The sequence below is a fragment of the Terrabacter sp. Ter38 genome (genome assembly GCF_024519435.1).
Taxonomy (GTDB): Bacteria; Actinomycetota; Actinomycetes; order Actinomycetales; family Dermatophilaceae; genus Terrabacter.
Genome location: NZ_JALJRZ010000014.1, coordinates 1 through 102,839, shown reverse-complemented (window position 1 = coordinate 102,839; position 102,839 = coordinate 1). Strand labels below are relative to the sequence as shown.

100 protein-coding genes, 5 tRNA genes and 2 pseudogenes are annotated in these 102,839 nt (G+C 69.4%); 44 read left to right on the top strand and 63 right to left on the bottom strand.

The window, feature by feature from the left end; genetic code table 11:
• Positions 1–320: 320 nt before the first annotated feature.
• Positions 321–638, bottom strand: a complete 318-nt coding sequence (locus tag NR112_RS21370; RefSeq protein ID WP_256796292.1) for a hypothetical protein — start codon at positions 636–638, stop codon at positions 321–323.
• A 129-nt stretch (positions 639–767) separates the two neighbouring features.
• On the bottom strand, positions 768–1,988 hold the full coding sequence (locus NR112_RS21365; RefSeq protein ID WP_256796291.1) for a LacI family DNA-binding transcriptional regulator: 1,221 nt from the start codon (positions 1,986–1,988) through the stop codon (positions 768–770).
• 373 nt (positions 1,989–2,361) lie between these two features.
• Here NR112_RS21365 and NR112_RS21360 point away from each other — a divergent pair, with 373 nt between their 5' ends.
• The 6 genes from NR112_RS21360 (at position 2,362) to NR112_RS21335 (ending at position 10,162) form a co-directional block, all read left to right on the top strand.
• Entirely contained in the window at positions 2,362–3,759 is a 1,398-nt protein-coding gene (locus NR112_RS21360; protein ID WP_256796290.1) for an ABC transporter substrate-binding protein, read from the top strand.
• Between the two features lie 25 nt (positions 3,760–3,784).
• Positions 3,785–4,723 (top strand): ABC transporter permease, encoded by a 939-nt coding sequence (locus tag NR112_RS21355; protein WP_256796289.1) that lies wholly within the window; start codon positions 3,785–3,787, stop codon positions 4,721–4,723.
• Positions 4,720–6,753: a dipeptide/oligopeptide/nickel ABC transporter permease/ATP-binding protein gene (locus NR112_RS21350; protein ID WP_256796288.1), complete on the top strand. Its 2,034-nt coding sequence runs from the start codon at positions 4,720–4,722 to the stop codon at positions 6,751–6,753. Before NR112_RS21355 ends, NR112_RS21350 begins: the two co-directional genes overlap by 4 nt.
• Positions 6,750–7,916 carry an ABC transporter ATP-binding protein gene (locus NR112_RS21345; RefSeq protein ID WP_256796287.1) on the top strand — a complete coding sequence of 389 codons (1,167 nt, stop codon included), beginning with the start codon at positions 6,750–6,752 and terminating at the stop codon, positions 7,914–7,916. The genes NR112_RS21350 and NR112_RS21345 overlap by 4 nt, the downstream gene beginning before the upstream one ends.
• Before the next feature lie 64 nt (positions 7,917–7,980).
• Entirely contained in the window at positions 7,981–9,135 is a 1,155-nt protein-coding gene (locus NR112_RS21340; protein ID WP_256796286.1) for a serine hydrolase, read from the top strand.
• Between the two features lie 73 nt (positions 9,136–9,208).
• Positions 9,209–10,162: an alpha/beta hydrolase gene (locus NR112_RS21335; RefSeq protein WP_256796285.1), complete on the top strand. Its 954-nt coding sequence runs from the start codon at positions 9,209–9,211 to the stop codon at positions 10,160–10,162.
• Positions 10,163–10,191: 29 nt separating this feature from the next.
• Here NR112_RS21335 and NR112_RS21330 read toward each other — a convergent pair whose 3' ends face one another.
• Entirely contained in the window at positions 10,192–10,509 is a 318-nt protein-coding gene (locus NR112_RS21330; RefSeq protein ID WP_256796284.1) for a hypothetical protein, read from the bottom strand.
• 140 nt (positions 10,510–10,649) lie between these two features.
• On the opposite strand from NR112_RS21330, the gene NR112_RS21325 reads away from it, so the two are divergent.
• The gene (locus NR112_RS21325) at positions 10,650–11,732 is read left to right on the top strand and encodes a FlgD immunoglobulin-like domain containing protein (RefSeq protein ID WP_256796283.1); all 1,083 of its coding nucleotides are present in this window, start codon (positions 10,650–10,652) and stop codon (positions 11,730–11,732) included.
• A gap of 95 nt (positions 11,733–11,827) precedes the next feature.
• Here NR112_RS21325 and NR112_RS21320 read toward each other — a convergent pair whose 3' ends face one another.
• Both NR112_RS21320 and NR112_RS21315 read right to left on the bottom strand, forming a co-directional pair.
• Positions 11,828–12,274 (bottom strand): hypothetical protein, encoded by a 447-nt coding sequence (locus NR112_RS21320; protein ID WP_256796282.1) that lies wholly within the window; start codon positions 12,272–12,274, stop codon positions 11,828–11,830.
• Positions 12,275–12,359: 85 nt separating this feature from the next.
• Positions 12,360–12,509 (bottom strand): PGPGW domain-containing protein, encoded by a 150-nt coding sequence (locus NR112_RS21315; RefSeq protein WP_256796281.1) that lies wholly within the window; start codon positions 12,507–12,509, stop codon positions 12,360–12,362.
• 129 nt (positions 12,510–12,638) lie between these two features.
• Between NR112_RS21315 and NR112_RS21310 the strand changes: the two genes are divergently transcribed.
• The gene (locus tag NR112_RS21310; RefSeq protein WP_256796280.1) at positions 12,639–13,133 is read left to right on the top strand and encodes a DUF6882 domain-containing protein; all 495 of its coding nucleotides are present in this window, start codon (positions 12,639–12,641) and stop codon (positions 13,131–13,133) included.
• 26 nt (positions 13,134–13,159) lie between these two features.
• Here the strand turns inward: NR112_RS21310 and NR112_RS21305 are convergent, their stop codons facing one another.
• A complete protein-coding gene (locus tag NR112_RS21305; RefSeq protein WP_256796279.1) occupies positions 13,160–13,405 on the bottom strand; it encodes a hypothetical protein in 246 nt (81 codons plus the stop codon).
• 10 nt (positions 13,406–13,415) lie between these two features.
• Positions 13,416–13,652 carry a hypothetical protein gene (locus NR112_RS21300; protein WP_256796278.1) on the bottom strand — a complete coding sequence of 79 codons (237 nt, stop codon included), beginning with the start codon at positions 13,650–13,652 and terminating at the stop codon, positions 13,416–13,418.
• Between the two features lie 119 nt (positions 13,653–13,771).
• Here NR112_RS21300 and NR112_RS21295 point away from each other — a divergent pair, with 119 nt between their 5' ends.
• The 3 genes from NR112_RS21295 (at position 13,772) to NR112_RS21285 (ending at position 15,488) form a co-directional block, all read left to right on the top strand.
• The gene (locus NR112_RS21295; protein ID WP_256796277.1) at positions 13,772–14,692 is read left to right on the top strand and encodes a tyrosine-type recombinase/integrase; all 921 of its coding nucleotides are present in this window, start codon (positions 13,772–13,774) and stop codon (positions 14,690–14,692) included.
• Positions 14,693–14,745: 53 nt separating this feature from the next.
• Positions 14,746–15,027 (top strand): hypothetical protein, encoded by a 282-nt coding sequence (locus NR112_RS21290; RefSeq protein ID WP_256796276.1) that lies wholly within the window; start codon positions 14,746–14,748, stop codon positions 15,025–15,027.
• 224 nt (positions 15,028–15,251) lie between these two features.
• Positions 15,252–15,488, top strand: coding sequence for a hypothetical protein (locus NR112_RS21285; RefSeq protein WP_256796275.1), 237 nt, complete (start codon positions 15,252–15,254; stop codon positions 15,486–15,488).
• 163 nt (positions 15,489–15,651) lie between these two features.
• On the opposite strand, the gene NR112_RS21280 is transcribed toward NR112_RS21285, so the two are convergent.
• Positions 15,652–16,233 (bottom strand): helix-turn-helix domain-containing protein, encoded by a 582-nt coding sequence (locus NR112_RS21280; RefSeq protein WP_256796274.1) that lies wholly within the window; start codon positions 16,231–16,233, stop codon positions 15,652–15,654.
• 390 nt (positions 16,234–16,623) lie between these two features.
• Between NR112_RS21280 and NR112_RS21275 the strand changes: the two genes are divergently transcribed.
• On the top strand, positions 16,624–17,331 hold the full coding sequence (locus tag NR112_RS21275) for a hypothetical protein (RefSeq protein ID WP_256796273.1): 708 nt from the start codon (positions 16,624–16,626) through the stop codon (positions 17,329–17,331).
• A 712-nt stretch (positions 17,332–18,043) separates the two neighbouring features.
• On the opposite strand, the gene NR112_RS21270 is transcribed toward NR112_RS21275, so the two are convergent.
• From NR112_RS21270 to NR112_RS21245, 6 genes are all read right to left on the bottom strand, one after another.
• On the bottom strand, positions 18,044–18,691 hold the full coding sequence (locus NR112_RS21270) for a DUF6226 family protein (RefSeq protein WP_256796272.1): 648 nt from the start codon (positions 18,689–18,691) through the stop codon (positions 18,044–18,046).
• 981 nt (positions 18,692–19,672) lie between these two features.
• A complete protein-coding gene (locus NR112_RS21265) occupies positions 19,673–20,047 on the bottom strand; it encodes a cyclophilin-like fold protein (RefSeq protein ID WP_256796271.1) in 375 nt (124 codons plus the stop codon).
• 324 nt (positions 20,048–20,371) lie between these two features.
• Entirely contained in the window at positions 20,372–21,901 is a 1,530-nt protein-coding gene (locus NR112_RS21260) for an MFS transporter (protein ID WP_256796270.1), read from the bottom strand.
• 208 nt (positions 21,902–22,109) lie between these two features.
• A complete protein-coding gene (locus NR112_RS21255; protein WP_256796269.1) occupies positions 22,110–24,869 on the bottom strand; it encodes a helix-turn-helix transcriptional regulator in 2,760 nt (919 codons plus the stop codon).
• Positions 24,870–25,044: 175 nt separating this feature from the next.
• Positions 25,045–25,911 (bottom strand): CPBP family intramembrane glutamic endopeptidase, encoded by an 867-nt coding sequence (locus NR112_RS21250; RefSeq protein ID WP_256796268.1) that lies wholly within the window; start codon positions 25,909–25,911, stop codon positions 25,045–25,047.
• Positions 25,912–26,030: 119 nt separating this feature from the next.
• Complete coding sequence (locus NR112_RS21245) at positions 26,031–26,795, bottom strand: HD domain-containing protein (protein ID WP_256796267.1); 765 nt, start codon at positions 26,793–26,795, stop codon at positions 26,031–26,033.
• Between the two features lie 310 nt (positions 26,796–27,105).
• Between NR112_RS21245 and NR112_RS21240 the strand changes: the two genes are divergently transcribed.
• The 9 genes and pseudogenes from NR112_RS21240 (at position 27,106) to NR112_RS21200 (ending at position 35,855) form a co-directional block, all read left to right on the top strand.
• On the top strand, positions 27,106–28,494 hold the full coding sequence (locus NR112_RS21240; protein ID WP_256796266.1) for an alpha/beta fold hydrolase: 1,389 nt from the start codon (positions 27,106–27,108) through the stop codon (positions 28,492–28,494).
• Between the two features lie 217 nt (positions 28,495–28,711).
• A complete protein-coding gene (locus NR112_RS21235) occupies positions 28,712–30,118 on the top strand; it encodes a DJ-1/PfpI family protein (RefSeq protein WP_256796265.1) in 1,407 nt (468 codons plus the stop codon).
• Between the two features lie 140 nt (positions 30,119–30,258).
• The gene (locus NR112_RS21230) at positions 30,259–31,671 is read left to right on the top strand and encodes an MFS transporter (protein WP_256796264.1); all 1,413 of its coding nucleotides are present in this window, start codon (positions 30,259–30,261) and stop codon (positions 31,669–31,671) included.
• A gap of 81 nt (positions 31,672–31,752) precedes the next feature.
• Positions 31,753–32,775: an NAD(P)-dependent alcohol dehydrogenase gene (locus tag NR112_RS21225; RefSeq protein WP_256796263.1), complete on the top strand. Its 1,023-nt coding sequence runs from the start codon at positions 31,753–31,755 to the stop codon at positions 32,773–32,775.
• Positions 32,772–33,707 (top strand): NAD(P)/FAD-dependent oxidoreductase, encoded by a 936-nt coding sequence (locus NR112_RS21220; protein ID WP_256796262.1) that lies wholly within the window; start codon positions 32,772–32,774, stop codon positions 33,705–33,707. The genes NR112_RS21225 and NR112_RS21220 overlap by 4 nt, the downstream gene beginning before the upstream one ends.
• A gap of 255 nt (positions 33,708–33,962) precedes the next feature.
• Positions 33,963–34,307: a hypothetical protein gene (locus NR112_RS21215; protein ID WP_256796261.1), complete on the top strand. Its 345-nt coding sequence runs from the start codon at positions 33,963–33,965 to the stop codon at positions 34,305–34,307.
• A 162-nt stretch (positions 34,308–34,469) separates the two neighbouring features.
• Positions 34,470–34,607: pseudogene (locus NR112_RS21210) on the top strand (AAA family ATPase); the annotation flags it as partial.
• A 130-nt stretch (positions 34,608–34,737) separates the two neighbouring features.
• Positions 34,738–35,334 (top strand): RNA polymerase sigma factor, encoded by a 597-nt coding sequence (locus NR112_RS21205; protein ID WP_256796260.1) that lies wholly within the window; start codon positions 34,738–34,740, stop codon positions 35,332–35,334.
• A complete protein-coding gene (locus NR112_RS21200; RefSeq protein ID WP_256796259.1) occupies positions 35,331–35,855 on the top strand; it encodes a hypothetical protein in 525 nt (174 codons plus the stop codon). The genes NR112_RS21205 and NR112_RS21200 overlap by 4 nt, the downstream gene beginning before the upstream one ends.
• Positions 35,856–35,917: 62 nt before the next feature.
• On the opposite strand, the gene NR112_RS21195 is transcribed toward NR112_RS21200, so the two are convergent.
• The 5 genes and pseudogenes from NR112_RS21195 to NR112_RS21175 all read right to left on the bottom strand — a co-directional run bounded on the left by NR112_RS21195 (position 35,918) and on the right by NR112_RS21175 (position 39,416).
• Entirely contained in the window at positions 35,918–36,448 is a 531-nt protein-coding gene (locus NR112_RS21195; protein WP_256796258.1) for a hypothetical protein, read from the bottom strand.
• Positions 36,449–37,001: 553 nt separating this feature from the next.
• Positions 37,002–37,151, bottom strand: a complete 150-nt coding sequence (locus NR112_RS21190; protein WP_256796257.1) for a hypothetical protein — start codon at positions 37,149–37,151, stop codon at positions 37,002–37,004.
• Positions 37,152–37,345: 194 nt separating this feature from the next.
• A pseudogene (locus NR112_RS21185) lies at positions 37,346–38,113 on the bottom strand (transposase); the annotation flags it as partial.
• 699 nt (positions 38,114–38,812) lie between these two features.
• Positions 38,813–38,902 (bottom strand) — tRNA-Ser (locus NR112_RS21180).
• A gap of 10 nt (positions 38,903–38,912) precedes the next feature.
• Positions 38,913–39,416 carry a nucleoside deaminase gene (locus NR112_RS21175; RefSeq protein WP_256796255.1) on the bottom strand — a complete coding sequence of 168 codons (504 nt, stop codon included), beginning with the start codon at positions 39,414–39,416 and terminating at the stop codon, positions 38,913–38,915.
• Between the two features lie 17 nt (positions 39,417–39,433).
• Here NR112_RS21175 and upp point away from each other — a divergent pair, with 17 nt between their 5' ends.
• Complete coding sequence (gene upp / locus NR112_RS21170; protein ID WP_256796254.1) at positions 39,434–40,072, top strand: uracil phosphoribosyltransferase; 639 nt, start codon at positions 39,434–39,436, stop codon at positions 40,070–40,072.
• Between the two features lie 34 nt (positions 40,073–40,106).
• Here the strand turns inward: upp and NR112_RS21165 are convergent, their stop codons facing one another.
• The 3 genes from NR112_RS21165 to NR112_RS21155 all read right to left on the bottom strand — a co-directional run bounded on the left by NR112_RS21165 (position 40,107) and on the right by NR112_RS21155 (position 44,933).
• A complete protein-coding gene (locus tag NR112_RS21165; protein WP_256796253.1) occupies positions 40,107–43,064 on the bottom strand; it encodes a BTAD domain-containing putative transcriptional regulator in 2,958 nt (985 codons plus the stop codon).
• A gap of 148 nt (positions 43,065–43,212) precedes the next feature.
• Positions 43,213–43,791 carry a hypothetical protein gene (locus NR112_RS21160; protein ID WP_256796252.1) on the bottom strand — a complete coding sequence of 193 codons (579 nt, stop codon included), beginning with the start codon at positions 43,789–43,791 and terminating at the stop codon, positions 43,213–43,215.
• Between the two features lie 152 nt (positions 43,792–43,943).
• Positions 43,944–44,933: a small ribosomal subunit Rsm22 family protein gene (locus NR112_RS21155; protein ID WP_256796251.1), complete on the bottom strand. Its 990-nt coding sequence runs from the start codon at positions 44,931–44,933 to the stop codon at positions 43,944–43,946.
• A gap of 150 nt (positions 44,934–45,083) precedes the next feature.
• On the opposite strand from NR112_RS21155, the gene NR112_RS21150 reads away from it, so the two are divergent.
• The 3 genes from NR112_RS21150 to NR112_RS21140 all read left to right on the top strand — a co-directional run bounded on the left by NR112_RS21150 (position 45,084) and on the right by NR112_RS21140 (position 47,745).
• Positions 45,084–45,254, top strand: coding sequence for a hypothetical protein (locus NR112_RS21150; protein ID WP_256796250.1), 171 nt, complete (start codon positions 45,084–45,086; stop codon positions 45,252–45,254).
• An 18-nt stretch (positions 45,255–45,272) separates the two neighbouring features.
• Positions 45,273–46,070: a PH domain-containing protein gene (locus tag NR112_RS21145; protein ID WP_256796249.1), complete on the top strand. Its 798-nt coding sequence runs from the start codon at positions 45,273–45,275 to the stop codon at positions 46,068–46,070.
• Positions 46,071–46,245: 175 nt separating this feature from the next.
• Positions 46,246–47,745 (top strand): APC family permease, encoded by a 1,500-nt coding sequence (locus tag NR112_RS21140; protein WP_256796248.1) that lies wholly within the window; start codon positions 46,246–46,248, stop codon positions 47,743–47,745.
• Positions 47,746–47,814: 69 nt separating this feature from the next.
• Here NR112_RS21140 and NR112_RS21135 read toward each other — a convergent pair whose 3' ends face one another.
• The 4 genes from NR112_RS21135 to NR112_RS21120 form a co-directional block, all read right to left on the bottom strand.
• Positions 47,815–48,483 carry a helix-turn-helix domain-containing protein gene (locus tag NR112_RS21135; RefSeq protein WP_256796247.1) on the bottom strand — a complete coding sequence of 223 codons (669 nt, stop codon included), beginning with the start codon at positions 48,481–48,483 and terminating at the stop codon, positions 47,815–47,817.
• A 196-nt stretch (positions 48,484–48,679) separates the two neighbouring features.
• Positions 48,680–50,068, bottom strand: coding sequence for a Re/Si-specific NAD(P)(+) transhydrogenase subunit beta (gene pntB, locus NR112_RS21130; RefSeq protein WP_256796246.1), 1,389 nt, complete (start codon positions 50,066–50,068; stop codon positions 48,680–48,682).
• Positions 50,069–50,074: 6 nt separating this feature from the next.
• On the bottom strand, positions 50,075–51,640 hold the full coding sequence (locus NR112_RS21125; protein ID WP_256796245.1) for a Re/Si-specific NAD(P)(+) transhydrogenase subunit alpha: 1,566 nt from the start codon (positions 51,638–51,640) through the stop codon (positions 50,075–50,077).
• 186 nt (positions 51,641–51,826) lie between these two features.
• Entirely contained in the window at positions 51,827–51,982 is a 156-nt protein-coding gene (locus NR112_RS21120; protein WP_256796244.1) for a helix-turn-helix domain-containing protein, read from the bottom strand.
• Between the two features lie 233 nt (positions 51,983–52,215).
• Here NR112_RS21120 and NR112_RS21115 point away from each other — a divergent pair, with 233 nt between their 5' ends.
• Both NR112_RS21115 and xylB read left to right on the top strand, forming a co-directional pair.
• Positions 52,216–52,431 (top strand): hypothetical protein, encoded by a 216-nt coding sequence (locus NR112_RS21115; protein ID WP_256796243.1) that lies wholly within the window; start codon positions 52,216–52,218, stop codon positions 52,429–52,431.
• Positions 52,432–52,469: 38 nt separating this feature from the next.
• Positions 52,470–53,915 carry a xylulokinase gene (gene xylB, locus NR112_RS21110; protein ID WP_256796242.1) on the top strand — a complete coding sequence of 482 codons (1,446 nt, stop codon included), beginning with the start codon at positions 52,470–52,472 and terminating at the stop codon, positions 53,913–53,915.
• 32 nt (positions 53,916–53,947) lie between these two features.
• Here the strand turns inward: xylB and NR112_RS21105 are convergent, their stop codons facing one another.
• From NR112_RS21105 to NR112_RS21070, 8 genes are all read right to left on the bottom strand, one after another.
• The gene (locus NR112_RS21105) at positions 53,948–54,331 is read right to left on the bottom strand and encodes an SHOCT domain-containing protein (RefSeq protein ID WP_256796241.1); all 384 of its coding nucleotides are present in this window, start codon (positions 54,329–54,331) and stop codon (positions 53,948–53,950) included.
• Between the two features lie 110 nt (positions 54,332–54,441).
• Positions 54,442–55,152, bottom strand: a complete 711-nt coding sequence (locus NR112_RS21100; protein WP_256796240.1) for a flavodoxin family protein — start codon at positions 55,150–55,152, stop codon at positions 54,442–54,444.
• Between the two features lie 111 nt (positions 55,153–55,263).
• Positions 55,264–55,437, bottom strand: a complete 174-nt coding sequence (locus NR112_RS21095; protein ID WP_256796239.1) for a hypothetical protein — start codon at positions 55,435–55,437, stop codon at positions 55,264–55,266.
• A gap of 126 nt (positions 55,438–55,563) precedes the next feature.
• A complete protein-coding gene (argS, locus tag NR112_RS21090; RefSeq protein ID WP_256796238.1) occupies positions 55,564–57,324 on the bottom strand; it encodes an arginine--tRNA ligase in 1,761 nt (586 codons plus the stop codon).
• A 189-nt stretch (positions 57,325–57,513) separates the two neighbouring features.
• Complete coding sequence (locus tag NR112_RS21085) at positions 57,514–59,379, bottom strand: hypothetical protein (protein WP_256796237.1); 1,866 nt, start codon at positions 59,377–59,379, stop codon at positions 57,514–57,516.
• 270 nt (positions 59,380–59,649) lie between these two features.
• A complete protein-coding gene (locus tag NR112_RS21080; protein ID WP_256796236.1) occupies positions 59,650–61,293 on the bottom strand; it encodes an AMP-binding protein in 1,644 nt (547 codons plus the stop codon).
• Between the two features lie 133 nt (positions 61,294–61,426).
• Positions 61,427–62,275 carry an alpha/beta fold hydrolase gene (locus tag NR112_RS21075; RefSeq protein WP_256796235.1) on the bottom strand — a complete coding sequence of 283 codons (849 nt, stop codon included), beginning with the start codon at positions 62,273–62,275 and terminating at the stop codon, positions 61,427–61,429.
• A 226-nt stretch (positions 62,276–62,501) separates the two neighbouring features.
• Positions 62,502–62,574: transfer RNA gene (locus NR112_RS21070), tRNA-Arg, on the bottom strand.
• Between the two features lie 442 nt (positions 62,575–63,016).
• Here NR112_RS21070 and NR112_RS21065 point away from each other — a divergent pair.
• Both NR112_RS21065 and NR112_RS21060 read left to right on the top strand, forming a co-directional pair.
• Positions 63,017–64,861 carry a phosphoenolpyruvate carboxykinase (GTP) gene (locus NR112_RS21065; protein ID WP_256796234.1) on the top strand — a complete coding sequence of 615 codons (1,845 nt, stop codon included), beginning with the start codon at positions 63,017–63,019 and terminating at the stop codon, positions 64,859–64,861.
• Positions 64,862–65,082: 221 nt separating this feature from the next.
• Positions 65,083–65,601, top strand: a complete 519-nt coding sequence (locus tag NR112_RS21060) for a DUF6328 family protein (protein WP_256796233.1) — start codon at positions 65,083–65,085, stop codon at positions 65,599–65,601.
• 178 nt (positions 65,602–65,779) lie between these two features.
• Here the strand turns inward: NR112_RS21060 and NR112_RS21055 are convergent.
• Positions 65,780–65,869 (bottom strand) — tRNA-Ser (locus NR112_RS21055).
• 190 nt (positions 65,870–66,059) lie between these two features.
• Between NR112_RS21055 and NR112_RS21050 the strand changes: the two genes are divergently transcribed.
• On the top strand, positions 66,060–67,577 hold the full coding sequence (locus tag NR112_RS21050; protein WP_256796232.1) for an LCP family protein: 1,518 nt from the start codon (positions 66,060–66,062) through the stop codon (positions 67,575–67,577).
• A gap of 115 nt (positions 67,578–67,692) precedes the next feature.
• On the opposite strand, the gene NR112_RS21045 is transcribed toward NR112_RS21050, so the two are convergent.
• The 5 genes from NR112_RS21045 to cysK form a co-directional block, all read right to left on the bottom strand.
• Positions 67,693–67,896: a cold-shock protein gene (locus tag NR112_RS21045; RefSeq protein WP_013491183.1), complete on the bottom strand. Its 204-nt coding sequence runs from the start codon at positions 67,894–67,896 to the stop codon at positions 67,693–67,695.
• Positions 67,897–68,124: 228 nt separating this feature from the next.
• Positions 68,125–69,060, bottom strand: a complete 936-nt coding sequence (gene folP / locus NR112_RS21040) for a dihydropteroate synthase (protein ID WP_256796295.1) — start codon at positions 69,058–69,060, stop codon at positions 68,125–68,127.
• A gap of 565 nt (positions 69,061–69,625) precedes the next feature.
• Positions 69,626–69,716, bottom strand: a tRNA-Ser gene (locus tag NR112_RS21035).
• A gap of 182 nt (positions 69,717–69,898) precedes the next feature.
• Complete coding sequence (gene cysE, locus NR112_RS21030; RefSeq protein WP_306217548.1) at positions 69,899–70,657, bottom strand: serine O-acetyltransferase; 759 nt, start codon at positions 70,655–70,657, stop codon at positions 69,899–69,901.
• Between the two features lie 47 nt (positions 70,658–70,704).
• On the bottom strand, positions 70,705–71,634 hold the full coding sequence (cysK, locus tag NR112_RS21025; protein WP_056774255.1) for a cysteine synthase A: 930 nt from the start codon (positions 71,632–71,634) through the stop codon (positions 70,705–70,707).
• 266 nt (positions 71,635–71,900) lie between these two features.
• Between cysK and NR112_RS21020 the strand changes: the two genes are divergently transcribed.
• The 3 genes from NR112_RS21020 to NR112_RS21010 all read left to right on the top strand — a co-directional run bounded on the left by NR112_RS21020 (position 71,901) and on the right by NR112_RS21010 (position 77,151).
• Positions 71,901–74,249, top strand: coding sequence for a (Fe-S)-binding protein (locus tag NR112_RS21020; protein ID WP_256796231.1), 2,349 nt, complete (start codon positions 71,901–71,903; stop codon positions 74,247–74,249).
• Positions 74,250–74,412: 163 nt separating this feature from the next.
• On the top strand, positions 74,413–76,350 hold the full coding sequence (locus tag NR112_RS21015) for a glycoside hydrolase family 55 protein (protein ID WP_256796230.1): 1,938 nt from the start codon (positions 74,413–74,415) through the stop codon (positions 76,348–76,350).
• A 78-nt stretch (positions 76,351–76,428) separates the two neighbouring features.
• Entirely contained in the window at positions 76,429–77,151 is a 723-nt protein-coding gene (locus NR112_RS21010) for a transporter substrate-binding domain-containing protein (RefSeq protein WP_256796229.1), read from the top strand.
• Between the two features lie 117 nt (positions 77,152–77,268).
• On the opposite strand, the gene NR112_RS21005 is transcribed toward NR112_RS21010, so the two are convergent.
• Positions 77,269–77,589 (bottom strand): hypothetical protein, encoded by a 321-nt coding sequence (locus NR112_RS21005; RefSeq protein ID WP_256796228.1) that lies wholly within the window; start codon positions 77,587–77,589, stop codon positions 77,269–77,271.
• Between the two features lie 165 nt (positions 77,590–77,754).
• Here NR112_RS21005 and NR112_RS21000 point away from each other — a divergent pair, with 165 nt between their 5' ends.
• Positions 77,755–78,480: a hypothetical protein gene (locus NR112_RS21000; RefSeq protein ID WP_256796227.1), complete on the top strand. Its 726-nt coding sequence runs from the start codon at positions 77,755–77,757 to the stop codon at positions 78,478–78,480.
• An 82-nt stretch (positions 78,481–78,562) separates the two neighbouring features.
• Here NR112_RS21000 and rpmG read toward each other — a convergent pair whose 3' ends face one another.
• From rpmG to dcd, 7 genes are all read right to left on the bottom strand, one after another.
• Complete coding sequence (rpmG, locus tag NR112_RS20995; protein WP_020143871.1) at positions 78,563–78,730, bottom strand: 50S ribosomal protein L33; 168 nt, start codon at positions 78,728–78,730, stop codon at positions 78,563–78,565.
• Positions 78,731–78,936: 206 nt separating this feature from the next.
• Positions 78,937–79,869, bottom strand: a complete 933-nt coding sequence (locus NR112_RS20990; protein WP_256796226.1) for an ABC transporter substrate-binding protein — start codon at positions 79,867–79,869, stop codon at positions 78,937–78,939.
• On the bottom strand, positions 79,866–80,723 hold the full coding sequence (locus NR112_RS20985) for an ABC transporter permease (RefSeq protein WP_256796225.1): 858 nt from the start codon (positions 80,721–80,723) through the stop codon (positions 79,866–79,868). The genes NR112_RS20990 and NR112_RS20985 overlap by 4 nt, the downstream gene beginning before the upstream one ends.
• Complete coding sequence (locus tag NR112_RS20980) at positions 80,720–81,361, bottom strand: ABC transporter permease subunit (RefSeq protein ID WP_256796224.1); 642 nt, start codon at positions 81,359–81,361, stop codon at positions 80,720–80,722. The genes NR112_RS20985 and NR112_RS20980 overlap by 4 nt, the downstream gene beginning before the upstream one ends.
• The gene (locus tag NR112_RS20975; protein ID WP_256796223.1) at positions 81,358–82,509 is read right to left on the bottom strand and encodes an ABC transporter ATP-binding protein; all 1,152 of its coding nucleotides are present in this window, start codon (positions 82,507–82,509) and stop codon (positions 81,358–81,360) included. The genes NR112_RS20980 and NR112_RS20975 overlap by 4 nt, the downstream gene beginning before the upstream one ends.
• Positions 82,510–82,560: 51 nt before the next feature.
• Positions 82,561–83,301, bottom strand: coding sequence for a serine aminopeptidase domain-containing protein (locus NR112_RS20970; RefSeq protein WP_256796222.1), 741 nt, complete (start codon positions 83,299–83,301; stop codon positions 82,561–82,563).
• A complete protein-coding gene (gene dcd, locus NR112_RS20965; protein WP_020143865.1) occupies positions 83,298–83,876 on the bottom strand; it encodes a dCTP deaminase in 579 nt (192 codons plus the stop codon). The genes NR112_RS20970 and dcd overlap by 4 nt, the downstream gene beginning before the upstream one ends.
• Before the next feature lie 170 nt (positions 83,877–84,046).
• On the opposite strand from dcd, the gene NR112_RS20960 reads away from it, so the two are divergent.
• The gene (locus NR112_RS20960; RefSeq protein WP_256796221.1) at positions 84,047–85,582 is read left to right on the top strand and encodes an ATP-binding protein; all 1,536 of its coding nucleotides are present in this window, start codon (positions 84,047–84,049) and stop codon (positions 85,580–85,582) included.
• A gap of 57 nt (positions 85,583–85,639) precedes the next feature.
• Here the strand turns inward: NR112_RS20960 and NR112_RS20955 are convergent, their stop codons facing one another.
• On the bottom strand, positions 85,640–86,509 hold the full coding sequence (locus NR112_RS20955; protein ID WP_256796220.1) for an SMP-30/gluconolactonase/LRE family protein: 870 nt from the start codon (positions 86,507–86,509) through the stop codon (positions 85,640–85,642).
• On the bottom strand, positions 86,509–86,940 hold the full coding sequence (locus NR112_RS20950; RefSeq protein ID WP_256796219.1) for a hypothetical protein: 432 nt from the start codon (positions 86,938–86,940) through the stop codon (positions 86,509–86,511). The genes NR112_RS20955 and NR112_RS20950 overlap by 1 nt, the downstream gene beginning before the upstream one ends.
• Before the next feature lie 109 nt (positions 86,941–87,049).
• Between NR112_RS20950 and NR112_RS20945 the strand changes: the two genes are divergently transcribed.
• Positions 87,050–87,123, top strand: a tRNA-Gly gene (locus NR112_RS20945).
• An 89-nt stretch (positions 87,124–87,212) separates the two neighbouring features.
• Here the strand turns inward: NR112_RS20945 and NR112_RS20940 are convergent.
• Genes NR112_RS20940 through NR112_RS20910 form a run of 7 tightly spaced genes read right to left on the bottom strand, consistent with a single transcriptional unit; the run spans position 87,213 to position 93,192 of the window.
• Complete coding sequence (locus NR112_RS20940; RefSeq protein ID WP_256796218.1) at positions 87,213–88,352, bottom strand: site-specific integrase; 1,140 nt, start codon at positions 88,350–88,352, stop codon at positions 87,213–87,215.
• A complete protein-coding gene (locus NR112_RS20935) occupies positions 88,352–88,552 on the bottom strand; it encodes an excisionase family DNA-binding protein (protein WP_256796217.1) in 201 nt (66 codons plus the stop codon). Before NR112_RS20935 ends, NR112_RS20940 begins: the two co-directional genes overlap by 1 nt.
• On the bottom strand, positions 88,527–90,275 hold the full coding sequence (locus NR112_RS20930; protein WP_256796216.1) for a replication initiator: 1,749 nt from the start codon (positions 90,273–90,275) through the stop codon (positions 88,527–88,529). Before NR112_RS20930 ends, NR112_RS20935 begins: the two co-directional genes overlap by 26 nt.
• Positions 90,272–90,664: a WhiB family transcriptional regulator gene (locus NR112_RS20925; RefSeq protein WP_256796215.1), complete on the bottom strand. Its 393-nt coding sequence runs from the start codon at positions 90,662–90,664 to the stop codon at positions 90,272–90,274. Before NR112_RS20925 ends, NR112_RS20930 begins: the two co-directional genes overlap by 4 nt.
• Entirely contained in the window at positions 90,661–91,050 is a 390-nt protein-coding gene (locus NR112_RS20920) for a WhiB family transcriptional regulator (RefSeq protein WP_256796214.1), read from the bottom strand. The genes NR112_RS20925 and NR112_RS20920 overlap by 4 nt, the downstream gene beginning before the upstream one ends.
• Before the next feature lie 2 nt (positions 91,051–91,052).
• On the bottom strand, positions 91,053–92,753 hold the full coding sequence (locus NR112_RS20915; protein ID WP_256796213.1) for an FtsK/SpoIIIE domain-containing protein: 1,701 nt from the start codon (positions 92,751–92,753) through the stop codon (positions 91,053–91,055).
• Position 92,754: 1 nt separating this feature from the next.
• Positions 92,755–93,192, bottom strand: coding sequence for a hypothetical protein (locus NR112_RS20910; RefSeq protein ID WP_256796212.1), 438 nt, complete (start codon positions 93,190–93,192; stop codon positions 92,755–92,757).
• A gap of 120 nt (positions 93,193–93,312) precedes the next feature.
• Between NR112_RS20910 and NR112_RS20905 the strand changes: the two genes are divergently transcribed.
• Positions 93,313–94,050 (top strand): XRE family transcriptional regulator, encoded by a 738-nt coding sequence (locus tag NR112_RS20905; RefSeq protein ID WP_256796211.1) that lies wholly within the window; start codon positions 93,313–93,315, stop codon positions 94,048–94,050.
• Positions 94,051–94,072: 22 nt separating this feature from the next.
• Positions 94,073–94,543 carry an NUDIX hydrolase gene (locus tag NR112_RS20900; protein WP_256796210.1) on the top strand — a complete coding sequence of 157 codons (471 nt, stop codon included), beginning with the start codon at positions 94,073–94,075 and terminating at the stop codon, positions 94,541–94,543.
• On the opposite strand, the gene NR112_RS20895 is transcribed toward NR112_RS20900, so the two are convergent.
• The 4 genes from NR112_RS20895 to NR112_RS20880 all read right to left on the bottom strand — a co-directional run bounded on the left by NR112_RS20895 (position 94,493) and on the right by NR112_RS20880 (position 96,829).
• Positions 94,493–95,074, bottom strand: a complete 582-nt coding sequence (locus tag NR112_RS20895) for a hypothetical protein (RefSeq protein WP_256796209.1) — start codon at positions 95,072–95,074, stop codon at positions 94,493–94,495. The genes NR112_RS20900 and NR112_RS20895 overlap by 51 nt on opposite strands.
• Positions 95,075–95,291: 217 nt before the next feature.
• Positions 95,292–95,579 (bottom strand): hypothetical protein, encoded by a 288-nt coding sequence (locus NR112_RS20890; RefSeq protein ID WP_256796208.1) that lies wholly within the window; start codon positions 95,577–95,579, stop codon positions 95,292–95,294.
• A 213-nt stretch (positions 95,580–95,792) separates the two neighbouring features.
• Complete coding sequence (locus tag NR112_RS20885) at positions 95,793–96,206, bottom strand: PPOX class F420-dependent oxidoreductase (RefSeq protein WP_256796207.1); 414 nt, start codon at positions 96,204–96,206, stop codon at positions 95,793–95,795.
• Complete coding sequence (locus NR112_RS20880; protein WP_256796206.1) at positions 96,203–96,829, bottom strand: maleylpyruvate isomerase family mycothiol-dependent enzyme; 627 nt, start codon at positions 96,827–96,829, stop codon at positions 96,203–96,205. The genes NR112_RS20885 and NR112_RS20880 overlap by 4 nt, the downstream gene beginning before the upstream one ends.
• A 72-nt stretch (positions 96,830–96,901) precedes the next feature.
• Here NR112_RS20880 and NR112_RS20875 point away from each other — a divergent pair, with 72 nt between their 5' ends.
• From NR112_RS20875 to NR112_RS20855, 5 genes are all read left to right on the top strand, one after another.
• Complete coding sequence (locus NR112_RS20875) at positions 96,902–97,393, top strand: MarR family transcriptional regulator (protein ID WP_256796205.1); 492 nt, start codon at positions 96,902–96,904, stop codon at positions 97,391–97,393.
• Positions 97,394–97,559: 166 nt separating this feature from the next.
• Positions 97,560–97,841, top strand: coding sequence for a hypothetical protein (locus tag NR112_RS20870; protein ID WP_256796204.1), 282 nt, complete (start codon positions 97,560–97,562; stop codon positions 97,839–97,841).
• A 100-nt stretch (positions 97,842–97,941) separates the two neighbouring features.
• Entirely contained in the window at positions 97,942–98,862 is a 921-nt protein-coding gene (locus NR112_RS20865; RefSeq protein WP_056825004.1) for a tyrosine-type recombinase/integrase, read from the top strand.
• Positions 98,863–98,952: 90 nt separating this feature from the next.
• Positions 98,953–99,198, top strand: a complete 246-nt coding sequence (locus NR112_RS20860) for a type II toxin-antitoxin system Phd/YefM family antitoxin (RefSeq protein WP_056779810.1) — start codon at positions 98,953–98,955, stop codon at positions 99,196–99,198.
• Complete coding sequence (locus NR112_RS20855) at positions 99,195–99,452, top strand: Txe/YoeB family addiction module toxin (protein ID WP_256796203.1); 258 nt, start codon at positions 99,195–99,197, stop codon at positions 99,450–99,452. The genes NR112_RS20860 and NR112_RS20855 overlap by 4 nt, the downstream gene beginning before the upstream one ends.
• Before the next feature lie 77 nt (positions 99,453–99,529).
• Here NR112_RS20855 and NR112_RS20850 read toward each other — a convergent pair whose 3' ends face one another.
• Both NR112_RS20850 and NR112_RS20845 read right to left on the bottom strand, forming a co-directional pair.
• Positions 99,530–100,078, bottom strand: coding sequence for a hypothetical protein (locus tag NR112_RS20850; protein WP_256796202.1), 549 nt, complete (start codon positions 100,076–100,078; stop codon positions 99,530–99,532).
• Between the two features lie 209 nt (positions 100,079–100,287).
• Entirely contained in the window at positions 100,288–101,448 is a 1,161-nt protein-coding gene (locus NR112_RS20845) for an IS30 family transposase (RefSeq protein ID WP_256796293.1), read from the bottom strand.
• Positions 101,449–102,228: 780 nt separating this feature from the next.
• Between NR112_RS20845 and NR112_RS20840 the strand changes: the two genes are divergently transcribed.
• Positions 102,229–102,750, top strand: coding sequence for a hypothetical protein (locus NR112_RS20840; RefSeq protein WP_256796201.1), 522 nt, complete (start codon positions 102,229–102,231; stop codon positions 102,748–102,750).
• Positions 102,751–102,839: the final 89 nt, after the last annotated feature.

The following is a 102,839-nucleotide window of genomic DNA, read 5'->3' as shown; positions in this document are numbered from 1 at the left end:
GAGCTGGACCTACATTCCGTAGGTCCAGCTCATTCCGATGTCCTGAGACATCACATGGCGGTGGCGGTGGGATTTGAACCCACGGTGGAGTTACCCCCACACACGCTTTCGAGCTCTGGGACCCACCGTTCGCCGTGGTTCCCCAGAGTGATCGCGTGCTCAGGGGCTCCCGGGATGAACTGTCCCGACGCACGCCGGACCAGCGCGAACGAGACCGCGAATGAGACCACGATCTGAAACAGCGGAGCGCCCGCTGCGTCGAGAGTCCGCGGTCGGAGTTTCATCCACATGCCGAGTAGCGGACGTCGCTTCGCTCGGACTCAGCGCCTCGCCCGCAGTCGCTCCAAGGCGGCCCTGGCGTATGTGGCGTCTACAGCATTCGGCACTTCCGGGTCGTCGCTGTAACCGTCGACGAGCAACGGCCCGTCCAGAGTCGAGGGCGGAAGATTCTGCGCGTCGCGGCTGCTCAACCTGTCGAAGAACACGATCACGTTGTCGTAGAGGCCGGCCGCGATTGTGGCTGCGACCCTCCGGTCTCTCTTTGCGTTGAGCGTGATGTTCGCAAGCGTTGAAGGGCGGGTTATGCCCAGTCGAGCCCAGGTCGGGTCGTCCTCAGCCGAGTACCCCTGCGCTGCCATGGCGTGATCGTAACTTCGACCGGCGCCCGCCCTGCTGGAGGACGACAGCGAAGCTCGCTCGGTGATGCCGCGTTGGGCGCGGTCCTGCCGAGGAAGTCGTATCGGGACGTCCCTTGCGCGGTCAGTGCCTCAGGATGGGTGAGGCGCGCTGATGGAGTTGCCCTGGTGAAGGGTCATGCGGATGGCGTGTTTGCCTGTGCGCGGCTTCTCGGACATCAGCAGGTCGACGGCTAAAGCGCCCATCTCCTCGTGGGGTAGGGCGATGGAGCTGAGTGATGGCTGGAGCCAGCCGGCAAGGTCTGAGTGGTCGAACGACACGAGCGACACATCCTCTGGGATGCGCAGTCCTGCGGCGGCGAGGGCCTGGTAAGCGCCGAAGGCGAGGCGGTCGTTGGCGCAGATGAGGGCTGTGGGAGCCCGACCTTGGGCGAGGATCGTGGCGACTGCCTCGCGTCCGTTTTGCGGTTCCCAGTTGTCGGTCTCGCTGATGCCGGCCAGAGCCTGTCCGGCGTGGGCCAGTTCTTGTTTTACCCCGGCGAGCCGGTCATGCACGGCGGTGCCCACGCGTCCACCCCATTCGGGGCCGCCGCGGAAGTCCAGTGTTGGGCCGCCGATGTAATGGATGCCTTCGCCGTGGCCATGTTGCAACAGCGTTTGGGCCGCTGCCCGACCGGCCTCGACTTCGTCCGGGATGACCATCGGGACACGATCGTCGGGTGCGCAGCAGTTGAGCAGCACCAACGGGATCCCGCGGAGCACGTCGGGGATGGTCACGGCCTGGGTGAACATGGAGGCGTAGATGAATCCATCGACCCGGCGGTCCACGAGGTTCTGCAGCAGGCGCTCCTCGGTGTCCTTCTCGCCGAGAGTCTCGGCGATGAACATCACGGTGTCGTGCTTGCGGGCCTGATCGAGGGCTGCGCCGATGATGCGGTTGGCGTAGGGGGTGCTGGCCACGAACTCGGACACCAGCGCGATGGTGCCAGACTGCCCGGTGCGCAGGATCTGGGAAGTCACGTCTGGGCGGTAACCGAGGGCGGCGGCGGCCGAGCGCACCCGCGCCTGCGTCTCGTCGGAGATGCGCTGATCGGTGCGCCCAGTCAGGACGAACGAGGCCGCGGAACGGGAAACGCCCGCGACCTCCGCCACCTGGGCCAAGGTGACCCGACGGGCTCCCGCGCCGGACCGCGCACGGCTGGGTCTGGCTGACCTCTTCTTCGACGTCCCGGGCGTGGCCGCCTTTTCCACGGGATCAGTCGCGGCGTCTGACAAGGCATCACCCATGCGGTCCCCGTGCAAGTGGTCGCGCGCATCGGGAGCGGCATCGCTCGGGCGGTTCTGTCCGGTCACGTCGCTCGTCCTCTCGCTCCGGTGTGGCGGCGATGCCCACCCTAGTCGAACGTCGGATCCGACGCTATTTGCTGTTAGCGGGCTGGCTATATCGCGTTAGCCCTTGACAGTCTCTGACTGGCGCCCCTAGCCTCATGGGAGTCGCTAAACGCAGTTAGCACTGAGCCAACGGAGTCTTCAGATGTTCTCGAACCCTGCCTTCCGACGCAGCCGCCGCCGCACCTTGACGCGCGCCGCTGTCGTCGTTGCCGTCCTGCCGGTGGTGGCCCTGTCGGCGTGCTCCCGTGCCGGGACGAACCCAACAAGTAGCACCGCTGCCGGGAGTGAGCTCACGTTCGGCGCCCCAGCCGGCCCGCCCTCGTTGAACCCCGCCGTGGGCGACCCGGCCTACGGCGCGACCTACCAGTGGGCCTACGACCCGCTGGTCGTGATGCAGCCGGACGGCACCTTCGGACCGGGGCTCGCCGTCAAGTTCGGCTACGTCGCAGGCAGCAACAACAAGGTCTACGAGATGACGCTTCGAAACGGGGTGAAATTCAGCGATGGGGAAACTTTGGACGCGAAGGCCGTCAAGACCTACCTTGACTACCTGCGGGCACAGAAGACCGGGTCGCTGGCCCCGCTACTCGCCAACGTCAGCACCATCGACGCCACCGGTGCGATGACCGTTCGTATCACCCTCAAGAGCAGCGACCCGAGCCTGACGTTCAACTTCGCCCAGGCGTTCGGGGTCGGCAACATCGCCAGCCCCAAAGCGGTGGCCAACCCCAGCACGCTGGACAAGAGCACGGACGGGGCCGGCCCGTACATGCTCGACCCGGCCCAGACCGTCAGCGGCGACCACTACACGTTCGTGCCCAACCCGAACTACTGGAACAAGGACCGGCAGCACTGGAAGAAGGTGACGGTGCGGGTCATCGCCAACCCGTCGTCGATGATCCAGTCGATGCGCTCCGGTCAGGTCCAGGCCGCGCTCGGTGACCCCACCACGCTATCCGCGGCCAAGAGCGCCGGCCTTAACGTCATCGCTCCTCCGCAGGCCATGTCGGGGCTCAACCTGCTCGATCGCAATGGCACCATCAGCAAGCCGCTGGGCGATGTCCGGGTCCGGCAGGCGCTGAACTACGCCGTAGACCGTAAGGCCATCGCGAAGGCGCTCTACGGCGACGAGGCTCTCGCGTTGAGCCAGTACTCGCTCACTGGGCAAGCCGCCTACGACAAGGCGCTGAACGAGCGCTACCCCTACGACGTGGCCAAGGCCAAGCAGCTTCTCGCCGAGGCTGGGTATCCGAACGGGATCACGCTCGAGTCGATCGACACGACGGTGGCCGGCTTGGACAAGCTGATGCAGGCGATTTCCGGGCAGCTGTCCGCCGCGGGGGTGACGCTGAAGATCACGACGAAGCCGGGCGTCAATGACTATGTCATCGGGATGCTGTCGACCAAGTTCCCCACTGCGGTCATGGGCTACGGCCTGGCGAACATGGCAAGCCTGTACGCCGGGTTCATCAACCCGGCCGGGCCCTTCAACCCCTTCCACTACAAGGACGCCGAGCTCGACAAGCTGTACGCCCAGTACTACGCAGCCGACGAGGAGCAGGGCGCGGCGCTGCAGAAGCAGATCAACGCCCGCCTGGTCGAGCAGGCCTGGTCGGTCCCCGTGGTCGGGGCACCGCTGAGCTACTACACGACCAAGGGCATCACCGGCCTCGACGCCACCTCCGCCAACTCGGGCGTGCCATGGCTGACCGAGATCAGGCCGGCCGGCTGAGCGCGGACCGGACGGAGATCACCTGATGCTCAGACTCGTCGCACGGCGGCTCCTGTGGTCCGTGCCACTCGTCCTGGCCGCTGCCGCCGTATCCTTCATCGCTGTCGGTCTCCTCCCCGGTGATGCTGCCCGCTCGTTGCTGGGGCAAAACGCCACAGAGGAACAGCTGCAGCAGGCCCGTCACCAGCTCGGCCTGGACCTTCCACTGTGGGAGCAGTACTGGCACTGGCTGACCAACGCCCTGCAAGGCGACCTCGGCACTTCACTGATCAGCCGCACCCCGGTGGTCGACGAGCTGAACTCCAGGATCGGTGCCTCCCTCTCGCTGATCATCGGTGCCACGCTCTTGGCCGCTGTGGTCGGGATCGCCCTCGGTGTGCGCGGCGCCCGCCGTGGGCGCATCGGCCGACTGGTCGACACCGTGTCGGTGATCGGGTTGGCCGTGCCGGACTTCTGGCTCGGGCTCATCCTCGTCGTGGTGTTCGCCGTCGAACTGCAGCTGTTCCCCCCGAACGGCTACGTGGATCCGCTCGAAGACCCGATCGGGTGGGCCAGCTCCCTCGTCCTGCCCGTTATCACCCTTGCGGTTCCGGCCGTCGCGATCATCGCCAAACAGACCCGCGACGCCGTCGCCACGGCACTGGATCGCCCCTTCGTGCGGACCCTGCGAGCGGCCGGCATCTCCGACCGTTCGATCCTCTTCCGTCACGCACTGCGCAACGCCGCGATCCCGATCCTCACCGTCGTCGGGCTGGTGTTCGTCGGTGCCCTGAGCGGCACGGTCGCAGTGGAGTTCATCTTCGCCATCCCAGGTCTGGGCAGCACCGCCGTGCAGGCCACCGCTGCCCATGACTTCCCCCTCATCCAAGGAGTCGTCGTGTACTTCACCCTCATCGTCATCGTGGTGAACCTCGCCGTGGACCTGGCGTACGGCTACTTCAACCCCAGGGTGCGTCTGACATGACCGAGAACTCAGTCCTCAGCGAGCCAATCGCAACGCTCGTAGTGTCCGAGACGTCCGACACGCCGCACGTGACCACGGCACGACCCCACTGGGCGCGTTCGCTGCTTCGCCAGCCACGCGGGTTCACCGCGGTGACGTACCTCGCCCTGTTGGTCCTCGCGGGCCTGCTCGCCTCGAGCATCGCGCCGTTCCCGCCGGACCAGCAGAGCCTGGCAGAAGTCCTTCAGGGGCCCTCGAGCAGCCACCTTCTCGGCACCGACACCCTTGGGCGGGACGTGCTGAGCCGGCTCCTGTACGGCATCATGCCCTCGCTGCAGAACTCACTCATCGCGCTCGTCGTCTTCCTCGTCCTCGGCATCCCGGTCGGGATCATCGCCGGCTACCGCGGCGGCAGGTTCGACGCGATCGTGGGGCGAGTGACCGAACTGATGCTGGCCGTTCCCCCGATCATCCTCGTGCTGGTCGTGCTCGGTGTGTTCTCCTCCAGCCCGCCGGCAGCGATGGTCACCCTCGCAGTTTTGGCCGCACCGGGTCTCGTGCGGGTCGTTCGCGGGGCCACGCTCGCGGTTCGTGAGGAGCTGTTCGTCACCGCTGCCAAGGTGGCCGGGGTCCGCCCCGCCCGCATCATGGCGACCCACGTCCTGCGCCGCGTTCTGGGCCCGATCCTGGCTCAGGCCACCGTCTTCGCCGGGGTGACCCTGGCCGTGCAGGCCGCCCTCGCGTTCCTGGGTCTGCTCAGCTCCGACGCCCCTACTTGGGGCGGGATGATCGGCGAGGCCTCGACGGTCATCACTGAGACATCGTGGCTGTTGATCCCCCCGGGGGTCATCCTGGCCGTGACCGTCCTGGCCCTCGGGCTGCTCGGAGACACCATCAGGGACCTCACCTCCGGGGAAGCCGCTAACTCCGCTCGGCCAGGCCGCCGCTCACGCAGGGCTGCCGCGGCCCGGGCCGGCACACAGGCTGAGTCCAGGGAGGCGCTGGCGCAGGACACGAGGTCGTCGCGGGCGCCCGCGGACGAGGGAAGTCTCGGTGCGGGGAGCGATGCGTTGCTCGAGGTGCGGCACCTGGCTGTCACTACCGCCGGGTCGCAGCCGATCACGCTGGTCGACGACGCCACCTTCGTCATCCACCCCGGTGAGGTCGTCGGTGTCGTCGGAGAGTCCGGCTGTGGCAAGAGCGTCACCGCCTTGGCCGTGCTGGGTCTGCTGCCGGAGGGGCTGTCCGCGTCCGCGGGGCAGGTGATCTTCCACGGGACTGACCTGGTTGCCGGTGGGTCGGCCGCCTACCGCCCCGTCCGCGGCTCGGGCATGGGGTACGTCGCTCAAGACGCGCTCGGGAGCCTGGACCCGAGCCACACCATCGGCAGTCAGCTGATGGAAGTCATCGCCGTCCACGAGGACACCTCGAAAGCCCAGCGGCGGGCCCGGGCGATCGAGCTGCTCGAGCAGGTGAAGATCCCGGATCCGGAGCGGGTGCTGCGCATGTACCCGCATGAGATTTCCGGCGGCATGGCCCAACGCGTGAACATCGCCATCGCACTGGCCGGCCGGCCGCAGCTGCTGGTGGCCGACGAACCCACCACCGCCTTGGACGTGACCGTGCAGGGCGAGATCCTGCGGTTGCTGCGCGACCTGCAGCAGAGCACCCAGATGGCCGTGCTGCTGATCACCCACGACTGGGGTGTGATCGCCGGCATCGCGGACCGGGCGGTTGTCATGTACGCCGGTGAGGTCGTCGAACGGGCCGACGTGCAGACCCTCTTCACCCATCCCCGGTTCCCGTATACGGCAGCGCTGCTCGCCGCTGAGCCGAGCCTGGCCGCCGAAAGCTCACGCCTGCCGACCCTGCCGGGCAGGGTCCCACCGCCCGGGTCTTGGCCAACCGGATGCCGGTTCGCGAGCCGGTGCGCCTTCGCCCGCGATCAATGCACGCAGGGCCCCATCCCCCTCCTGGCCGTATCGGGCCAGTCGGACACCCGCTGCATCCGCATCGAAGAGCTTGTCAGCGAAGGAGCGATGCCGCGATGAGCACCATGGACTCCACCGACACCCCTGCCGTCGACGACACGACCATGCCCGTCCTGGAGGTGGGCAACCTTCGGGTCGGGTTCCGCCGCCGCCGCGCCGAGAACACGTTCTGGGCCCTGGACGATGTCAGCCTCACCGTGCTCCAAGGCCGCACCATGGGCCTCATCGGCGAGTCGGGCTCCGGCAAGTCGACCCTCGCCAACGCCGTCCTCGGGCTGGTCCCGGTCCAGTCCGGCACCGTCCAGCTCGACGGCAAGGACATCACCATCCTGACTGGAGCACCACGCCGGTCCCTCGGCCGGACCTTACAGGCAGTGTTCCAGGACCCGAATAGCTCCCTGAACCCCTCGTGGACCATCGGGCGGAGCCTGGCCGAACCGATGCGCGCCCAGGGCGTGCGGTCCAAGACTGAGATCCGGACACGCACCGCGCAGATGCTCGAGGATGTCGGTCTGAGCCCCGATGCGGCCGACCGGCTGCCCGGCCAGTTCTCCGGAGGACAGCGTCAACGCATCTCGATCGCCCGGGCCCTGATGACTTCACCCCGGCTCGTCATCTGCGACGAGTCCGTGAGCGCCCTGGACCTGTCCGTGCAGGCGCAGATCCTGAACCTGCTCAGCGACCTGCAGGACGAGCACGGGGTTAGCTACCTGTTCATCTCGCACGACATGTCCGTCGTGCGGCACGTCTGCCACGACGTCACCGTCCTCTACCGGGGCCAGGTCATGGAGGTCGGTCCCACCCGCCTGGTCACCGCGCATCCAGCCCACCCGTACACGCACGAGTTGCTGCTTTCCGCGCCCGTCGCCGACCCCACGATCCAACGCGCACGGCAACAGCAGCGCCAAATCGTCCACGAGGCCAAGCTGGCCCAGGCAGCCACGTCCGCGGAGGCTGACGTGGGCCACGACAGCTGTCCCTTCGTCTCGCGCTGTCCCGTCGCCCGCGACATCTGCAGTCGGCAACGTCCCGCGCTCCGGCCGCTGCCCGACGGGCGGTCCGTGGCGTGCCACCGCTACCCCGAATGGCGAAGCGAACTGCCCGACACCACCCTCCCGGGTCCTTCCCCGACCGAGGCGCACAGCCCTGATGTGACGCCCCCCGATCCCGGGACAGAGCCTCACCCTGGAGCCGTGGGCCTTCGCGTTGACCCGGCGCGGTGAGACCTGTCGAAGGGCCAGTCTGCGCCGAACCGAGCATCCCAAAACCGATCCTCCCAGGAGTGTCATGACCGTTACCGAGTACGAGGGACACGTCGCCGCAGGTTTCGGCCTCGTCGCCGACGCGTTCGCCGCCAACTTCGACCAGCGCGGCGACACCGGCGCCGCCTGCGCGGTGTACGTCGCCGGGGAACTGCTGGTTGACCTCTGGGCCGGTACCACCGACCGCAGAGGTAACACCGACCGCACCCCGTTCACGCACGACACCCGTAGCGTGCTGTTCTCGGTCAGCAAGGGGGTCACCACGATCTGCCTGCTCATGGCGGCCGAAGCAGGCCACCTCGAGCTCGACTACCCGGTCGCGCACTACTGGCCGGAGTTCGCCGCCAACGGCAAGGACACGATCACCGTCCGGCAGGTCCTCGCCCACCAGGCCGGTTTGATCGCCCCCGCGGAGCCGCTCACCGCGCAGCAGGTCCGCGACTGGACCCCCGTGACACAGGCGCTGGAGAAGCAGGCGCCGCTGTGGGCACCCGGCACCGCATACGCCTACCACGCCATGACGGTGGGATGGCTCGCCGGGGAGGTGCTGCGCCGGGCCAGCGGATCGCGGCCCAGCCAGTGGCTACGCGAGAAGATCGCAGAACCCCTCGGCCTGCATGCGAGCTTCGGAGCCCACCTGGATGACCCGGACCTGGCGCTGATCGGAGAGCCCCTGCCCACCGCGCCCGGCGCACCGCCCGTGATCGACGCTGTCGACTCGGCGATGCTCGACCGGGTGATGGGCCTGGGCGCCTTTAACGGGTTGGACCTGTTCAACGCCGTGAACCGCGCGGAGTGGCTCGAGCCGGAGATCCCCGCCGGCAACCTCGTGACCACCGCCCATGACTTGGCCAAGCTCTACGCCGCAACCGTCGGCGAGGTGGACGGGGTGCGGCTGCTGCAGCCCGGCACCGTCCGCGACGCCCGGCTCCCACTCTCGGTCGGCGCACCGTACGTCGGTGTGGACGAGGGGAACCGGTGGGGAACTGGCTTCATGATCGACTCCCCCCGCCGGGGCATGACGGGCGCCGGAAGCTTCGGCCACGACGGCGCCGGTGGCCAGCTGGGGTTCGCCAACCTGGAGCAGCAGCTCTCCTTCGGGTACCAAACCCTTCGCCCCGGCGGCGTACCGGACGACCGCGCCGAAGCGCTCTGCCGTGCCCTGCGCGCCTGCCTGTAACCAGCGTTCAACTCCGTAGCGCAGCGTCCAACAGTTCGCGTGCCTACCGACACAAAGTAAAGGACACACCACCATGCCTCTCGACCCGTTCCTCGAGCCGCTCGTCGCCAACCTCCCGCCCGTCCCCGAGCAGATCGATGACTTCCCCGCCTTCCGCGCCCAGGACGCCGCAGGCGCCGCTGTGATGGTCGAGCAGTTCACCGAGCCCGGTCCGCCGGTGCGGTCCCGTCGCACCGTGACCATCCCCGTCGACGGCGGGACCATCGACCTCAAGATCTTTCACCCCGAAGGCGACGGGCCGCACCCGGCTCACCTCTACATCCACGGCGGAGGCTGGATCGCGGGCACCATCCACACCCCGTACATCGACATCACCTGCCAGGAACGCTGCGCCGGCGCGGACTGCGTCGTGGTGGCCGTCGAGTACCGCAAAGCCCCGGAACACCAGTTTCCCACCGGGCTCAACGACTGCCAGGCGGCGCTGATGTGGATGTTCGATCACGCCGACGAGCTCGGGATCCAGGTCGATCGGGTCAGCGTCGGTGGCGGATCCGCCGGCGCCAACCTCGCGGCCGCCCTGTGCCTCAAACTGCGAGACGAAAACGGCCCCAAGCTGGCTCTACAGCTGCTCGAGGTCCCTGCCCTCGACCTCACCCTCGCCAGCCCATCGATGCACCGGAACGCCACCGGATACGGCCTCGACCTGACCACCATCGAACAACTGCTGCCGTACTACCTGCCAGCCCCCGAGGACGCCACCCACCCCTACGTCTCGCCGCTTTTGGCCAGCGATCTATCCGGTCTGCCGCCGGCGTACATCATGTCCGCCGAGTACGACCCGCTCTGCGATGACGGCCAGCGGTACGCCGACCGGCTCAACGCGGCCGGGGTCAAGGCGACGTACTCGCTGCAGGAAGGGCACATCCACGTCTCGTCCGCGCTCACAAAGGTGATGCCTTCCGCCCGTGACTGGCGCACCGAGATGATCGCCGCACTGAACAACGCGAACGCCGGTTTGTCCCAGTAGTGCAGGCGGTGATCAGACGCCCCAGGCGGTCATGCCTCTGCCGAGTCAGTGCCTGCCTGGGGCCCAGGTGTGGGGGCCGGGTTTTCTTCGCTCTTGCTCAGCTGGCGCCGCGCGTCTAAGGAAACGCCGAGGAGGGGGTCGAGCTGCCGCGGGGAGAGTCGACGGGGAAATCTGGCGACGTCGGCGATTACGTCCGATAACAGTTCGATCTGGCCGAGCAGCTGATTGTCGACGAGCTCCCCACCGCACTCGGGTGGGAAACGCAGGTACCGGATTTGTCCGTAGGGCGACAACCACAGGACCATCGACGCGGCAAAGCCGACCCACCACATCAGAAGTTGGGTCACGAGAACATCCTCTATTGCCGCCGTGAGCTACTCGAGAAGTGGCACGTCGAGGTCGTATGCCAAGACGACAGCTAGCGTGCATCCCACGATGGGATTCACTGCAGTAAAGCTCGGGAGGCGTTTCGCTTTACGGGAATGACATGGCGTTCTGCGACTGGCCAGCCGACGGGCTCTCTGGCCCGGAGACGAAGGTGCTGGACATCCGCACCCAAGCGACGATTCTCGCCGTCCCCGCCTGCGGGGGCAGCCTGGGCCCGAGCGGCCTCGCGTGGGAGGACACCAACAGTGGTTTGCTCAAGGTGTCGCCCCTCCCGGACCAGCACTTGAAGCCCCGACATGAAGGAAATCCATTCGCGTCGGCTTCCTTCGATGCCAATGTCGGAGCGAGCAAGCCCTGGCAGGGCGAGTGGGTATTCACGGAACCACTCACGGTGTGCTCCGCGGACATTCGGAACGGTACCGGGTCCATCGTCCGGACCCTCCCGTGCGACGACCGGTACACAAAGTTGGGAGAAGCCGTCATAGCCTGGGACGGAAAAGACTCCACCGGAAGGACCGTTCCAAGCGCCAGCTACACCTGGACTCTGACCGCCGGTGACGCGGACGGCGCCGCCGTAGACACAGACGGCACCTCAGCCCTGTCATCGGGCAAAATCTCGGTCAAAGGGGTAGATCCACTTTCCCTGACTGCGACGCCGACGCCTACCATCACCGGAACCGCGAAGGTGGGCTACCGGCTGATGGCCAACCCCGGCACCTGGGGCCCGGCCCCGGTGACTCTGTCCTACCAGTGGTACCGCTCGGGCGTGGCCATCACCGGAGCAACCGGGTCCAGCTATCTGCTGACCGCCAGCGACCGGACCAAGGCGATGACTGTCAAGGTGACCGGGTCGAAAGCCGGATACACCACCGTCGCCCGGACCTCGGCCGCCACGACCGCTGTCGCGACCGGCACTCTGACTGCGACGCCGACGCCTACCATCACCGGAACCGCGAAGGTGGGCTACCGGCTGACGGCCAACCCCGGCACCTGTGGCCCGGCCCCGGTGACTCTGTCCTACCAGTGGTACCGCTCGGGCGTGGCCATCACCGGAGCAACCGGGTCCAGCAATCTGCTGACCGCCAGCGACCGGACCAAGGCGATGACCGTCAAGGTGACCGGGTCGAAAGCCGGATACACCACCGTCGCCCGGGCCTCGGCCGCCACGACCAGCGTCCAGTAGACGAGGCCATGCTTGGGCGCAGTGCGTCCCTCTCGGTGACCCTCCCGAGATACGAACGTCAACGTCCGGTCTTGCCGCGCTCAGGACGTGGCGCGTCAGCTATCGAGAGGCCTACTTCCGTCAACCGGGTCGAAGTTTGCCAGGAAGCGCTCGACCACAGACCGGTCGTTTGCCCATAGTCCGTCGTGGCGTAGGGACTTGGTGACATCGACGTGCAGGGTCGTGACCTCGCGATCAAGCTCCGCTACGAGTCGGGAGGAGAAGGCGGCCGGGTGAAGGTCCCAGTCGAGTACGCCTTCGCCCATGCGCGCGGTCCGGCCGTAGATGTAGGCGGGCTCGAACGACCGGTAGAACCGCCACAGCTGCGGCATCCATCCGGAGGTCTGCACGGCGAACCCATGCAAGACGTAGTCGGGGTTCGGCGCCTTCTCCGGGAGGGAGCTGGTGTAGACGATCTCCTCCGCGCCCGAGGGCCCCGGCCGTGCAGGCGCGGGCGGCTGTCGGCGGAAGGGAACGGACGTCGTCTCATTCGGCTGCTGCAACGCTGGCCTCTTTCGTCTCTGAATCGGCGTGCAACGAGCGTAGGGCTCGGCGGCGGCGACGCCCTGTCATGCCGCTGGGCGGGGATCAGCGTCGCTGCTGTCGCAGGCCGATTCCACCGGCGGCCGCCACCGCGACCCCAAGCGCGAGTACTACGTAACCTGGCCCCGGGGCGGGGATCATGATTACGCCGACGACGATCAGAACGAGACCGGCGACGAGCAGTGCCTGCAGCATGACGGCACCTTCTCACGTCCCAGTGAGAAAGTCCGGACATGCCGCTCCGCGGGCGACAGCGACCGGCCACCATGCCATTCTCCGCGTGCTTCGCGGCCATAGGGGCAAGGGACTGACAAGATTCATCGAGTGAGGTGGCGCAAGAGCAAGACGGCGAAATGGGTTGCGGAGGAGCTCGAAGGTCCCCTTCGAGCTTGGCTCAACGAGGGAAACGATCAAGCGCAGCGAGCCTTGCAGTTCAACCGTGCCTGGGGCATCGAGGATGCCGACACCTTCTCCTTCGATCAGGACAAGGAGCGGCTCACGTTCACCTTCCCCGACCGCGTCGTCGACACGCCGTTCCAGTTCTTGGGCAGCTACAACTCGAACTCAGGCACGTGGATGTGGGCGTGGGCCATCGACAGCATCGAACCGCGACTCAAGATCGACTCTCTAGCCCTGCGTGAAGTGGGCGAGCTTCGCAACTCTCCGCTGCTGACGGAGCGAATCGTGGAGGTCTCTCGCGAGGATGCCGATTGTCTCGCACTGCTCGCTGTTCGCCGGAGCCGCTTCGATGCGATCTACAAAGCCCCCGATGGACCGCAGGTCTCCTATCTCAGTTTCGGATCGCCGATTCTGCCTTGATCTTGGCTCGTCCGACTTTGCCGCCGTCAGTCCTGACCAAACCGTTGCTGGGCAGCTTGACGCGAGATGTTTAGCGCAGCACCGATCACGGTCCATGAGTCGCCCGCTGCACGGGCCGCACGAACCGCCTCCCGCAACTCCTGCTCGGCGTCCGCCAACTGAATCCTGGCGGCGATGATGCGGCGGAAAGACGCGGCATCGCGGGCCGGGTGAGTCGACGGGTCGAGCTGATCCAAACCGGTGCGGTCGTGGTTGGTCTTCAGGGTTGCCATGTCATTCACCTCATCTCAGATAGTCGAAGAACTTGGGTCGTAGCCGGTCGGCGTGGATGATCCGGGTGGGTTCTCCGGCTGGAACGGCGACAAGCTCGAGCATCCGACCGTGTTGGTCCAGGCCGATCACTAGAAGACGGTCCTCGCCGCCGTACTCGTACTCGACTAGCCGGATGGCGTTGGTCCATGCATGTCCGATGGCGGCTTCGTCGATCCCGTGCTTCAGGGCCGACTCCGTCACCTCCACAGCGTCAAGGATAGGTTGACGCGCCACGACATGTCAAGCATGGCTTGACGCACGGACACCCCACGATGGGCACAGTTCCGGACGTTGCGTGGAAGGGCAGGCTCGGGCCACGCTCGTGGATGAGCACCTACGAGAACGTTCTAGTCCCGATCCCGCTGCCACCCGAGTCCGACTCGCTCAGGCGCGCAACCGCTGCGTACCTGGCCCGGTTCAAGGGCCAGTCGCGTGTTCATACCGAATCGGATCTTCGCGCGTACCTGACGTGGTGCGGCAGCCACAGCCTGGACCCGCTCACTGCGCAACGACCCCACCTCGAGCTCTACATCCGCTGGATGCAGGAAGCCCGCCGCTATAAGCCCTCAACCGTGAGTCGGCGCATCGCCGTCGTCGCCGGGTTCTACCGCACCTGTGTCATCGACGAGGTCTTGGCGCACTCTCCGGCCGAGCACGTCCGGCGTCCGAACGTGCCCGCCGAGTCACCCACGCTCGGGCTGACCCATCTGCAGTTCGAAGCGATGCTCGCGACCGCCCGTGCGTCAGCGAACTGCAACGACTTCGCCCTGGTCGCGATGCTCGGGCTTCTCGGGCTGCGGATCTTCGAAGCCTGTGGAGCCGACGTCGAGGACCTTGGCGAGGAACACGGCCACCGGGTCCTGCGCGTCACCGGCAAAGGCGGCAAGGTCGTCCTGACGCCGCTGCCGCCGGCAGTGGCCCGCGCCATCGATCGCGCTGTCGATGGACGCGCCTCGGGCCCGATCCTGCGGACCGGCCGCGGCACCCGGATGGACCGGCACTGTGCCACTCGACGCCTGCACCACCTCGCCACGATCGGCGGTGTGCACGCCGCACGGATGCACCCGCACATGCTGCGCCACACGTTCGTCACGACCATGCTCGACGCCGGCGTTGACCTCCGCGACGTCCAGATCGCCGCCCGGCACGCCGACCCGCGCACCACCATGCGTTACGACCGGGCCCGGAAGAACCTCGATCGTCACCCCAACTACATCCTCGCCGCCTACATGGCCTCAGGGACGTGAGCCAGCGCCCGGCTCCGGGCAACATCGGATTCTCGGCGCACTAGCCTGAAGAAATGACGGCGAAGTCAGAACGTCAGGCAGCGCGCCAGACCATCGCCGCCTACCACCAGGAGCAACTGGGTCAGCTGCTCACACACGTCAGCGACGCGCTCGAGGACTTCCACGCCGGTCAGCTCGATGCGTTCGGCGTCGACCGGGCCCTCTTCCAGTACTCCAGTGCAGCCAAGGAGCTATGGAAGTTCTGCAACCTCGACGACGTCGAGTTCGCCGCCAGCCTCGTGCACCAATCCAGCCCTATCGACTGGTGGCAGCACGGCGCCCTCAAGCACCCCTGACCATTCAGCACGGGCTTCCGCCACGGCGTCGCGACGTCCGGAAATGCCGCCCGGCAGACGTTCAGGACGTGCCGCCCGGAGGATGCAGGCACTGGCCACGCTGGCGTCAGGCGCACAGAACCATGACGAAGCGCTATGAATGGGTCGCAAGTGCTGCCCCTTGGCCTTTTGGGGCATCCATTCGAGACCGTGCTCCGCCTGCGTCCGGCGAGAAAGAGGGGCTGATGACCATGACCGCGAAGAAGCCGCGCAGCAAGCAGCTCAACCTGCGCGTGACGTTCGAGGCCGAGGAGTTCCTGCAGGCCGTCGCCCGGGAGCGGGGCCTGATGGGTGGTCCGGGGCTGCGCCCGGACCAGCCGAACGTCTCGGCGGCCGTGCGCTTCCTGATGGGCAAGGCCGACGAGCGCTACAAGCCGCTGGACCTCACGCTCGACTGGGATCGCTCCGGTGGTGACGCATGAGCGCGGCCGCGCGCGGACGGTCCACATCTGGCCCGACCTCAACTCAGCGCGTGCAGGCCTTCGCCTTCAACCCATCCCGTCTGCGACGACCTTCCGATACGGGGATGCCCGCGGGACGCCTGCAAGGACGCACGGACACGCTGCGGATGGGTCCTCCGCCCAATTAAGAGTCTCCTAGCGCCCTGACGGCTGTTGCCGTGCCCTGAGCTTGCGTGGCGACCTCCACACAAGAGTGCGGCGTGCCCGCGAAGGGCGGTCTCCACTTCGCATAACCTTCCCGGGACTTCACGGGAGCGGCCCCGCGCTCAGGCGCCGGTGATTTGCCGGCTGACGACCGCGCCCATGACGTCCACGACGAGGTCACGGCCGGCGCCGGCGAGACCGTCGCGGAGCTTGACCCAGCGGCTGCGCTCGGCGTCGTCGGTAGATTCTCGATGCGCTCGTCGACGACCGCGATGGCGCGCTCGGCCAGCGACTCAGCGCTGGGCCACTGGCCGGTGGCTCGCCGAGCGGCCGAGGTGCACGCCGCGACGACCCCTGAGACGCGGAGGTCAGCACGGTCGTCCCAGCCGACGTCGAGGAAGTCCTCCTCCAGCGCCTCGAGGGCCTTCATCACATGCTGCCGGTCAATCCCGGTGCGCGCGGCGATTTCCGAGTCACTCACTGGCGGTCGCGATTCCTCAAGGAGGGCGACAGCGGCTTCAAGGACGGGCATATCGCGGCTAAACCACGTGTCATCGAGCATGTTCGTGATCGTGCCGCATTTGGCTGCCCAAATGCTCTAAGGGTGTGAGACACCCCGTGAGAATGCCTCTCACGCAGGGGGTCGCCAGCGTGGCGTAAACACGCGCATCTGCCGCGCGGAGGTCGTTGGTCCGACCACGCCGCGGTCCCGCTGGGCATACTTGGCCGGTACCGCGTATTGGAGCCAGTCCTTGGCTCTGCCCGACCACCCGCGATGTCCGCAGGAGACGCATTGACGGAAAATGACGGCTCTCGGGCTCAGCTCTGCGATGGCGAGCGGGACTCGGACGACTTGGTGCCGCTTCCCGGGATCTCAGTGGCGAGATGGTCGAGTCTGCGTATTCCGGCGGGCGCCCTTGTCATAAGCATCGGCACTGACGGTGCCCCTTCCATGGAAGTCAAGCGCGTTGAGACACACATACCGATGTGGATCCACTGGCTCGAGATCTGCCAGCGCCACGTGAAGGCGGCGACCAACGCCCGCGAGAAGTCCTTGGCTTCCCGCCGTTCGGGTGACCGCAAAGCCCTGAGCGACTCTATGCATGACGAGTTCCAGTCCAGCGTGCAGGCGCTCAGCGCGGCCGCCTTCGCCATGGAGGCCTTTCGCAACGCGTTGGATGATCTTGGAATCGTAGATGCAGACACGAAGGCACGTTGGCGATCCCAGCGCGCCTCGGCCGCCACCAAGGTCATCGACACAGCACTAGCGGCCGGGGATGTTTCTCGCGCGGACCTTGCCCCGGAATCGGTAGCCACGATCTTCAAGTACCGCAACAGCGCGGTGCACCCGAAGGTGGAGTTTCGCGAGCCTCAACTCCACCCAGTGCTCAAAATGGCGGTCGATCAATCGCTCATCATCTACGGGTTGGAGAACGGAAGGAACGCGCTGAGCGTTGCCGCCTCCGTTGTGGCCTTCACCGTCCTTGACGCTCACGCGGTTGATGACGAGAGCGCACGCTCGTTCGCCGCCTGGAGGACGATGCTGAGGGACTTCGCCACCGAACACGACTTGACACCGAACCCGGAGTCACGCCTTCACGCTCTCTTCGCAACCGATGGTGATCATGCCTCCCCGAGCCCCAAGACGGCTGCAGACTGAAGCGCCAGCGACACTCCGCGGCCTTCGAGATCAAGGAAATGCGTGTGCGGGGCGAGCCCTGCTCTCCGCAGATGCCGCGCTGAGATGGTCATGTTTGTCCGACTGTGCCGCTGTGGTTGGGACGGCTTTGCCACCAGGCGACGGCAGATCAGACGTCCGGAAATGCCGCCGAGTGCGCATCAGCGCCTCTACTGATCGGGCTCACCAAGGTGAAGCACCTCGTCGCGCACTCGGCGTGACTCCTCAGCGGCGGCCCAAGCGACCGAGTACTCGATCCCTCTCCACAAGAAACGGCCGGCGGACCAGTCCAGCACCTCCCTTGCGACGTGCTCAGGCTGATCAACCCAGTCGTCGAGCATGTCATCGTCGTCCATCAGAACGAATCCCGCGGACACCTCTTCCTGTGGCCCCCAGCGGCGCCACCAAAGGTGACCACCCATCCTCGTAGCGACAACCCACGGCCGGACATAGACCCATCCTCGCCGCCGATCATCGTCGGTAAGACGGCCAGCCCGCTCACGAAAGGGGTCCAGCTGCGGATCACGAGAGTCGTCGAACGAAGGACGCCACGGCACGGCGTTATCGTCGCAGAATCAGCGGGCTGTTGAGCGCGTTGGGAAGGCTTCCGGCGCGTCCGGTCATGCCGCGATCAGGGCCACTCCGACTTGCCGTGCGGCGCCGACAGATGGGACCCACGCGGCGCCTACTGCGGTCAAGTTTCACTCATGAGCCATGGAGTGCCGGTCCATCGCAGAACACCTCGAGGGGGCGACGACGAAGCGTCCAGCCACGACTCCGACCAGCCCCTGCCATCCGCCTGCCACCCCTCGACTGTCCGGCTGATCGAGGCGGCGTCGGAGCGGGCATGCACGACACCGCCCGCCGCGGCGGTCAGAACCCACCGATCAAGGACGTCGAGCAGATCGGCTGAGCCGCTGTCGCAGGCATCGCATCCGCAGTCCGGCACGGTGTCCAGGTGCACCGTCGCCTGTCCAGCAGCGTCCACGCCGACATCGACGCCGAAGGGCCGCCCGTCCACCAGCGTCGAAGCCAAGTGCAACCTGAGGCCGTCAAGGGCAGCCGGGTCTACCTGCCGGCCCCGCCACCAGAACTCCGGGTCGCGGACGCCGCCCATCCACGGACCCTCCCTGGCATCGGTCACTTGCGCGACCCCATGCCGGGTCAGCACCTGACACCATGCGTCCACGCGAGCATCCAGGATCTGGTACTTGCCAGGATCCAGACATCTGGAGTACTCCTCCTCCATCGGGCTCCGATCCGGATGTGGATCATCCCAGCCCGGGGTGGCAGCACCGGTCACCCTGAACGCCTGGTCGACGTCACGGACGAGCGCGTTCATCCACGACGGAAGTCCGGCGGTACTCGGGTCCATCACTTCGGCATCATCCGCGGGCCGCCAGGGAGCGCGCAACGGCTTTGTCGTGGGGTGGCCACTCCGACGAGGCGCGAACATCCGGTCAACGTCTTTCTATGCCGCTCTTCGAGCGACGTGCCGAGAAGCTGAAGTCGTGAACTGTGGGCCCAACCGATGTACGTTCCGCGTACGGGGTGGAGCAATCACATCTGCGGGCGAAGCCGCCAAGCCCCTCGAATGTCTATCCGTGACGCGTCGGAACGGGGTGGATGGGTTGGCGACAAACACTGCGAAGGGGGCCGCCACCTTATGCGTTGCGGCGGCCCTGGCTGGATGTTCGGGTACCAGCGGTGGGTTCACTGATGTGCCGTCCGCTGTCCTCAGCTGGGCTCCCGGAGTGCCGGACGACCTCGCACGCGTCGGCGTGGCCATGTCACCGACCGCAAAGGGACCGGCACAGGTCGCCGCGGGGTGGGATTCGCAACCAGGTCGACTAAGGGTCACTACGTGGGGCAGTTCCGGTTGCCCGAACCTGCCCGATGTGGTCGAGGCGCAGGACGGCCGCATCGAGGTCACAACCGTCGAGTACCACCCGCAAGGCGGCGGATGCACCGCAGACGCCAGTCCGACTACAAGCGTTGCACGAGTGCCGCCTGGGGTCGACACCCCGAGCCGCGTCACGGTCGTCATAGACGGGACAGCGCTGGTTATCACGAAGGCTCAGTAGCGCTGGCCCGGAGGAGCGAAGCCACGTCCGCATTTGCCGCTGCCCGCGCGATCGTGCCGATGAGCGCGAGTCCAGTCTCGGTGTCGTCGAACTTCCCGGCGGCCCGCGTTGGATGGCAGTATCTCGGCTGGCGAAGGGGTTGCCTGAGCCATGTGGTCACTCGTTCGTAGTGGGTGTGTATGCGGTTCGGCTGGCGTTGACGATGCGCCAGTTCTGCTCCCCGCTGGTGAGGTTGTTGTTCAGTCGGCAAGCTCGACGATGGCGGTGGCGGATTCTGGGAGGTCGGCGAGCACGCGTGCGGCGGGGTCGTCGAGGCGTCCGAGGCGGACGAGGCGGACGAGGCGGACGAGGCCGGCGGCGTGGTGCTGGTTGCCGTAGAACAGCGCCATGTTGTCCCACGTCGCGTAGTGCGCGATGTCTCCGGGCTGTGCCGTGGTGCTGGCCGGCTCACCGGCCAGGTCCAGCGGCCGGGGCAGATCGGCGACCCGCTCGCGACCGTGGAAGTCGGCCAGCTCCACGGTGAGGGGCAGCAACGCGGCGAAGTCGCGCGCCGCTGCCCCCTCGCCGAGAGTGCCGGTCAGCTCGGCACCGTTGACCGTGAGCTGGATCCGCATGACGGTGTTCCGCCTCAGGCCCCAGTCGCCAGGTTGTCGCCGCTATTGGGCAGAAGGGCGCCGTGAACGGGCGGAACCGGCGGGATGGGTGTGCGTGGGTGGCCCAACCGGGCACCGGTTGCCCCGTGGCGGCGGCCCCAGCTGACGGAGCGGTCGGGGCTCACAGGGCTGACGGAGCGGCGGGACGGCAGTGCGTGAGCCGGGCGCCATGTGCTACATCAGTGGCGACAGCGGGAGTGGTCGCCCAGACGTAGCGCCGCCCAGGCCCCACCTGCGGTGGCGGGAACTGGGCGGCAGCCGTAACGAACGGGTCTTGCACCTGCCTCAGTGGTGCATGTGCATCCCGGCCTCACTTTCGACCCGCTGGCTGGGCATCCGCAGGTACGCGAACACGGCCACGATGACGGCGATGCCGGCTGCGAAGAGGAAGCCGCGGTCGAAGCCGGCGACGACACCGCTGGCGTTGGTCAGGCTGCCGGCGGTACTCGCGACGGCAGACAGGACGGCCACACCGAGAGCGGCACCGACCTCGTGGCCGGTCATGAGGAACCCCGAGGCCATCCCGGCGTGCTGCGGCGGGATGCCGGCCATGGCGGTGACGGACACGGGGGCGAAGACCATGCCGACGCCGAGTCCGATGGTGGCCAGCCCGGGCAGGACCCCGGTGACGAAGGCGGACCCGGCGGACGCCTGGGCGAGCAGCACCGCTCCGGCGGCGACTATGACCAGACCGACGGCGGCAATGGTGCGTGGGGTGCCGTGGGCCATGGCGTGCTTGGCGACGACGGTGCCGACGGTGATGACCAGGGCGAACGGGACGAACGCGACCCCGGCGCGGATGGCGGAGTACCCCATGACGGTCTGGATGAAGATGGACGCGAGGAAGACGGTCCCGACCAGGATGCCGGTTACGGCGAGCATGACGGTGGTGCCGGAGACGAGGGACCGTACCTTCCACGTGTGCGGCGGAACGAGCGGGTTCGAGGCCGTGCCCTCGCGGACCTTGAACGCTAGGGCGAGGACTGCCGAGACGGTGAACGCGGCGAGCACGCGAGCGGAGAGCCAGCCGTGCCGCTCGGTGGCACCCAGCCCGTACACGAGGGCGGCGAGGCTGGCGATGACGGTGGTGGCACCAGCGACGTCGAACTGCTTGCAGGTGACGGCGGGCGTGGTGGCGGCGGGGATGACCTTGAGCCCGGCGAGGAGGGCTACTGCGCCGATGGGGGCGTTGATGAAGAAGATGGCCTGCCAGCCGGCCCAGGTGGTGAGGGCTCCGCCGAGCAGGACGCCGGCCGCGACGCCGAGGGACCCCACGGCACCCCACAGGGTCAGGCCGAGGCGGCGCTGCGCGCCGGAGTATGTGGTCATGATGATGGACAAAGCCGCTGGGGTCATGAGGGCTGCGGCGAGGCCCTGTCCGGCGCGGGCGGCGATGAGCTGCCCGGGGCTGCCGGCGAACCCACTGGCGATGGAGGCGATGGTGAACACGGTCAGGCCGGCCAGGAACATCCACTTGCGGGACTGTAGGTCGGCGATGCGACCGCCGAACAGCAGGCCGCCGCCGGACATCATCAGGTACGCGGTGACGACCCACTGCATGTCGGAGCCGTCGAGGTGCAGGGCGCGGCCGATGGTCGGCAGGGCGGTGTTGACGACGGAGATGTCGAGGACGACGAGAACCTGCGCCGCCAAGGTCAGGGCAAGGACCACCCAGGACCTGCGCGGTCCGTCATCGTCGTGGCGGGTCGGCGTCGGCGCGTGACCGTGGTGCTCGGCCTTGCGTGGCGCGTGCGGGGTGGCGTGGATGGGCGCGGTGTGGACCGCGGGCGGTTCAGCGGTGGTCTTGGCGTGCATGACGACTCCTTGGGCGGTCTCGGTTGGCGGTCCACCACGGGGGAGCTGTTGGTGGGGTGCTGCCTACGTTCGTCGCGACACGCCAGGCTCGCGCCGGTCAAATGGCCGGGTCCGTGCGGGCGTCAGCCGCGGGCGTCTTGCGTTGCTGTCGCGGCGGTGCCGCACTCAGACTCCGTGGAGCGGGTGTCGACATCGGCCCCGCACGGGGTCAGCTGAAGTCGAGCTGAGTCAGTTCGGTCCGTGAGGTGACCCCGAGCTTGGTGAACACGTTGCGCAGGTGGAACGCCACGGTGCGCGGGGAGACCCAGCACTGGGCTGCGACGTCCTTGTTCGACAGGCCGGTGCTCACCAGTTGGGCGACCTTGCGCTCCATCGGGGTCAGGTCCAACAGGGTGGACGGGTTGCGTTTGCGGGCTGTCTCGCCGGATGCGCGCAGCTCCTGGGTGGCGCGCTCGACCAAGGGTCCGGCGCCCAGGTCGGTGAACGTGCCGAGCGCCGACCGCAGGTGCGTTCGGGCGTCGACCCGCCGGTTCGTTCGGCGCAGGAACTCCCCGTACGAGAGCTGGGTTCGGGCCAGGTCGAACGGACGCGCGGCCCGCTGGTAGTGATGAACCGCGCCCTCGAACGCGGTGGTCGCTTCCTCGGCGCTGGTCGCGGTGAGGGCGTTGCCGAGGCTGACCGCGCCGAGCGCCCACGGGTGACCGGTTGCGTCGGCGAACGGGGCGAGCTCGTGCACCCACGCGACCGCTTGGGTGCTGTCGCCAGCCCGGACTGCGGCGTTGATGCGGTCCACGGTGGCCATGCGATGCAGGGCCGGCACTCGCATCCCGGACAGGTGGTGCAGTGCCGCCGCAGCGTGCCCGTGCGCGGCTGCGTGTGCGCCCTTGGCCCAGCGGCTGACGTCGTGGACGGGACCGTTCATGATGCCCAGCGGGACGGCGGCGGTGAGGAGTTCGAGCTCGCGCAGGCGGTCGTCGAGGTCGCCTGTGCCGGTGAGTGCAGCGAGCAGCGCCAGCGCTGCCAAGGGTGCCGTGGTCAGTGCGGGTTGCCCGACGCTGCGGGCCAGCATGAGTGCCTCGTCGGCGGAGCTGCGCAGTGCCGTCCACGATCCGGAGGGCAGCTGCGCGAACGCGAGTCGTTGCAGGGCGTACCCGACGACGATGCCGGCGCCAGCATCCCTGGCGGTGGTGGCCATGGCGGAGTAGTAGAACCGTGCGCCCTCGTCATGCCCGAGATGAAGGGCGGTGTTGCCGAGGTTGCCCATCACGTCGAGGTCGTCGACCTCGCGGCCGGCCTCGAGGGCCTGCTCGAGCGCTGGCACGGCATGGCGGAAGTCGTGGTCGCCGGACGCGGTGAGCGTGGCGAGCAGGAGCCGAAGGCAAGCCGTGCGTGCGGTGTCATTGGCCTGAGGCGTGAGCAGGTCGGTCAGGGTGGCGTCGCCGAGGGTCGCTCCGCTGTCGGCACCGTACGTGCGGTTGAGGGCAGCCGCGGCCGCCATCTCCAGCCCCCTGCCGGCGTCGATAGCGGCGACGGCTCGGGCCGCAATGGTGAAGGTGCGGTGCGCGTCGACCGGCGATCCGACATACACCTCGATGCGGGCGCGGAGCCGGTCGATGTCAGCTCGAAGGAGCGGGTCCGTGGCCAGGTCGCGGCTGGAGGTGGCAAGGGCGCGGGCGCGAACGGTCTGGCCAGCGGCCCAAGCCGTTCGGGCGGCACCGAAGAGCCGAGCCGCCCGGGTCTCTTCGTCGACGGTCAGTGCGGCGGCGCGTTCGTACGCGTCCGCGGCGGCACGATGACCGCCGCGTTGCTCGGACCGGGTGGCGACGGCGCTCAGCGCGTCGGCGACGTCCCGGTCGGGACCTTCGGCAGCGGCCGCACGGTGCCACGCGGCACGGTCGGGGTCGGTAGGAGCGATGGCGTCGGCGAGGGCGCGGTGGACCTGTCGGCGCTCGAAACTGGTGGCTGCCTGGTGAACGGCCGAGCGCACCAGGGGGTGGCGGACCGCGACCGTGTCACCGGTGATGTTCAGCAGTCCGGACCGTTCCGCGTCGACCCACGCCGTGGTGTCGGCGCCGAGCGCGGCCGCGGCCTGCCGCACGGTGTCGACGCGGCCGGTGGCGTCGGCCGCCGCGACGAGCAGGAGTGTCTGCACCTGGGGGCTGAGGCGGCGGGACCGGTCGAGGAACGCTCGCTCCACTCCAGCGGTCAGCGCGAGCTGCTGCGGCATCGGGACCTGACCGTGAAGCTGGGCGGGGCTGAGCTCGGTGGGCAGCTCGAGCAGGGCGAGCGGGTTGCCGCCGGTGTCGGACACCAGCCGGTCGGCGACCTCACGCGGCACCGGTCCGCCGGTGCGCTCTTCGAGCAACTGACGCGCCGCCGAGTCGTGCAGCCCACCGAGCTCGAGGACCGCCAGCCCGGTTGGGGCGAACTGCGGGGCGCCGGGTTCGCCGGTTCGGGCGGCGAACACCATGGCCACGGGGTCGACCGACAGCTGCCGGGCGGCGAACAGCAGCGCGTCTGCTGACGACGAGTCGAGCCACTGAGCGTCGTCGACGAGACACACCACGTACCCGTCTCGTTCGCCCGTGTCGGTGAGCGCGGACAGGGTCGCCACCCCCACCAGGAACGGTTCGACCGTGGGTCCCTCCTCGATGCCGAACGCCACCCGCAACGCGCGCGCTTGCGGCGGCGGCAACTGGTCGACGTGCAGAGCGGGCCGCAGCAGTCGGTGCAACGCGGCGTACGGCAACGGTGACTCCGACTCGACCCCAGAGGTGCGCAGCAGCCGGCCGCAGGCAGCGCGAGCATCATGCGCACGGGCCTCATGAGCCGCGGCCAGGTCGGCCAGCAGGCTCGACTTACCGACGCCCGGCTCACCTCGCACGACCAACACACCGGCGGTGCCCGCGCGTGCGTCGTCCACGAGGGCTGCGAGCTGCGCCTGCTCGCGCGCGCGACCGTGAAGCACCTGCTGACCGTATCGCCGTCGCAGACTGCCGCGGGAGCCATCCCGGCACATTGGCCGGTGACCGCGCGGCACCAAAGGCCATCCCTCGGCACTCGGCACCCTGCTGTTCGACGATGTCGAGGAGCCCGACGCCATCGGCGCGTGGGAGGTGCTGGTGAACGGGGTCCTTCGACCGTCACAAGCCGAGCATGGTCGCGTTGCGGACTGCGTCGTTGACTGCGTGCGCGAGAGCCGGCGCGGCCAGGTTGCCGGTGCGACGCCACGCGAACGACAGCCACACTCCCAGCGCGATGTGGACCACGACGAGCTCGGCCACCATCAGCGGCAGCGGGAAGTCTGACGACACCGGCAGATGCCACAGACCCCACAGGGCGGACACGAACACCGCCGATGCCCACCCGCGCCGGTCGCCGTCGTGGTGGACGTGTGCGTCGATGGCCCCACGGAATGCGACCTCCTCCATCAGGAAGGTGGCCGGAAAGTACAGGGCCGTGTACTTCACGAGGGTGACCAACGCGGCGACCGTGGGCAGCGGCGTGCCCGTCGCCACGTGCAGGACCCCGTACACGGTCACGAACTCACCAGCGCCCACGGCGATTGGTCGGGCCGCGTCACGCAGAGTGGTGGCGATGGCCTGCACGCGCAGCGCGAACCCAGCAGCGACCGCCCCAATCAGGGCTGCGACGTACCAGCCGGCCGTCAGCCAGTCGCCGTCCAACACCGCCTTGCCCGCGTAGTAGGCCGGAGTGGCGGCCAGGACCGCCGCCACGACCATGCCTTGTCGGATCAGCGCGAACCGGTCGGTTCCGGCGGCGAACAGCTCGCGCAACGGGCGGCGTCGTACGAGGACCTGGAATGCGGCGGTCAGCGGGATGCCGAGAAGCAGGTAGCCGTTGGAGGGCAGGTGCAGCGCGAACCCGGCCACCATCCATACCGCGACGAACCCGATGGCTTCAGCGATGCGCCTGCGACGGGACCTCCCCGGCGCGGACGCAGCCACAGGGTGGGAGCCGGTTTGCGGGGACTTGGTGGTGGCGTTCATGGCGGTCATCTCCGAGGCTGGTGTAGTCGGGGTTGGTGCGTCCGACGTTCCTCGCAGCCGACCTGGCTCACCCAGGCACAACGGCCGGGATTGGCGAGTGCCCCACGGCGTACGCGGGACTACTCCTCGAACGGGGCCACGCGGATGGCCGCGGTGAACGCCCCGTACCGGCGCAGCAGCCGAGCCCTCCCGTCTGGAACTCGTGCTGCCTCGTCAGCCCACGCGCGGGCGAAGTACCCCTTGAACCCGTCCCTGGGGTGCTCGGCGACCGCGCGCTCGAGGGCGCCGCGCGGCAGCTCCCATGAGCGGAGGCCGACGACATCGACCCCCGCCCCGGCAGCGAGCAGGTATGCGACCGGGCCCGCGTCGAGGGTGACCCGTGGGCTGTGGTGCATGGTGATGGCTGTCTGCAGCGTCTCGGTCGCGGCGGTGGACAGCCCCACCTGCTCGGCCACATCCGACGCGATGCGAGCCGAGGCCAGGGTGAAGTCGTCGTGGCCTTCAGAGATAACCAGTCCCGTGTCGTGCAGCAGCGCAGCCGCGTACAGCAGCTCGGTGTCGACGTCGAGACCCTCGAGCTCCCCCAGGGCACGCCCGAACGTGTACGCACGCTGGCTGTGGCGCAACAGGACCGGCGGAAGGATGCCAGAGGCTACCTGCTCAGCGGCGCGGGTCAGGGGTGAGTCCGGCGCCTGCAACCGTGACGGTGGCACGTATGCGGTCCGTCCGGGGTGCACGTCGGCAGCGAGCCGCAGCCGGCCAACCGCGTTCGTTAGGTGCACGCGCGCGAGGTCGGCGACCAGGGCACGACGCTGTTGTCGTTCGAGCCGTCCGCCGGTGCGGCGGCTCCAGTCGATGGTTCCCACGGTCGTCGAGGCGTTCATGCCGGTCCTTGTACAGAGTCGAGGTTTGTGCCGAAGTGCGCGGTCAGCAGTACGACTGTGACGCCACCTAAGGGTCGTTCGCCCCGGTCACATGGCCGGGTCCGACCTTCGCAAGTCGCCCACGCCGGCGAGGGCTACGCGCGGTCAGCGGACGGACAGCGGCAGGACACGACCCGCTCCTTGCGTCGCTGACGCACCATGAGCCCGGTGGGGAAACCCGGCCATGTGACCGGGGCGAGCGACCACCGCTTCCCGCGATCGTGATGCATGTGGCCGACCGCCCTGGACGGCCAGGAAGAGGAAACCCGCCATGAGCACCACCCCAGACACCGCCATCCCCACCACCACCAGCCGCGCCCGGACCGCGTCGGTGGAAACCGCGACCGGTCCGTTCGGGCGCATCACGTTCGCGTCCATGGCGGTCGGCGTCCTCTGCTCCGCCGTCACGACGTTCGTGGTGCTCCCGTCGGCGTCCGAGGCCCGCGTCGTCGGCGCCGCCTTGCTCGCCTTCGCCGCAAGCTGGGGGCTGCTCGCCTGGCTCACCACCAGGTACACCAACCGGCCCCAAACTTGGGCTCACATCCCCGCCGTCGCCCTCGCCGCCAGCGGCGCCCTCATGGCTGCCGTCAACCCCGGCGAGCCGGCCATGAGCCGCCTGCCGTGGGTCTGGGCGCCCGCCATGGTCGCACTCGGGCTCTGGACCGGGTGGCGCACCCGTCGCGACCTGCCGCGCCGCCGCGCACGCGTCCTTGTGTACCCGGTCGCAGCCGTCATGGTCGTCGCCGGCGTCGGCGGTCTCTTCCAGACCGCGAGCGCTGACCCGAGGACCGCCGCCGGCCCCATGCCGGGCCAGCTCGTGGACGTAGGCGGGTACCGCCTGCACCTGCACTGCACCGGGACCGGCACCCCCACCGTCGTCCTGCTCAACGGCCTCAGCGAGACCTCACCGCAATGGTCGCGGATCCAGCCTCAGGTCGCCACAACGACCCGCGTCTGCGCATACGACCGGGCTGGGCAGGGCTGGAGCGACGACTCACCCAACCAGGCCGACGCCATCACCGCCGTAACCGACCTGCACAAGCTCCTCACCGCCGCCGGAGAGATCGGCCCGTTCATCCTCGCCGGACACTCCTCCGGTGGCGTGCACGCCCTGACCTACACGCACCTGTACCCCGCACAGGTGGCCGGCATCGTCTTGCTCGACAGCGCCAGCCCAAACCAGGTGAAGGTCGTCACCACGTTCAACGGCGAGTACCAGCTGGCCAGGCGCGGCCTCGCCGCCGCTCCCACCCTGTTCCGCTTCGGCATCGGCCGCCTCCTGCAGACGATGGGCACCCCCGACCTGCCCGGGAACGCCGGGCAGCAGACCGCCACCTTCGCCGACAGCCCCCGAGGTTTCACCGGCATGCGCGCCGAGCAGGTCGAGCTGCCCACCACGTTCGCCCAGGCGCAATCCCTCACCACGCTGCGCAACCTGCCTCTGGTGGTCCTGACCGCGAAAGCCAACGCCGACACCAAGCCCGGATGGGCCACCGCCCAGGACCAGATGGCAGCCCTGTCAACCAACAGCCGGCACACCACCGTCGACATGGACCACGTCGGGTTCCTGCACAACCCGGCCGGCGCCGCCCAGTCCGTGACCGCCATCACCGACGTCGTCACCGCCGCCCGCACCCACACGTCCGTACCCACCCGATAAGGCACTACCACTCGAGGGTCCCTTCCCTCGGGCCACGCACTCCCGGTCACCACACCCCCCCTCTTCCCACGTGACCGCCGAGGCCTCGCCGCCGTACCCCCTACCGGCCGCGACGGCCCGGTGAGCGGCCCGCCACCCCCAGCCGGGCCGCTCAGGACCCCCTGCCGCGACAACCAGGTCCGCTCCACCGCCCACACCCACGAACGGATGAACCGCCATGCCCACCTTCGCCCGCCGGACCGTGACCGTGGCCGCCAGCGCCGCTCTCGCCCTACTCACCCTCGCAGCCCTAGCTCTCGCCGGCGCCCGAGTCACCCTCACCGCCGCCGACGCCCCAGCCACCACCCACCGCTCCACGACCGGGGAACGGACCGAGCCCACCCCGACCCCACAGCCGGCCCCCAAGGACGGCTACGTCGTCGCCGTGGTCCTGGGCGCCACGGGCACCGTCGGCAGCGACGCCCTAGCGCCCTACGAGGTGTTCGCCAGCTCACCGAAGTTCACCGTGTACACCGTCGCCGCCACCCCAGGCCCTGCCCCCACCCAGGGCGGTCCGGACATCGTGCCCACGTACACGTTCGCCGACACGACCAGCGGCCGCGCCAGCCCGAGGTCGACGGGCACGGTGGCACCGGGACCCCGCCCCGACGTCGTGGTCGTCCCGGCCGTCAACCAGCCCGACAGTTCCCAGGAAGCGCCGCTGCGCGCCTGGGTCACCGCGCAGGCCAAGGACGGCGCGCTCATCCTCGGGGTCTGCTACGGCTCCGGCGTCCTCGCCGAAACGAACCTGCTCCACGGCCGCACCGCCACCAGCCACTGGTCCCGCATCACCCAACTGACCAAGACCCACCCGGATGTGAACTGGGTCCGAGGGCAGCGTTACGTCCAGGACGGCCCCATCATCACCACCGCCGGTGTCACCTCCGGCATCCCCGCCGCCCTCCACGTCATCACCGACCTGGCGGGCCCCACCGAAGCCGCCCGCGTCGGTGGGCTCGTCGGCTACCCGAACTGGTCCCTCAACGCCCCCACCGACATCCCCATCCAGTCCTTCACCACGCGCGACCTGCCCATCGCGTTCAACGCCCTCGCCCCCTGGGGACGCCCCACGGTCGGCCTCACCCTGACCGACGGTGTCGGCGAGATCGACCTGGCCAGCGCTTTCGAGGTGTACGACGTGTCCTACGCCGCCCGCGCCGTCCCCGTCAGCGCCACCGGAACCATCACCACCAAGCACGGCCTCGTCGTGCGCACCAACACGCTCGCCGACACCCCGACCCCAACACGACTCGCAGTCCCGGGCGCCACCACCAGCGCCCTCGACGCCACCATCCATGCATGGGCCACCCGGCACCACGTGACGATCGACGCAGTCCACGCCACTGCCCCGGGGTTCGACGGCGCCCTCGAGTACCTCGCGTCCCAAGCCGGGCAGGCGACCGCGGTATCGGCCGCGAAGATGATCGACTACCCAGCCGCCCACCTCCCGCTGGACGGGCACGCCGGGACCCGCGTCCCCGCCCTGGTGAGCCTTGGCGTGGCCCTGACCGCCGCGGCCGGGGCAGCACCAACCCTGCTCCGCCGAGCACGCAACCGGCATCTGACATCGCCAACAGGCAACTGAAACCAACCACATGCGCGGCGGCCTGCCGAGCAAACGGCAGCGGAGTACCCGGCCAATCCAGGCCATTGCGCCGGGGCGAGCCAACGCCCACCCCGCGACCGTGGGACAGCAGACATCCAGGACCACCGAAGGAGCCGACCGTGGCCACCACCCTCACCAGCGCACTCATCGCAAGCGCCAGCACCAGCCGACGTCGCCAGTGGCTGGCCCTCGGCCTCCTAGTCTCCTCCCAGTTCGTGGTCATGCTCGATACGTCCATCGTCAACGTGGCCCTGCCGTCCATCCAGGCCAGCCTGACCTTGAACTCGACCACGCTCACCTGGATCGTCAACGCCTACATCCTCACGTGCGGAGGGCTCCTGCTCATGTCGGGCCGGGCCGCCGACCTCGTCGGGCGCCGCCGCATGTTCGTCGCCGGCTCCGCACTGTTCACCATCGGAACCCTCATGGCCGCCGTGGCACCCAACGCCTGGGTCCTCGTCGGTGGCCGAGTCCTGCAGGGGGCCGGAGCCGCCGCGCTCAGCCCCGCCGCCATGTCACTCCTCCTTTTGACGTATCCCGGAGCAAGGCGAGCGCGCGCCATGAGCCTCTGGGGCGCCGCATCCACCCTCGGCGGAGCCACCGGCGTCATGACCGGGGGCATCCTGTGCGGCACGTTCGGCTGGTCCTCCGTCTTCCTCGTCACCGTCCCCGTCTCGGTGGCCGCAGTCGCCCTCGCCGGCCGCGTCCTTCCCGAGGGTGCCGCCGGGACCCGACGCGGATTCGACTGGCGCGGCGCTGCCACCATCACCGGCGCCGTCGTCGCGCTCGTCCACGGAGCCCTCGGGATCGCCGACCACGGCTGGACGTCCCTCACCGTTCTCGGAGCCATGGGCGCCTCCGCCGGCCTGTTCACCGTGTTCGTCAGCATCGAACGCCGCACGGTTGACCCGTTGCTCCCGCTTGAGCTGTTCCGGTCGCGCGCACTCAGCACTGGCGTGGCCACCGCCGTCCTCGGTGGTGCAGCACGCGTGTCCACGTTCGTGCTCATCGCCCTGTACCTGCAGCAGGCGCTGGGCATGGAGCCGCGCGAAGCTGGCCTGGCGATGGTCCCCACCTCCCTGACCGGGTTCGCGTTCTCCCTGGCGCTCCTGCCGCGCGTCCTCCGCACCCTCGGCCCGCAGCGGACGCTCATCACCGGCATGTGCGTCCTCGCCGCCGGCCTCACCTGGCTCGGCCACGCCCCGGCTGGCAGCGGATACAGCATCGCGGTCCTGCCCGGCCTGCTCTTCGTCGCCGTCGGAGTCGCGCTCAGCTTCACCCCCACCACCATGGTCATCGCATCAGCCGCACCGGCGAGCCACTCCGGCCTCGCGTCCGGGCTGGCAGGGTCCGCCACCCAGGTCGGTGCCGCACTCGGCACCGCCACCTTCACGGCCATCGGCATCACGGTCAGTGGCCACACCGGCCACAGCCTGGGTAGCTCCGGCTTCACGGCCGCGTTCAGCGCCGCAGCCGCCGTCGCCCTCGCCACCGCGGCCCTTGGCACCACCCTTGCCCGCACCCGCCACTGACTCAGGTCACTGACACGTCCGACCCATCAACTGAGAGACAGGAATACCATGAACACCGCCCCACTCCGTCAGGGAGTCAGCATGAAGGCCGTCATTCAGGACAAGTACGGGAGCTCCGAAGTCCTCCGAGTCGCAGACTTCCCGGTCCCCGAGCCGGGCGACCACGAAGTTCTCATCAAGGTGCGCGCCGCCGGCCTCGACCGCTGCACCGAGCACCTCATGACCGGCAAGCCGTACGCCATGCGACTGGCGACCGGCCTGCGGCGCCCGAAGAACCCAGTCTCCGGGCGCGACGTCGCCGGCACCGTCGTCAAGGTCGGCTCCGCCGTCACGCGGTTCGCTCCTGGCGACGAGGTCTATGGCGTCGCACCAGGCTCGTTCGCCGAGTACGCCGTCGGCCCCGAGAAGAAGCTTGCCCACAAGCCCTCGAGCCTCACGTTCGAGCAAGCCGCCGTCGTCCCCATCTCCGCCGGCACCGCCCTGCAAGCGCTCCGCGATGTCGGGAAGGTACAGCCCGGCCAACAGGTCCTGATCATCGGAGCGTCCGGCGGCGTCGGCAGCTACGCGGTCCAGCTCGCCAAGATCCTGGGCGCCCAAGTCACCGGCGTCGCGAGCGCCTCCAAGGCCGACTTCGTCCGCAGCCTCGGCGCTGACCACGTTCTGGACTACAACCGCGACGACTTCGCCGATGTCACCCGCCACTACGACCTCATCCTCGACATCGGTGGCGGTTCCACGCTCACCCGGCTGCGTCGAGCCCTCAAGCGCCGCGGCACCGCCGTCTTCGTCGGCAGCGAGAACTCCGGCAACATCACCGGCATGGGCCGCCAGCTGCGCGGCGCCGTCGTGTCCCTGTTCGTCCCGCAACGGCTGGCCCTGCTCATGGCCAAGGAACGCGCCAGCGACTATGAGCAGCTCACCGAGCACCTTCAAGCCGGGCGGCTGCGTGCCACCCTCGCCGACACCTACTCCCTAGACCGCGCCAAGGACGCGGTGACGCAGCTCGAGGAGGGCAAGGTCCGCGGCAAGGTCGTCATCGTCCCCAGCCACCCCGCAGTCGGCGAGCAGACCGCGCGGCACGCCGACTCGAACCTTCCCTCATGAGCAGCCACGACATCCTCGTAGTCGGCGGCGGCGCGGCAGGCCTGTCCGCCGCACTCGTACTCAGCCGCGCCCGCCGCGACGTGGTCGTCGTCGACGCCGGCAACCCACGCAACGCCCCTGCCGCCCACATGCACGGGTTCCTGTCACGAGACGGCATGCCCCCAGCCGAGCTCCTCGCCACCGGCCGCACGGAGGTCACTGAATACGGCGGTACCATCATCGGCGGCGCCGTGCACGAGCTCGTCGCCACTGACCGGCCCGGCTTCCACGCACTCTTGGACGACGGCCAGCAGCTGGCAGCGCGACGCGTTCTGATCACGACTGGACTGCGCGACGACCTCCCCGCCATTTCGGGCCTGACCGACCGGTGGGCCAAGGACGTCCTGCACTGCCCGTACTGCCACGGCTGGGAAGTCCGCGACCAGCCCCTCGGTGTCCTGTGGAACGGGCCCGACACCGTCCGGTACGCCCACATCGTCCGACAGTGGACCGATGACCTCGTCCTCTTCGCCCCAGCAGGTGCACTCGGCTCACAGGACAGGTCCCAGCTCACCGCCCGCTCCATCGACATCGTGGAGGGTGACGTCGACCACCTCGTCATCGAGGACGACGCCCTTCACGCAGTCGCCCTGAGCGACGGAAGGAGCATGGCTCGCCACGCCGTGTTCGTGCCACCCCACCTCACCCCTCACTCCGAGCTCCTCGCCGGCCTTGGCTGCGAGATCGACGACCAGGGTTGGGTCATCACCGGGCCTCACGGCGCCACCTCCGTGCCCGGTGTGTGGGTCGCCGGAAACGTTGCGAACCCGAAGGCGCAGGTCATCACGGCCGCAGGCGAAGGTTCGGCCGCGGCAATCGCCATCAACACCGACCTGGTCGAAGCCGACATCGGGGCGGCACCGGACGAGATCAAGGACAGCTTGACACCGTGAGGCTTCCCGAGGCGCTCGGCGTGTTCGAGGCCGCTTGCGGTTCTCTCAAACTCGGCGAGTAGGGCACCTGCTCCAGCTATGGGTCGCGGCGGGCCCCGAGACCCCGAAGTCCGCTGCAGATCCGGGCACTGCCCCCGGCGGCCACCGGGAGCAACGTCCGCTACTGCCGCGCTCCGAGCGATCGTGCCGAGTAGCGGACCTTTAGAGCGCGCTGCGGCAACGGGTGGCCACGTGCAGTCCCCTAGCGTGTCCGTCATGAAGAAGGAGCGCCGACCCGGCGGCCGCCATGCTGGCGAACCCCACCGCCGTCTCGCCTTCGAAGAACCCGGCAGCGGGCCGTGGAGAACAGATGTCATTGCCTTCGTCGGCCTACCGCTGTTACTGCTCGCGTTCTCGTGGATTGCCGTAGCAACGTTCCGAGCCGGGGGCGTTGACCGCTGGAACGGACTCTCGGTTCTCTGCGGGGCAGCAGTACTCGTCAGACCTGCGGTGCTTCGATGGCGTCGGCTTCACACCGGGGCGTCGGCCCGCGTTCTTGGCCGCCTCTACATCGTTCTCGGCGTCGTAGCCCTAGTCGGAGTCGTCGTCGGCCTCACGTAAAACACCGCGGATGCTCGTCAGGGAACATCCGCTTCTGCCGCTCGTCGAGGGCGGCACGCCCCATCGTGAGGCCCTGTCGATTCCCCAGAGCCGATACGTTGCCGCCATGGACCTGGCCTTCGCTCTGCCAGCGAAGCGGTTGACCGCGACCTTCTCGCTAGCCCCCGCCTGTGTGCAGCCATCGTCGACCGCATCACCTACGGCGGACACATCATGGAAACGGGCACCGACTCCTACCGCCTCGCCCACAGCAGGGCCCAACGTTGCCTCCGCTGTCGTGGGCTCCGGCGGCTGAGGTGACGGCACAGACTGGGTACCCGCACCGTTTCTGGTCCGAGCAGATTCGCCCTCCCTCGCGTCAGAGCGCCGGGGGATTTGGTCCCGCCGGAGCGGACCGCGACGGTTACGGCGGCATCGGACATTACTGGTCATGCAGAGCATGATCGGCACGACCGCGGAAGAGGTCCTGGTGGACCGAGCCGCCCGGAACGACCGGGACGCGTTCGGGGCTCTTTACGACCGTCACAGCCAGCGGGTCTTTGCGCACAGCGCCCGCCAGCTCGGCGGCGTGGAGGACGCCGATGACCTCACCGCGATCGTGTTCCTCGAGGCGTGGCGCCTGCGGGCCCGGATCCGGGTCGTCAACGGCTCTGCCTTACCGTGGCTCTTGATGACCGCCACGAACGTGGCCAGGAACTACCGACGCTCCGCTCGTCGATATCGGGCGGTCCTGAACAGGATCCCCGCCCCGCAGGCCAGCCCCGACCACGCGGAGGCCGTTGCGGCCGCTGCGACGTTCGAAGCTACCGGCCAAGCCCTGGCGCAGGCACTGGCCGGCCTGCGGCCGATGGACCGGCAGGTCGTTTCGCTCTGCTTCATCGGTGAGTTGACGTACGCCGAAGCCGCCCAGGTCCTTGGCATCAGTCACGCCGCCGTCCGTTCGCGCCTCATGAGATCCCGAGAGCGCGTCAAGTCAGCCCTGCTCGAGGCAGGCATCACCAGCGCAGAGGAAGGACTAGAACAGTGAGCACGAAGAGGCCGGACGGGCCGCGCATGGGCGAACACCGCGCCGCCCAGATCCGTGAGGCACTCATGGCCGAGATTCGGAACGAGGCCGGCCACGACAACACGGCAACCGCACCGTTCCGCAACCACCGCCGGACCTGGTCCGTCGTGGGCGTCACCGCCGCCAGCGTCGTCGTGGTGGGCGGCACTGCCGCCGCGTGGGTCGCGGTATCCCGACCCGACGACGCGTACTCGGCCTACTGCTCTGCCAGCGTCACGACCGACCCCGACATCTGGAAGCAGCACGGCGCCACCACCGCCACCAACGCCGACACCGGGGTGCGCTCACCGCTGGATGCCATCGACGCGTGTGCTGCGATGTGGCGAACAGGAACCATGACCAGTGACGGCGCCTCCACGGGCCAGGCCGGGGCAGCCGACGTGCCGGAGCTCACAGCCTGTGTCGTGGAGGCCCAGCTAGTGGTGTACCCCGGCCCCGCAACGGTGTGCGCCGAGCTGAAGGTGCCCGCCGCCACCAAGTAGGTCCACCTTGGGGTGTCGCAGCTCGGGAGCGACACCCCAAGGCGTACCTGAGCGTGCGGGGTCTAGTTGAACTGCATCGAGGAAGCTCGATCGTTCATCGCGTCACCGACGTAGGAGCTATTGACGATGAACCCGTACGAGGACCCGGAGTAGGTGTTCTCCCACAGCTTGGTCGCGCAGTTCCCGTAGGACTTGAACGAGCTGATTCGGTCGTTCCACCCCGACGGCATGACGCCGATCGACCAGTCGACGTCGGCGTTGGTGTCGCAGTCCCCGGAAGCGTAGAAGTAGTAGCTCGCGTCGGTGTAGTTGTTGTCGGCCCAGGAGATGTTCAGGACGAAGTTCGCCGCCGGGCTCTGGGCGATACTGGCCCGCTGCCGGTCCGAGATCACCTTGGTACCTGCCGGGACCTGCACGCGCCCACCGCTGATGAACGAGATGACCTCCGGGCCGCTGTTGAAGCAGGATATGGCTCCTGTGCCGACGTCCATCGCGCAGAACGAGCCGGCCGGAGCCGCCTGCGCAGCAGGAGCCCCCACGGCAGGCACTGCTACGACCGCGGCGACGACCACCACTTTCCAGATCCGATTCATAACATCAGTCCTCTCTGCCGCAAGCACCTTGCTGTGGCAAACGGTTATGTCCGCTCACCACGAATGCGTCGCAAAGCGTGACCGCACAGCCCGGAGAACCCCGGCCCCGACCCGGAGATGCGGCTGAATCTCATCAACACTTTCTTGCCAAACGTCGATGAGGTGCGTCCGACACTCAGTGACAAGCGCGTCCGTCACTCGCCGGCGCGGCCATCGCAAGCAGCACCACCGAAGTCAGATATAGAACGCAGTGTTCCTGAGAGAACTGCCGCAGTCGATGCACGCTCATGCCGCTCGTCGGACGACGTCCGACCATCAGCGTGAGGCGTTTAGCGTCAAGGGCTGGGCGGGTGCCGGTGTCTCGTCGTCGGCCCCTGCATAGCTAATCGAGGTCGTGCTCGGCAGCGTGTGATCGGGTTGTGTCGGCGACGGGACGGGGCGGCCTGCGATGGTCGGCGAGATACCCCAGGGGTTCTCGATGCCGCAGAAGGCTCACCCCGCCCCAGCTCTTGGGTGTCAGCGCCTCGTGCTGGTGGCTTGGTACTGGATCTCGTTACGCAGCAACGGTGCTCGCGGCCTCCTTCCACGTGGTGGTGCCGTGGGCGGCGATGACGGGGTCCCACGAGCGTTGTTGGGTGACGACGGCGTACAGCTGGCGCAGGATCGCTGCGGCGACCGCGGCCTGGGCCTGGGTCGGGGTCAACCGGTTCTGCTCGCGAGTGGTGAGGTGGCGGTAGCGGGCCGCGTACACCCGGTTCGTCTGCAGGCACCCCCACACCGCCCGCCACGCCGCGACCCGCAGCTGCGGCCGTCCGGCGCCGGTGAGCCTGGCGCGGCCGGTGAACGTGCCGGACTTGCCTTCCCGCGGTGCGAGGCCGGCGTTTTGACCACAGCCCGGGCGGAGGCGAACCTTCTCAGGTCCCCGGTCTGCGCGAGGATCGCGGCGGCGCCGACCGGTGACAGCCCGTCGATGCTGGTCACCAGCGTCGTGAGGCCGAGCTCGTCCAGGACGGACACCATCCGCGTCTCGACGTCGGCCAGCTTGGCGCGGGTCTCGTCCCAGTCGGTCAGGGTCCACTCGAGCCGCTCGAACACCGCCGCCCGGTGCGCGACCACCCCTGCACGGTCATCGAGGGCGGCGAAGACGCGTCGCACGATCCGCAGGCACGGCCGGACCCCACCCCGACGGGTCACCTCCGCGCGGACAGCCCGCTCGAAACGGGCCAACCCGAGCCGACGGGTGCGGTCCAGGTCCCCGCCGTCACGGCGAACGACGACGGTCAGGGCAGCGACCCAGGTGGCCGACCGGAACGGGTGCTGCGCGGTCTCGAGCGCGGCGGGCCACACGCACTCGAGCAGGTCCCGGACCGTCTGCACGGCCGCGACGTGCTTCTCGAGGAGATCCTCCCGGCGGGTGCCGAGGTGCCGCAGCCGGGTCCAGGTCGCGTTGGCCTCGTCGACCGGTTCGGGCAGGTAGCAGCGCAGCTGCCCGGTGAGCCGGGCGATGAGGACGGCGTCCTTGTCGTCGGTCTTGTCCGTGGTCAGGTCCTCGCTCTTGCGGGCCCAGGACGAGGCAGCCGGCTGGACGCACACGAACGACATCCCACGCTGCGCGGCGAGCTGCGCCAGGACCATCCACCGGTGCCCGGTCGGCTCACACGCCACCGTCACCCCCGTGAAGCCCTTCCGCGGGCCCGGTCGGCGGCCCAGTCCAGGGCGGTCCCGAGGTCCCACGCCTTGCACCGGAACGTCCTCCGCGCCAGCACCCTCGAGTCGTGGTCGGTCACCACTAGCATCTGCTTGCGGTCGGCCAGGTCGATCCCCACGATCGCGTTCGTGACCGGGACCGCGGCCCGGAGCCGGGAAAGCCGAGCGTTCCGGTTCCGATCGCCGCGCGAGACACCACTACCGTGAGACATGAACGTCCTCCTTCGATGCGATGGGACACCAAGCCCGACAAGCGCATCAGGAGGACGTTCGCCACGCCAGACCCGACCGCGCAGAACGCCTTTCTATGCCGCGGATCGCGTGATGCCCCGGACACGCTCGGGCCCGTCCGCCCGACCCTGACCGGGCATGACGCTCCCCACGAGGGCCCATGCCGTTTCGCTGGCTGCCCCGGGCGCCCGTCGTACGGCCGTCCCGGCCGTACAGTCACGGACGCCGGCGAACAGCGCCAAGCCCGCTTTCGGGGCGTGTTCCTCACCGAAGTGCCCACGAGAAGGGACGCTACTGAACGGGGCTGAACTCCCCCGAACAGGCGGTCGGCGGTCTTCGCAGGTGGTGATGAGCCCAACAAATGAGACCACGACGAGAAACGCCAGTCCGAACCCTGAGGCTCGAACCGGCGTTTCTGCAGGTGACTGGCGGTGGCGGTGGGATTTGAACCCACGGTGGAGTTACCCCCACACACGCTTTCGAGGCGTGCTCCTTAGGCCGCTCGGACACGCCACCGGGAGAGACCTTACCCGAGCCTCCGGCCCTCGAAGAAATCGACGAGCAGGGCTGCTGACTCCTCCGCTCGGACGCCCCCGACGACGTCCACGACGTGCGTCGCGAGCGGGTCCCGGGTCAGGTCCCAGACCGACCCGCAGGCTCCCGCCTTGGGGTCCCAGGCGCCGAAGACGACCCGCTCGACCCGCGCCGCCATCGCCGCACCGGCGCACATGACGCACGGCTCCAGCGTCACGACGAGCGTGCAGCCGTCGAGCCGCCAGGAGCCGAGCGACTGCGCCGCCTCACGCAGCGCGACGACCTCGGCATGGCCCGTCGGGTCACCCCGCTCCTCACGGATGTTCCGCCCGCGCCCCACCACTCCGCCCTCGGGGCCGACGACGAGGGCGCCGACGGGGACGTCCTGCGCGCCGACGGTCGCCGCCGCGAGGTCGAGCGCCTGGCCGACCCAGGCGGCATACGTCTCCCGGGCCGGGACGGAGGTCTTGTCGGGGGTCTCGGATCTCTTCGCCACGCGCTAAGTTTCCACCCATGGACGTCCATGTCGCAGACCACCCGCTCATCGCCCACAAGCTGACCTACCTGCGCGACAAGCGGACCGACAGCCCGACCTTCCGGCGCCTCGCGGAGGAGCTCGTGACGCTGCTCGCCTACGAAGCCACGCGCGACGTCCGTGTCGAGCCGTTCGAGATCGAGACGCCCGTCGCGCCGACCACCGGCATCAAGCTCTCCAACCCCAAGCCGATCATCGTGCCGATCCTGCGCGCCGGTCTCGGCATGCTCGACGGCATGGTCAAGCTGCTCCCGAGCGCCGAGGTGGGCTTCCTCGGCATGATCCGCAACGAGGAGACCCTCGAGGTCTCGACGTACGCGAACCGCCTGCCCGACGACCTCACCGGACGCCAGGTCTTCATCCTCGACCCGATGCTCGCCACCGGCGGCACGCTCGTCATGGCGATCGACTACCTCACGGCCAAGGGTGCCCGCGACATCACCGCGGTCTGCCTGCTGGCGGCGCCCGAGGGCATCGCGCACCTCGAGGACGAGCTCGCCGACAGCGACATCCCCGTCAAGGTCGTGCTCGGCACCATCGACGAGAAGCTCAACGAGAAGGGCTACATCGTCCCCGGGCTCGGTGACGCCGGCGACCGCCTCTACGGCGTGGTCTGAGCCCAAGACCCGCTGGCGTATGCCGACAGCCCGGTCACCCGGACCGCGCTCGGTCGCGCCCCGGCCGGGTCGTGCTGCCGCCCGAGGCGTCACTCGCACCCCCGATCCCGCCTGCGACGTCCATCGCCTGCTCGACCAGGTCGGCGACAGCACCCATCGCCGGGAGCGCCCCGGGCTCGAGGGCGGCTCTGACGCCGTGGCGCTCCGCCGTCGACAGCAGTGGGTCGCTGAGGGCGCAGTCGACCCCGAAGTGCTTCTGCGCGAACGCGGCCGAGCGCTGGACGAGCGTTCGCCCCGGCTCGCCCTGGCCGGCCATGCACGCCGCCAGGCCGATGGCCGCGACGCTCTCGAGCAGGAAGCCCTGGTCGTGGTGCGAGGGGGCGGTCCGCAGACCCGCGAGCAGCATCTCAGCAGCACCGACCGCGTCCCCTGCCTGGAGGAGTGCGTAGCCGAGCTGCTGCTGCGACTGCGCCAGGGGAAACGACGGTCCGAGGCGGAGGCTGAGGCGCAGGGCCTCGGTCGCGACCTCGATGGCCGCCTCGGTCGCCTGTCGGAAGAGCTCCGCGAGGGTCACGTCCTGCAGGGCGAGCACCGTCTCCGCGTCGCCGGATGCGAGCCCGAGCTGTGCCAGGGCGTGGTCGCGCGCATCGTCGTAGCGCCCGCTGCGCAGCGCGGCCCAGCCGGCGGCGGAGTGCGCGACCCGGAGCAGCGGCCGGCTGCCGCTCGCCTCGGCTCGGGCCAGGCCCTCGCGTGCATGCCGTAGGGCGCCCTCCGCATCGGAGCCGTCCGCGTGCAGGGCGCACAGCGAGGTGTGCCCGATGACGAGCCACGTGACGTCGTCGTCGGCCACGTCGACGACCGCCGCCAGCAGCTCCTCGGCCCGCGGGTCGCTGGTCACGTAGGCCGCAGACCCCGCCCCGACCATCGCCCTGGCCCGCACCCGGTCGGACAGGCCGGCGTCGAGGGCCGCCACGAGGCCTTCGAGCGTCTCGTCGGCGTGGCCGAGCACGGCGTAGACCCGCCGACCGGACAGCAGGATCTCGGCCGCCTCGTCCGCCCGCCCGCTGCCCGTCAGGTGCTCGAGCACCCATCGCGTCGTCGACAGGTCAGCCCGGGCGGCCGCGAGGCGCCGGGCGTCGGGCTGCTCCGCTGGGTCGGTGCGGCGGGCCCGCTCGACCCAGAGGTCCGCCACCGCATCCGCCACCGCGTCCAGCACGGCATCGGGCCTCTCTTCGGTTGGCCCCTCCCTGGTGAGACCGGCGGCGCGGCCCACGGCACGCACCGTGTTGAGCATGGTGAACCGTCGGCCCGCTTCGGTCTCGACGGCACGCAAGAGCGCCGCGCGGACGAGCTCGGCCACGACCCTCCGGGCATCGGACGGGTCGAGCCCGGCGCCCGAGCCGACGGCCACGGCCGTGTCGAGGTCGAACGTCTCGGGCAGCGACGCCAGGTCCTCGAAGAACCGCCGCGACGCTGTCGGCAGCAGGTCGAGGCTCCAGCCCACAAGGTCCTGGAGCGAGTCCTGACGCCCGTGGCCGCCGTCCGTGCGCGAAGAGCTCACCGCCGGGTCGAGCTCCGCGAGAAGGTCGTCGGGCCCGAAGACCCCCAGACGGGCGCTCACGAGCTCGATCGCCAGCGGAAGACCGTCCAACCGCTCGCAGATCCGGGTGATGACGGGTCGCCACGGCTCGGCGTCGAACGACGGCAGGTGCGCTCTCGCCCGCTCCGCGAAGAGATCGACGCCGTCGGTCCGGGGGTCGAGCGGCTCGACCTCGATGACCACCTCACCGAGGACCCCCAGTGGCGACCGGCTCGTGGCCAGCACCCGGAGGGTTGGGACCGCCTCGAGCAGCACTTGCAGGGGTGCGCCGAGTCCTGGCAACTGCTCGAGGTTGTCGAGGACGAGGACGTCGTCCCGGCCCGACAGCATCGCGGCGTCGGCGTGCAGGTCGTCGACGCCGAGCACCGCCGCGATCGCCGCCGACGCCTCACGCAGGTCGGTCAGGTGCTCGAGTGGCAGCCACGCCAGCGGTCGACGGGCGTCTTGCAGCTCGGCCGCGACGGCGAGCGCCAACCGGGTCTTTCCCACGCCACCTGGCCCGGTCAGGACGACGAGCCGCTCACCGCCGTTCAGGTAGGAGAGCACTCGGGCAACCCGGTCTGTCCCGCCGACGACCGCCGTGAGGGGCACCGGGACCGTGCCCGACTCAGACGACACCGGGGCCGAGGCGATCAAGGACGGGTCCTGGTTCAGGATCCGGTCCGCGAGCCGGCGCAGGTCGGGGCCGGGGTCGATGCCCGACTCGTCGAGCAGGTGCTCGCGCGCCGACCGGTATGCCTCCATCGCCTCGCCCTGACGACCGGAGCGGTAGAGGGCGAGCATGAGGTGCTGCCACGGCCGCTCCCGGTCGGGGTGCTCGCGCACGAGCCCCTGGAGCTCGGCCACGAGCGTCGCCGCCCGACCACGAGCCAGGTCAGCCTCGATGCGGTCGTCGAGGGCGGCCATCCGCTCCTCGAGCAGCTCGGACACCCAGTCGGCTGCGAAGGGCTCGTCCGCCAGATCGGCGAGCGGCGTACCACGCCACTCTTCGAGGCCTTGGGCGAGAAGGGTCGCCGCCGACTCGGGCCGGCCCTGGGCGAGCAGCTCGCGACCGGCTCGGACCGCCCTCCGGAAGCGCTCCACGTCGACCTGGTCGGGCGCCGCCACGAGCTCGTAGGCCTCCCGGTGACCGATGATGCAGCTCGGGGCGCGCGCGGGACGGTTGGGTTCGAGCACCCGCCTCAGGGTCGAGACGTAGACCTGCACGTTCTGGCGGTAGCGCGGCGGCACCTGCTCGCCCCACACACCCTCGGCCAGCCGGTCGAGGGACACCGCCACGTTGGCCCGCAGCGCCAGCTGGGCCAGCACCCCTCGCTGCTTGGCGCCACCGACGTCGAGGGGCCGCCCGTCGTCGCCGAGCACCTCCGTCGGTCCGAGAAGTCTGATCAGCACCACGGCCCCCACGTGACGACGCAGCCAAGGGCCGGCCCCGCGGCCCGTTGCTCGGAAGACTAGACCCGGCGGGGTCGCGTCACGGCCACAACGCAGAGGTCGGCCGGCGCCCGTGCGGGCGACCGGCCGACCTCCCTCGCTTCCCAGATCAGGGGATGTAGCAGTAGGAGCTCGTGGAGCGTGAGTAGGAGGCGTAGGTGAAGTTGCCCTGCGCGACCGCGTGCTGCACGTACATGTCCACGTGGGCAAGGTGGTCGACGTTCGGTCCCGCCCAGGCGTACGACACGCGAACCTGGAAGTACCGGTTGTGGCCGAGCCCCGAGAAGGTGACCGACGAGCGCATCCACGACCCGGTGATGCTCCACGGCGAGCCGGACGTGTTGTCACCGAGCGCGACCTGCGTGGGGCCGGTGTAGTACTTCTGCCATCCGGACGTGGTCCAGAGGTAGATGGTCGGGTACCAGACGACCGCGTTGTTCGGGTACCAGCCCATGTCGGGCGCATACGCCTGGACGGAGTACGGCGAGCACTCCGCCGAGAAGTTGTTCGTGGGAGCGACCGCCGCGGAGGCCGAGCCGGCGGTGGAGACGCCGATGCCGACGATGGCCCCGGCGACCAGGAGCATCGCCAGGAGGCGGCTGCGGATGCGGGTGAGCGTGGTGCTGGCGGTGGTGCGGACGGTGGTGGGGGCGGTCTCGGTGATCGCGGTGCCCGACGTGGTGTTCATCTCTGTCTCCTTGATCGGGGCTTCGGCCGGAGCCTCCGCCGCTCGTTCTGGCTGATGACAGCAACACTGGCGAGCGGCACTTCAGCCCGACTTCAGGCACGACTTCAGCCGGCGAGGTGAGGGGCGACGCGAGGGGCGACCCCGACACGACCTCAGGGAAGGACGTCGCCCCACTCGGCGTCTCGGGCCGCCCGGTAGCGCTCCCCCGACCTCTTCGAGATGACCTCCCGACCCGATGTTCCGTCCGGCCGGCAGACCTGGAACTCCACGAGGCCCTTGCGCTTCACGGGGTGTCGGAGGATGCGACCCGAGATCTGCTCTGATGTCGGACTCTGGAGCACGCCGGGAGCGGCGGCCGCGACCCACGAGAACTTCTCGTCCTCGTAGGACAGCTCCGCCCCCTTGAGCCGACGATGCTCCGCGGACCGGCTCACGCGAGCCGCGAAGTGGCACCAGTCACCCTGTGCGAGAGGGCATCCCATCGAATGCGGACACGGGCCGAGCAGGGTCCAGCCGGCCGCGAGCAGAGCGGACCGGACGCGGAGCACCCGGGCGTAGCCGTCGGGCGTCCCCGGCTCGGCGACGACGACGGCGCGGCCGAGGCGCATCGCGTCGGCGACGAGCCCATCCTGATGGGACTCGTCGAGCTCACTCAGCACGTACGACACGCTCACCAGATCGGCGTCGACCTCCGGCCACCGGCCCGCGACCGCGTGGTCGAATGTGGCTCCCGCGAGCGCGGGCGACGACGACTCGGCGACGAGGTCACGACCGAGGGCCAACGCATCCTCCACCTGGTCGAGCACCGTGACCGACTCCAGCGAGTCGAAGGCGCCCGCGGCGGCCCACGCCGCCGCGCCTGTGCCGCCACCGAGGTCGAGCAGGGAGCGCGGCGCCAGACCGCGGTCGGCGAGATCGACCATGACCCGCGAGAGCGCCGCGTGCGTCGCCGGCATCCGGTAGGCGGCATACGCGGCCACGTGCACCCGCGAGGCGAGGATCGGCGCCGACGCCGGGGCAACCGACCGGTAGCGCGACACGAGCGCCTCGGTCGCCCGGGTCAGCTCGCGTTCGTCCACCCCACGCGCGGCGCGGCTCAGAGCAGTGCGCAGCTCGGCGGCATACGCTGGCGTTCGCGACACCCGTGGAGGATAGCGGCGACGTCCAGGTCAAACCGACACGCGGGCGCCGATGCCGCACCCCACCAGCCACGTGCGGCACACTGGTCCCACCCCTGTGCCGTGGGGCTGTCAGGGCAGCGCCAGCACCTTCCCTCCAAGGAGCGACACACCATGGGCCCCAAGGCCAAGAAGGTCATCCTGATCATCGTGCTCGCGTTCTTCGTCTACGCCGTGTTCACGTCCCCCGACAAGGCTGCCGACATCGTCAGCAACATCTGGGGTGTGCTCGTCGACGGCTTCAACGCGATCCTCAGGTTCTTCAACTCCTTGCTCAACCGCTGATGCGAGCACACTGAGCTCATGGCCCTGATGCGGAGCACGGAGGTACCGGCGGGACTGGCGCCGATCCTGCTCCCGGGAGAAAGACTCGTCACCGCGGTACGTGCGCACTGGGGCAAGCTCGCCGAGCCCGTCGCGACGATGCTCCTGGCACTGACCGCCGCCGTGTGGGTCGACTCCAACGTCACGAAGACGACGCAGGCCGTCGGCACCATCTTCTGGTGGCTCTTCTTCGGGCTGCTCGCCCGCCTCCTGTGGTGCCTGCTCGACTGGAGCCACAACTGGTTCGTGGCCACCGACAAGCGGCTGCTGCTGCGCTACGGGCTCATCTCGCACAAGGTCGCGATGATGCCGCTGCTCAAGGTCACCGACATGAGCTACGTCCGCTCCATCCCCGGCCAGTTCCTCGGCTACGGCAAGTTCGTCCTCGAGAGCGCGGGCCAGGACCAGGCCCTCCGCGAGGTCAAGTGGGTGCCCAACCCCGACCAGACCTACCGCGACATCTGCGCCGAGATCTTCCACATCGTCCCGCCCCCCGGCGACGAGGACTTCGAGGAGATCGACGGCGAGGCCGACGACACCGGGCAGCCCGGCGGTCAGATTCCGCCTGTGAGCCCGATCGCCCCGGGTGGCGGCACGGCATACCCCGACGTGCACCGCACCCACAACCCGATCCAGGACCGTCTCGACTCCTACTCTCGGGCCGTCCCGATCCAGCGGCCGTCCGGGGAGGCCGAGACCGTCTACGAGAGCGACGACCTCAAGCGTCGCCGTCGCGGCGCCGACACCGGCCCGATCTGGCCGCGTCCCCACGACTGAACCGTGCGCCGGGTCCCGGCGTCGGGTGGCACCGGTGTGCGTCGGGGGGGACCACCGGGTAGCCGCGGCCTCCCCCGCGGCGCGCGGCCGACGACGCCCGGGCAGGACTCGCAGGCGGTCGCGCTCACCGCTAGTTTGTGATGATCCGCCCGTCACCGACCGCTCGGAGGACAGCATGAGCGTGTTCCGCACCAAGTCGGTCGAGGCCTCGATGGCCTCGTCCGAAGAGGCCGACCACAAGCTGAAGAGGACACTCAGCGCCCTTGACCTCACGGTCTTCGGCATCGGTGTCATCATCGGCGCCGGCATCTTCACGCTGACCGGCAGAGCCGCCAAGGACTACGCCGGTCCGTCCATCGCACTGTCGTTCGTCATCGGCGCGATCGTCTGTGGTCTCGCCGCTCTCTGCTACGCCGAGTTCGCGTCGACGGTTCCTGTCTCCGGGTCGGCCTACACCTTCTCCTACGCGACGCTCGGCGAGCTCATCGCATGGATCATCGGCTGGGACCTGCTCCTCGAGCTCATGCTCGGCGCGAGCGTGGTCGCCCAGGGGTGGTCGCAGTACTTCGTGACCTTCCTGGATCAGCTGGGAGTGACCTGGCCGGAATCGGTCGGGCCGGGGTCGCACTTCGACCTGCCGGCCTTCCTGCTCATCGCCGGCCTGACGCTGCTCATCGCCTGGGGCATCAAGGAGTCGCTGCGCGTCAACCTCGTGCTCGTCGGCGTCAAGCTCTTCATCGTGCTCTTCGTCATCTTCGCGGGCATCCAGTTCATCAACCGCGACAACTGGTCGCCGTTCATCCCGCCGTCCCAGCCGGGCAAGGCCGCAGAGGGCCTGACGACGCCGCTGCTCCAGGTCATCACCGGCATGACTCCCGCGACGTACGGCGTCATGGGCATCATGGCCGGCGCCGCCATCGTCTTCTTCGCCTACATCGGCTTCGACGTCGTCGCGACGACAGCCGAAGAGGCCAAGAACCCGCAGCGTGACCTGCCCCGTGGCATCCTCGGCTCGCTCGCCATCTGCACCCTGCTCTACGTGGCCGTCACGCTCGTCATCACCGGCATGCAGAACTACAAGGACATCGACCCCGATGCGGCGCTCGCCACGGCGTTCAAGTCCGTGGGCAAGGAGGGCTACGCCACGCTCATCTCGGCCGGCGCCGTCGCCGGCCTCACCACGGTGGTCATGACCCTCATCATCGGCGCGACCCGCGTCACGTTCGCGATGAGCCGTGACCGCCTGATCCCGGCCGGACTCGGCCGGACCAACCCGCGCACGAGCACCCCGGTCAGGCTCACGCTCATCATCGGCACCGTCGTCGCCCTCATCGCCTCGCTGACCCCCATCGGCAAGCTCGAGGAGATGGTCAACATCGGCACGCTGACCGCCTTCATGCTCGTCTCGCTGGCCGTCCCGATCCTGCGCAAGCGGCGCCCCGACCTGAAGCGCTCGTTCAAGGTGCCCGGCAACCCGGTGGTGCCGTGGCTGTCCGCGGCCGCGTGCTTCTACCTCGTGCTCAACCTCTCGGTCGAGACGTGGATCCGGTTCGTCATCTGGATGCTGCTGGGCTTCCTCATCTACTTCCTCTACTCGCGCCAGCACAGCAAGCTCGCGACGGGCGAGGAGGAGGAAGGCCGCCGAGAGGCCCCCGAGGTGCTCAGCGAACGCTGAGCCTCGCCGATCGAAGCCCGCACAGTCCGCCCGTGATGTTCACGGGCGGGCTGTGCGCCGTGCATGCGGTCAGGCATCTGCCCCGGGACGCACCGACCGGAGGCTGGCTCGATGGTCCGGCTCACACTGGCAGGGACACTCGACGAGGCAGGCGCGCTCGAAGCAGTCATCGAAGCACGAGCACTCCGGCTCGGGGTTGGCTGCACGCCGCGCCTCGGCCCTTGCCACGCCCTCCCAGTACGCCGCCTGTCGGGCCTCTCGCAGACCGCTGACCGTCGGGTGGTCTACGGGCGTGCCGTTCCGGACACGTCGTCGAGCGCGGGACGGGCGCTGCTGGTACCAGCCGAGCGGCTCCGGCGCACCGCGACGCGGGTGGACCCGGTCGGAAGGCGCGTCCTGGGGCGGCCGCGCGTCGAGATGCCCGGGAAAGCGCCGGTCTGCGTGGTCGCGCAGCACGTCGAGCGGAACGGGGGAGATCTCTCGCCCCTCCCGGTCCAGAACGGCGAGGCGGAGACCGGCCTTCGCCAGGATGACCGAGAGCGTGCCGGTGTCGACCCGGGCCGCACCCGACTCGAGCCGCCCGACAGTCGCCCTCGAGACCCCGATCTCGTCAGCCAGCTCCCGCTGACTGAGATCGGCCACCCGGCGTGCTCGCACGATGTAGCGCGCCCCGTCGAAGACCTCCCCCAGACCGTCGCCCACGCCCTCGTTCGGATCTTGGTGCTGCATGTCGCCCATCGGACACCTCCTGTGTTCGGAGATGGTGGCAGCGACCGGTGACACCGCTCCAGCGGCCTCGCATCCTGCTCCCCAAACCGGAGCAGGATCCGATAGACAACCTCCCGCACCAATCCCCGCGCGACTCGGAAGCTGCTCCCCAAACCGGAGCAGGATCCGAACGACTCCGGGGGAGTCGGGCCGGCCGAAGGGTCGGTCAGAGGGCCTTGATGATGTCCTCGACGCGTTCCTTGGCGTCGCCGAAGAGCATCGCCGAGTTGTCGCGGAAGAAGAGCGGGTTCTGGACTCCGGCGTAGCCGGCGTTCATCGAGCGCTTGAAGACGACGACGTCCTTGGCGTTCCACACCTGCAGGACCGGCATCCCGGCGATCGGTGAGGTGGGGTCCTCGGCGGCCGCCGGGTTGACGGTGTCGTTGGCGCCGATGACGAGCACGACGTCGGTGTCCGGGAAGTCGTCGTTGACCTCGTCCATCTCGAGGACGATGTCGTACGGCACGCGAGCCTCGGCGAGGAGCACGTTCATGTGGCCGGGCAGGCGGCCGGCCACCGGGTGGATGCCGAACCGGACATCCACGCCGCGCTCCCGGAGCTTGGCCGTCAGCTCCGCGACGGGGTACTGCGCCTGTGCGACCGCCATGCCGTAGCCGGGCGTGATGACGACCGACGACGCGTTCTTGAGCAGGTCGGCGACCTCTGACGCGTTCGTCTCGCGATGGTCCCCGTAGTCGACGTCGGAGTCGAAGACCGCGCCGTCGGAGCCGAACCCGCCGGCGATGACCGAGACGAACGACCGGTTCATGGCCGTGCACATGATGTACGAGAGGTAGGCACCCGACGAGCCGACGAGCGCACCGGTGACGATGAGCAGGTCGTTGCCGAGCATGAACCCCGCGGCCGCGGCGGCCCAACCCGAGTAGCTGTTGAGCATCGACACGACGACGGGCATGTCACCGCCGCCGATGGAGGCGACGAGGTGCCAGCCGAACGCGAGCGCGATCGCCGTCATGACGAGGAGCGGCACGATCGAGTGGGCCGCTACGAACCACACGAGCAGCCCTGCGGACACGACGAGCGCGGTGAGGTTGAGCCAGTGGCGTGCCGGCAGCATGAGCGGCTTGCTCGAGATGCGCGCCGACAGCTTGAGGAACGCGACGATCGAGCCGGTGAACGTGACGGCTCCGATGAAGACGCCGAGGAAGATCTCGACGAGGTGGACGGCCTCCCCCTCGACCCCGACGAGGTCGGAGGTGGCGACGAAGGTGTTGATGCCGACGAGCACGGCGGCGGCACCGACGAACGAGTGCAGCATCGCGATGAGCTCCGGCATGCCGGTCATCTCGACCCTGCGTGCGCGGGCGATCCCGATCGCTGCCCCGATGACCATCGCGACCCCGATGAGCAGCCAGGCCGACCACGCGGCATCGCGCAGGGAGAGCCACAGCGTGGCGACGAGGGCGATGCCCATGCCGACCATGCCGAGGACGTTGCCGTCGCGGGCGGTCTCGTGCTTCGAGAGCCCGGCGAGCGACATGATGAAGAGCAGCGCCGCGACGATGTATGCCGCCTGGATGAGTGCGATGTCCATGTGCGGTCAGCCCTTCCGGAACATCGTCAGCATGCGGCGGGTCACGGTGAAGCCACCGAAGATGTTGATGCTGGCCAGGAGCGCGGCGACGAAGCCGAGCACCATGATGACGACACCCTTCGTGCCGCCCACCGAACCGGCCGAGCCGAGCTGGAGCAGCGCGCCGACGACGATGATGCCGCTGATCGCGTTGGTGACGGACATCAGCGGCGTGTGCAGGGCGTGGTGGACGTTGCCGATGACGTAGTAGCCGATGACGACGGCGAGCGCGAAGACGGTGAAGTGCCCGAGGAAGCTCGGCGGAGACACGGCGGCCACCGCCCCGAAGACGACGGCGCCGATCGCCATCCCGGCATACCTGCGCCGTGGATCCTTGGGCGGCTCAGGCTCTTTCACGATCTTCGTGCCGGACGCCGTCTGCGCGACCGGGGCCGCGCTCACCTGGATCGCGGGCGGCGGCCACAGCAGCTCACCGTCGCGCGCCACCGTCATGTTGCGTTGCACGACGTCGTCGAAGTCGAGGACGAGCTCGCCGTCCTTGCCCGGCGTCAGGAGCTTCATGAGGTTGACGAGGTTCGTGCCGTAGAGCTGCGACGCCTGAGTGGGCAGACGGGCCGCGAGGTCGGTGTAGCCGATGATCGTCACGCCGTTGTCGGTGACGACCATCTCGTCGGCGACCGCGCCCTCGACGTTGCCGCCGTTGGCCGCCGCCATGTCGACGATGACCGAGCCGGGCTTCATCGAGGCCACCATCTCGCCGGTGATGAGCCGTGGCGCGGGACGTCCCGGGATGAGCGCCGTCGTGACGATGATGTCGACGTCGGGCGCCTGGGCGGCATACAGCTCCGCGGCCCGCCGGTTGTACTCCTCGCCCATCTCCTTGGCGTAGCCGTCGCTCGACGTGGCTGCGGCATCGACCTCGGGCATCTGGACGGCGAGGAAGTCGGCGCCCATGGACTCGACCTGCTCGGCCACCTCGGCGCGGGCGTCGGTCGCGCGCACGATCGCGCCGAGCGAGCGTGCCGTGCCGATCGCGGCGAGGCCCGCCACACCGGCCCCCGCGACGAGCACCTTGGCGGGCGGCACCTTGCCCGCTGCCGTGACCTGTCCTGTGAAGAACGAGCCGAACTCGTGGGCGGCCTCGACCACGGCCCGGTAGCCGGCGATGTTGGCCATCGACGACAGGACGTCGAGGGACTGGGCCCGGCTGATGCGCGGCACGGCGTCCATCGCCATCGCGGTGACGCCCGCGGCGCGCAGCTTCTCGACGAGGTCGGGGGTGATGGCCGGCGCCAGGAGCGACACGAGGACGGTGCCCGGCCGAAGCCGCGCGACCTCGGCGTCGGAGGGTGCGTTGACCTTGTGGACGATCGGGGAGCCCCACGCCTCCTCGGCTGTGACCACACGAGCCCCGGCGGCGGCATACGCCTCGTCGGAGAAGCTCGCCCGCTCCCCCGCCCCGCTCTCGACGGCGACGTCGTAACCGAGTCCGACGAGCTGTTCGATGGTCTTGGGCGTCGCGGCTACACGTGTCTCGCGGGCGCGGGTCTCACGGGGGACACCGATCTGCACGCTGGGCTCCTTCGTGCGGAGGGCTGTGGGCACTGGTTCACGAACCTAGGGCACGACGCACGGGTAACGGCAGGTCTGCCGGGCACATCACACAAAAGACACGCCACCGGGCCCGACCGTCTCTGATCGTGGGCAGTCACGGCGTCCCAGGGGTTGCGTCGGTGACCTCGACGTGAACCCGGAGGGTCAGTGCGAGGGCGCCCGACTACCGAGGCTGAACACCTCGCGCGGCGGCTTCTGGTCGGACTCGAGCCGTCGGTACGCGCTCGGCGTCGTCCCGACCTCGGCGAGGAACTGACGGTTGAAGTTGGCCATGTTGTGGTAGCCGCTCAGCTCGGCCACCTGGGCGACGGAGTGATCGGTCGTGTCGAGCAGGCGTCGGGCAGAGCTTGAAGAGGTGGCCGAGCTGCTCGACGCCCTGACTGTGGACGCAGGCGACGATCATCTCGGCGGCCCGCCAAGCCGTGGCTCCGGAGAAGACGATCCCACGGGTCGAGAGCTGGAGCACCTCCGTCACCCCGGCCAGCTCCGGCAGGTGCTCCATCGCCGCATGGATCCACTCGTCGCTGAACTGGATGACCGCGTCGCGGTCGACCGCCGTGGCCCGCTCCGCGGAGGGCGCCGACGAGCAGTGCGAGCCGATCGAGGTCGTCCACCGCGTCAAGGAGCGGGTCATGGCGGCAGCCGCGCAGCAGGCCACCGACCCGCTCCCCTTCCTCCGCGATGGGGACCTCTTCGGCGACCTCGTCGACGACGAGCGCTTCACCTCGGTGTTCACGCGAGCCCTGTAGGCCTTGCACACCAGGGGCGCTCGGGAGACCCTGCAGTCATGGACCGGGCAGAGCAGCACGACGTGACCGATGGACGCACCCTCGTGGCGGGGGTCGACAGCTCGACCCAGTCGACGAAGATCGTCGTCTGCGACGCCGAGACGGGGAAGGTCGTACGCACGGCCCGGGCCCCGCATCCCGACGGCACGGAGGTGCACCCCGACCTGTGGTGGGAGGCCTACGAGCAGGCGGGCGGCGACGGCGTCCTCGACGGGGTGGCCGCCATCGCCGTCGGCGGTCAGCAGCACGGCATGGTGACGCTCGACGAGCGCGACGCGGTCGTGCGGGACGCCCTGCTGTGGAACGACACCCGCAGCGCCGGGGCGGCCCGGGACCTCACGAGCGAGCTCGGCGGCGTCGGTGCGTGGGTCGACGCCGTCGGCCTCGTCCCCGTCGCCAGCTTCACGGTCACCAAGCTGAGATGGCTCGCCGAGCACGAGCCCGAGCACGCCGCGCGCGTGGCCCGGGTCGTGCTGCCCCACGACTGGCTGACCGGTCGGATCCTCCAGCAGGGCAATGGTTTCGAGCGCTGGAGCACGGACCGCGGCGACGCGTCCGGCACCGGCTACTGGTCGGCCGCCGACGGCCACTACCGACTCGACCTGCTCGACCTGGCCTTCGGGCGGACCCTCCAGGTCCCCGAGGTGCTCTCTCCCGCCGAGGCTGCCGGTCGGACGGCCCAGGGCCTCCTCGTCGCGGCCGGCACTGGCGACAACATGGGTGCCGCCCTCGGCCTGACCCTCCACCCCGGTGACGTCGTCGTCTCGCTCGGGACGAGCGGCACGGTCTTCACGCCGCACGGCTCCGCGATCCGCGACGAGACCGGTGCCATCGCCGGCTTCGCCGATGCGACCGGTCACCACCTCCCGCTCATGTGCACCCTCAACGCTGCACGGGTGCTGACCGCGACCGCATCGATGCTCGGTGTGGACCTCGCGGACCTCGACCGTCTCGCGCTGCAGGCGGTCCCGGGCGCCGGCGGCCTGACCCTCCTGCCCTACCTCGACGGCGAGCGCACCCCTGACCTCCCCGAAGCGACTGGCACGCTGAGCGGGCTCACCCGCACGAACGCGACGCCCGAGAACCTCGCCAGGGCCGCGGTCGAGGGGATGCTGTGCAACCTCGTCGCGGGGGTCGACGCCCTCCGTGACCACGACGTCGAGGTCGGACGCATCCTGCTCATCGGTGGAGCGGCCGCCTCACGGGCGGTCCGCGAGATCGCGCCGGGCCTCTTCCGCGCGCCAGTCGTCGTGCCGGCACCGGCCGAGTACGTCGGCGTCGGCGCCGCACGCCAGGCCGCGTGGGCGCTTTCGGGAGAGGCGGACCCACCGACGTGGGCCCTCGCGATCGACTCGGAGTATGCCCTCCCGCCGGGCGACGCGCAGGCGCACGCCGACGTCGTGGCGCGCTACGAGGAGCTCGTCTCCCGCACCCACGGGGTCTGAGCCGCCGCGCTGTCGGACGCGGGCGCCAGCCGTCAGGCGAGCGCCTTCGCCTTGAGCGCCGCGAACTCGTCGGCCGAGATGGTGCCCGAGTCGAGCAGCTCCTTCGCCTTGGCGATCTGCTCCGGTGCCGAGGTGCTCGTGGCGCCCGCGACGGCACGGACGTACTCGTCCTGCGCCTGACGTGACTCGGCGTACTTCTTCGTCGAGCGCTCGTTCATGCCGCGTCCGCGCACGATGAGGTAGACGATCGCGGTGATGAACGTGAAGAAGATGAGGCACACCACCCACAGCGCCTTCATCCCTCCGGAGACCTGGGGGTCACGGAAGAGGTCGGCGACGATCGAGAAGAGCACCAGGAGGTAGGTCGCGAACGCGAAGAAGATGACGATGAACCAGACGATGTCCCAGAACGACATGGGCGACCTTTCTCGGAGGACAGCACACGTCGGTGTGCTCACTCCCATGGTCGCGACCGGTCGGCCGGCCCAGCATCATCCGCACGGGGTGACTGCGCGGCCCCACGCCGTCAGCGGTACTCCGGGTTGTGCCAGCCGAAGTGCTCGCCGGTGTTCCACGCCGACCGCTGGTTGCCGTATGCCGGCACGCCCCCCGCATCGTGGAGCATCCGCGCGAGGTGCATGAGGTTCCACGTCATGAACGTCGTGTTGCGGTTGGTGAAGTCGTTCTCGGGGCCACCGCTGCCGGGGTCGAGATAGCTCGGCCCCGGGCCGGCCTCGCCGATCCAGCCCGCGTCGGCGTTGGGCGGGATCGTGTAGCCGACGTGCTGGAGGCTGTAGAGGACGTTCTGCGCGCAGTGCTTGATGCCGTCCTCGTTGCCGGTGATGAGGCAGCCGGCGACCCTGCCGTAGAAGAGGTACTGGCCCTGGTCGTTGAGCATCCCGCTCAACGAGTAGATGCGCTCGACGAAGCGCTTCGTGACGCTCGAGTTGTCGCCGAGCCAGATGGGCCCGGCGACGACGAGGATCTGGCTGTCGAGGATGCCGGGGTAGAGGTCGGGCCACGCGTCGCTCTCCCAGCCGTGCTCGCGCATGTCGGGGTAGACGCCGGTGGCGACGTCGTGGTCGACGAGGCGGATCTCGTCGACCACGACCCCGTGCTCGCGCATGATGGCGGCACTGGCGTCGACGAGCCCCTGGGTGTGGCTCGGCTCGGGGCTCTTCTTCAGCGTGCAGTTGACGTAGGTGGCCTTGAGGCCGGTGAAGTCCCAGTCGGTCATGGAGTCGACTGTCCTCCGTGGCGGCCCGCCGTCGCAATGGCCCGGATGTGACGAGGTGCTGACGTCCTCGCGGTCGTCAGCACCTCGTCGATCACGTCGCCGCACGTCGGGTCAGCGCCGGGTGAAGCCCATGACCTTGCGGATCAGCAGGATGGCGATGACGCTCGCGGCGGCCCCGAAGACCCCGCCCAGGGCCTCGTACGTGAGGCTCGTCTGGAGCGATGAGACCAGGGCGTCCATCGAGTCGGGCTGCTCGAGTCCGTCCTGGGCGCGGCGCCCCAGCATCGCGAGGACGACGTTGGCGAACGGGATGAACCAGCCACCGATCGCGAGCCCGGTGCCGCGGGTGACCGGAGGAGCGACCCGACACGACGCGCCGTGCCGCGTGCCGACACCGGCCCGCCTCGGCGGTCACATCTGCTCGGGCGACTCCAGTCCGAGCAGGTCGAGACCGGTCGTCATGACCCGGAAGACGAGCGCGCACAACGTCAGTCGCGACTCCTTGACCTCGTCGAGCTCGGCCTTGAGCACCGGACAGTTCTCGTAGAACGCCGAGAACGCCTGCGCCAGCTCGAAGAGGTAACCGGCGAGCCGGTGCGGCTCGTAGGTGTCTCCGACCTCGGCGACGACGTCACCGAAGCCGAGCAGGTGCGTCGCGAGGGCGCGCTCGTGTGGCTCGCCGAGCAGGATCGGCGCGTGCTGGGCGGCCGGGTCGAGCCCGATCTGGCGGAAGATCGACCGGACGCGGGCGACGACGTACTGGAGGTACGGACCGGTGTTGCCGGTCAGCGCGACCATGCGGTCGAGGTCGAAGACGTACTCGCTGTCGTGCGCGACGGACAGGTCGGCGTACTTCACGGCGCCGATGCCGATCTGCCGGGCGATGGTGGCGCGCACGGTCTCGTCGAGGTCGGGCCGCGTGCCGTCGATGACGGTCCGGGCCTTCTCGACGGCCTCGTCGAGCAGGGCCATGAGCCGCAGCGGCTTGCCGGAGCGCGTCTTGAGGATCTTGCGGTCGTCGCCGAGCACGTTGCCGATCTGGACGTGGACGGGCACGACGTCGTCGGGCAGCCAACCGGCCTTGCGCGCGGTGTCCCACACCATGTTGAGGTGCAGGGCCTGCGGGGCGCCGATGACGTAGAGCACCCGGTGCGCCTTGAGGTCCTCGACGCGGTGCTTGATCGTCGCCAGGTCGGTCGTGCCGTAGTTGTAGCCGCCGTCGCTCTTGCGGATGATGAGCGGCACCGGCTTGCCCTCGCGCCCGGTGTAGCCGTCGAGGAAGACACACAGGGCGCCGTCCGAGACGGTCGCGATGCCCTTGGCCTCGAGCTCGGCACAGAGGTCTGCGAGCACCTCGTTGTAGGTGGACTCGCCGGCGAGGTCGTCGTCGGTCAGCGTGATGCCCAGCGTCGAGTAGATCTTGTTGAAGTAGATCTTCGACAGGTCGACGAGCTCACGCCACAGGGCCAGGGTGTCGGGGTCGCCGGCCTGGAGCTTGACGACCCGGGTGCGGGCCCGCACGTTGAAGTCGCCCTCGCTGCCGGCCGGCTCGGCCTTGTCGGCGCCGTCGAACTTGACCCGGGCCGCCTGGTAGAAGGCGTTGGGGTCGGTGACGAGGAGGTCGGCCTCCTCGGAGTCCCGACCGACGTCGAGCAGGTGCTCGATGAGCATGCCGAAGGGTGTGCCCCAGTCACCGATGTGGTTCTGCCGGATGACGTGGTGGCCGAGGTGCTCGAGGGTGCGGGCCAGCGAGTCGCCGACGACGGTCGTGCGCAGGTGCCCGACGTGCATCTCCTTGGCGACGTTGGGTGCGGAGTAGTCGATCGGGATGTTCTGTGTGGCCTGCAGCACCACACCGTTGCGCTCGTCGGCCTCGACGTCCTGCAGCAGCCCGGCGATCCACGAGCTCGAGAAGGTGAGGTTGATGAAGCCGGGGCCGCTCACCTCGACGGAGTCGCACACGTCGTCGAGGTCGAGGGCGTCGACGATCCTGGCCGCGACCTCGCGCGGCGGGAGGCCGACCTTCTTGGCGAGGGCGAGGGCGGCGTTGACCTGCACGTCGGCGAACTGCGACGGGCGCAGCACCGGGTCGGCCTCGCGGAAGTCGTCACCGAGGGCGGCGGCGATCGCGGACTGGACCTTGGGCGTGAGCGCGACGAGCGGGGAAACCATGCCGGCAAGTCTATTTGCGCCGACCGGGTGCCCGCGCCACCGTTTCGGGTCGGCCCCACCGAGGGCGTATGCCGTGTCGCCCGGACCGCGAAGAGGCGCGGTCCCGTGTTGGGGGGCCCGGACGCGATCGTGGCCACGTGCACAGCGTGGTGCACGTGGCCACGGACGCGAGGGTCCGTCAGGGAGCGGTCACTCGCCCTGGCGACGGAAGCCCGCTCGACGGGCGGCGTCCTCGCTGTAGAACCACACGTCGGGCTCGACGTCGTCGTAGCCGGCGTCGTCAGGTCCGACGAACGTCGTGCCCTCACGGGTGCCCTTGACGGCGTGGCCGAGCGGCTGGGCGCCGTCCGCGAGCGGGGCGGCCGAGCCGAGGCCGAAGCCGCCGTCGACGACCTCGTCGAAGCCTGAGACTCGGCGCCCGGGAGCGGAGTCCTCGGTGGAGTCGCTGGGCGTCCCGGCGTCCGCGGGCTCGGCGAGCTCGTCGTCCTCGTCGCTCTCGTGCGAGTGCGGCGCCATGTCCACGTCGAGCCCGGCGTCCGCAGCGTCGCCGTCGACGTCGGCGCCCTCCTCGAGACCGCGCTCGCCGGGGGTCGTCGCCCACGGCTGGCCGCGGTGGTCGCCCGGGTCGTCGGTCGGGATGCCGCCGTCGGTCACGACGTCGTCGCGCTCGTCCAGGGCCGGGACCGACACCTCGCGCGGCTCCTCGGCGTCGGCCACGGGCGGCGTGTAGTCCTCGTCGGTGCCATCAGTGGCGTCAGTGGTGTCTGTGGGGCCGGTGGCGTCGGACTGGGTGTCGCTCACGGTCGTGGACCTTTCGTCTGAGGGCTGCTCCGTCGCAGTCCCAGTACCCGCTGGGTCCTCCGTCGACGCGTCCGCGACGTCGTCGTGCGCGACGGCTGCCGTGCCGGCGACGGCGGCGTCGCTGGTGGCGACCTCCGTGACGGCGCCCGAGTTGTCGACGTCGTCGTCACGGTTGCCATCACGGTGGACATCACGGTCGTCGTGGCTCGCTGCGGCCGCCCCCACGGCGGCGGTACCCATGGCAGCGCCGCCGAGCGCAGACGAGCCCGGGTCGTCCGTGGTCCCGTCCGTCGCGTCCTCGTGCACGTTCTCGTCGGCACCCGTCCCGGCACCCGTCCCGGCACCCGTCTCAGCACCTGTGTCGGCAGCGTCGGTCTCGGTCGGTGCCCAGCTCGTCGAGGCGGGGGCGGTGTCGTCGGTCTCGTCGCCGTCGTCGGCGCGGCCAGTGACCTCGGGCTCGTCCGAGGCGTAGGAGGACGCGTCCCCCATCCGCTCGTCGGCGAGGTCCGCGTCGCTCGCGAGGTCGGGGCTCTCGCCGGACGAGACGTCCTCGGAGGGAGTCCAGGCGGGCTCGTCCGCGTCCCGGGTGTTAGACGTCTCGTCGTCCACCGGTGCGACCGCGGCCGAGTCGATCGGCTCGGACGCCACGCTCGTCCCGTCCTGCTCGTCGGTCGCCGCGGCGTCCGAGGGAGCGAAGGGGTTCTCGGCGTCGGCGAGGTCGTCCTCGTCGTCGTCGTGCGCGAACGCCGCGGCCCCGACCGCTGCCGCACCGGCAGCGCCGGCGCCGGCCGCACCAGCAGCGCCGGTACCGCGCGGCGGCTCCTGACCGGGAAGGCGGTTGCCGGCGTCGTCGACGCGGTAGCCCTCGTCGTCGGTGGCGACGTCGGGGTCGATACGGTCGGCCTCCCGCTCGAGACCCGCGTGCTCGGTGCGAGCGGACTCCGCGGAGGCGCGGTGCGCCTCGGCCTGCTCCTCGAGCCGCCGCGCTTCCGCGGCGACTCGCTCGGCCTCGGCGGCCTTGCGTTCGGCCTCGGCGCGCGCATCGGCAGCCATCGCGGCCGTCACCGATGCGCGGTCCTCGGTGTCCTGCACCTCGGGCAGTCGCTCGTCGACCTTGGCTCGCAGCTCGCCGGCCTCGAAGCGTCGCGCCTCGACCTCGCGACGCCGCCCTGCCGAGACGAACAACCAGATGATCACTGCAATGACGACGATCGCCACCACGATCCACAGAATCGTCTTGCCTGTGTCGGACATGCCATCCCCTTACGGATTACGGGCCCTCACGACCACTTCCCCCGAAACCTACTGCGCTGGGGGACCTCTGCGGCATCCAGCGCGCCGACGTCGTCCTCGACGTACCCCGAACCCTCGGGACGACCGCCCGGTTCACACCCCCACGAGCGCGCGAATGCCGTCCGGCGGCCGGACGGCATACGCCATCGGTCCCGTGGCGGCAGTCCCGATGGCTGCTCGTCCACGCGAATCCCGTTGCTCCGCGGTCCCCCTCGGGTCCGCTCGCGGCTCTCAGACGAGTCCGAGCTTCTTCGCCGTGGTCTCGCGCATCTCGACCTTGCGGATCTTGCCCGTCACGGTCATCGGGAACTCGTCGACGATCTCGACGTAGCGCGGGATCTTGTAGTGCGCGAGCCGACCGCTGCAGAACTCGCGCAGGGACTCGGCGGTGAGCGGGGTGGCGCCCTCCTTCATCCGCACCCACGCGCACAGCTCCTCGCCGTACCTCTCGTCGGGGACGCCGATGACCTGCGCGTCGAGGATGTCGGGGTGGGTGTAGAGGAACTCCTCGATCTCGCGGGGGTAGACGTTCTCGCCACCCCGGATGACCATGTCCTTGATGCGTCCGGTGATCTCGACGTAGCCGTCGTCGTGCATGACGCCGATGTCGCCGGTGTGCATCCACCCGTCCTCGATGGCCTCAGCGGTCTTGTCGGGCTGCTCCCAGTAGCCGAGCATCACCGAATAGCCCTTCGTCATGAACTCGCCGGCCTTCCCCCGGGGCAGCGTCTCGCCGGTCACCGGGTCGACGATCTTGATCTCGAGGTGCGGGCCGACCCGGCCGACCGTGCCGACCTTCTGCTCGAACGTGTCGTTCGTGCGGTTCTGGGTCGAGACCGGCGACGTCTCGGTCATGCCGTAGCAGATCGTCATCTCCTCGATGCCGGCCGCGATGAGCTGCTTCATCAGCTCTGCAGGACAAGGGGATCCGGCCATGATGCCGGTGCGCACCGTGGACAGGTCGTAGTCCGCGAACGAGGGGAGGTTCCACTCGGCGATGAACATCGTCGGCACGCCGTAGAGCGAGGTGACCTTCTCGTCCTGGGTGGCCTGGAGGGTCAGCGCGGGGTCGAAGCCCGGCGCCGGGATCACCATGCACGAACCGTGCGTCGTGCACGCGAGGTTGCCCATGACCATGCCGAAGCAGTGGTAGAAGGGCACCGGGATGCAGACGCGATCGGCCTCGGTGTAGTCGCACAGCTCGCCGACGAAGTAGCCGTTGTTGAGGATGTTGCGGTGGCTCAACGTCGCGCCCTTCGGGAATCCCGTGGTGCCCGAGGTGTACTGGATGTTGATGGGGTCGGTGTTCGAGAGTCCCGCCTGGACGCGCGCGAGCTCCTCCGGAGCGACGTCGTCGGCACGAAGGACGAGCTCGGTCCAGTCGGACGTCCCGATGTAGACGACGCGCTCGAGGCCGTCGACCTCGTCGCGCACCTCGTCGACCATCTGCCGGTAGTTGCTCGACTTGAAGGCTTCGGCTGCGACGAGGGTCGAGATGCCGGCCTGCCCGAGGACGTACTGCAGCTCGTGGGACCGGTAGGCCGGGTTGATGTTGACGAGGATGGCCCCGATCTTGGCCGTCGCGTACTGCACCAGCGTCCACTCGGAGCAGTTCGGCGCCCAGATGCCGACCCGGTCGCCCGTGCCGACGCCGACGGCGAGCAGCGCGCGGGCCAGTCGGTCCACGTCGTCCCGCAGCTCCGCATACGTCCACCGGCGCCCCTGCGTAACGTCGACGAGCGCCTCACGTTCGCCGAACCGCGCGGCCGTCGCGTCGAAGTTGTCACCGATCGTCGCCTCGAGCAGCTGGGTGTCGGTCTCGCCGCGGGTGTGCGAGAGGGTCGGGTCGAGCGGTGCGGGTGGTGCGGCGGTCATCGATGGCCTCCCGGCGTGCGGCGATGGACGGTCTCACCACACCCAACCCCGGCACGACCCGAGGCACAAGGGAAAGCCCGCGAGGTGGAGCGAACTCACATGGTGCGCCCACTGGACGTGCCCGTCGGGTATGTCACGCTCCGTCGACCGGAGGCGCAAGCGCCCCCCGGTGGATCTCGTAGACCCGGGCCTGCCCCGGTGAGTCGGGGTCGTCGACGATCGGCTGGTCGGACATGAACTGCCGGATGACGTTGGCCAGCTCACCCGGGTGGCTGAAGTTGATGGCGTGGGCGGCCCCGTGGATGACGACGAGCAGGACCGAGTTGTCGATCTGCCCAGCCACCTCCTTGACCCGCGGCGGCGCGGGCATGAGCGGGTCGGCGCTCCCGAGCACGACGAGGGTCGGGATGTGCAGCTGCAGCAGGCGGTCGAGCGCCGGGTAGCGGGTCAGGGCGCGGAACATGCGCAGCGTGCTCGGCACCCCGAACCTCAGATAGTCCGGCACGGCCACCTGCATGAGCCCCAACGGCTCGCGTATGCCGTCCCGCGCGAGCTGCTTCAGCGCCCGGCCCAGTGGCTGGTTGTGGAGCCCGCCCGCGGGCGCGACGAGCACGGCCCGCTCGAGACGTTCGGGGTAGAGGTGGGCGAACTCGCAGATGACGGCGCAGCCCATCGAGTTGCCGACGAGCGTCACCTTCTCGATGCCACGGTCGTCGAGGAACGCCGCTGCCGCCTGGGCGAGCTCGGGCACGTCGAGCGGTTGACGCGGCCGGCCGCTGCGCCCGAATCCGGGGAGGTCGGGCACGAGCGTCCGGAACTCGCCGGCGAGCAGCTCGGCCGTCGGGAGCAGGTAGCGGCCCGAGAGCCCGAAGCCGTGCAGGTGCATCATCGGAGACGAGTCCGGCGGCCCTGGCGACTCGCGGTAGAAGACCTTGACGCCGTCGTTCGACGTCCATCGCTCGACGAGCGACCCCGCGGCCACGAGTCAGGCCTGCCCGAGCAGGGACGAGCTGCGCCACGTCCAGGACCGCGAGGATCGGACGGACGCCGGTACGGCTGGGTGAGTCGGCACGGGACCAGAGTCCGCCGCCGCACCTCTGGCCGCGTCACCCCCACAGGATGAACGCGGACCACCGAGGGCACCCGGACAGCACGACGCCCCGGCCGGGAGACCCGGCCGGGGCGTGGTGTTCTGTCTCAACACAGAGTGCACCCGTAGGGATTCGAACCCCAAACCTTCTGATCCGTAGTCAGATGCTCTATCCGTTGAGCTACGGGTGCGTCGTTCCGCCACTCGGAGGAACGAAAAGTTACCTTAGCGCCTCGGGTCCGCATCCACGAAATCGGCCCCGGCCCGGGGATGAGGACCCCGCCGGGCACCCTACGAACAGCGGCCGGCGGACGCCACCTCACGGCACACGCGGTCGGCCCGACCGGGCGCCACGATCACCGGCTGCCCGGTACCGGCGAGTACTGAAATTCCTGCAAGAAACCGACAACAGATCGTCGTTTTCCTTGCGGCGACGCAGCCATGTGAGGCGTCTCACCGCTCCGTCGCCCGCATGGGGTCAACGGCACCCACGACGGCGCGTACCTTGAAGTCATCACGTCATCTGTTCAGCATGTGGACACCTGCAGCCCGATCCGGGCTCGCCCAGGATCCACCTGCGGAGCAGCTTCACACCGGCACGACGTGGTGCCGGGCGGCACCGCGCGCGAAGGGATGGGCCCCGAGTTGACCACGACCCACGAGAAACAGACACACACGACGCACGCGGGTCTTGCCGCGTGGGTCGAGCAGGTCGCCGAGCTGACGCAGCCGCGCGACATCCGGTGGATCACCGGCTCCCCCGAGGAGTGGACCGAGCTGACCGACCAGCTCGTCGAGGCCGGTACCTTCGTCCGGCTCAACGAGAGCAAGAAGCCGAACTCCTTCTACTGCGCCTCCGACCCCAGTGACGTCGCGCGCGTCGAGGGGCAGACCTACATCTGCTCCGTCGACGAGAAGGACTCCGGGCCCACCAACAACTGGATGGCGCCCGACGAGATGAAGGCTCGGATGACCGAGCTGTACCGCGGCAGCATGGCGGGCCGCACCATGTACGTCATCCCCTTCGTCATGGGTCACCTCGACGCCAAGGTCCCGATGTTCGGTGTCGAGGTCACCGACTCCGCCTACGTCGTCGTCTCGATGCTCGTCATGGCCCGCTGTGGCGACAAGGTGCTCCACAAGATCGAGGAGACGAACGCCGACTTCGTGCCGGCCCTCCACTCGGTCGGCGCCCCGCTCGCCGAGGGCCAGGCCGATGTCAGCTGGCCGTGCTCCGACACGAAGTACATCGTCCACTTCCCCGAGGAGCGCACGATCTGGAGCTACGGCTCCGGCTACGGCGGCAACGCCCTCCTCGGCAAGAAGTGCTACTCCCTGCGCATCGCCTCGGCGATCGCCCGCGACGAGGGCTGGATGGCCGAGCACATGCTCATCCTCAAGCTCACCTCGCCCAAGGGGTCCGTCCACTACATCGCGGCAGCCTTCCCGTCCGCCTGTGGCAAGACGAACCTCGCGATGATCACGCCCACCATCCCCGGCTGGAAGGCCGAGATGGTCGGCGACGACATTGCCTGGATGCGCTTCGGTGAGGACGGCCGCCTCTACGCCGTGAACCCGGAGTTCGGCCTCTTCGGCGTCGCTCCCGGCACTGGCGAGTCGACCAACCCCAACGCGATGGCCACCATCGAGAAGGGCAACTCGGTCTTCACCAACGTCGCCCTGACCGACGACGGCGACGTGTGGTGGGAGGGCATGACCGACGAGCCGCCGGCGCATCTCACCGATTGGCACGGCAACAGCTGGACGCCCGAGGACGGCAAGTCGGGAACGCTCTCGAGCCACCCCAACAGCCGCTTCTGCACGCCGGCCTCCCAGTGCCCGATGATCGCCCCGGAGTACGACAACCCCGACGGTGTGCCGATCGACGCGATCCTCTTCGGCGGCCGCCGCAAGACGACCGTGCCGCTCGTCTACGAGTCGCGCGACTGGCAGCACGGCACCTTCATCGGCGCCACGCTCTCCTCGGAGACCACCGCCGCCGCGACCGGCGCCGTCGGCGTCGTGCGCCGCGACCCGATGGCGATGCTGCCCTTCATCGGCTACCACGCCGGCGACTACATGAACCACTGGCTCGAGATCGGGAAGAGCGCGGACGCCTCCAAGCTCCCCCGCATCTTCGGCGTCAACTGGTTCCGTCGCGACGAGGAGGACGGCTCCTTCCTCTGGCCCGGGTTCGGCGAGAACAGCCGGGTCCTGAAGTGGGTCATCGAACGCCTCGACGGCGACGCCGATGCCGTGGAGACCCCGATCGGGTTCGTGCCGACCGAGGGCGCCATCGACATCGACGGGCTCGACATGACGCCCGAGCAGGTCGCCAAGGCCATTCGGGTCGACGCAGCCGACTGGGAGAAGGAGCTGGCCCTCATCCAGGAGTGGTTCGACACGTTCGGCGAGCAGCTCCCCGCGGAGCTGTGGGCCGAGTTCGACGCCCTCAAGGCCCGCGTCAGCGAGCGCTGAGAGGTCGGTCCACCGCCTGCTGGCCGGCGGGCGGCGGACGACGTGATGCAGGGCCCGGCACCTCACGGTGCCGGGCCCTCCGTCATGCACCGACGGGTCGCTCTGACGGGGTCGCTCGAGGAAGGTATGCCGTGTCGCTCGAGCAGGTGTGCCGTGCCCCGGGCGTGCGGCACAGCCGGCGGGCTGCGTGCCCGTGCCACCCACCCGGGTACGGGGTGGGCATGAGCGAAGGGAACGGGTACCGCCGCGAGGAGTCGGAGGCCGAGCGTCTCGACCGCAACTTCGGTGAGCAGCTGCAGGAGCTGCGCATCGTCCAGACGGGCGTGCAGATCCTCTTCGCCTTCTTGCTGACCATCCCCTTCCAGCAACGGTTCACGAGCCTGACGCAGCTGCAGCGCAGCATCTACGTCGTCACGCTGCTGTCCATGGCGATCAGCACCCTGCTCTTCATGACCCCGGTCGCCATGCACCGCATGCTCTTCCGCGAGGGGCTGAAGGACTTCGTCGTGCGGCACACGGACACGCTGATCGGCACGGGGCTGTTCTTCCTCGGCACCGGGATCGTCGGCGGTGTCGTGCTGGTGCTCGACGTCCTGCTGCGCAGCTCCGCCGCGTTCTGGATCGGGGGCGTGCTGGCGCTGCTGGGCGTCAGCCTGTGGGTGCTGCTTCCCCTGTCGCAGCGCCGCCGCGGGCGCCGGGAGGACGCCGTCGAGAAGTCGGGCACCCCGTCCCCCAACTGACCGTCGAGAGGCCACGTTCGGCCGCCCCGTTCACCGTCGAGAGGCCACGTTCGGCCGCCTCTTCACCCTCGAGAGGCCACGTTCTCCGGTCGCGCTAGCGGGGGCGGCGGGACGCCGTCGCTCAGCACAAGACAGAAGGACCCCGACGGAAACGTGTCGGGGTCCTTCTGTCTTGTGCTGGCGGAGGCGGCGGGATTTGAACCCGCGAGAGGTTTTATCCTCAACCCGCTTAGCAGGCGGGCGCACTAGGCCACTATGCGACGCCTCCGTGCCCGCGACGAGGCCGCCGAGGCGACGTCGGATGCACGGGCGAGCACAGGCTACCGGCCGGGGTGCGCCCGGCCCAAACCGGGGTGACCGATCGCGTGCCGGCTTACCCAACTCGATGAGGCATCTATCAGGTTGACAGGGCACAATATTGATCGGCTCGTGCGCACGAGCCGATCAGAGAGGACTCCATGACGTATCCGAACACGCGAGGTCCGGCTGCGCCGCCGACCCGTGAGGCGCTGCGACGCGACCTCAAGTCAGGTTTTCGCAAGGCGCTCGGCCTCACCGCCCTGGGGACGGTCGTTCCCGGAGCCGGGCTCACCCAGACCCGCAGTCGCACGTTCGGGTGGGTCCTGCTGTTCCTCGCCGTGCTCAGTCTGGGAGCCGGCGCGTACTACGTGATGCGTACTGGGTTGACGAATGCCGCGCTCTCGATCGTGGCCCGGCCCAACGTGCTGCAGGCCATCACCATCGCGTTCGTCGTCGGCGGCATCCTGTGGTGCTCCTCCATCATCCTCACTGCCGTCCAGTCACGCCCCGCGAAGCTCGACCGGGCGCGGACGCGCATCCTCGCGGCCTTCACGACGCTCATGGTCTTCGTCGTCGCGGGATCGTCCTTCAAGTTCGCCGAGTACGCCAGCATCACGCAGACCACCGTGGCGCAGGTCTTCGGCACCTCACCGGTCAAGCCGGGCGTCGGAGCCCAGGTGGCCGAGGGCGAGGACCCGTGGGCCGACCAGGCACGCGTGAACATCCTGCTGCTCGGCTCGGACGCCGGAGTGGGGCGCACGGGCACGCGAACCGACTCGATGATCGTCGCAAGCATCGACACGAAGACCGGACGCACGGCCCTCATCTCCCTCCCCCGCAATCTCCAGAAGGTGCCACTCCCCGAGGACAGCCCACTCCGGCGCCTCTACCCCAGCGGCACCTACGGAAAGCCGGTCTGTATCCGCGCCCAGACCGACGCGGCGGACCAGTGCATGCTCAACGCTGTCTGGACGGAGGTCGACCAGTACCGCCAGTCCCACCCCAACGCCTACAAGGGCGCTGCGCCAGGACGCGACGAGACACGAAATGTCATTGCCGAGGTGCTCGGCCTGAAGATCGACCACACCGTGGTGGTGGACCTCAAGGGATTCTCGCAGCTCATCGATGCCATGGGCGGCGTGGACATCAACGTGAAGCTGAGCGGCTTCGGCACGAAGCTGCCCATCGGTGGCCACAGCGACGGCAACGGAGGGGTCATCGGTGAGACCGGCTACTTCAGCCCGGGCCGGCAGCACCTCTCAGGCAACCTCGCTCTCTGGTACGCCCGCACCAGGGCGGCCGACAGCGACACGTACCGTCAGGCGCGCCAGCGCTGTGTCGTCCAGGCCGTCGTCAAGCAGGTGGATCCGGCGCAGATGGTCTCCAAGTATCCCGAGATCGCCCGAATCGCCCGCGACAACATCTACACCGACATCCCGGCCCAGAACCTTCCCGCCTTCGTCAACCTCATCGAACGGGTCCAGAAGAACGGCAAGATCACCAGCCTGTCACTGGCCCAGATCCCCGGCTTCGACTCGGTGAACCCCAACTACGACGAGATCCACGCCTTCGTCCAGAAGGGCATCGCTGCGCCGAAGCCGGCCACGCCGTCGACGCCGACCAAGACCCCGACCAAGACGCCTTCGCCGACGACGACGTCGTACGACGAGTGCTGATCACTGGGCGACGCGACTGCACCCAGGACCAACAACAAAGCCCCCGGCCGATGGCCGGGGGCTTTGTCACAAACGACTGAGGTTGGTGTCGCTCGTTGCTGTTGCTCTCGAGTGATCAGAGCGGGCGAACTGCGTCGGCCTGCGGGCCCTTGGGACCCTGCGTGACCTCGAACTCGACTCGCTGCGCCTCGTCCAGCGAACGGTAACCGTTCGACTGAATGGCCGAGTAGTGGACGAAAACGTCGGGGCCGCCGCCGTCCTGGGCGATGAAGCCGAAGCCCTTTTCAGCGTTGAACCACTTGACGGTGCCCTGTGCCATACGGGTAACTCTTCCTTCTTTAGCGTGTGGGACAACGCACCTCGCGCATCCCAAGCTGCCGTATTGACTCCACTCGACGGGCGCGAACCCACCGAAGCCGAAAGGAAACCCGTCACCGTTGCGGATGACGGGCACCTGCTCGACTGCGAGGAACTGCAACTGCAACCGCGACGAACCTAGCAGAATACCGGCCGGTCGGCCCGTCGGATGACACTCGTTTTTGGGCGTTCAGGAACCGTTCGTCGCGACGTCACGTCGGGTGCCTCGCAGCGCGAGCTGCGGGGGTCGGTCGCCGCGGATCGTGGCGACCATGTCGAGGACGCGCCGGGTCGCCCGGACGTCGTGCGCGCGGAACACCGTGGCCCCGAGCCAGGCCGCCACGGCGGTCGCCGCGAGCGACCCCTCGAGCCGCTCCTCGGCGGGCAGGTCGAGAGACTCCCCGACGAAGTCCTTGCGCGACATCGCCTGCAGCACAGGGTAGTTCAGGGCAGTGATGTCGGCCGTGTGCCTCAGGACCTCGAGCGAGTGCGCGGTGGTCTTGCCGAAGTCGAGTGTGGGGTCGACGAGGATGCGCTCTCGAGGTATGCCGGCCCGCTCGGCCGCACGGGCACCGTCGGCCAGGGTGCGCACGACGTCCCGCACGACGTCGAGGGGATCGTCGCCGTAGGTGACGTCGACCGGATCGGTCCGGGGCGGAAGGCCGCCGGTATGCGAGATGACGTAGCCGGCACCGATGTCCGACGCGACGTGGACGAGATCAGGGTCATGCCCGGCCCACGTGTCGTTGACGAGGTCCACGGTCCCGGCCGCTTCATGGGCCACCTCCGACCTCCACGTGTCGAGGCTCAGTAGGACGTCTGGGTGCTCGGCCCGCGCCCACTGGAGGAACGGGACGACGCGCCGGATCTCCTCCTCGGCATCGACGACCTCGCCCTCCTGACCGGCGCGCACGCCACCGATGTCGACGAGGTCTGCGCCGAGCTCGACGGCCTCGACGAAGGCCGCCCTGGCGGACTCGAGGTCGGCGTGGCGGTTGCCGCTGAAGAAGGAGTCAGGGGTCCGGTTGACGATCGCCATGACGGCGGGCGAGGCAGCGTCGAAGCGGCGTCCTCGCAGGACGAGAGGGCTCGCCGGCGGGAGCTGGAGGGGGGCCAGCCGGCTCAGGATCTCGGCGGTGTCGGGTGCGGGATCCGAGCCGGAATGTCTGGTCACACTGTCGTATCTCACGGGGCCACTCAAAGGTCAACGGTGGACTCGAGCATGGTTGCGGAACTGTTACCATTGTGGAGCAGACATCGCCCACGGCCCGGCCACGCTCCCGGCCGGGTCGCGGGTGGTTCGCCGGTCCTGATCGTCCCGCAATGACGGTCGACCAACCGGGTCCGCGACGACGCGTCGGCGGGCCCAGTCACCAAGGAAACTGAATACAGAGATGTCGTACATCGTGTCGTTCTTCGCGGCCATGAACCGTCCGTCCACGTCGATGCCGGTCGGTCAGTACAACTCCAGCACGACGTTCGAGGAGAGGCTCGGCCTGCTCTGAGAGGGCGTGCAACCGCTGGGCTCACCGTCGAGACCGGTGCATGAGAACAAAAGGGACTCCGGATCTCCGGAGGCCCTTTTTTCATGCCCGGATCCGCTCCCGGATCCGCTCTGGTGGCGGAGGGCCTGGGACGGACTCCGCGCCTCCGCAACTCCTCCGAAAGCGCTCCGCGCCGACGGAGCAGCTTGGCGGAGGGCGTGGGATTCGAACCCACGATGGGCTATGAACCCATAGCGGTTTTCAAGACCGCCGCACTCGGCCACTATGCGAGCCCTCCAGTGTCCGCGGAAGTCTAGCCGCGGGTGCCCCACCCGTCCGAATCGTCCCGGCGACCACCGCCACCCGTCCGGTGGTGTGCCTCATGGTGCTGCGTGCGGTGGGTTCCGGCCCCCCGGAGGCAGCACCATCCGCAGCACGATGACGGCGCGGCCGGAGCGGTGGGTCAGCCGGAGCGGTGGGTCAGATGTACATCGCGGGGTCGAGCCACTGGTTGGTCGCGTCGCGCTTCGGGAACCGGATGACCGCCGGGATGCCCGTCGCCACGGCACCCGCGGGGACGTCCTTGACGACGACGGAGTTGGCCCCGACCTGGACGTCGTCGCCGATGCGGACGGGCCCGAGCACGTGGGCACCTGCGCCGATGGTGACGCGGTTGCCGACCGTGGGGTGCCGCTTGACGTGTTCCATCGAGCGGCCACCCAGGGTGACCCCGTGGTAGAGCATGACGTCGTCGCCGACCTCGGCGGTCTCGCCGATGACGACACCCATGCCGTGGTCGATGAAGAACCGCCGTCCGAGCCGGGCCGCCGGGTGGATCTCGACGCCGGTGATCGAACGCGTCACCGTCGCGAGGACCCGCGCCGGCAGCCGCCCACCCGGGCGCTTCCACAGCTCGTGCAGTCCGCGGTGCGCCCAGATGGCGTGCAGCCCGGGAGAGGTCAGGACCATCTCGAGGCGGGAGTTGGCCGCGGGGTCGCGCTCGATGGCGCCGTCCACGTCCTCGCGGGCGCGGTCGGCGAGCTTGCGCACGAAGCCGAGCGGGCCGGCATACGACCGCTCGCCGGGGACGACGGCGGCTGCGTGGGAGGTCACAGTCGCCGCCGGCTCCCCGGCCAACCCGGCCACCCCGACCACCTCGGCCGCCCCGTCACCACGCACGAGCGTCAGCGGTTTCTCGGCCGGCCGGGGCCCGTGGTCGATCTGCGGTGCGGTGCTCATGCACGACTCCTTGGTGGCGTTGCAGTGGGACGGGCGTCGAGGGGACGTCAGTCGACGAGACCCTCGAAGAGGATCGTCGACAGGTAGCGCTCGCCGAACGACGGGATGATGACGACGATCGTCTTGCCGGCGTTCTCGGGACGCTGGGCGACCTGGACTGCGGCGGCGATGGCGGCACCGGACGACAGGCCGACGAGCAGGCCCTCCTCGGTCGCGGCGCGGCGGGCCCACTTCACGGAGGTCTCGGCGTTGACGTCGATGACCTCGTCGTAGACCTCGGTGTCGAGGATCTCGGGGACGAAGTTGGCGCCGATGCCCTGGATCTTGTGCGGACCGGGCTGGCCGCCATTGAGGATCGGGCTCTCCTCGGGCTCGACGGCGATGATCTGGACGCTCGGCTTGCGGGCCTTGAGGACCTGGCCGACGCCCGTGATGGTGCCACCGGTGCCGATGCCAGCAACGACGATGTCGACCTCGCCGTCGGTGTCCTTCCAGATCTCCTCCGCGGTGGTCCTGCGGTGGATCTCGGGATTGGCCTCGTTGGCGAACTGGCGGGCGAGCACGCCGCCGCGCTCGGCGACGATCTCGTCGGCCTTGGCGACCGCGCCCTTCATGCCGGTCGACGGGTCGGTGAGGACGAGCTCGGCACCGAAGGCACGCAGCAGCGCGCGGCGCTCCTTGCTCATCGACTCGGGCATCGTCAGCACGACCTTGTAGCCGCGGGCGGCGCCGACCATGGCCAGCGCGATGCCGGTGTTGCCGGAGGTGGCCTCGACGATGGTGCCGCCGGGCTCGAGCTGCCCGCTCGCCTCGGCGGCGTCGATGATCGCGACCCCGATGCGGTCCTTGACGGAGTTGGCGGGGTTGTAGAACTCGAGCTTGGCGGCAACCGTCGCCTGCGCCCCGTCGGTGACCTTGTTGAGGCGCACGAGCGGCGTGTTGCCGATCAGCTTGGTCACGTCGTCGTAGATCGGCATTGCTGGAGCCCTTTCGGCTGGGTACGGCGGAACAGTCGGTCACTCGATTGTCTCCGACAACCGAGTTCTCGTTATGCATATTCCAACACGCCGTTATCGGTTGCCAAGGCCACGCCCATGATCCGGGCGCCGCCACGACGCCGGCCACCCGGGCACACCCCCGAGGGCGTATGCCGCCCGGCGGCGGGACGAAGGGGACGAGCGTCACGCCGCGACGGCCGTCACAATCACTAAGCGCTTGCTCACGCGTCAGTAGACTCCCCCGCATGAGTGCGCTCCAGATCGTCGCCGCCGTCGTGTGCCTCGGCGTCACCGCCGTGGCCGTCGCCCTGCTCGTCAAGACGATCAACCACTTCCTCGCGACCTTCCGCCTCGGCCAGCCCGAGGACCGCGGTGACGACAAGGGGGCCCGCACCCGCACGCTGCTGCGCGAGTTCCTCGGCCACACGCGCATGTCGCGCCTGCCCGTCGTCGCGATCGCGCACTGGTTCACGATGGTCAGCTTCGGCGTCCTCTTCTTCACCCTGCTCAACGCCTTCGGCCAGCTCTTCCAGCCGGAGTTCGTGCTGCCGCTCATCGGCCACTTCTTCCCCTACGAGTGGGTCACCGACTTCTTCGCCTTCGCGGGCTTCATCTCGATCGTCGTGCTCATGGCGATCCGTCAGAAGAACCACCCGCGCTCGGCCGCGGGTGAGGACGGGCGCCGCAGCCGCTTCTTCGGCTCGACGTGGTGGCAGGCCTACTACGTCGAGCTGACGATCCTCGGCGTGACGCTCTGCATCGGCCTGCTCCGCGCGCTCGAGTGGACCCTCGCGCGCAAGACCGGCACCGGCATGGACACCGCCCTCCACTTCCCGCTGACGGGCTGGATCGGCAACTTCTTCACCGGACTGTCGGTCGGCGCCATCGAGAACCTCATCGTCGTCATCGCCGCAGTCAAGATCCTCATCTCCTTCGCGTGGATGATCACCATCGCGCTCCAGCCGACGATGGGCGTCGCCTGGCACCGCTTCCTCGCCTTCTTCAACATCTTCTTCAAGCGCCACGCCGACGGCCGCACGAGCCTCGGTGAGCTCCAGCCGATCAAGGTCGACGGCAAGCCCCTCGACTTCGAGAACGTCGACGAGCTCGACGAGGACGCCGCACTCGGCGTCGGCAAGGTCGAGGACTTCACGTGGAAGGGCCTGCTCGACTTCACGACGTGCACCGAGTGCGGTCGCTGCCAGAGCCAGTGCCCGGCGTGGAACACCGACAAGCCGCTCTCCCCCAAGCTGCTCGTCATGACGCTGCGCGACCACGCCCACGCCAAGTCCCCGTGGCTGCTCGCCTCCGACGAGGTCCGTGCGGGCGGCATCGAGTCGGCCGAGGGATTCAGCGACGCGACGAAGGGCGCCGTCGCCACCGAGCAGCTCGTCGGCGAGACCGGCTACGACATCCGGCACCCGCTCACGGCCTACAACCCGCACGGGCCCGACGCCGTCATCGACGAGGACGTCCTCTGGTCCTGCACGACGTGCGGCGCCTGCGTCGAGCAGTGCCCGGTCGACATCGAGCACGTCGACGCGATCGTCGACCTGCGCCGCTACAAGAACCTCATCGAGTCGGCCTTCCCGGCCGAGCTCAACGGCCTCTTCAAGAACCTCGAGAAGAACTCCAACCCCTGGGGTCTCGCGCCGCGGCTGCGGATGGACTGGGCCAAGGACCTCCCCTTCGAGGTCAAGCAGGTCGGCCAGGACGTCGAGGACCTCTCCGAGGTCGACTACCTCTTCTGGGTCGGCTGCGCCGGCGCCTACGAGGACCGCGCCAAGAAGACGACGCGCGCGGTGGCCGAGCTGCTCGACACCGCCGGTGTCTCCTTCGCCGTGCTCGGCGACGGCGAGGCCTGCACGGGCGACTCGGCCCGCCGCGCCGGCAACGAGTTCCTCTTCCAGATGCTCGCCCAGCAGAACGTCGAGACCCTCAACGAGGTCGGCGCGAGCAAGATCGTCGTCACCTGCGCGCACTGCTTCAACACCATCAAGAACGAGTACCCCCAGCTCGGCGGGCAGTACGAGGTGCTGCACCACACCCAGCTGCTCAACCGGCTCGTCCGCGAGAAGCGCCTCACGCCCGTCGCGCGCCCCGGTGATGCGCTGGCCACCGGGGCGCTCACGGGGGCCGCGTCGACCGGCGCCAAGGTCACCTACCACGACCCCTGCTACCTCGGCCGCCACAACCAGGTCTACGCGCCGCCGCGCGAGCTGCTCCAGATCCTGCCCGGCGTCGAGTACGCCGAGATGGAGCGCAGCAAGGAGAAGTCCTTCTGCTGCGGCGCCGGTGGCGCCCGCATGTGGATGGAGGAGAAGCTCGGCACCAGGATCAACACCAACCGCACCGAGGAGGCCCTCGCCACGGGGGCCGAGCGCATCGCCGTCGGCTGCCCCTTCTGCAAGGTCATGCTCTCCGACGGCCTCAACGCCGCGATCCAGGACGGCAAGGCCACCGACGCCGTCGAGGTCGTCGACGTCGCCCAGATGCTGCTCGCCGCCGTGCGTCGCGGCGACGGCGGCGGGGAGCCTGACGAGGCGGAAACGCCTGAGCCCCAGCCGGACCCGGAGCCCGCACCGGTCGCCTGAGCGCGCCGGACGGGATACCTCCTCCTGAGGTCCGTCGTGACGAAGGGGCGCCTCCCGCGGGGGGCCTTCGTCGTCCCCGACGTGAACAGCGGCACCGCAACGAGATGTGGGAACGCTCTCACACACCCTTGCCCAACCCCTCGCGACGGTGAAGGGTGAGCCCATGACTCAACGACGAGATCGACGTGGGTGGCCCGCCCGCGGGCTCCACCGACTGGCCCTCGCGGCCCTGGCCGTCGCCACCACGGCCGTCCCGACCATTGCCGTCGCCGGAGCCGGAGCAGCACCAGCGCCGGTATCTGCCGTCGCTGCGGCCTCCAGCACCCCGGCCTCCAGCACCCCGCGCTCCAGTACTCCGGACCTCGGGCCGACCACCCTCGTCCTCGACCCGTCGATGTCCACCGCCGACATCCAGGCCAAGGTGGACGCGGTCGCCGCCGCACAGGTGCCCAACGAGAGGGGCCCCCAGCGGTACGCCATCCTCTTCAAGCCCGGCACCTACGGCACCGCCGACAAGCCGCTCAACTTCCAGGTCGGCTACTACACCGAGGTCGCCGGCCTCGGCCAGAACCCGGGCGACGTCGTCATCAACGGCTCGGTCTACGTGCGCAACCAGTGCAGCGCGCCGGGCAGCTGCATCGCGCTCAACAACTTCTGGCGGTCGCTGTCCAACCTGACGGTCAACGTGACCACCCCCGACTTCGGTTGCTACAGCGGACAGTTCTGGGCCGTCTCGCAGGCAGCGCCGCTGCGCCGCGTCCACATCAAGGGTCTGACGACCCTCATGGACTACTGCACCGGCCCGTCCTTCGCCAGCGGCGGCTTCATCGCCGACTCGACGTTCGACGGGGTCGTCATCAACGGCTCCCAGCAGCAGTTCTTCACCCGAAACAGCACGGTGGGCAGCTGGACCAACGGCGTCTGGAACCAGGTCTTCTCCGGCACCGTGGGCGCACCCGCCGAGTGCTTCCCCGCCTCGTCGGCGTGCGGCGGCCCCTACACGACCGTCGACACGACGTCGGTGAGCCGTGAGAAGCCCTACCTCTACGTCGACGGTTCGGGCGCCTACCGCGTCTTCGTGCCGGCGGCCGCGACCGACAGCCGTGGGGTCTCATGGGCCTCGGGGTCGACACCGGGCCGCTCGATCGGCATCGGCGACTTCTACGTCGCCAAGCCGTCGGACTCGGCGCAGGCGATCAACCGCGAGCTCGCCCGCGGCCGCAACCTGCTGCTCACCCCCGGCGTCTACCACCTCGACCGGACCCTCAGGGTCAAGCGGGCCGACACCATCGTGCTGGGGCTCGGCCTGTCCAGCCTCACCCCGACCACGGGCCAGGTCGCGATGAGCGTCGCCGACGTGCCGGGGGTCGACATCGCCGGCATCACCTTCGACGCCGGTCCGGTCAGCTCGCAGGTCCTGCTCCAGATCGGCACGCAGCGTGCCGCCGGGAGCCAGGGGCCGAGCCGGGCCGGGTGGAGCAGCGCCGCCGACCCAACCGGCCTGCAGGACGTCTTCTTCCGCATCGGCGGCCCGCACGTCGGCAAGGCCACGGTCAGCCTCGAGGTCAACAGCGACCACGTCGTGCTCGACGACATCTGGGCCTGGCGCGCCGACCACGGCAACGGGGTCGGGTGGACGAGCAACAGCGCCGACACCGGTCTCGTCGTCAACGGCGACCACGTCACGGCTACGGGACTGTTCGTCGAGCACTACCAGAAGACCGAGGTCATCTGGAACGGTGAGCACGGCTCGGTCACGTTCTTCCAGAACGAGCTGCCCTACGACCCGCCGAGCCAGGCCGCCTGGATGTCGGCGCCGGGCCACGAGGGCTATCCGGCCCTGCTCGTCGGCGCTGACGTGAAGAGCTTCTCGGGCTCCGGGATGGGCTCCTACAGCTTCTTCAACCAGGGCGTCGACGTGTTCGCTGCCAACGCGTTCGAGGTGCCCACGACGTCCGGCGTGCGTCTGCACGACCTGCTGACGATCTTCCTCGACCCGTCCAACGGCAAGGGTGGCATCCGCAACGTCGTCAACGGCGTCGGCGGCTCGTCGACGATCGCCAACCCGGACGTCCCGGTCACCGTCGTCGACTACCCCTGAGCAGCCTCCTCCCGGCCCGACGGTCGTATGCCGTCGGGCCGGGAGGCGTTGTCCTGTGCAGCACCGTAGGGTGATCCGATGACTGCCGCCCTCACCGCCGTCGCCCGCGACCTCGCTCCGACCGGCCTGCTACGGGCCTCGATCAACCTCGGCAACCCCGTTCTCGCACAAGGCGCTCCGCAGGCGCCGACCGGTGTGACGGTCGACATCGCGCGTGCCGTGGGCGAGCGCCTCGGCGTGCCTGTCGAGCTGGTCTGCTTCGACGCGGCGCGCCGGTCGTTCGAGGCGATGGCGACGGGCGACGCCGACCTGTGCTTCCTCGCCGTCGACCCGGCCCGGGCGACCGAGGTCGCCTTCACAGCGCCCTACGTCGTCATCGAAGGTGTCTACGTCGTGCCCGTCGACTCCCCCGTGCGCTCCGTCGCCGACGTCGACCGCGACGGCGTCCGGGTCGGGGTGAAGCACGGCTCGGCCTACGACCTCCACCTCACCCGGACCCTGGAGCACGCGAGCATCGTCCGCGGTGACGAGGGCGTCGACGTCTTCGTCTCCGAGGGGCTCGAGGTCGGCGCCGGCATCCGGGAGCCCGTCACCGCCTTCGCCGCCCGCTGCGACGACGTGAGGGTCCTCGACGAGGCGTTCATGCAGATCGAGCAGGCCGTCGGCACGACGCGGACGCGAGCGGACGACACCGTCGCCTTCCTGCGCGAGCTCGTCGAGGAGCTGAAGGCGAGCGGCTTCGTCGCCGACGCGTTGGCGCGGTCCGGGCAGTCGGGCGCCGCGGTCGCCCCGCCGGCCTGACGGCATACGCGGCCGGACGGCATACGGCGACGCGGCGAGACGCGGCCGGACGGCATACGACACCGTGGTGGTTCGCGCCCCCGCGCAGGGGTGCGAACGACCACGGTCCGGTCGGGCTCAGCCGTCCCGGCCCACGGTCGGCGCCGTGATGCCGAAGGCCGTCAGCTCCTCGCCGGTCAGCAGGCGCGAGCGGGTGAGGCCTGCCATGACGGCGTCGCAGTCGCGCGCCGCCTGGCCGAGCACGTCGTCGGGCAGGGGAAAGACCCGCGCCAGCGGGTGCGCCTCGCGGTGGTCGCGGAGGGCGTCCCCGGGCAACGTGATCGGGGCGTCGACGGTGTCGACCTGCACGCCGGCTGCGGCCGAGCGCAGCCACGAGTCCGCGACGTGGGCGCGGACCCCGCCGCCGCTGCCGGACTCGGCGTGCACGTCGACGGGCATCGGCCGATTGTGCCCACACTCCGACGCCCGTCGACAGCAGTGCGTCGGATCCCACAGCACCTGTTCGCCGCCAGGTTGGACAGAAGGGGTGGTCAAGCAGCCGATTGAGGCGCACCATGAAGGAACACGCACAGGATCCTTCATGGGAAAGTCCGAGGAGCGACGATGTCACGACGAGCCCCCTTCGTGCCCGACGGCGTGCCGGTGCTGTCGCGCGGCCGCCACCGCAGCTCGCGCAAGGGCGCGTGCTTCATGGAGATGGCCTCGTTCCTGGCCGGCGAGCGGTGGAGCGACCACCCGGAGTGCACGCACCCGGTGCTCGCGACCCTTGCGCGCTGTGTCAACGACATGCTCGACGAGACGCACCGGCAGCGCCTCGTGACGATGATCCCCGAGGTGGTCGGCCTCAACCCGGACGACCCACGGGTCACGACGGCGCTCGTGCTGACGACGGCCCGGGCGGCCCTGCCCGTCGCCGCCGAGGAGCGCCAGAACGTCATGGCCCTCGCCATCCTCAATGCCGAGGGCATCCTCGCCGAGCAGGACGGTCGTGCTCACGGACAGCTCTCCAAGGCCTCTCGCGCCGCGCTCGCCACGGCGCCTGCGGCAGAGCGCTGGGCCCGGATCCACTTGGCCCGCATGGGCTTCAACACCGCAGCCGTCCGGCCTGCCAACGCCGCCAAGGTCGTCGCCCTCGCCGTGGACGGCATCGCCCGCGCCTGTGTCGACGACCCGGAGGAGCGCCTCGTGAAGCTCCTCCGCGACGGCATCAACGTCGTGGCCACGTTCGCACCGCTCACACCCGAGCCGGTCCGCGTCACCTGGGCCGTCCCCGAGTCGACGCCGGTCTCCCCCGAGCCCACGCGTCAGGCACGCAGCCTCACGCACTGATCGAGCCGGCATACGCGAGTGGCCACGTCCGAGGTCGGACGTGGCCACTGCGCGTCGGCCGCATCGCGGCAAGCGCCTGCTGTCAGCGGGTCTCGCGGAAGTCGACGTGCTCGCGGGCGACGGGGTCGAACTTGCGCAGCACCATGCGGTCGGGGTTGCTGCGACGGTTCTTGCGCGTGACGTAGCTGTAGCCGGTGCCGGCGGTCGAACGCAGGGTGACGACGGGGCGCAGGTCGGTGCGCTTGGCCATGGGGGCTCCTTCGGTCTGGGGGTCACGAGTTCTCGTGACTGTAATGAGAACCATTCTCGACGGTGGGACATTCCCGCTGCGCCGAGTCAGCCCCGCCCGGCTCCTGTCGGGGCATGCCTGACGCCCCCGCATCCGACGCGGGGGGCCTCAGGAGAGTCCCTGCGGGCAGAGGCGTATGCCGTCAGCCGCTCAGCAGATGCCCCGGATCAGGCGAGGCCGGCGCTGGCGAGCCACGTCTTGGCGACCTCGCTCGCATCCTTCTTGTCGACGACGACCTGCTTGACCATGTCTGCCAGCGACGTCGTGTCGAGCTTGGCCGAGACCGCGTTGAGGGCGGCCTTGACGCTGTCGGCCTTCTCGGACCGGACGAGCGGCACGACGTTGTCGGAGCCGAAGAGGCTCTGCGGGTCGTCGAGCACGACGAAGCCGTTGGCCGAGATCGACGGGTCGGTGCTGAAGATGTTGGCCGCCTTGACCTGACCGTTCTTCAGGGCCTCGACCGTCGCCTGGCTCTGCAGCGGGCGGAACTCCTTGGGGGTGATGTTGTAGACCGACTTGAGGCCGACGAGGCCCTGCTGGCGGGTCTTGAACTCGGGCGGGGCCCCGATGCTGAGCTCGTCCTGGTGCGCGGCCAGGTCGGGGATCGCCTTGAGCGACCACTGGCTCGCGGTGTCCTTGGTGACGGCGAGGGAGTTCTTGTCCTCGGCCGCGGACTTGTCGAGCACCGTGAGCCCCTGCGGCACGACCTTCTGGAGGGCGGAGTAGACCTCGTCGGGCTGGGTGACCTTGGCGTTCTTGTCGTAGAAGTTGAGCAGCGAGCCGGTGTACTCGGCGAGGACGTCGACCTCGCCGCCGGTGATGGCCTTGAGGTAGGTCTCGCGGCTGCCGATGTTGAACTGGCGGGCGACCGTCATGCCCTTGGCCTCGAGGGCCTGGGCGTAGATCTCGCCGAGCAGGGCGGCCTCGGGGAAGTCGGCAGAGCCGACCTTGACCGAGCCGGCGGCGCCGGTCGATCCCCCGGTCGCGCCGGCTCCGGCGCTCGTGGCCGGGGCGAGCGGGTCGCCGCCGCCCCCGCAGGCGGCGAGCGGCACGACGGCGGCGAGGAGCAGGCCCGCGGCCAGGAAGCGCGTGCGTGTCATGTTCGGTCCCTTTCGGATGGGGTGCCCGTGGTGGCGGTCGCCTGCACGGGGCCGGTGGTGCCGGAGCCCACGAGCGCGGCCTGCCGCGGGTCGGGGTCCGAGCGGTCTGCACCGTCGGAGTCTGGTTCGGAGTGGGGATCGGAGTTTCGTGCGCGTGAACGGGCAACACGCGTGGCCCGCCCACTGATTCCCGGTGAGACGGCCCTCTTCTCGAGCAGGGCCAGGAGTCCGTCGGCGACGAGCGCGAGGGCGGCGACGAGGATCGACCCGCAGACCATCTGGACGTAGTCGCGCGAGGCAAGACCGTCGATGAGGTAGCGGCCGAGACCTCCGAGGCTGACGGAGGCCGCGATGGTGGCGGTCGCGATGACCTGGAGGGTCGCGCTGCGCAGGCCGCTGAGGAAGAGCGGCAGCGCACACGGTGCCTCGACCTTGGTCAGTACCTGCCAACCGGTCATCCCCATCCCACGGGCGGCATCGCGCGCGGCGGGCTCGACGCTGTCGATGCCGGCATACGTGCCCGACAGCAGCGGCGGGATCGCGAGCAGCACCAGGACGGTGATGCTCGGGATGACGAAGGCGAGGTCGCTCTGGATCAGCGGTCCCACGAACATCGAGACGGCGAAGAGCAGGCCGAGGGTCGGCACGGCGCGGGCGGCGTTGGCGCCCGTCACGAGCCAGCGCAGGCGGCCCGAGTGGCCCACCCAGGCGCCCAGCGGCACGGCGACGACGAGCGCGACGAGCAGCGTCAGGCCCGTGTAGAGCAGGTGCTCGAGCACGCGGTGGGGCACACCGTCGGCGCCCTGCCAGTTGGCCGGATCGGTGAACCAGCCGAAGATCTTCGCCAGGCTCATGCGGCCACCGTCCTGGTCCACGGCGTCAGCACGCGGGACACGACCTGGATGACGAGGTCGAAGACGAGCGCGAGGAGCAGGCACGCGACGATGCCGACCCACACCTCGGTCGGGAAGGACCGGGCGTAGCCGTCGGTGAGGAAGTAGCCGAGCTGGGAGATGCCGATGAGCGAGGAGACGCTGACGATGCTGACGTTGCTCACGGCGGCGACGCGCAGGCCGGCCGCGATGACGGGCACCGCGAGCGGGAGGTCGACGGCACGGAACCGGGCGAACGAGCCGTAGCCCATCGCGATGGCCGCCTGCTGGGTCGACCCGTCGACGGAGAAGAGCCCGTCGGCGACGGTGCGGGTCAGCAGCGCCACGGTGTAGACGGTCATCGCGACGATGACGTTGACGGGGTCGAGGATCTTCGTGCCGAGCAGCGGCGGCAGGAGGATGAAGAGCGCGAGCGACGGGATCGTGTAGAGCAGGCCGGTCGTCGTGAGCAGCAGGGCACGCAGCCGGGGTCGGCGCGCGGCGAGCCAGCCGAGGGGCAGGGCGATGACGAGGCCGAGCACGAGCGGCAGCCCGGCGAGCCAGGCGTGCTGGCCGGCGCGGAACATGATGTCGCCGATGTGGTCGAGGGCCCAGGTCACCGCGCGGTCGCCTCCTCGGCCGAGGTCGGTGAGGCGGCGGCGTCGCGTCGGGCCTCGATCGCGGGGATCACCTCGGCCGCCCGGATGGTGCCGACGAGACGGCCGTCGGCGTCGGCCACGACGCCGCGTCCGCTGGGGGACGACAGGGCCGCGTCGAGCAGGGCTCGCAGCGATCCGGTGGTCGACGCGACGGTGCCACCGCGGTGCAGGACCGTGCGCGTCACCTCGGACTCGACGGCGGCCGCCCGGACCCAGCCCAGGGGCTCGCCCGCGTCACCGACGCACAGCACCCACGGCGTTCCGACGGCTCGGACGTCGTCGGCACTGGCGCCCAGAGACACCGTGGGCTCGTCGGCGAGCGAGAGCTCGGGGGCCGCCGCGAAGGACAGCGCGCGGTAGCCACGGTCGCGCCCGACGAAGCCGGCGACGAAGTCGTCGACGGGGTCGGCGAGGAGCGTGGCCGGCGAGTCGAGCTGGGCGAGAACGCCGCCCACGCGCAGGACCGCGACCTGGTCGCCGAGCTTGACGGCCTCGTCGATGTCGTGGGTGACGAAGAGAATCGTCTTGCCGAGGTCGGACTGGAGCCGGAGGAACTCGTTCTGGAGCTGCTCGCGCACCACGGGGTCGACGGCCGAGAAGGGCTCGTCCATGAGCATGACGGGCGGGTCGGCCGCGAGCGCCCGAGCCACCCCGACGCGCTGCTGCTGGCCGCCCGAGAGCTGTGCGGGATAGCGCCTGGCCATCGCCGGGTCGAGGCCGACCCGCTCGATGAGCTCCATGGCCCGGGAACGCGCTGTGCGCTTGTCGGTGCCGAGCAGCCGCGGGACGGTCGTGACGTTGTCGAGGACCGTGCGGTGCGGGAAGAGGCCCGCGTGCTGGATGACGTAGCCGATGCCGCGGCGCAGCTCTGCCACGTCGAGCGAGGCGGTGTCGCGGCCGTCGATCGAGATCGTGCCGGACGTCGGGGTGATCATCCGGTTGACCATGCGCAGCGTCGTCGTCTTGCCGCAGCCCGAGGGCCCGACGAGGACGGTGATCTTGCCCGTCGGGGCCTCGAGGGTCAGGTCGTCGACCGCGACCGACCCGTCCCCGCTTTCGGTACCGGACGCATCGGCGTAGCGCTTGGTCACGCCCTCGAAGCGGATCATGCTCCTCAACGTACCCGCCTGCACCGACCGCGCCGCGGACCTCGTCGAGGGTCAGATGTCGACGGTGACGCCGCCGGAGTGCACGACCCTTGCCACGACGGCCCCGATCGGACCGGAACGCGGCTCCCCCGTGCCACCGAGCTCGCGCGCGAAGGAGGCCCCGACGACCTCGGTCACGAGGGCCGTCCAGAGCCGGGCCCGCACGAGCATCGCGTGGTCGGCGCGGGCGACGCGGACGAGGGAGGCGTCGAGCCCCTCGGCCTGCATCTGCTCGACCGCACGGCGGGTACGGGCGAGCGAGCAGATGACGTCACGGTCGCCGTGGATGAGCACGGTGCGTCTGCCGGCACCCGGGTGCGGGTCGCCCGGCTCGACCCACGGAGCGAGGCCGACGACGAGGCGCACGTCGGGCTCGTCGCCGACGAACATCGCGACGCGTCCGCCCATCGAGTGACCGACGAGGGCGATCGGGACACCGGGGTATGCCGCACGCACCTGTGCCAGCGCCCACCTGGCGTCCTCGACGGGCATCGCGTCGCCGTTCCAGCCACGGACGCGGAAGCGGAGACGGGCAACGGCGATCGGGCCGGGCACCCGCGTCAGGGACCGGGCGAACGGCACGAGGCGCGCGACGTTGTGCGACCAGGGCCGGTTGGGCTCGTGACCGTCGACGGCACCGCCGTGCATGACGAGGGCGACGACGGCCGCGGCCGCAGGTCGGGCGTCCCAGACCAAGGAGGCCGACGGCATGCTGTCGCCGTCGGCCGCGGTGGTGTCGAGGTCGGCGCTCACACCTGGGTGCGGTGGAAGCTCGCGAACGAGCGGCTCGCCGTGGGACCGCGCTGCCCCTGGTAGTGCGAGCCGTAGGCCGCTGAGCCGTAAGGGTTCTCGGCAGGCGAGCTGAGGCGGATGAAGCAGAGCTGGCCGATCTTCATGCCGGGGTAGAGCATGATCGGCAGGGTCGCGACGTTGGACAGCTCGAGCGTGACGTGGCCGGAGAAACCGGGGTCGACGAAGCCGGCGGTCGCATGGGTCAGCAGGCCGAGCCGTCCGAGCGAGCTCTTGCCCTCGACGCGCGCGGCGAGGTCGTCGGGCAGCGTCACGGTCTCGAGCGTCGAGCCGAGGACGAACTCACCCGGGTGCAGCACGAAGCTGTCCTCGTCGGGACCGACCTCGACGAGCCGCGTCAGCTCCGGCTGCTCGGCGGCCGGGTCGATGTAGGGGTACTTGTGGTTGTCGAAGAGCCGGAAGAACTTGTCCAGCCGGACGTCGACGCTCGACGGTTGGACCATCGAGGGGTCCCACGGGTCGAGCACGACCCGCTCGGCGGCGATCTCGGCCCGGATGTCCTTGTCGGAGAGCAGCACGGGACGAGGCTATAACGCCGGCCCGGTTTCGCCCCGACACTCCCTGCCCGACTCTCCCACCCGACTCTCCCACCCGACTCTCCCACCCGACTCTCCCACCCGACTCTCCCGCCCGACTCTCCTGCCTCGCGGACGCCCCACGGACGCCGTCGGCGACCTATCGTCACGTCATGGACCCCTCCGACCCCTCCGACCCCTCCGGCCCGGTCTCCGGCCGCCCCGACGACGCCCTGCTCGCCGACTTCCACTCCGTCCTCCGACGGATCCTCGACTCGCTACCGGCCGACGACGCCGGACAGCGGCTGTCGGACGCCCTGCGCGAGCACCTCGGGGTCGAACCGCACCTGCTCGCCGTCGTCTCGGCCACCGTGCTGCCGCACCGCCTCGTCGACGCGGACATCGCCCTGTCCGAGGTCGCGGGCACCGACCCCGACGGCACCGTCATCGGCATCGCCGGCGACGCGCGTCACCACATGTCGCTCGGCGACCTCGTGCAGCGCTTCCACGGCCAGGTCATGTCGGTCGGCCAGGTCGACTACGACCGGATGCCGATCGGCCCCGGCAAGGACGACCAGCGCCAGGTCGTGACCTCCGGCATCCGCCTCTTCCACTTCGACGGTCACGCGGTCGCGGTCCGGCAACAGGGCATGAACCGACAGTTCGGGCGCGAGTCCGGGACCATCGAGGTCGTCGCCCGTGATCGTGACGTCTCCGACGCCGTCATGGCCCGCGTGCAGGAGCTCATGGACGAGCGGAGCGTCATCCGCGGCCGGGTCGTGACCTTCGGCTCTGACCCCTACGGTCCCGGCATGGCCGGCGTGACCTTCATCGAGCGACCGACCGTCGACGCGGCCGCCGTCGTGCTGCCCGACGGCTTGCTCGACCGGGTGGCGCACCACGTCATCGGGATGGGCGAGCACCGGGAGCGGCTCGTGGCCCACGGGCAGCACCTCAAGCGCGGCGTCCTGCTCTACGGACCGCCCGGCACCGGCAAGACGCACACGGTCCGCTACCTGCTCTCGGCCACGCCCGGCACGACGGCCGTGCTGCTGAGCGGCGGCTCGTTGCGCTTCATCCATGACGCCGCCAAGGTCGCCCGGGCGCACCAGCCGGCGATCGTCGTCCTCGAGGACTGCGACCTCGTCGCCGAGGACCGGTCGTTTGCGCCGATGGGGGCCTCCCCCCTGCTCTTCGAGGTGCTCGACGCCCTCGACGGCCTCGACTCCGACTCGGACGTCGCCTTCGTGCTGACGACGAACCGCGTCGAGGACCTCGAGGTCGCCCTGTCGCAGCGGCCCGGCCGTGTCGACCTCGCCGCCGAGATCCCGCTGCCGGACGCCGAGGGCCGTCGCGAGCTCCTCCGCCTCTATGGCGGGCACCTCTTCGGCCCCGAGGCGATCTCGGCCGCGGCCGCCCGGGCCGAGGGCACGACGGCATCCTTCGCCAAGGAGCTCGTGCGGCGCGCGGTCCTCGCTGCGGCGGTCGCCGACGAGCCGCCGGGGGACGACCACCTCGGCCACGCCCTGGACGAGCTCCTGTCGGACGCGGAGGCGCTGACCCGGAGCCTGCTCGGCGTCGGGCTCGACGGGCGCGACGGTTCCGACGGGGACCACCCGGGTATGCCGTCCGGCCGGCGGCCGCGGCCCGGCCGCTCCGTCGCCGCGCTCGGCCCCTCCTCCGACGGAGGGATCACGTACCCAGTGTGACCGCGGACCCGGGCACACCGCATACGCCATCGGTGGCCGTGGGCCGTCCGGCGCGACTCAGCCGGCGAAGGCGCGCACCGGCTGCCCCGGCACGGCGACGCGCGCGCGGAAGACGGCACCGGCCTGGGGCTCGGGGTCGTCGAGGTTCTCGCGGGAGGTCGTGACGTAGAGGTCGCACAGGTCGTCGCCGCCGAACGTGCACGCCGTGGTGAGGCGCACCGGGACGGTGACCTCGGCGAGCACGTCGCCCTGCGGTGAGTAGCAGCGGACGCGGCCCGCGCCGTTGAGGGCGACCCAGACGTTGCCGGCGCTGTCGACCGTGAGGCCGTCGGGATGGCCGGCGTCGTGGGTGACGAAGGGGCGCCGGTCGGTGAGCTCGCCGTCGACGACCGTGAACACGTCGGTGCGGCCGGTCGGCGTGTCGTCGTAGTAGGCGAGTCGGCCGTCCGGCGAGAGGTCGATGCCGTTGGAGATCGTCACCTCGGGCAGCAGGGTCGTGACGTGGCCGCTGCCGTCGACCCGAAAGAGCCGTGCACTGCCGGGCACGCGGTCGTAGCCCATCGTGCCCGCCCACAGGCGGCCCTCGCCGTCGACACCGCCCTCGTTCATGCGGACCGTCGGGTCGTCCCAGAGGTCGAACCACGGGGTGGGAATGCCGTCCGGATCGTCCGCGAGCGCCAGACCGCGCTCGGTCGCGACCACCCAGCCACCGGACGTGCGGGGCCGCACGAACGCGGCGACGTCGCCGACGTGCAGGCGGTCGACGGAGCCGTCGGCGCGCAGGGTCAGGACGTCACCGGCGAGGAGGTCGACCCAGCGCAGGCCGCCCCACGTCGGCGACCACACGGGTCCCTCGCCGTGGTAGCAGAGGGCGTCGGTGACCTGCTCGAGCTCTCCCGTGACGATCGGGCCGCCCTGGTGGCCCATCAGTCCCACCACACGCCGACGTAGTGGTGACCCTCGGGCACGACCGGCCCGTCGACGAGCCACTCCGCGCTCGCGGCCGGACCACCGCTCGCCTCGGTGTCGGCATCGATCGTCATCGCGTCGACCTCCTCGGGCAGCAGTGTCGTGATGACGGCCACCCCACTCGCGTAAGGCCATTCGTCGTCAGGAAAGTCCTGGAACTCGAGGACGTCGAGCTCGACCCGCACGTCGAGCACCTCCGGGTGCTCGCGCAGCTCGAAGAGCACCCGGCGCACGGTGTCGAGCGGCACGTCCTCCGGACGGTTAGGCGCGATGCACCACTCACAGTCGTTGCCCTCGAAGAACTGCTCGAGGGTGACGGCCACCTGGGCACTCGCCCCGCCGCGCTCGCGGACGTGGTCGACGAAGGCGGTCTGCTTGGCGAGATCCATGACGGTTTCGGCCCCTGGGGTCGCGTTCCTGGCACTGGCGCTGCGTCGGCTACACTGACGCCGCGTGCCGCCTTGCGGACCCTTCGCGGGGCACCTCCGGGCGGCCCGTGCGAGCGTAGCTCAATGGTAGAGCGCCAGCTTCCCAAGCTGGATACGCGGGTTCGATTCCCGTCGCTCGCTCCAGCACAAAGCCGCAGGTCAGGACATGGTTCCCGACCTGCGGCTTCGTCTTTGGGGCGGTGCCCTTGGTGCCGCGTGCAACGAACGTGCAACTACGTACCCTCGTCCACGTCCTCCGACGCGGGTCCACGGTGCGACGCGACCAGGTCGTTGAGGCGGTCGGCGAGGGCGCGCGACCGGGACTCCGTGGCGTGCTGGTAGATGAGTGCGGCCCGCATCGTCGAGTGCCCCATCCGGTGCATGAGCTCTCGCGTCGAGGCGCCGGACTGGGCGACGAGGTGGTTGCCCGTGTGGCGCAGGTCGTGGAAGTGGAAAACCTCGGGGAGCCCCGCAGACACGAGGGCCTGCGCCCACCCGACGTTGGCGCGCCAGTTGCCCCGGCGCGGGGTGGCGCCCCGCTCCCCCGTGAACACGAGGGCGTCGTCACCGACGGCTACCCGAGCCATGTGCTCGCGCAGCTCGTCGACCAGGAGGGCGGGCAGCGTGACCACGCGGACGCTGTTGTTCTTGGGCGGTCCCTCCTCGAGTAGTCCGCCTCGTTCGATCAGGCTCCGGTGGACGAAGGCCAACCCCTCCTCAAGGTCAAGGTCGCGGCGACGGAGGGCGATCAACTCGCCCCATCGCATGCTCGTGAGGGCGGCGGTCAGGACGAAGGCTCGGTACTGCGGGCCGACAGCATCGGCAAGAGCGAACACCTGGGCGACCGAGGCGACCGGTCGCTCGGGAGCCTTCTCTTGGTCGGCGCCCCTGATGCGGCAAGGGTTTCGAGCGATTCGTCCGTCATCGACGGCCGTGTTGAGCACCGCACGGAGCAGCCGGTATGCCTTGGCGGTCGTCACCTCGGAGCGGCCCGAGCGGAGAAGCTCGGCGCGCCAGGCCCGGACTCGCTCAGTGTTGAGCGAGCCGAGCTGCACGTGGCCGAGGAATGGCCGGATGTGCAGGCGATTGAGGCCCTCGTACAGGTCCCGAGTTCGGGCACTGATGCGGTGCTCGATGATCCACTTGGTTGCGTAATCATCGAGGGTGACACGTCCCAGGTCAGGGTCGAGCCAGTCGCCGCGGAGGAGCTCGGACTGCCGCACCGTCAGCCACGCGTGGGCGTCGGCCTTGGTGCGGAACGTGTTGGGCGCCGTTCTGCGAAGGCCGTCGGCGGCCAAGTAGCTCGCTTGCCAGCGACCCGACGGCAGTTGGCGGACGGCTCCGAACTCGCGCCGCTTCCTCCGGGTTGCCATCAGGACGCCTGCCGGTTCGCGCGGTCGACGGGCTCGACCATCCCAGCGGCCACGAACTCGACGAGCGCCGACTCAGGGATCCTCACGTGCCGGCCCACCTTCACGAAGCGGATGCGCCGCTGGGCAATGAGACGCCGCGGAAATCGAGGTGACGTGCCGAGGCATACGGCCGCCTCATCGAGGTTCAACAGTCGTTCCATCGTTCTCCTCCTCGTATGAGCCGACCATGCTGGCGGCGGTGGGACTGTTTGCCGAATGACTGTCCACAGGTCCGTCGGGTGGCGAGCCGCGGGGGCTATCGCGTTGTGCTGCAGCGCGCTTCGCGTCGTCGTACTGGGTGCGCCAGCGTTGGGCCTGTCGCAGGGAGGCGGTGATGACGGCGGTGTAGTCGCGTTCGCAGACGGGGACGTCTTCCCAGACGAACCGGGGCAGCCCGTCCTGGTGCAGGACGTCGGCGGCGAGCCGGTCGGCCTCGGGGGCGTCGATGCCGGCTTCGGTCAGGACGGCGCGAACGACGGCGACGCGGTCGGCCTTGTGCTGCGTGAGGGTCTTGCCGGACCAGTGCCGCGAGACCAGGACGCGGCGGCCGCCGAGGCCGAGGTGGTCCCGGTCGTGGGCCTTGGACGGACACGCGCCCGGGATGAGGCCCGGGCCGGGGTCCTTGGGTTGGATGCCGTGGCGTAGCCAGTTCGCGCAGGCCGGGGAGCAGGGCAGCCAGCGGACCTCGCGGTGTAGCCGGTCGATGTGCCGCTCGTACGCGACCGCGGTCGGATCGAGCTCGTCGTCGGCCCGGTCGGTGTGGGCGGTCTGGGCGTAGGTGTCGGCGATGGACTTCGTCAGGTACTTGCACAGGTACCGGACGGCGCGATCGCTGTTCGGGGTGCCGCCGAGCAGGCCTTTGATGTCGACCTGGGCACCGAAGGTGAGCACGTGCATCGGCTCGACGTCTTCGCCGACCGGGTCTGCGTCGAGGCGGTCGAGGGCGTCCTGCCACGTCGGCAGCGCGGCCCCGGTGGCCGGGTCGGCGTAGGCCTCACGGTCGCGGTCCCACACCGGCAGCGTGTCGCCGTCGTAGACGACTTCGTCGATGCTGGGCCACCAGATCGCGGCGTAGGTGCCCCTGGCGACGGCCTTGATGGTGGCTCGAGGGATGGCCCCGCGGACGGCGGCGTGCAGGTGGGGGGCGAGCCGGCGCTGGGGTTCGACGGCGGCGAAGTACTGGACCTTGTAGCCGGCGGCGCGGCGCAGGTTCTGCCAGAACCGGTCGACCAGCCGCGGGAACAGCAGCGCGTCGAGCGCGGCGCGGCGGTAGTCGTAGCGGGCAGGGTTCCGGGGGACGCCGGTGCCGGGGAGCACTTTGCCGTAGGAGGGCAGGGTGAGGGTGAGGAACATCGAGGGCCGGTAGGTGCGGCCGGTGCGCTCGTCGGTGAACGCAGTACCGATGGTGCGGTCCTGCACCGGCAGCGTGGGCAGGTCGGGGAAGCCGGACAGGTGCCTGGTGGAGCGCACTCGACGCGGCTGGGCTCCCTCGTCCGATGCCTCGTCTTCCTGGTCCTCGTCTTCCTCTTCTTCTTCGGGCTGCTCTTCGTCGTCGAGTCGGTCGGTGTCGAGGTGGCGTGGTGGGTCCTCGGTCAGGTGCCAGCCTTCGCGGCACTGGTGCATCCGCAATCGGCGGGCCTTCACGGCGCAGGACGGGCAGACCTTCTCCCGGGTGGAGCCGCACGCGATGGGGACGGTGCTGACGGCGCCGGTCGCGCGGTCGGTGACCTGGCGCAGCAGCGGCCGGATGCAGACCCCGGCGCGCTCGGCCGCCGCGACGGCCATGTCGGTGGTGACTCCGTCGTGGGCACGGGTGCGCAGCCGCCGCTCTGCCTCAATCACCTGAACGGCAGTCGGCACAGCGGCGGGGCGGTGGCTGCTCATGCGGCACCCCCGAGCGGTAGGACCCCCTGCCACGCCGGCTGGCCGTCAGCGGCGCCGGGGGCCTTGACCCAGCCGGGACGTGCGGGCTCGGTGTAGGACGGGTCGCGGTTGGTGCCGGCCCACCAGCCCGCGCACACCCCCGACGAGGAGGCGTACGCGGCGCACTCGGCGAGGACCGGGCAGGCCGTGCAGAGCCCGCGCATCGTCTCGGCATCCCACGGGCCGACCTGCTCAGGTTCAGCGGTCCACGGCAGTTCGGTACGGGCGCCGCAGGAGCCGAGGGCCTGCCAGGCGACCGACCCGAGCGGGTGTCGAGCTGCGGCGTCCGCGGCCTGGCACCAGACGGACTCCAGGGCGGCCCACCGGGCGGAGCGCGACAGGGTGGTCATGCGACCTCACCCCGAGGGGCAAAGGCCGTAACAGGCGCAGAGGTCAAGGCCTCGCCTACGACGGCCGCCACGGGTTCCCCTCGCGTCAGCCGTGCTCGGAACGGGCGTCGCTCGGCGGTGCTGAGGCCACCCCAGATCCCGAAGTCCTCGTCGAAGACCAGCGCCCAGGTCAGGCAGGAGCGGCGGACCGGGTAGTCGTGGCAGATGGACGCGGCGCGGTCGTGGATCCGGCGTGAGGTGTCGGCGAACCACAGTTCGGCGTCGGTCTGCCGGCAGGTGCCGTACTCCTTCCAGCCGCCGGAGGCCAGGTCACGTGGCACCGGGCCGGTCGAGCGCGACAGGTCCGGCCTACCCAACAGGGCAGTCAGTGCGGTCTGGGTGCGCATGATCAGGCAGCCTCAGATCCGTGGTCGCTGGACCCCAACGACGACTCGGACACGGACACCGACGAGGCGGTCTCAGCGCCCTCGCGCGGTCGGCGTGCGCGCTGTGTTCGGGGCTGGCGCGGGGTACGCGTCGCCTGTGCGGGTCGCGGTGTGCGGGTCGTCGCCATCGAGGCGACGTCTGCCCGACTTGTCTCCGCGTCGCGCGGCTCGACGACCTGATCCTCGACGGTGGTCTCCTCTACGACGAGGGCGGGGTAAGTGGCGGCGGTCTCGCGGACGAGCTGGTCGGGCCAGTAGTCGGCGCGGACCCGGTCGAGGGTGCCGTCCTCCTCGATGACCCAGGCGGAGCCGGGCGCGGCCGGGGAGAGCCGGTGCGCGGGCGCGAGCGCGGCGGTGCCGTCACCGAGGACCATCCGGGTCTCCTCCGCCGACCGCAACCGCAGGGCGATGGTCTGGGTGAACAGGCCGCGCATCCCGACGACCTCCTTGCGAGGGTCCTGCACGCAGGCCAGGACGACGACGCCCAGGGCGCGGCCTTGCGTGAGGATCTCGGCGAGCAGCCGGGAGGCTTCCCGCTTGGTGTCCGGGTCGCTGTAGGCGGTCAGGGCGGCGAGCTCGTCGATCACGAGGACGTGCAGCGGGTCCCCCGGACGGGGCTCGTGGAGGCGGGAGACGCCGGCCATGGCGTGCCCGCGGTCCTCGATGACCTGCAGAAGCCGGGTCAGGGTCACGATCGCGTCGGTGGGGGTGACGGCGACGGTCGTGAACAGGTGGCGGCCCATCATGACCTCGACGCCGCGTTTGAGGTCGACGCCCCAGAGCCGGACCAGGTCCGCCCGTACCGCGGGGGCGAGGCCGCCGCAGACCCCCCAGAGCATCGAGCCCTTCCCCGAGCCGGAGCAGCCCACGACGAGCGTGTGCCGACCCCGGACCTGCAGCGCCCACGGAGTGCCGTCCTGCCGGCGACCGAGGGTGACCGTGTCGACGATCAGGTCGGCCCCCAACTCGGCGGGCAGCTGCGCGTCGGCGGTCGCGGCCAGGGCCTCGCGCATGACGAGGGCGATGTCGAGGACGGAGGGGGTCCACTGCCGGACCCGGTACGAGACCGCGGAGGCTGCAGCGGCGAGGGCCGGGGCGGCGTCCTCGAGGTCTTGGACGGTCTGACCCATCCGGGCTCGCACCCGCAGCGTGAGGGCGTCGCCGGTCGTGAGGACGTCCATCAGCCGGGGCGGGACCCACTCCGAGGCGGTGCCGGTCGAGGAGACCTGCACGCGGCCGTTGCGGCGGGCCAGCGCCCAGGTGCGGCGGCGGACGTTGCGCTGCACCGAGAGGCCGCACTCCCGCGCGAGGGTCGGCCAGGTGCGGCGAGCCCAGCGGCGCCACCCGAACCGGCGCGACGGCCCAGCGAGCCAGCGCTGATACCCAGCCGGCCACCGGTACTCCCATACCGCGACCACCAGACCAGGCAGCGCGGCGACGGTGATCAGGACCCGTGCCGCGGCGGGATCGGGCTGGGTCAGGGCCGCGAGCAGCGCCATCAGCGCGAACCCGAGCGCCCAGCGCGGGTGACGCCGTGCCCACCGGCCCCACCCCTCGGCGAGAGCGAGCAGCACGCGGACGCCCGCGCCGGACGAGCGCAGGGCCCGGGAGCCGACCGCAGCCGACCCCCGAAACCCACGCGAGGCAGTCGTCGAGGACGTCATGTCATGCCGCCTTCGAGCCATGGCCCGACGAACCCGACGCGCCACCGTTCGACTGGCCGGCGGCGGGCTTGCCCTCGTCGACGAGCCGGTCCGCCCGCCACATCTCCGACAGACCGCCGGCCTTGTTGACCCGAACCTCGACCGTCAGGTCGATGAACTCGACCGGCGCGAACTCCGCCAGCACCGGGCGGTGCGGGCAGCCCAGCTCTACGACACCCGTCGTCATTGACTCCCGCCCGAACGTCGTCTGCTTGTAGACCACCTCGACCTGCCACAGCGGCATCCCGGTCGCCTCATCACGCGCCTGCGCCTCACTCGGACGCCGCTTACCGTCCCGCTCCTCCCACTCCCGAACCTCGTTGACGATGCCCGTCGAGCGAAGCCCCGCCCGCTTGCTGTCGACCGCGTAACTGGACATGTGTTCCTGCCTTCGTGTCATCGGGCCGTGTTGCCCATGACCAGAAGACGCCCGCAAAAGGGGACAAACACACCACCCCGTAGGACGTTTTAGGACGTCCTTGTGTGCTAGAAACGTCCCAGAACGTTCAGAGGAGGGGTCATGACGAACGAACGACTTCGGGCCGCGATCACGAGCGCGGGCCTGAACCTGCAGACCTTCAGCGAACAAGTCGGCGTCGATCCCAAGACCGTCGAGCGGTGGATCACCAAGGACCGCAGCCCGCACCGTACCCACCGGATGAACGCCGCCGTGATCCTCGGCAAGAGCGACGGATTCCTCTGGCCCGCAACCGAGTCCGACCGCATCAGCCGATCAGCCACCGAGGCAGAGTTGGTTCGGCTATACCCGAGCCGCGGCGCGATTGACGCCGATATGTGGCTCTCACTCGTCGATGACGCCAAGGAATCGATCGACCTGCTCGCGTACGCCGGAAGCTTCCTCCACGACGCGATCCCGGGCTTCGTCGACCGCCTATCAGCCCGGTCCCGCAGCGGGGTCCGCGTCCGACTCCTATTCGGGGACCCAGCGAGTGAAGCCGTCGCGCTGCGCGGTCGCGAAGAGGGCATCGACGAGCTGATGGCCGCGCGGTGCAAGCTGACGTGGAAGTACCTCGTGCCGGCCATCGGGCCAGCGCGCATGCAGGCACGTAGGCACGGGACGACGCTCTACGCGTCGATCTTCCGCTTCGATGACGTCCTTCTCGCCAACCCGCACGCCTACGGCGCCAGTGCCTCCCACTCACCGGTCCTGCACATCAACCGCATCCCCGGAGGCCGGCTCTTCAGCCACTACATGGACTCCTACGACCGCGTCTGGGCTACCGCTCAGCCAGTCTGACGAGGACGCATAGGGTCGACGCATGGCCCGAACCGACTACATCGATGACCCCGACGCGCCGGCAATCAACAGCGTTGTCCCCTCAGTTGTCGCCATCGTCCAGGACGACCAAGGCCGGGTCCTGATGATCCACAAGACCGACAACAACAAGTGGGCACTGCCCGGGGGCGGGCACGAGCCGGGAGAAGCGATCAGCGATACCGTCGTGCGTGAGGTCAAGGAAGAGACCGGCTACGACGTCGAGGTCGAGACCATCACCGGCACGTACACCAACCCCAACCACCGCATGGCCTACGACGACGGTGAGGTCCGGCAGCAGTTCTCCATCGCCTTCCGCGCACGCCTCGTAGGTGGAGCACCGCGCACGAGCAGCGAGAGCAGCGAGGTCGAGTGGCTCACCGCTGAGCAGATCGACCAGCTCGAAGTTCACCCCTCGATGCGGCTACGCCTCCAGCACGCTCTCGGCGACTCCGAACGGCCATTCATCGGATAGCCGGAGCCGGGCCCGAGCACGCATCGCTGACGCGAGCAAACCCGGACCCGACCGCGTCACGGCGCGGTGCACGGGATCCTCGGCGCCATATCGCGACAGGATCTCGCCGATGCGTTCCTCGGGTGTCGTAAGGTCACCTGCCGGCCCAACCACCAGATCCAGAAGCGTCAACGCGTCCAGGTCCGCGCCATAGGCCACCGGCAACTCGCCGAATTGATCGGCCAAACCACGCTCCGCCGCCTCATAGACAGCGCCCGTGTGGTGCGCAACCAGCGCGACCACAGCCACCGGCGCACCGAACCTGAGCAACGCCCGCGCTCCGTCAATGGCGTGCATACCTGTGTCCCGAAGGCCAGAGGCATAGCCGATGTCATGCACCCAGGCAGCCTGCACCACCGACGAGGGCAAGCCCGTGCCCCAAGCCCTGGTCTCCTCGGCAAGCCGGCCCACTGCCGACAGGTGAGCCCACCGGCGACCTGAACCCGAGATCCACTCCCGCGCGAGGTCCTCAGCCGTCGACTCGCTCCACATCCGACAATCATCCCGTAACTGGCGCGCCGATGGCCTGGAGGCTTCGAGTTCGAACCTTTCCCATAATGCCGATGGTCGGACGTTCCACACCGAGAAGGGGCTACCCCGAGCGTTCGGTCGTGAAAGCGGAGAACGCTGGCGATCAGTGGCTGGTGGGTCATGGCCCACTGTCGAGTCGCTGGAGCTAATCTCGTCGGGCGGTACACGGCGACTGCGGTCAGAGGAGGATGTCTCCGCGGGGGATGACGAGACCGCGGACGTCGAGGACCGTCGTCTGCGGGACCATCGAGGGATCGGGCGCGTCGCCCAAGAGTTCACTCAATAAGGGGAAGACTATGTCGACGTTGGCGCGGTCGTACTGCTCCTTCGACTCCCAGATCTCCAGCACCTCGAAACCGTCGGGGTGAGCGCGACCAATGTGGACGAGCAGGCCGTCGATAGCGATGCCTACCCTTTTGATCATCTCCGCGTGCATTCCGTCGTATGTCCCGACCGGGGCTCGCATCGTGCTAGTGACTCCGTACATTTTCGATCTCTTTCCTTGTGGTGCGGCTTGGGCGTCGTCGGCGTTGCTAGCGCCCCGATGCCCGGAGCGACTCGCGGTCACCTGAAGCGTCCTACCCTTCGCGAGCGGCTCACTGGCTTACGAAGGTCCTTGGCATTGAGGCTTGCTTGCGGTCGGCGCGAGTGTCGGCATAGGCAGACATCGGCGTGCGGGTCACTTCGGTGGGGCCAGGTCGAGGTGGAGCACTGCCTGTGGCCCGTCCCAGCGTCTCCACGCTGGACGCAAGAGTCCTAGCACGCGGAGTACAGCGTGCTCCAGGGCGTACTTGCGTCGGACCAGCCCCCAGACCCGTTTGACTGCCTGGGGATCGGTGACGACGTTGGCGCGTCCGCGGACGGGGTGGGCGGACGGCGTCGGCTTGCCCTGCGGGCTGCACGGCACGAGGGTGATGGAGGCGTCGCGCCGGAGCCGGCGAACCTTGGCGGAGTCCAGGTTGGTGAGGACGGCCAGGTGGTCGCGGTCTTGGACGACCCAGACCGGTGTCGAGACCGGTTGCCCGGACGAGCGAAAGGTGGTGAGCAGAACGAACCGGGCGCGGCGCAGGTCGCGGCTGCTGTCGTGGCTCACTGCGACACCTGCTGTAGGCCGGCGCCTCGTAGCCGCGGGAGCGCTGCGGTTGTGCGGCCGGTCATCAGGAGCAGCAACGCTGCGAGGTCGCCCTCCAGGGTCGGCCCATCCCCAACGACGATGTTGGCGTCGGTCGCCACCAGCGTCACGCCAGCGAGGCGACGCTGGGCGTGGAAGGGCCATCCCATGCCCCATACCCGGGCGAAGGCCGCGCTGGCGGCCTCGAGTGGCATCGGCCGGGAGATTCCGAGGGGGATTGCGATGTCCTGGCCGTGCACGAGTGCGTCCATGAGCAGGTTGTTGGCGTTGGTGATCAGTGGCATGGTCCGAGCCGCGGCGTCGCGGCGCAGCTGCTCCACGATCTGAGCGGTGGGTCGGCGTGCGTGGTCGATGGCGATCTGTGCGCCCGCAGCCCACAGATTGCCCTTGGCGCGCGCCAGCTGGCCGAGCAACGTCGCCATGGTGGGTGCGGTCGGCGTCATGGCCACGTGAGCAGCCACGTCGCGCACCCGCCAGCCCGAGCACAGGGAGGGGGTTTCCCACTGCGCGGGGGTCAGCTCTTCCAGCATCGAGGCGAGCCCGAGCCGCTCGTTCTCGACCGCCATCCACATGACCTCATCCATGCCGGCCTCCAGATATAGTTAGAGCCTCGAACTACATTCTCACCTGCCCGTTCCCCTCCACAAGAGGATTCCGTGACTGATCCGAGCCTGGGTGTCTTGCTCTTCATCCCCTACCGCCACATGGAGCAGCGCATTCTCCGCGCCGTGCACGAGGGAGGCCACCCCATAACGTTGGCTCAGGCGCGAATGGCCCAGCGGATCAACGACGAGGGCTCGCGTCTGACCCAACTCGCCGAGTCCGCTCAGGTCACCAAACCAACCGCTCTCTATCTGGTGGACCAGCTCCAAGAGGGCGGCTACGTCCAGCGGGTCGCCGACCCAACCGACGCCCGCGCCCGGCTCATCCGCTTCACATCAAAGGGACGAGCGGTCATCGCCCTGGCCCGGGCTGCCCAACTCGAAGTCGAGCAGGAATGGCTTGCGCACCTGGGCGCGAAGAGGACCGATGCCCTCGTGGATACGCTCGCCAGGTTGCGGTCGATCACGGACCCGTACCTCGAGGTCGCGCCCTCAGCAGAGGCCGCGCTGACGGGCCCGCCTACCCGCCCAACGCGGAGTCAATGAAGCGACATCGGCCAGGGTGGTCGAGCCGGACCCGCCCCACATCGCCGTCTGTTGGGCTGCCGCAACGGTCCGCTCATGCCGCATGCGGGCCAGCCGTCGACGCGGTCGCGGTTAGGGACGGCAGTGACAGACACATGACATCGGTCCCCGGATTAGCCTGAGACTCATGTCCCCGAGTGCTGAGCGTCGTGCGGCCGCGGCGACCGTGAGTGCCTTCCACGAGGCGCAGCTGGCCCAGCTCGTGGAGCGGGTCGGGCTCGAGATCGACCGGTTCCGCGCCGGTGAGCTGGATGCGTTCGAGGCGGACCAAGCGTTGTTCCAGTACTCACGTGCCGCCAAGGAGCAGTGGAAGTTCTGCAATGGCGTGGATGTCGAGTGGGTGGCACAAGACATTCGGGAGCGGGCACCGAGTCAGTGGTGGGAGCGCGGAACCGGCCGCCGACGGTGACCGTTCGAGTCCCCCGATCGTGCCGTCCTGCAGGTTGCGCGCTGCTGCGGGATGATGGCGGCGCTTTCCTGGGTCGGCCGACTCCGTTCACCCTGCAAAGATGACTACCTACGAGAACGTCTTGGTCCCGATCCCTCTGCCTCCAGAATCGGACACGCTCAGACGCGCGGTCGCCGCCTACCTGGCCCGGTTCAAAGGACAGTCCCGGGTTCACACCGAGTCCGACCTGCGCGCATTCCTGACCTGGTGCCGCGGACACGGCCTGGACCCGCTGACCGCGCAACGACCGCACATCGAGCTCTACATCCGGTGGATGCAGGAGACCCGCCGCTACAAGCCTTCGACCGTGAGCCGCCGCGTCGCGGTCGTCGCCGGGTTCTACCGGACCTGCGTCATCGACGCCGTCCTGGCGCAGTCACCGGCCGAGCACGTTCGGCGCCCGAACGTGCCCGCCGAGTCACCCACCCTCGGACTGACCCACCTGCAGTTCGAAGCGATGCTCGCCACCGCCCGCACCTCCACCAACGTCAACGACTTCGCCCTCGTCGCGATGCTCGGCCTGCTCGGGCTGCGGATCTTCGAAGCCTGCGGCGCCGACATCTCCGACCTTGGCGAAGAACACGGCCACCGCGTCCTACGCGTGACCGGCAAAGGCGGCAAGGTAGTCCTGACTCCCCTGCCACCGGCAGTAGCCCGCGCCATCGACCGCGCCGTCGACGCCCGCACCTCGGGACCGATCCTGCGAACCGGCCGCGGCACCCGGATGGACCGACACTGTGCCACTCGACGCCTGCACCACCTCGCCGAAGTCGGCGGCGTGCACGTCGCCCGGATGCACCCACACATGCTGCGCCACACCTTCGTCACGACCATGCTCGACGCCGGCGTTGACCTGCGCGACGTCCAGATCGCCGCCCGGCACGCCGACCCGCGCACGACCATGCGTTACGACCGGGCCCGGAAGAACCTCGACCGCCACCCCAACTACATCCTCGCCGCCTACATGGCCTCAGGCACCTAAACCCAGCGCCGTCACGAGAATGGCGGACGTTTGTCGGCGGACGCCGATCGTGACACACTGGTACAAGAACCTGTACCAGTAGGAGATGTCATGGCTGTCACTGCAAGCGAGGCCCGGAAGAACTTGTTTCCGCTGATCGAGCAGGTCAACGAGGACCGCACACCAATCGAGATAACCTCCCGCCGCGGCGACGCGGTGCTGATGTCCCGCGCAGACTACGACGCGCTCGAGGAGACAGCTCATCTGTTGCGGGTCCCAGCCAATGCCCGACACCTGCTTGAGAGCCTGCAGCAGGCACGGTCCGGGCAGCGGGACGAGCACGACCTGGCGCGATGAGGCTGGTCTTCACACCGAACGGATGGGCGGACTACACGTACTGGCTTGCTGCTGACCGGCAGATGCTCAAACGGATCAACCGGCTCATCGATGACGCACTTCGCGACCCGGTGGCTGGCATCGGTAAGCCCGAGCCGCTGCGGCACATGCTGGCCGGCGTCTGGTCACGTCGGATCACTGAAGAGCACCGGCTCGTTTACCTCATCGACGGCGACGACCTGGTCGTCCTTCAGGCCCGCTTCCACTACGACTGAGGAGTCATCCGCTCCTGCCGCGGTGAGGACGGGACGTCCGACGTGGGTGCGGCGAGTAGGCGTGGAACTCCGATCGGCTAGATCGCCGTGTGCCCTGCGGGTATCGAGTCTTCGCCGAGTTCGATCGGGCGCGCCTTGATGGCCTTTGCCCCGGCGACTCTTCTAATCAGCCATGCCGGGCCGCCTATGTAGCGCCAGTCGTCATCCCAGAGGGTTGAGACCAGCCACGAACGATCGGGGGGAAACATGAGGTCGGGCAGCAAGTCCTTGTCCGTCTCGTCGGCCCTCCAGCGCAGAGCGTCTTCCGCGCCCGCCCTCACTAGGACGTACTCGTTGTTGTAGACGCGAATGCGCGGCGCCTCTTGAAACACCACGTCGGAGATCCCGGTTTCGAGAAAGCCGATCCACCATTGGCCCGGTGCGGCCAGGGTCAACGTCTCGACAAGTAAGCCGTTCTGCACCTTGATGGCCTCCGGGTCTGCCGGCACTGACACGGTGCAGTAGGCCTCGAAGACTGGTGGGATCGCAGACGTGACCGTCCGCCCGACCCCTGTCTGGGCGTTGATCCACGCAACCTCGGCGTCAGACCCAAAGACCTGGCTTGAGGCGTCCGTCGGCTTGCTCACGTTGGCATGTGACCGCACGCGAAACGCTCACGTCAACCCCTGCAACTGATCCATCGCTCCCAAAGAGGGACTGCCCTCTTCTGCCGCGTTCAAGGACGGACGACGGGCCCTCCCGCCAGGTACGACCTTCCTAACCTCGCCGAACGTCGGTACATGCTCGATCAACCGCCATGATTGCGTCGAACGTTTCCTTGGTGTGCTTGGCGAGTTCAATGGGTCGTTGCAACACCGGTCTGTTGTAGCGAGAGTAGTTGTTCCTCGAAGACCTCCGCCGGGGTCTTCCAGCCGAGGATCTTGCGCGGTCGGTTGTTGACCGCGAGGGCGACTGCTTCGAGGTCATCGGCGGACCATCGGGACAGGTCGGTGCCCTTCGGGAAGTACTGACGAAGAACGCCGTTGGTGTTCTCGTTCGTGGGCCGCTGCCAGGGCGAGTGCGGGTCGGCGAAGAACACTCTCGTGCCGGTATCAAGCGCGAACTGGGCGTGACCGGAGAGCTCCTTGCCCCGATCCCAGGTGAGGGTTTTGCGCAGCTGCTCGGGAAGCCTGCTCATCGACGCCGTCAGAGCGGTGTTCATCGCGACCGCGCCGTAGCCACCGAGCGATGGGCCGTTCTTCACAGCGGGTATCTCGCCCCAGCCTTCCAGCCGCGGCAGGTGCGCCAGGATCGTGGATCGGCTGCTGCGTTCGACGAGGGTGCCGATCGCGGACCGTCCTGTGCCGATGATCAGATCACCTTCCCAGTGCCCAGGAACCGCCCGATCCGCGGCCTCGGCAGGACGCTCGCTGAGCACGACATCTGGGGTGACATGTCCTTGCGGCTTGTTCTGCGACCGCGCCCGAGGCTCGCGCAGCGCCCTACCAGTGCGCAGGCACGCGACCAGCTCACGTTTGAGCGCGCCCCGGCCCTCGATGAACAGCGACTGATAGATCGCCTCGGGGCTGATGCGCATGGACTCATCATCCGGGAAGTCCACCGGCAACCGCGCCGAGATCTGCTCCGGGCTCCACGCCATCGCCCACCGCCGGTCCGCCCGGTGCGGCTTGTTCAGCCCCTTCCACGCCGGCGGCTCGGGCCCGGTGACGATCGTGCCGTCAGGCCGGCGGATACTCCCGGCCAGTCGGGACTGCACGTACTCACGCAGCAGGCCGTTGCCGACGAGCTTCGCAGTCTTCGGCCGCTTCGCCGCCTGCTGCGCCTTCCACTGCGCCACCACGGCCCGGTACACCGGCTTACCGCCCCTGGTTGCCGCGTTCCTTCGCAGCTCGCGAGAGACCGTCCCCGGGTCGCGTCCGATCCTGCGGGCGATCTCCCGCACCCCGATCTGTTGAGCGCGCAGCAGTGCGATCTCCTCACGCTCGAGAAACGACAGGTAGCGCCCCGTGGGCTACTGCAGGCTGATCGGCGGCATGCCGCCAGCGTGGCGGAACCACCGGGCTCCGACTGGCCACGACACCCCCACCGCTTGCGCGGCCTCGACCGTCGTCACGCCCGCAGCGATGCGCCGCCAGAAGTCGCGTTGCACCGCACGTGAGGGCTCGGGCCTGCCCGGTGAGCGCATCGGTGGGCGCATCGCCCGATCCGCTGCCAACTGCCGCCGCCCACCCGAAGGAGGCTCCGCTCCCTGCTTCTCGGCTCGTCCCATCGCGCACCTCCGTGATCGAGGTGTTGCGACGACCGGTTGAATCCGCCCTTGTTGCCGGCAGCCAAATGGTCCCAGGCGGGAATCGCGGGCTCAAAGAGTTCACGCGTCTCCTGATCACCCTCAGACGCCACCTTGCGGTAAACCTCTGCCGCGACGCGCGCGATCCCCTCGCCGTCGACAGCCGCCGCTACCCGGGGGTTCGCTGCTCGGACCGTCTCACATGACTCCTTCAAGGACTTTCCCCCTGACCAGCAGCCGGCGAGGCCAGCCACAGCCAGGAACGTGGCAACGGCAAGATAAGGACCGCGGGCTGGACGCCCATCCAACCGGAGTTTCATGCGGGCACTTTACGGGTGCCATTGGCTGATACCTGAGATGGCGCGGCGGGCTTAGATGTCCGGGTCGGGGGCCGACCTGAGCGATGATCAGCACATGCGGCCCCGACGTAGCACCTCTCTAGTCGGCGCGCCCCCAGCGGCGCTCATACTCGCCGACGACTATCGGGTCATGATGACCACGATGGGCACCATCGTGGTTGGACTAATCCTCGTCGCGATCGCGGTCGGGAACGCAGCAGGGTGGACACCCTGGGCCGGCGTCGCCTCAGCAATCGTGCTACTTCCGGCATGGCTGTTGCTAATCGTCCGCGCTGCCCGTAGCCGCGTCGCGGTCAGCACGGGCGGCATCGTGATCCGGCGAGTCTTCAGCACGCGCACGATCGCACCGGAGCACTACGACGGAGTTACTTGGAACCCGACGCTCTTCCCCTCAGCCGGCGCATCCCTCGCCATCCGGCGGAAGTCCGGAAGGCCGGTAAGCGCGCCCACGGCCATGGGCATATCCAGGAAGCCTCTCAGGCCGCTCGAGGACGAGGTCGCCGAGATCGGGAAGCAGATCGCCGTCTGGCTGACCGGGGCCGCCTGCAGGCTCCCCTCCCTACCCGGTGCAGTAAGGCCGTCCCACGTGCCGTCGCCCCAGGCGCGCACCACGGAAGATCCGCACCGTCATGCCGCCGAGCGCTCGGGCTGAAGAGCTCGCGCTCGGAGTCGGGCCTCGGGAAGGACGCACGACCGGGAGCTCGAATTACCCCATCATCCTGCTGTTGACACTGTTGCCAG

Coding starts and splice junctions, on each gene's coding strand:
- NR112_RS21260 (WP_256796270.1), bottom strand. CDS start 21,901: ATGCACGCCAAGACCACCGCTGAACCGCCCGCGGTCCACACCGCGCCC.
- NR112_RS20935 (WP_256796217.1), bottom strand. CDS start 88,552: ATGGAACGACTGTTGAACCTCGATGAGGCGGCCGTATGCCTCGGCACG.
- xylB (WP_256796242.1), top strand. CDS start 52,470: ATGGACCGGGCAGAGCAGCACGACGTGACCGATGGACGCACCCTCGTG.
- NR112_RS21005 (WP_256796228.1), bottom strand. CDS start 77,589: ATGCCCGTCGACGTGCACGCCGAGTCCGGCAGCGGCGGCGGGGTCCGC.
- NR112_RS21265 (WP_256796271.1), bottom strand. CDS start 20,047: ATGCGGATCCAGCTCACGGTCAACGGTGCCGAGCTGACCGGCACTCTC.
- NR112_RS21355 (WP_256796289.1), top strand. CDS start 3,785: ATGCTCAGACTCGTCGCACGGCGGCTCCTGTGGTCCGTGCCACTCGTC.
- NR112_RS20940 (WP_256796218.1), bottom strand. CDS start 88,352: ATGGCAACCCGGAGGAAGCGGCGCGAGTTCGGAGCCGTCCGCCAACTG.
- NR112_RS21065 (WP_256796234.1), top strand. CDS start 63,017: ATGGGCCCCGAGTTGACCACGACCCACGAGAAACAGACACACACGACG.
- NR112_RS20840 (WP_256796201.1), top strand. CDS start 102,229: ATGATGACCACGATGGGCACCATCGTGGTTGGACTAATCCTCGTCGCG.
- NR112_RS20855 (WP_256796203.1), top strand. CDS start 99,195: ATGAGGCTGGTCTTCACACCGAACGGATGGGCGGACTACACGTACTGG.
- NR112_RS20900 (WP_256796210.1), top strand. CDS start 94,073: ATGGCCCGAACCGACTACATCGATGACCCCGACGCGCCGGCAATCAAC.
- NR112_RS20865 (WP_056825004.1), top strand. CDS start 97,942: ATGACTACCTACGAGAACGTCTTGGTCCCGATCCCTCTGCCTCCAGAA.
- NR112_RS20925 (WP_256796215.1), bottom strand. CDS start 90,664: ATGACCACCCTGTCGCGCTCCGCCCGGTGGGCCGCCCTGGAGTCCGTC.
- NR112_RS21045 (WP_013491183.1), bottom strand. CDS start 67,896: ATGGCACAGGGCACCGTCAAGTGGTTCAACGCTGAAAAGGGCTTCGGC.
- NR112_RS21270 (WP_256796272.1), bottom strand. CDS start 18,691: ATGAACGCGCTCGTCCGTGACGTCGACCAGGCGTTCAGGGTGACCGGT.
- NR112_RS21020 (WP_256796231.1), top strand. CDS start 71,901: ATGAGTGCGCTCCAGATCGTCGCCGCCGTCGTGTGCCTCGGCGTCACC.
- NR112_RS20905 (WP_256796211.1), top strand. CDS start 93,313: ATGACGAACGAACGACTTCGGGCCGCGATCACGAGCGCGGGCCTGAAC.
- NR112_RS21285 (WP_256796275.1), top strand. CDS start 15,252: ATGACCATGACCGCGAAGAAGCCGCGCAGCAAGCAGCTCAACCTGCGC.
- NR112_RS20960 (WP_256796221.1), top strand. CDS start 84,047: ATGGACCCCTCCGACCCCTCCGACCCCTCCGGCCCGGTCTCCGGCCGC.
- NR112_RS21280 (WP_256796274.1), bottom strand. CDS start 16,233: ATGCTCGATGACACGTGGTTTAGCCGCGATATGCCCGTCCTTGAAGCC.
- NR112_RS21215 (WP_256796261.1), top strand. CDS start 33,963: ATGAAGAAGGAGCGCCGACCCGGCGGCCGCCATGCTGGCGAACCCCAC.
- NR112_RS21150 (WP_256796250.1), top strand. CDS start 45,084: ATGGGCCCCAAGGCCAAGAAGGTCATCCTGATCATCGTGCTCGCGTTC.
- NR112_RS21000 (WP_256796227.1), top strand. CDS start 77,755: ATGTCACGACGAGCCCCCTTCGTGCCCGACGGCGTGCCGGTGCTGTCG.
- NR112_RS20950 (WP_256796219.1), bottom strand. CDS start 86,940: ATGGATCTCGCCAAGCAGACCGCCTTCGTCGACCACGTCCGCGAGCGC.
- upp (WP_256796254.1), top strand. CDS start 39,434: ATGGACGTCCATGTCGCAGACCACCCGCTCATCGCCCACAAGCTGACC.
- NR112_RS21080 (WP_256796236.1), bottom strand. CDS start 61,293: ATGACCGCCGCACCACCCGCACCGCTCGACCCGACCCTCTCGCACACC.
- NR112_RS20975 (WP_256796223.1), bottom strand. CDS start 82,509: ATGATCCGCTTCGAGGGCGTGACCAAGCGCTACGCCGATGCGTCCGGT.
- NR112_RS21160 (WP_256796252.1), bottom strand. CDS start 43,791: ATGAACACCACGTCGGGCACCGCGATCACCGAGACCGCCCCCACCACC.
- NR112_RS21340 (WP_256796286.1), top strand. CDS start 7,981: ATGACCGTTACCGAGTACGAGGGACACGTCGCCGCAGGTTTCGGCCTC.
- NR112_RS20860 (WP_056779810.1), top strand. CDS start 98,953: ATGGCTGTCACTGCAAGCGAGGCCCGGAAGAACTTGTTTCCGCTGATC.
- NR112_RS20890 (WP_256796208.1), bottom strand. CDS start 95,579: ATGCGAGCCCCGGTCGGGACATACGACGGAATGCACGCGGAGATGATC.
- NR112_RS21010 (WP_256796229.1), top strand. CDS start 76,429: ATGACTGCCGCCCTCACCGCCGTCGCCCGCGACCTCGCTCCGACCGGC.
- NR112_RS21275 (WP_256796273.1), top strand. CDS start 16,624: ATGGAAGTCAAGCGCGTTGAGACACACATACCGATGTGGATCCACTGG.
- NR112_RS20930 (WP_256796216.1), bottom strand. CDS start 90,275: ATGAGCAGCCACCGCCCCGCCGCTGTGCCGACTGCCGTTCAGGTGATT.
- NR112_RS20870 (WP_256796204.1), top strand. CDS start 97,560: ATGTCCCCGAGTGCTGAGCGTCGTGCGGCCGCGGCGACCGTGAGTGCC.
- NR112_RS21195 (WP_256796258.1), bottom strand. CDS start 36,448: ATGAATCGGATCTGGAAAGTGGTGGTCGTCGCCGCGGTCGTAGCAGTG.
- NR112_RS21095 (WP_256796239.1), bottom strand. CDS start 55,437: ATGCTGGGGCGCCGCGCCCAGGACGGACTCGAGCAGCCCGACTCGATG.
- NR112_RS21305 (WP_256796279.1), bottom strand. CDS start 13,405: ATGGCAACCCTGAAGACCAACCACGACCGCACCGGTTTGGATCAGCTC.
- NR112_RS21240 (WP_256796266.1), top strand. CDS start 27,106: ATGAGCACCACCCCAGACACCGCCATCCCCACCACCACCAGCCGCGCC.
- cysK (WP_056774255.1), bottom strand. CDS start 71,634: ATGCCGATCTACGACGACGTGACCAAGCTGATCGGCAACACGCCGCTC.
- NR112_RS20910 (WP_256796212.1), bottom strand. CDS start 93,192: ATGACACGAAGGCAGGAACACATGTCCAGTTACGCGGTCGACAGCAAG.
- NR112_RS21370 (WP_256796292.1), bottom strand. CDS start 638: ATGGCAGCGCAGGGGTACTCGGCTGAGGACGACCCGACCTGGGCTCGA.
- NR112_RS20985 (WP_256796225.1), bottom strand. CDS start 80,723: ATGAGCCTGGCGAAGATCTTCGGCTGGTTCACCGATCCGGCCAACTGG.
- NR112_RS21100 (WP_256796240.1), bottom strand. CDS start 55,152: ATGACCGACTGGGACTTCACCGGCCTCAAGGCCACCTACGTCAACTGC.
- argS (WP_256796238.1), bottom strand. CDS start 57,324: ATGGTTTCCCCGCTCGTCGCGCTCACGCCCAAGGTCCAGTCCGCGATC.
- NR112_RS21245 (WP_256796267.1), bottom strand. CDS start 26,795: ATGAACGCCTCGACGACCGTGGGAACCATCGACTGGAGCCGCCGCACC.
- NR112_RS21135 (WP_256796247.1), bottom strand. CDS start 48,483: ATGGGCGACATGCAGCACCAAGATCCGAACGAGGGCGTGGGCGACGGT.
- NR112_RS21315 (WP_256796281.1), bottom strand. CDS start 12,509: ATGCTGCAGGCACTGCTCGTCGCCGGTCTCGTTCTGATCGTCGTCGGC.
- rpmG (WP_020143871.1), bottom strand. CDS start 78,730: ATGGCCAAGCGCACCGACCTGCGCCCCGTCGTCACCCTGCGTTCGACC.
- NR112_RS21115 (WP_256796243.1), top strand. CDS start 52,216: ATGACCGCGTCGCGGTCGACCGCCGTGGCCCGCTCCGCGGAGGGCGCC.
- NR112_RS21050 (WP_256796232.1), top strand. CDS start 66,060: ATGACGTATCCGAACACGCGAGGTCCGGCTGCGCCGCCGACCCGTGAG.
- NR112_RS21345 (WP_256796287.1), top strand. CDS start 6,750: ATGAGCACCATGGACTCCACCGACACCCCTGCCGTCGACGACACGACC.
- NR112_RS20920 (WP_256796214.1), bottom strand. CDS start 91,050: ATGCGCACCCAGACCGCACTGACTGCCCTGTTGGGTAGGCCGGACCTG.
- NR112_RS20895 (WP_256796209.1), bottom strand. CDS start 95,074: ATGTGGAGCGAGTCGACGGCTGAGGACCTCGCGCGGGAGTGGATCTCG.
- NR112_RS21140 (WP_256796248.1), top strand. CDS start 46,246: ATGAGCGTGTTCCGCACCAAGTCGGTCGAGGCCTCGATGGCCTCGTCC.
- cysE (WP_306217548.1), bottom strand. CDS start 70,657: ATGAGCACCGCACCGCAGATCGACCACGGGCCCCGGCCGGCCGAGAAA.
- NR112_RS21060 (WP_256796233.1), top strand. CDS start 65,083: ATGAGCGAAGGGAACGGGTACCGCCGCGAGGAGTCGGAGGCCGAGCGT.
- NR112_RS21225 (WP_256796263.1), top strand. CDS start 31,753: ATGAAGGCCGTCATTCAGGACAAGTACGGGAGCTCCGAAGTCCTCCGA.
- NR112_RS21350 (WP_256796288.1), top strand. CDS start 4,720: ATGACCGAGAACTCAGTCCTCAGCGAGCCAATCGCAACGCTCGTAGTG.
- NR112_RS21105 (WP_256796241.1), bottom strand. CDS start 54,331: ATGTCGTTCTGGGACATCGTCTGGTTCATCGTCATCTTCTTCGCGTTC.
- NR112_RS21235 (WP_256796265.1), top strand. CDS start 28,712: ATGCCCACCTTCGCCCGCCGGACCGTGACCGTGGCCGCCAGCGCCGCT.
- NR112_RS20990 (WP_256796226.1), bottom strand. CDS start 79,869: ATGACACGCACGCGCTTCCTGGCCGCGGGCCTGCTCCTCGCCGCCGTC.
- NR112_RS21145 (WP_256796249.1), top strand. CDS start 45,273: ATGGCCCTGATGCGGAGCACGGAGGTACCGGCGGGACTGGCGCCGATC.
- NR112_RS21295 (WP_256796277.1), top strand. CDS start 13,772: ATGAGCACCTACGAGAACGTTCTAGTCCCGATCCCGCTGCCACCCGAG.
- pntB (WP_256796246.1), bottom strand. CDS start 50,068: ATGGACATCGCACTCATCCAGGCGGCATACATCGTCGCGGCGCTGCTC.
- NR112_RS21015 (WP_256796230.1), top strand. CDS start 74,413: ATGACTCAACGACGAGATCGACGTGGGTGGCCCGCCCGCGGGCTCCAC.
- NR112_RS21335 (WP_256796285.1), top strand. CDS start 9,209: ATGCCTCTCGACCCGTTCCTCGAGCCGCTCGTCGCCAACCTCCCGCCC.
- NR112_RS21290 (WP_256796276.1), top strand. CDS start 14,746: ATGACGGCGAAGTCAGAACGTCAGGCAGCGCGCCAGACCATCGCCGCC.
- NR112_RS21325 (WP_256796283.1), top strand. CDS start 10,650: ATGGCGTTCTGCGACTGGCCAGCCGACGGGCTCTCTGGCCCGGAGACG.
- NR112_RS21250 (WP_256796268.1), bottom strand. CDS start 25,911: ATGAACGCCACCACCAAGTCCCCGCAAACCGGCTCCCACCCTGTGGCT.
- NR112_RS21220 (WP_256796262.1), top strand. CDS start 32,772: ATGAGCAGCCACGACATCCTCGTAGTCGGCGGCGGCGCGGCAGGCCTG.
- NR112_RS20915 (WP_256796213.1), bottom strand. CDS start 92,753: ATGACGTCCTCGACGACTGCCTCGCGTGGGTTTCGGGGGTCGGCTGCG.
- NR112_RS20955 (WP_256796220.1), bottom strand. CDS start 86,509: ATGGGCCACCAGGGCGGCCCGATCGTCACGGGAGAGCTCGAGCAGGTC.
- NR112_RS21205 (WP_256796260.1), top strand. CDS start 34,738: ATGCAGAGCATGATCGGCACGACCGCGGAAGAGGTCCTGGTGGACCGA.
- NR112_RS20880 (WP_256796206.1), bottom strand. CDS start 96,829: ATGGATGAGGTCATGTGGATGGCGGTCGAGAACGAGCGGCTCGGGCTC.
- NR112_RS21085 (WP_256796237.1), bottom strand. CDS start 59,379: ATGTCCGACACAGGCAAGACGATTCTGTGGATCGTGGTGGCGATCGTC.